General features: G+C 68.7%; 106 protein-coding genes and 1 pseudogene. 52 read left to right on the forward strand and 55 right to left on the reverse strand.

Annotated features, from left to right (window positions below):
* From mfnA to C461_RS02020, 5 genes are all read right to left on the reverse strand, one after another.
* Positions 1-855 (reverse strand): tyrosine decarboxylase MfnA (gene mfnA / locus C461_RS02000; RefSeq protein WP_007998188.1); only part of this gene is annotated, 855 nt, incomplete at its 3' end.
* Between the two features lie 100 nt (positions 856-955).
* A complete protein-coding gene (gene ppsA / locus C461_RS02005) occupies positions 956-3292 on the reverse strand; it encodes a phosphoenolpyruvate synthase (RefSeq protein WP_007998189.1) in 2337 nt (778 codons plus the stop codon).
* Positions 3293-3565: 273 nt separating this feature from the next.
* On the reverse strand, positions 3566-4204 hold the full coding sequence (locus C461_RS02010) for a hypothetical protein (RefSeq protein ID WP_007998190.1): 639 nt from the start codon (positions 4202-4204) through the stop codon (positions 3566-3568).
* 175 nt (positions 4205-4379) lie between these two features.
* The gene (locus C461_RS02015) at positions 4380-4979 is read right to left on the reverse strand and encodes a hypothetical protein (RefSeq protein WP_007998191.1); all 600 of its coding nucleotides are present in this window, start codon (positions 4977-4979) and stop codon (positions 4380-4382) included.
* On the reverse strand, positions 4976-5743 hold the full coding sequence (locus C461_RS02020) for a nucleotide-binding protein (protein WP_007998192.1): 768 nt from the start codon (positions 5741-5743) through the stop codon (positions 4976-4978). The genes C461_RS02015 and C461_RS02020 overlap by 4 nt, the downstream gene beginning before the upstream one ends.
* Before the next feature lie 115 nt (positions 5744-5858).
* Between C461_RS02020 and C461_RS02025 the strand changes: the two genes are divergently transcribed.
* Entirely contained in the window at positions 5859-7163 is a 1305-nt protein-coding gene (locus C461_RS02025; protein WP_007998193.1) for an MBL fold metallo-hydrolase, read from the forward strand.
* A gap of 149 nt (positions 7164-7312) precedes the next feature.
* On the opposite strand, the gene C461_RS02030 is transcribed toward C461_RS02025, so the two are convergent.
* From C461_RS02030 to C461_RS02055, 6 genes are all read right to left on the reverse strand, one after another.
* Positions 7313-7624 carry a hypothetical protein gene (locus tag C461_RS02030; RefSeq protein ID WP_007998194.1) on the reverse strand — a complete coding sequence of 104 codons (312 nt, stop codon included), beginning with the start codon at positions 7622-7624 and terminating at the stop codon, positions 7313-7315.
* On the reverse strand, positions 7621-7893 hold the full coding sequence (locus tag C461_RS02035; RefSeq protein ID WP_049906210.1) for a DUF7385 family protein: 273 nt from the start codon (positions 7891-7893) through the stop codon (positions 7621-7623). Before C461_RS02035 ends, C461_RS02030 begins: the two co-directional genes overlap by 4 nt.
* Before the next feature lie 127 nt (positions 7894-8020).
* Positions 8021-8887: an endonuclease V gene (locus tag C461_RS02040; RefSeq protein WP_007998198.1), complete on the reverse strand. Its 867-nt coding sequence runs from the start codon at positions 8885-8887 to the stop codon at positions 8021-8023.
* Positions 8888-9838, reverse strand: coding sequence for a rhomboid family intramembrane serine protease (locus C461_RS02045; protein WP_007998201.1), 951 nt, complete (start codon positions 9836-9838; stop codon positions 8888-8890).
* A gap of 396 nt (positions 9839-10234) precedes the next feature.
* Positions 10235-10939, reverse strand: a complete 705-nt coding sequence (locus tag C461_RS02050; protein WP_007998202.1) for a type I 3-dehydroquinate dehydratase — start codon at positions 10937-10939, stop codon at positions 10235-10237.
* 131 nt (positions 10940-11070) lie between these two features.
* Entirely contained in the window at positions 11071-12042 is a 972-nt protein-coding gene (locus tag C461_RS02055; RefSeq protein ID WP_007998204.1) for a transcription initiation factor IIB, read from the reverse strand.
* A 219-nt stretch (positions 12043-12261) separates the two neighbouring features.
* On the opposite strand from C461_RS02055, the gene C461_RS02060 reads away from it, so the two are divergent.
* The 3 genes from C461_RS02060 (at position 12262) to C461_RS02070 (ending at position 14079) form a co-directional block, all read left to right on the forward strand.
* Positions 12262-13038 (forward strand): cobalamin-binding protein, encoded by a 777-nt coding sequence (locus C461_RS02060; protein ID WP_049906211.1) that lies wholly within the window; start codon positions 12262-12264, stop codon positions 13036-13038.
* 20 nt (positions 13039-13058) lie between these two features.
* Complete coding sequence (locus C461_RS02065; RefSeq protein ID WP_007998208.1) at positions 13059-13649, forward strand: DUF84 family protein; 591 nt, start codon at positions 13059-13061, stop codon at positions 13647-13649.
* Between the two features lie 166 nt (positions 13650-13815).
* A complete protein-coding gene (locus C461_RS02070) occupies positions 13816-14079 on the forward strand; it encodes a DUF7123 family protein (protein ID WP_007998210.1) in 264 nt (87 codons plus the stop codon).
* A gap of 31 nt (positions 14080-14110) precedes the next feature.
* On the opposite strand, the gene C461_RS02075 is transcribed toward C461_RS02070, so the two are convergent.
* From C461_RS02075 to C461_RS02090, 4 genes and pseudogenes are all read right to left on the reverse strand, one after another.
* Positions 14111-14719, reverse strand: coding sequence for a winged helix-turn-helix transcriptional regulator (locus C461_RS02075; protein WP_007998212.1), 609 nt, complete (start codon positions 14717-14719; stop codon positions 14111-14113).
* Positions 14720-14803: 84 nt separating this feature from the next.
* Positions 14804-16178: pseudogene (locus tag C461_RS02080) on the reverse strand (SPFH domain-containing protein).
* A 116-nt stretch (positions 16179-16294) separates the two neighbouring features.
* Positions 16295-16735, reverse strand: coding sequence for an SRPBCC family protein (locus C461_RS02085; protein ID WP_007998214.1), 441 nt, complete (start codon positions 16733-16735; stop codon positions 16295-16297).
* 58 nt (positions 16736-16793) lie between these two features.
* Positions 16794-18797 carry a bacterio-opsin activator domain-containing protein gene (locus C461_RS02090; RefSeq protein WP_007998215.1) on the reverse strand — a complete coding sequence of 668 codons (2004 nt, stop codon included), beginning with the start codon at positions 18795-18797 and terminating at the stop codon, positions 16794-16796.
* A 239-nt stretch (positions 18798-19036) separates the two neighbouring features.
* Between C461_RS02090 and C461_RS02095 the strand changes: the two genes are divergently transcribed.
* Positions 19037-19789 (forward strand): protein sorting system archaetidylserine synthase, encoded by a 753-nt coding sequence (locus tag C461_RS02095; RefSeq protein ID WP_007998218.1) that lies wholly within the window; start codon positions 19037-19039, stop codon positions 19787-19789.
* A gap of 249 nt (positions 19790-20038) precedes the next feature.
* Here the strand turns inward: C461_RS02095 and psmB are convergent, their stop codons facing one another.
* Positions 20039-20770 (reverse strand): archaeal proteasome endopeptidase complex subunit beta, encoded by a 732-nt coding sequence (psmB, locus tag C461_RS02100; protein ID WP_007998220.1) that lies wholly within the window; start codon positions 20768-20770, stop codon positions 20039-20041.
* A 216-nt stretch (positions 20771-20986) separates the two neighbouring features.
* Positions 20987-21160 (reverse strand): hypothetical protein, encoded by a 174-nt coding sequence (locus tag C461_RS15740; RefSeq protein WP_007998222.1) that lies wholly within the window; start codon positions 21158-21160, stop codon positions 20987-20989.
* 337 nt (positions 21161-21497) lie between these two features.
* Between C461_RS15740 and C461_RS02105 the strand changes: the two genes are divergently transcribed.
* The gene (locus C461_RS02105; RefSeq protein WP_049906212.1) at positions 21498-22220 is read left to right on the forward strand and encodes a uracil-DNA glycosylase family protein; all 723 of its coding nucleotides are present in this window, start codon (positions 21498-21500) and stop codon (positions 22218-22220) included.
* 357 nt (positions 22221-22577) lie between these two features.
* Here C461_RS02105 and C461_RS02110 read toward each other — a convergent pair whose 3' ends face one another.
* The 4 genes from C461_RS02110 to C461_RS02125 all read right to left on the reverse strand — a co-directional run bounded on the left by C461_RS02110 (position 22578) and on the right by C461_RS02125 (position 26582).
* Positions 22578-23867 (reverse strand): asparagine synthase C-terminal domain-containing protein, encoded by a 1290-nt coding sequence (locus tag C461_RS02110; protein WP_007998227.1) that lies wholly within the window; start codon positions 23865-23867, stop codon positions 22578-22580.
* Positions 23868-23869: 2 nt separating this feature from the next.
* A complete protein-coding gene (locus C461_RS02115; RefSeq protein WP_007998230.1) occupies positions 23870-24553 on the reverse strand; it encodes a PHP domain-containing protein in 684 nt (227 codons plus the stop codon).
* A 77-nt stretch (positions 24554-24630) separates the two neighbouring features.
* Complete coding sequence (locus C461_RS02120) at positions 24631-24897, reverse strand: DUF7513 family protein (RefSeq protein ID WP_007998232.1); 267 nt, start codon at positions 24895-24897, stop codon at positions 24631-24633.
* Entirely contained in the window at positions 24894-26582 is a 1689-nt protein-coding gene (locus C461_RS02125; RefSeq protein WP_007998234.1) for a Na+/H+ antiporter NhaC family protein, read from the reverse strand. Before C461_RS02125 ends, C461_RS02120 begins: the two co-directional genes overlap by 4 nt.
* Before the next feature lie 357 nt (positions 26583-26939).
* Here C461_RS02125 and C461_RS02130 point away from each other — a divergent pair, with 357 nt between their 5' ends.
* The 6 genes from C461_RS02130 to C461_RS02155 all read left to right on the forward strand — a co-directional run bounded on the left by C461_RS02130 (position 26940) and on the right by C461_RS02155 (position 31724).
* Positions 26940-27410 carry a 30S ribosomal protein S15 gene (locus tag C461_RS02130; RefSeq protein WP_007998236.1) on the forward strand — a complete coding sequence of 157 codons (471 nt, stop codon included), beginning with the start codon at positions 26940-26942 and terminating at the stop codon, positions 27408-27410.
* A 93-nt stretch (positions 27411-27503) separates the two neighbouring features.
* A complete protein-coding gene (locus C461_RS02135) occupies positions 27504-28745 on the forward strand; it encodes a hypothetical protein (RefSeq protein WP_007998238.1) in 1242 nt (413 codons plus the stop codon).
* The gene (locus C461_RS02140; protein WP_007998239.1) at positions 28742-29062 is read left to right on the forward strand and encodes a KEOPS complex subunit Pcc1; all 321 of its coding nucleotides are present in this window, start codon (positions 28742-28744) and stop codon (positions 29060-29062) included. The genes C461_RS02135 and C461_RS02140 overlap by 4 nt, the downstream gene beginning before the upstream one ends.
* Positions 29059-29706 carry a 30S ribosomal protein S3ae gene (locus C461_RS02145; RefSeq protein WP_007998241.1) on the forward strand — a complete coding sequence of 216 codons (648 nt, stop codon included), beginning with the start codon at positions 29059-29061 and terminating at the stop codon, positions 29704-29706. Before C461_RS02140 ends, C461_RS02145 begins: the two co-directional genes overlap by 4 nt.
* Before the next feature lie 534 nt (positions 29707-30240).
* Positions 30241-30519 (forward strand): DNA-directed RNA polymerase subunit L, encoded by a 279-nt coding sequence (locus C461_RS02150; protein WP_007998243.1) that lies wholly within the window; start codon positions 30241-30243, stop codon positions 30517-30519.
* 176 nt (positions 30520-30695) lie between these two features.
* Positions 30696-31724 (forward strand): glycosyltransferase family 4 protein, encoded by a 1029-nt coding sequence (locus tag C461_RS02155; protein WP_049906226.1) that lies wholly within the window; start codon positions 30696-30698, stop codon positions 31722-31724.
* Positions 31725-31770: 46 nt separating this feature from the next.
* On the opposite strand, the gene C461_RS02160 is transcribed toward C461_RS02155, so the two are convergent.
* Positions 31771-32088 carry a DUF7510 family protein gene (locus C461_RS02160; RefSeq protein ID WP_007998246.1) on the reverse strand — a complete coding sequence of 106 codons (318 nt, stop codon included), beginning with the start codon at positions 32086-32088 and terminating at the stop codon, positions 31771-31773.
* Between the two features lie 137 nt (positions 32089-32225).
* Here C461_RS02160 and C461_RS02165 point away from each other — a divergent pair, with 137 nt between their 5' ends.
* From C461_RS02165 to C461_RS02180, 4 genes are all read left to right on the forward strand, one after another.
* On the forward strand, positions 32226-33500 hold the full coding sequence (locus tag C461_RS02165) for a Single-stranded DNA binding protein (RefSeq protein ID WP_007998248.1): 1275 nt from the start codon (positions 32226-32228) through the stop codon (positions 33498-33500).
* 64 nt (positions 33501-33564) lie between these two features.
* Entirely contained in the window at positions 33565-35181 is a 1617-nt protein-coding gene (locus tag C461_RS02170; RefSeq protein WP_007998250.1) for a hypothetical protein, read from the forward strand.
* Complete coding sequence (locus C461_RS02175) at positions 35181-35966, forward strand: metallophosphoesterase (protein WP_007998251.1); 786 nt, start codon at positions 35181-35183, stop codon at positions 35964-35966. The genes C461_RS02170 and C461_RS02175 overlap by 1 nt, the downstream gene beginning before the upstream one ends.
* A gap of 67 nt (positions 35967-36033) precedes the next feature.
* Positions 36034-36582 carry a putative phosphothreonine lyase domain-containing protein gene (locus C461_RS02180; RefSeq protein WP_049906214.1) on the forward strand — a complete coding sequence of 183 codons (549 nt, stop codon included), beginning with the start codon at positions 36034-36036 and terminating at the stop codon, positions 36580-36582.
* A gap of 33 nt (positions 36583-36615) precedes the next feature.
* Here the strand turns inward: C461_RS02180 and C461_RS02185 are convergent, their stop codons facing one another.
* From C461_RS02185 to C461_RS02200, 4 genes are all read right to left on the reverse strand, one after another.
* Positions 36616-37071 carry a Zn-ribbon domain-containing OB-fold protein gene (locus C461_RS02185; RefSeq protein ID WP_007998254.1) on the reverse strand — a complete coding sequence of 152 codons (456 nt, stop codon included), beginning with the start codon at positions 37069-37071 and terminating at the stop codon, positions 36616-36618.
* A complete protein-coding gene (locus tag C461_RS02190; protein ID WP_007998256.1) occupies positions 37068-38228 on the reverse strand; it encodes a thiolase family protein in 1161 nt (386 codons plus the stop codon). The genes C461_RS02185 and C461_RS02190 overlap by 4 nt, the downstream gene beginning before the upstream one ends.
* A gap of 73 nt (positions 38229-38301) precedes the next feature.
* Positions 38302-40605 carry a DNA mismatch repair endonuclease MutL gene (mutL, locus tag C461_RS02195; protein ID WP_007998258.1) on the reverse strand — a complete coding sequence of 768 codons (2304 nt, stop codon included), beginning with the start codon at positions 40603-40605 and terminating at the stop codon, positions 38302-38304.
* 383 nt (positions 40606-40988) lie between these two features.
* The gene (locus tag C461_RS02200; RefSeq protein ID WP_007998260.1) at positions 40989-42122 is read right to left on the reverse strand and encodes an ABC transporter ATP-binding protein; all 1134 of its coding nucleotides are present in this window, start codon (positions 42120-42122) and stop codon (positions 40989-40991) included.
* A gap of 175 nt (positions 42123-42297) precedes the next feature.
* Here C461_RS02200 and C461_RS02205 point away from each other — a divergent pair, with 175 nt between their 5' ends.
* The 3 genes from C461_RS02205 to C461_RS02215 are packed head-to-tail and all read left to right on the forward strand — an operon-like array spanning position 42298 to position 45673.
* Positions 42298-43596, forward strand: a complete 1299-nt coding sequence (locus C461_RS02205; RefSeq protein WP_007998261.1) for an extracellular solute-binding protein — start codon at positions 42298-42300, stop codon at positions 43594-43596.
* Between the two features lie 17 nt (positions 43597-43613).
* Entirely contained in the window at positions 43614-44609 is a 996-nt protein-coding gene (locus C461_RS02210) for a carbohydrate ABC transporter permease (protein ID WP_049906216.1), read from the forward strand.
* Entirely contained in the window at positions 44606-45673 is a 1068-nt protein-coding gene (locus C461_RS02215) for a sugar ABC transporter permease (protein WP_007998266.1), read from the forward strand. Before C461_RS02210 ends, C461_RS02215 begins: the two co-directional genes overlap by 4 nt.
* Before the next feature lie 133 nt (positions 45674-45806).
* Here C461_RS02215 and C461_RS02220 read toward each other — a convergent pair whose 3' ends face one another.
* Positions 45807-46838: a glutathione S-transferase family protein gene (locus C461_RS02220; RefSeq protein ID WP_007998268.1), complete on the reverse strand. Its 1032-nt coding sequence runs from the start codon at positions 46836-46838 to the stop codon at positions 45807-45809.
* A gap of 273 nt (positions 46839-47111) precedes the next feature.
* Here C461_RS02220 and C461_RS02225 point away from each other — a divergent pair, with 273 nt between their 5' ends.
* From C461_RS02225 to C461_RS02245, 5 genes are all read left to right on the forward strand, one after another.
* Entirely contained in the window at positions 47112-47915 is an 804-nt protein-coding gene (locus tag C461_RS02225; protein WP_007998269.1) for a DUF7388 family protein, read from the forward strand.
* A gap of 171 nt (positions 47916-48086) precedes the next feature.
* Complete coding sequence (locus C461_RS02230; protein ID WP_007998271.1) at positions 48087-48743, forward strand: helix-turn-helix domain-containing protein; 657 nt, start codon at positions 48087-48089, stop codon at positions 48741-48743.
* 132 nt (positions 48744-48875) lie between these two features.
* Positions 48876-49784: a methyl-accepting chemotaxis protein gene (locus C461_RS02235; protein WP_007998273.1), complete on the forward strand. Its 909-nt coding sequence runs from the start codon at positions 48876-48878 to the stop codon at positions 49782-49784.
* A gap of 4 nt (positions 49785-49788) precedes the next feature.
* On the forward strand, positions 49789-50211 hold the full coding sequence (locus C461_RS02240) for a chemotaxis protein CheW (RefSeq protein WP_007998275.1): 423 nt from the start codon (positions 49789-49791) through the stop codon (positions 50209-50211).
* A 60-nt stretch (positions 50212-50271) separates the two neighbouring features.
* Positions 50272-51525 (forward strand): NAD(P)/FAD-dependent oxidoreductase, encoded by a 1254-nt coding sequence (locus tag C461_RS02245; protein WP_007998277.1) that lies wholly within the window; start codon positions 50272-50274, stop codon positions 51523-51525.
* 24 nt (positions 51526-51549) lie between these two features.
* Here the strand turns inward: C461_RS02245 and C461_RS02250 are convergent, their stop codons facing one another.
* Both C461_RS02250 and C461_RS15745 read right to left on the reverse strand, forming a co-directional pair.
* Positions 51550-51978: an Hsp20/alpha crystallin family protein gene (locus C461_RS02250; protein ID WP_007998278.1), complete on the reverse strand. Its 429-nt coding sequence runs from the start codon at positions 51976-51978 to the stop codon at positions 51550-51552.
* Positions 51979-51981: 3 nt separating this feature from the next.
* Positions 51982-52137, reverse strand: a complete 156-nt coding sequence (locus C461_RS15745) for a DUF7559 family protein (RefSeq protein ID WP_007998280.1) — start codon at positions 52135-52137, stop codon at positions 51982-51984.
* Between the two features lie 821 nt (positions 52138-52958).
* Here C461_RS15745 and C461_RS15750 point away from each other — a divergent pair.
* From C461_RS15750 to C461_RS02265, 4 genes are all read left to right on the forward strand, one after another.
* On the forward strand, positions 52959-53120 hold the full coding sequence (locus C461_RS15750; protein WP_169316529.1) for a DUF7512 family protein: 162 nt from the start codon (positions 52959-52961) through the stop codon (positions 53118-53120).
* Positions 53113-54162, forward strand: coding sequence for a sulfite exporter TauE/SafE family protein (locus C461_RS02255; RefSeq protein ID WP_007998282.1), 1050 nt, complete (start codon positions 53113-53115; stop codon positions 54160-54162). Before C461_RS15750 ends, C461_RS02255 begins: the two co-directional genes overlap by 8 nt.
* Before the next feature lie 144 nt (positions 54163-54306).
* Positions 54307-56184 (forward strand): radical SAM protein, encoded by a 1878-nt coding sequence (locus C461_RS02260; protein WP_007998284.1) that lies wholly within the window; start codon positions 54307-54309, stop codon positions 56182-56184.
* 3 nt (positions 56185-56187) lie between these two features.
* The gene (locus C461_RS02265) at positions 56188-57003 is read left to right on the forward strand and encodes an MBL fold metallo-hydrolase (protein WP_007998285.1); all 816 of its coding nucleotides are present in this window, start codon (positions 56188-56190) and stop codon (positions 57001-57003) included.
* Here the strand turns inward: C461_RS02265 and C461_RS02270 are convergent, their stop codons facing one another.
* Positions 57004-57624 carry an HAD family hydrolase gene (locus C461_RS02270; protein ID WP_007998287.1) on the reverse strand — a complete coding sequence of 207 codons (621 nt, stop codon included), beginning with the start codon at positions 57622-57624 and terminating at the stop codon, positions 57004-57006.
* A gap of 85 nt (positions 57625-57709) precedes the next feature.
* Entirely contained in the window at positions 57710-58192 is a 483-nt protein-coding gene (locus tag C461_RS02275) for a DUF7321 family protein (protein ID WP_007998289.1), read from the reverse strand.
* A gap of 126 nt (positions 58193-58318) precedes the next feature.
* Here C461_RS02275 and C461_RS02280 point away from each other — a divergent pair, with 126 nt between their 5' ends.
* The 7 genes from C461_RS02280 to C461_RS02310 all read left to right on the forward strand — a co-directional run bounded on the left by C461_RS02280 (position 58319) and on the right by C461_RS02310 (position 62675).
* The gene (locus C461_RS02280) at positions 58319-59140 is read left to right on the forward strand and encodes a DUF7319 domain-containing protein (protein WP_007998291.1); all 822 of its coding nucleotides are present in this window, start codon (positions 58319-58321) and stop codon (positions 59138-59140) included.
* A 95-nt stretch (positions 59141-59235) separates the two neighbouring features.
* Positions 59236-59877, forward strand: a complete 642-nt coding sequence (locus tag C461_RS02285; protein WP_049906217.1) for a halocyanin domain-containing protein — start codon at positions 59236-59238, stop codon at positions 59875-59877.
* Positions 59874-60263, forward strand: a complete 390-nt coding sequence (locus C461_RS02290; protein ID WP_007998293.1) for a DUF7318 family protein — start codon at positions 59874-59876, stop codon at positions 60261-60263. Before C461_RS02285 ends, C461_RS02290 begins: the two co-directional genes overlap by 4 nt.
* Positions 60264-60270: 7 nt before the next feature.
* On the forward strand, positions 60271-61080 hold the full coding sequence (locus C461_RS02295; protein WP_007998296.1) for a cytochrome b: 810 nt from the start codon (positions 60271-60273) through the stop codon (positions 61078-61080).
* A gap of 4 nt (positions 61081-61084) precedes the next feature.
* A complete protein-coding gene (locus C461_RS02300) occupies positions 61085-61873 on the forward strand; it encodes a menaquinol--cytochrome-c reductase (cytochrome bc complex) cytochrome b/c subunit (protein ID WP_007998298.1) in 789 nt (262 codons plus the stop codon).
* Between the two features lie 87 nt (positions 61874-61960).
* Entirely contained in the window at positions 61961-62392 is a 432-nt protein-coding gene (locus C461_RS02305) for a DUF7315 family membrane protein (RefSeq protein WP_007998300.1), read from the forward strand.
* A gap of 4 nt (positions 62393-62396) precedes the next feature.
* A complete protein-coding gene (locus C461_RS02310; protein ID WP_007998303.1) occupies positions 62397-62675 on the forward strand; it encodes a DUF7314 family protein in 279 nt (92 codons plus the stop codon).
* Positions 62676-63430: 755 nt separating this feature from the next.
* On the opposite strand, the gene C461_RS02315 is transcribed toward C461_RS02310, so the two are convergent.
* The 8 genes from C461_RS02315 to C461_RS02350 all read right to left on the reverse strand — a co-directional run bounded on the left by C461_RS02315 (position 63431) and on the right by C461_RS02350 (position 70455).
* Entirely contained in the window at positions 63431-63874 is a 444-nt protein-coding gene (locus C461_RS02315) for a DUF7313 family protein (RefSeq protein ID WP_007998305.1), read from the reverse strand.
* 24 nt (positions 63875-63898) lie between these two features.
* Positions 63899-64672 carry an NAD(+)/NADH kinase gene (locus tag C461_RS02320; RefSeq protein ID WP_007998307.1) on the reverse strand — a complete coding sequence of 258 codons (774 nt, stop codon included), beginning with the start codon at positions 64670-64672 and terminating at the stop codon, positions 63899-63901.
* An 89-nt stretch (positions 64673-64761) separates the two neighbouring features.
* Complete coding sequence (locus tag C461_RS02325) at positions 64762-66078, reverse strand: M28 family peptidase (RefSeq protein WP_007998308.1); 1317 nt, start codon at positions 66076-66078, stop codon at positions 64762-64764.
* Positions 66079-66177: 99 nt separating this feature from the next.
* Complete coding sequence (locus C461_RS02330) at positions 66178-66840, reverse strand: DUF420 domain-containing protein (RefSeq protein ID WP_007998309.1); 663 nt, start codon at positions 66838-66840, stop codon at positions 66178-66180.
* An 86-nt stretch (positions 66841-66926) separates the two neighbouring features.
* Positions 66927-67979, reverse strand: a complete 1053-nt coding sequence (locus C461_RS02335) for an NAD(P)-dependent glycerol-1-phosphate dehydrogenase (protein ID WP_007998310.1) — start codon at positions 67977-67979, stop codon at positions 66927-66929.
* 84 nt (positions 67980-68063) lie between these two features.
* Positions 68064-68756, reverse strand: coding sequence for a LysE family translocator (locus tag C461_RS02340; RefSeq protein ID WP_007998311.1), 693 nt, complete (start codon positions 68754-68756; stop codon positions 68064-68066).
* Between the two features lie 165 nt (positions 68757-68921).
* Complete coding sequence (locus tag C461_RS02345) at positions 68922-69584, reverse strand: metal-dependent transcriptional regulator (protein ID WP_007998312.1); 663 nt, start codon at positions 69582-69584, stop codon at positions 68922-68924.
* A 112-nt stretch (positions 69585-69696) separates the two neighbouring features.
* Positions 69697-70455 carry a DUF2103 domain-containing protein gene (locus C461_RS02350; protein WP_007998313.1) on the reverse strand — a complete coding sequence of 253 codons (759 nt, stop codon included), beginning with the start codon at positions 70453-70455 and terminating at the stop codon, positions 69697-69699.
* Positions 70456-70591: 136 nt separating this feature from the next.
* Here C461_RS02350 and C461_RS02355 point away from each other — a divergent pair, with 136 nt between their 5' ends.
* Positions 70592-71329, forward strand: coding sequence for a hypothetical protein (locus C461_RS02355; RefSeq protein ID WP_007998314.1), 738 nt, complete (start codon positions 70592-70594; stop codon positions 71327-71329).
* 62 nt (positions 71330-71391) lie between these two features.
* Positions 71392-71973: a hypothetical protein gene (locus C461_RS02360; RefSeq protein WP_007998315.1), complete on the forward strand. Its 582-nt coding sequence runs from the start codon at positions 71392-71394 to the stop codon at positions 71971-71973.
* A 50-nt stretch (positions 71974-72023) separates the two neighbouring features.
* Here C461_RS02360 and C461_RS02365 read toward each other — a convergent pair whose 3' ends face one another.
* Together C461_RS02365 and aroA are read right to left on the reverse strand one after the other, a co-directional pair.
* On the reverse strand, positions 72024-73178 hold the full coding sequence (locus C461_RS02365) for an ArsA family ATPase (protein WP_007998316.1): 1155 nt from the start codon (positions 73176-73178) through the stop codon (positions 72024-72026).
* A gap of 365 nt (positions 73179-73543) precedes the next feature.
* Positions 73544-74896 (reverse strand): 3-phosphoshikimate 1-carboxyvinyltransferase, encoded by a 1353-nt coding sequence (gene aroA, locus C461_RS02370; RefSeq protein ID WP_007998317.1) that lies wholly within the window; start codon positions 74894-74896, stop codon positions 73544-73546.
* Positions 74897-75013: 117 nt separating this feature from the next.
* Here aroA and C461_RS02375 point away from each other — a divergent pair, with 117 nt between their 5' ends.
* Positions 75014-75544, forward strand: coding sequence for a multiprotein bridging factor aMBF1 (locus C461_RS02375; protein WP_007998319.1), 531 nt, complete (start codon positions 75014-75016; stop codon positions 75542-75544).
* A 12-nt stretch (positions 75545-75556) separates the two neighbouring features.
* Here the strand turns inward: C461_RS02375 and C461_RS02380 are convergent, their stop codons facing one another.
* Complete coding sequence (locus tag C461_RS02380; protein WP_007998321.1) at positions 75557-76342, reverse strand: DICT sensory domain-containing protein; 786 nt, start codon at positions 76340-76342, stop codon at positions 75557-75559.
* Between the two features lie 175 nt (positions 76343-76517).
* Between C461_RS02380 and tpiA the strand changes: the two genes are divergently transcribed.
* From tpiA to C461_RS02410, 6 genes are all read left to right on the forward strand, one after another.
* A complete protein-coding gene (tpiA, locus tag C461_RS02385; protein ID WP_007998323.1) occupies positions 76518-77162 on the forward strand; it encodes a triose-phosphate isomerase in 645 nt (214 codons plus the stop codon).
* 218 nt (positions 77163-77380) lie between these two features.
* Positions 77381-79291: a molecular chaperone DnaK gene (gene dnaK / locus C461_RS02390; protein WP_007998327.1), complete on the forward strand. Its 1911-nt coding sequence runs from the start codon at positions 77381-77383 to the stop codon at positions 79289-79291.
* 56 nt (positions 79292-79347) lie between these two features.
* Positions 79348-80505: a molecular chaperone DnaJ gene (gene dnaJ, locus C461_RS02395; protein ID WP_007998328.1), complete on the forward strand. Its 1158-nt coding sequence runs from the start codon at positions 79348-79350 to the stop codon at positions 80503-80505.
* Positions 80506-80579: 74 nt separating this feature from the next.
* Positions 80580-80900 (forward strand): cupin domain-containing protein, encoded by a 321-nt coding sequence (locus C461_RS02400; protein ID WP_007998331.1) that lies wholly within the window; start codon positions 80580-80582, stop codon positions 80898-80900.
* 101 nt (positions 80901-81001) lie between these two features.
* Positions 81002-81739, forward strand: coding sequence for a hypothetical protein (locus C461_RS02405; protein WP_007998333.1), 738 nt, complete (start codon positions 81002-81004; stop codon positions 81737-81739).
* Positions 81740-81838: 99 nt separating this feature from the next.
* Entirely contained in the window at positions 81839-82336 is a 498-nt protein-coding gene (locus C461_RS02410; protein WP_007998334.1) for a LabA-like NYN domain-containing protein, read from the forward strand.
* Here the strand turns inward: C461_RS02410 and C461_RS02415 are convergent.
* The 6 genes from C461_RS02415 to dapA all read right to left on the reverse strand — a co-directional run bounded on the left by C461_RS02415 (position 82333) and on the right by dapA (position 88541).
* Entirely contained in the window at positions 82333-83586 is a 1254-nt protein-coding gene (locus C461_RS02415; RefSeq protein ID WP_007998335.1) for a M20/M25/M40 family metallo-hydrolase, read from the reverse strand. The two genes, C461_RS02410 and C461_RS02415, sit on opposite strands and share 4 nt — an antisense overlap.
* On the reverse strand, positions 83583-84527 hold the full coding sequence (dapF, locus tag C461_RS02420; protein ID WP_007998336.1) for a diaminopimelate epimerase: 945 nt from the start codon (positions 84525-84527) through the stop codon (positions 83583-83585). The genes C461_RS02415 and dapF overlap by 4 nt, the downstream gene beginning before the upstream one ends.
* Positions 84524-85840, reverse strand: coding sequence for a diaminopimelate decarboxylase (lysA, locus tag C461_RS02425; protein WP_007998337.1), 1317 nt, complete (start codon positions 85838-85840; stop codon positions 84524-84526). The genes dapF and lysA overlap by 4 nt, the downstream gene beginning before the upstream one ends.
* A complete protein-coding gene (locus C461_RS02430) occupies positions 85837-86676 on the reverse strand; it encodes a 2,3,4,5-tetrahydropyridine-2,6-dicarboxylate N-succinyltransferase (RefSeq protein ID WP_007998338.1) in 840 nt (279 codons plus the stop codon). Before C461_RS02430 ends, lysA begins: the two co-directional genes overlap by 4 nt.
* A 66-nt stretch (positions 86677-86742) precedes the next feature.
* Positions 86743-87528: a 4-hydroxy-tetrahydrodipicolinate reductase gene (dapB, locus tag C461_RS02435; RefSeq protein ID WP_007998339.1), complete on the reverse strand. Its 786-nt coding sequence runs from the start codon at positions 87526-87528 to the stop codon at positions 86743-86745.
* Entirely contained in the window at positions 87525-88541 is a 1017-nt protein-coding gene (gene dapA / locus C461_RS02440; RefSeq protein ID WP_007998340.1) for a 4-hydroxy-tetrahydrodipicolinate synthase, read from the reverse strand. Before dapA ends, dapB begins: the two co-directional genes overlap by 4 nt.
* Positions 88542-88857: 316 nt before the next feature.
* Here dapA and C461_RS02445 point away from each other — a divergent pair, with 316 nt between their 5' ends.
* Positions 88858-89895, forward strand: coding sequence for an HD domain-containing protein (locus C461_RS02445; RefSeq protein WP_007998342.1), 1038 nt, complete (start codon positions 88858-88860; stop codon positions 89893-89895).
* Positions 89896-90027: 132 nt separating this feature from the next.
* Entirely contained in the window at positions 90028-90549 is a 522-nt protein-coding gene (locus C461_RS02450) for a PUA domain-containing protein (protein ID WP_007998343.1), read from the forward strand.
* Between the two features lie 57 nt (positions 90550-90606).
* Here C461_RS02450 and C461_RS02455 read toward each other — a convergent pair whose 3' ends face one another.
* The 6 genes from C461_RS02455 to C461_RS02480 all read right to left on the reverse strand — a co-directional run bounded on the left by C461_RS02455 (position 90607) and on the right by C461_RS02480 (position 95254).
* Entirely contained in the window at positions 90607-91632 is a 1026-nt protein-coding gene (locus tag C461_RS02455; RefSeq protein ID WP_007998345.1) for a presenilin family intramembrane aspartyl protease PSH, read from the reverse strand.
* 629 nt (positions 91633-92261) lie between these two features.
* Positions 92262-93068, reverse strand: coding sequence for a nitrilase-related carbon-nitrogen hydrolase (locus C461_RS02460; protein WP_007998347.1), 807 nt, complete (start codon positions 93066-93068; stop codon positions 92262-92264).
* On the reverse strand, positions 93065-93493 hold the full coding sequence (locus C461_RS02465; protein WP_007998350.1) for a CoxG family protein: 429 nt from the start codon (positions 93491-93493) through the stop codon (positions 93065-93067). Before C461_RS02465 ends, C461_RS02460 begins: the two co-directional genes overlap by 4 nt.
* 176 nt (positions 93494-93669) lie before the next feature.
* A complete protein-coding gene (locus tag C461_RS02470; protein ID WP_007998354.1) occupies positions 93670-93897 on the reverse strand; it encodes a DUF7123 family protein in 228 nt (75 codons plus the stop codon).
* A 50-nt stretch (positions 93898-93947) separates the two neighbouring features.
* Complete coding sequence (locus C461_RS02475) at positions 93948-94130, reverse strand: DUF7525 family protein (RefSeq protein ID WP_007998355.1); 183 nt, start codon at positions 94128-94130, stop codon at positions 93948-93950.
* Positions 94131-94222: 92 nt separating this feature from the next.
* The gene (locus C461_RS02480) at positions 94223-95254 is read right to left on the reverse strand and encodes a phosphate signaling complex PhoU family protein (RefSeq protein ID WP_007998357.1); all 1032 of its coding nucleotides are present in this window, start codon (positions 95252-95254) and stop codon (positions 94223-94225) included.
* A gap of 235 nt (positions 95255-95489) precedes the next feature.
* Between C461_RS02480 and C461_RS02485 the strand changes: the two genes are divergently transcribed.
* Complete coding sequence (locus C461_RS02485) at positions 95490-95849, forward strand: response regulator (protein ID WP_007998359.1); 360 nt, start codon at positions 95490-95492, stop codon at positions 95847-95849.
* Positions 95850-95853: 4 nt separating this feature from the next.
* Here the strand turns inward: C461_RS02485 and C461_RS02490 are convergent, their stop codons facing one another.
* Positions 95854-96234 (reverse strand): DUF7522 family protein, encoded by a 381-nt coding sequence (locus C461_RS02490; protein ID WP_049906223.1) that lies wholly within the window; start codon positions 96232-96234, stop codon positions 95854-95856.
* Between the two features lie 150 nt (positions 96235-96384).
* Here C461_RS02490 and aglJ point away from each other — a divergent pair, with 150 nt between their 5' ends.
* The 5 genes from aglJ (at position 96385) to purK (ending at position 101945) form a co-directional block, all read left to right on the forward strand.
* A complete protein-coding gene (gene aglJ / locus C461_RS02495; RefSeq protein ID WP_007998362.1) occupies positions 96385-97452 on the forward strand; it encodes an S-layer glycoprotein N-glycosyltransferase AglJ in 1068 nt (355 codons plus the stop codon).
* A 66-nt stretch (positions 97453-97518) separates the two neighbouring features.
* Positions 97519-98625 (forward strand): AI-2E family transporter, encoded by a 1107-nt coding sequence (locus C461_RS02500; RefSeq protein WP_007998364.1) that lies wholly within the window; start codon positions 97519-97521, stop codon positions 98623-98625.
* 73 nt (positions 98626-98698) lie between these two features.
* The gene (locus tag C461_RS02505) at positions 98699-99847 is read left to right on the forward strand and encodes a cell division protein FtsZ (protein WP_007998366.1); all 1149 of its coding nucleotides are present in this window, start codon (positions 98699-98701) and stop codon (positions 99845-99847) included.
* A gap of 92 nt (positions 99848-99939) precedes the next feature.
* Complete coding sequence (locus C461_RS02510; protein WP_049906225.1) at positions 99940-100674, forward strand: hypothetical protein; 735 nt, start codon at positions 99940-99942, stop codon at positions 100672-100674.
* Positions 100675-100763: 89 nt separating this feature from the next.
* Positions 100764-101945: a 5-(carboxyamino)imidazole ribonucleotide synthase gene (purK, locus tag C461_RS02515; protein WP_007998368.1), complete on the forward strand. Its 1182-nt coding sequence runs from the start codon at positions 100764-100766 to the stop codon at positions 101943-101945.
* Positions 101946-102120: the final 175 nt, after the last annotated feature.

Consider the following 102120-nt stretch of genomic DNA (forward strand, 5'->3'; position numbering starts at 1 on the left):
GGGGAGCCACTCGGCGTCGCTCGCGGCTCGCGCGGCGGCGTCGCGGTAGCCGTCCGGCCACAGCGCCTCCATGGCCGCGACCGCGCCCGCGACGCCCGCGCCGCTCCGAGTCCCGGTCAGCGTCGCCTGCGACCGCGTCTCCAGGTACGGCGTGTCGACCGCGAGCGCGTCCAGCGCCGCGTCGTCGCGCGCAAGCAGGCCGCCGGCCGGCACGGCGGCCTGTCCGAACTTGTGCGGGTCGATCGTCAGCGTGTCTATCGGGGCGTCGTCGAACGACCACGCGCGCTCGGTGAACGGCAGGACGAACCCGCCCCACGCGGCGTCGACGTGCATCAGCGCGCCCGCCTCGTGGGCGATCCGCGTCAGCTCGGGGATCGGGTCCACGCGGCCGTACTCCGTGCTGCCGGCCACGCCGACGACGAGCGCGGTCGCGTCGTCGACCGCGGCGGCGACGGCGTCGGCGCGGGCCCGGTACTCGCCGTCGAGGGGGACGGTTCGAAGCTCCACGTCGAGCAGCTCCGCGGCCTTGTGAAACGAGAAGTGGGCGCTCTCGGGGGCGACGACGTTCACGTCGCTCGCGTCGTGTCGGTTCCGCGCCGATCTGACCGCCTGCACGTTCGCCTCCGTGCCGCCGGAGGTGACGTACCCGGCGGCGTCCGTCGGCGACGGGTGGTCCGCGAGCGTCGCGAGCAGTTCGACCGCGCGCGCCTCCAGCGACGCGATCGTCTCGTAGGTCGCGGGATCGCCCGGATTCGCGGCGAGGAAGCGTTCCGCGGCGTCTCGGGCGGCCGGATGCGGCTCGGTGCACATCGAGGAGAGCACCCGGTCGAACGACTGCGGCTCGGGCTGCTGCATTCGAAGAAGCGTTGCCGCGGAGGCTCTTACCCGTTCCGCTCCGTGGTGTTCGCGGTGCGATATCGGCCGATTGACAGCCGATGTTCGCGCCCTCGCCGATTCAGCGAACCGAGTCGAGGAGGAGCCGCTGTTCGGTCCGTTTCACCTCGTGTTGGACGTCTCGAACGGCGTCGATGTTCGCCGAGATGGACGAGACGCCCGCCTCGACGAGGAAATCGACCATCTCGGGCTTCGAGCCGGCCTGTCCGCAGATGCTGGTGTCGACGCCGAGTTCGCGGCAGGTCTCGATCGTATCGCCGATGAGCCGCAACACCGCCGGGTGAAGCTCGTCGAACCGGTCGGCGACGTGTTCGTTGTTGCGATCGACAGCCAGCGTGTACTGCGTGAGGTCGTTCGTGCCGAACGAGGCGAAGTCGATGCCGGCGGCCGCGAGTTCCTCGATCTGCAGCGCGCTCGCCGGCGTCTCCACCATCACGCCCCAGCGGTGCGTCTCGGGGTCGATCCCGGCTTCGCGCATGTGGACCTTGATCCCCTCCACGTCGGCCGCGTCGTTGACGAGCGGGAACATCACTTCGAGGTTGTCGTAGCCCATCTCGTAGAGCCGGGCGAACGCGGCGAGCTCCTGGCGGAACGGCTCGGGCTTGTCGAGGCTGCGGCGGATCCCCCGCCAGCCGAGCATCGGGTTGTGCTCCTTCGGCTCGCCCTCGCCGCCGTCGAGCTCGCGGAACTCGTCGGTCGGCGCGTCGATCGTTCGGACCCGAACCGGTCGGGGGTAGAACTCGTCGGCGACCCGTCGAACGCCCTCGATGAGCTCGTCTTGGTACGCGCGTGCGCCGTGGTCGGCGATGTACTTCTCCGGCGTCTTCCCGAGCGTGAGCACCATGTGCTCGATCCGGAGCAGGCCGACGCCGTCGGCGCCGGTCGCCGCCGCGCGCTCGGCGGCCTCCGGGATCGAGACGTTCACTTTGACCTCCGTCGCCGTCATCGGCTTCACCGGCGTCTCCGGTCTCGCGGCCTCGACGGGCTCGAACTCCTCGCCGGGCTCGGCGTCCTCGTCGGCGCCCGCGCGGACAGTCCCCTTGTCGCCGTCGAGCGTCACGCCCTGTCCCTCGGGGAGCACCCGCGTCCCGTTCCCGGTACCGACGACCGCCGGAACGCCGAGTTCGCGCGAGATGATCGCCGCGTGGCTCGTCATTCCGCCCTCGTCCGTGACGATCCCCGCGGCGCGTTTCATCGCCGGAACCATGTCCGGCATCGTCATCTCCGTCACCATGATGTCGCCCTCCTGGACCTGATCGAGGTGGTCGAGCTTGTGGACGATCCGGACCGTCCCGGAGACGACGCCGGGGCTGGCGCCGAGGCCGTCGACCAGCACGTCCGCCTCGGTGTCGTCGCCGCCGGCCCCCCCGTTCGCGACGCCCGCCTCGCCGACGGTGGCCCCACCGGTCGACTCGCTGCTTCCGGTCGCGTCGTCGACGTCTCCGGTCTCTTGGATCGTCGTGATCGGCCGCGACTGGAGCATGTAGATGTCGCCGTCGTAGATCGCCCACTCGACGTCTTGTGGCGTCCCGTAGTGCGCTTCGACGCGTTCGCCGAGGCCGACCAGCTCCTCGATCTCGGCGTCGGAGAGCACGCGCGCCGTCCGTCGCTCCTCGTCGACGTCGAGTTGGACGGTCTCGCCCGTCTCCGCGTCTTTGACCATCTCCACTTTCTTGTCCGCGACGGTCACGTCGTCGACCGCCCCGCGCTCTCGGTCGTACACGTAGTTATCGGGGGAGACCGTGCCGGAGACGACGGCCTCGCCGAGACCCCACGCGGCCTCGATCGTGATCTGCGGCTCGCCGGTGGAGGGGTGGCTGGTGAACATCACGCCGGACTTCTCGGCGTCGACCATCCGTTGGACGACGACCGCGATGTCGACGTCGGCGTGGGGGAAACCGCGCTGCTGTCGGTAGTAGATCGCTCGCTGGGTGAACAGCGAGGCCCAACACTCCTTGACGCGCCGGAGGAGGTCCGCCTCGCGGACGTTGAGGAACGTCTCCTGTTGGCCCGCGAACGAGGAGTCGGGGAGGTCCTCCGCGGTCGCCGAGGAGCGGACGGCGACGAACGCCTCCTCGCCGTCGCTCCCCATCGATCGGTAGCGTTCGAGGATCTCCTCGCGGACCTCCTCGGGGAACGGAGTGTCGAGGATGAGCGCTTCGGCCGTCGCTTCGGCCTCGCGGAGCGCGGCGGAGTCCTCGGGATCGACGTCGACGGCCGCGAACAGCTCGTCGTCGATCTCCGCCTCCTCGATGAACGCGCGATACGTGCCTGCGGTCACGGTGAAGCCGGGCGGTACCGGAAGCCCCGCGCCGATGAGCTCACCGAGCGAAGCGGCCTTCCCGCCGACGGTCCCGACATCGTCGGCATCGACATCCTCCAGCCAGAGTACTGCCATTCTGTATCCGGAGGATCCGCGAGCCGACGTATGAAGCTTCCGGCCGAACCGGTGGTGAATAAAAGATTACTCAGAGGCGAGTTATCGAGCGGTGCGTCCGCAGACGGTCCGCTTCGCTGATCGGAATGCAACGCGTCGCCGAAATGAGGGCCGAAAGCGAGGGGGAGAGGAACGAACCGGTCTCTCGGTCCGTACTCGAACGCTGGGGTGCCAGTAGCCTATACTTACTCGCTGCGCGATTCACAGGGTCGGTGCCATGTTACAGGGTCTGTATCAGCTCTCGGTAGAGCCACCGAGCCGATTTCGTTCCCGCCGGAGCAGCGTTTCCCAGAGACGGAACAGCGCGCTGTCGAGACCGTACTGATCGTTCACCCGCCGGACCCACTCGTCGTCGGCGAACAGCAAGCGCTGGAACTGTCGGACCTCGGGGGAGAGCCGGTCGCGGTCGCCGCCGTAGTACGACAGCGACTCCTCGCGAGTCCGTTCGACGAGCGCGTCCGGCACCGCGATCCCGTCTGCGGCCGCGACGTGGACGAACCACTCCACGTGCAACAGCGCGTCGGCGAGCAGGAAGCGGTCGCAGAACCCGGACACGCTCGCCAGTGCCGGCCCGCCGTCGATGGTCACGTCCCGCGGTCGGGAGAACCGCGGCGCCGTCACCGTCACGCCAGCGGCGCTCGCGACGGCCGCCGCAACGCGTCTGAGCCGCCACTCGCCGTACCGCACGGGCGCGATCAGCCCGAGTTCGTACCACGTCGGGAGCCACTCGCAGTACGGCTCGGAGAAGACGCCGTCGGCGAGGAGGGTGGCGCTCACCGAGCGCGCCTCGGCGGGCGAGAGCCGCGCATAATCGTCTCGGAGGCGGTCTACGACCCGCTGTCCGTCGACCGCGTCGGTCCCCTCGAAGCCCATCCCGTCGGCGACGTGGCGCGTGTACGCGCGCCCCGCGGCGTACCAGTCGGCGAAGTCGGCGGGAGTCGTCAGTCGGAGGAGTCGGAGGACGGTGATACCGAGTAATGGCGACCGCGGACCAAAACGGCACCGCTCTGTGGACCGTCGGCTCGTCCGTCTCAGTCGGCTCTCCCTCTCAGCCGTCCCGCCCGTCCGACTCGGCCGCGTCGGCCAGCGCGTCCTCAAAGCCCCACTCTTCCGCCCGGCTCCGCGCCTCGTCCCGCGCCTGCTCGCGGATCGCCGCGATCCGTTCGTCGTCTTCGAGGAACGCGGCGACGGCGTCGGTATCTGATTCGGTTTCGTCGTCGACCCGGTCGTCGGGGGCCGCGGCCCGGGTCCGGTCGGCGAGCGCCTGGTCGTCGGCGAGTTCGGTGGCCGCCGCGCCGGGCGCGACGCGGAGGGCGGTCTCCTCGTGGGCGGTTTCGAGCGCCTCGGCGTCGACCGCGTACAGCTCCGCTCGGTACGGGCCTGGAACTGCCAACTCCGCGAGGGCGTCGGGGCCACCGCTGTCGGTCACCGTGTTGTACGCGAGCACGGGGACGCCGTCGGCGAACGTGAGAACTCCCTTCGCCTCGCCGGACAGCAACAGCGTCTCCTGTGGAACCAGCGTCGCGTACCCGGTCAGTTCTCGGTCGAGCGCCCGCGACAGCGTCGTCCCGACGTCGGAGACGACCCGCGATCGGAGGAGATTCCCGCGAGGGATCCGAAGCTCGGGGGGCTCGCTCGTCCCGTTCATGGCGTGTCGGGCACGACCGCGCTTCGGAAGCGGTCGGCGACCGCGTCGCCGTCGCCGTCGCGGACGTCGAGTCGAGCCGCGGCCCGTCGGTAGCAGGCCGCCGGCGCGCTCTCCGGCGCGTGTGCGAGCAGGGGTTCGCCCGCCCGGCGCGCCGCGCGAACCACCTCGCTGTCCGGGACGCTCGCGAGGGTGGGCCCGCCGAAGTGCCGCTCGGCCTGCTCGGCCACGTCGGCGGCGTCGCTCCGGACCTTGTTGAGCAACACGCCCGCCGTGTTCGTGCCGTACGAGCGGGCGTACTCCTGTACCTTCAGCCCGTCCGAGAGCGCCGGGATCGTCGGCTCGACGACGATCACGACGCGGTCGGCGAGCACGACCGGGAGCACGGCCGACTTCGAGCCGAGCGCCGCCGGCGAGTCCAACAACAGCACGTCCGTATCGCGCGCGAGTTCGGCGACCACGTCGCGGAGGCGGCCCGGTTCGGCCGCCTCGAACCCGGCGAGCGAGGTCCCACAGGGGACGACCGAGAGCCCGAACCGATCGTAGGTCGCCTCCGAGACGTCGGTCGCGGTCCCCTCGACGAGCAGGTCGTGGAGGGTGACCGTCGCGTCGTCGAGTCCGGCGTGGAACAGCAGGTTCGCCATCCCCGTGTCGGCGTCGACGACGGTGACGTCGTGCTCGTCGGCTAGCGCCATCCCGAGCGCGAGCGTGCTCGTCGTCTTCCCCGTGCCGCCCTTCCCGCTGGCGACCGCGAACGCCTCGACCATGCACCGATCTGCCCTATCGCTCGGCTAAAATCTGTTCATCCCGGCGCCGAACGGCGCCCCGCGGTGCCGCACGGTCCCGGGACAGCGTTTTGTTTGACGACACCGTGTGTCAACCATGGCCACAGTTGTCTCACCCGACACGTTCCGCGACATGTTGGACGAGCGGCGGCGAGGCGAGCGGTCGTTCACCGTCGTCGACACCCGCGAGAGAGAGAGCTACGAGGGGTGGCGGATCGCGGACTCGATCCACTACTTCTACAAACCGTCCCACGAGTTCGACGTCGACGACTTCGAGGCGGAGACCGGGCTCGACCCGGACGACGCGATCGTCACAGCCTGCGCGAAGGGGAAGTCCTCGCTCGACTTCGCCGAGCAGTTGGAGGCGGCGGGGTACGACGATGTCGGGGTCGTCGAAAACGGAATGCGCGGCTGGTCCGGTGTCTACGATCGGACCGCCGTCCCGCTCCCCGACGCGGGCGACGATCCGCTCGATATCGTGCAGGTACAGCGGCGCGCGAAGGGGTGTCTCGGCTACCTCGTGATCGGCGGGACCGCGAACGAATCGGGAGACGGCTCCGACCGCGTCGCCCTCGCTGAGTCCGAGGGCTCCGACCGCGTCGCCCTCGCTATCGACGTTTCCCGACACGGAACCGAGTGGCAGGAAGCGGCCACCGCGCACGACGCGTCGATCGGGGCGGTCCTCGACACCCACGTTCACGCGGACCACCTCTCCGGTGGACGGTCGCTCGCCGACGACCTCGGCGTCCCGTACTACCTGCCGGCCGCGGCCGCCGACCGCGACGTGGCCTATGCGTTCGAGTCGCTCGCACGCAACGAGGTCCTCGACGTCGGCGGGGTCGACGTGAAGGCGCTCGCGACGCCGGGCCACACCGACGACGGGGCGAGCTACCTCGTCGGGCGGTCGGCGGTGCTCACGGGCGACACGCTGTTTACCGACAGCGTCGGCCGGACAGAACTGCAGTTCGCCGCGGGACAGGAGAGCGGGTCCAACACGGTCGAGGGGTCCGACGCGGCCGACGCCCCCGACGACGAATCGGCGGGCGCGGAAACCGGTGCCAAGAAGCTGTACGACTCGCTACACGGCACGCTGCTCGCGGAACCGGACGACGTGATCGTCTGTCCCGGGCACTTCGCGGTCGCCAACGACGGCACCACGGGCGACGTGGTCCCCGGTGAACCCGTGACGACGAGGGTTGGGGCGGCACGTCGCGAGATCGGCGTGCTCGGGCTCGACCGCGAGGCCTTCGTCGAGCGCATCACCGAGACGCTCCCCGAGAAGCCCCCGAACTACGCGGACGTTATCGCCGCCAACCGCGGCGTCGAGTCGCCGCCGGACGAGGTGTCGGCGATCGAGTTGGAGCTCGGACCGAACCGGTGTGCCGCCGAGGCCGACGACTGAGACCGGCGGGCGACGACTGAGACCGGCGGGCGACGACTGAGGCGGTGTCGGTGGGCACGTCGCGTCGACCACCGGCGTTCGCTCCGATTTCGGGATGCGTCGCTCGGTCACTCGGTTTTGCCGCACGCATCGCAACCGGGCGCCGGTACTCACCCGCCGTTCGCCCGGTTCGCGATCCGGTTCGCGAGCTCGCGCGCGGCGGCGACGCGATCGTCCGCCTCGCGGTCGCCGGTCCGATCGATCTCGTCGAGCAACGTGCGGATTTCGGCCGCCCGCCGGACGACGGTGGCGTCGTCGACCTCGCCGCCGGCGATCTCCGCGGCCAGGGCCTGCGCCTCGCCGAGCCGCCAGCCGGCCTCGCGCTCTACGGGACGCTCTTCGGTGGCCGCGAGGTGCTCGTGGAGCGCCGCGACCGGGTCGAACTCGCCGCCCGTCGCACTGTCGTCATCGCCGTCGGTCACTCGTCGTGGATGAACACGAGCCGCTTCGTCTCGGTGTTACACAGACACAGATCGATGCCGTCGCGTGTCGCGCCGATCTGCTGCCACCCGTGGTCGCTGACGAACAGCGTCTGGAACACGCCGCGGTCGCAGTCGGGGTTCGGACAGCCGACGCCCGCTGCATTCTTATAAACGGTCGTCCCGCCGCCGGAGCTCTGACGCACCAGGCCGTCGCGCAGCGAGCGGAACTCCTCTGCAGACATCGGTCCGTCCGTGTCTTCGTCTCCCATGCCTTCGAGTTCGCAGTCCACCGTATATAAATCGCCGGTCCGAGCACCCGACGACGCGGTGGCGAACTTCGCGGTGTCCGGCATCTCATCTGTTGTAGCTCCGGCGTCGCGTTTCAGGTGCGGCGTCTCAGGCGTCGCGTTTCACGGCGTCGGCGTACGCGTCCGCGAGCCGGGTCGGCTCGGGAAGCTTGTAGCCGGCACACAGCGCCTCGACGAGGTCGGCCGCAGTCTCCGCCGCGACGCGGTGGCCGGGACTCACGTACAGGGGATTCACGCGGCGGCTGTTCGGGTACTGTCGCGACTGGTAGGCGTGGCCGATGACCGGGGCGGCGGTGTCGGTGTCGACGTCCGCTGTCTCCACCGAGGCGTCCGCGCGGACCGGCGTCCGCCACCCGGCCGGCCGCTCGTTGGTGGAGTCGTCGGGGGCGCCGCACAGCAGGCTTTTCGCGACGCCGACGCTCGGCACGTCCCGGAGGACGCCGACGTGCGTCGCGACGCCGGCCTCCCGGAAGTGGATCCGGCCGGAGCCGTCACAGACGAGCAGGTCGGGCTCGACGTCCAGCGCGTCGAGCGCCGCCAGCATCGGCTCTCCCTCCCGGAACGCGAGCAGGCCCGGGACGTAGGGAATCGAGAGCGGCGTGGTCGCGCTCGCGTACTCGATCACGGCGCCGTCTCGGATCGCGACCGCGGCCGAGACGGCTCGGTCCTCGCCGTCACTGGGCGTCAGGAACGCCTGATCGACGCCGACGACGATCGGGGCGTCGGGGTCGCCGAACTCCGGGCGCGCCGGCGGCAGTCCGTCGGTCAGGTCCGCGGGCTCGTCGATCGCGACCGTCGCGGGGTCGAGGTCGTGGTCGTCGGTGAACGTCGCCGCCGCCGCCAACTCGCGCTGGAGCGACTCCATCTCCGTTCGCGAGAGCGCGGGGTCCGGGAGAAATTCGGGACGGTCGACGGTGACGGGGTCGTCACGAGACGGGTTGCCCGCGGGCGCCATTCAGAACCGCCCGCCGGGACCGCCCGGTCCGCGCGGGCCGCCCGGTCCCCGAGCGCCGCCCATTTGGATTCCGCCCGGGCCGCGGGCGGACCGCGCGAGATTCTCGTTGCGCTTGCCGAACGCGAGCCCGATCGCGAAGCCGATCAGGTGCGCGAGGTGCGCGATGCCGCCGACGCCGCCCGTGCCGGTCTGGATCACGAGGACCGCGGAGACGAGCGCGATCCCCCACGTCAGGTACTTGATCTTCATCGGGATGACGAAAAAGAGGAGGACCTGCATGTTCGGCCGCCACACGGTGAGGACGCCTAAGATCGCGAAGCCGGCGCCGCTGGCGCCTAGCACCCCGGTCGTGGGGGCGCCGGTCGCGATCGCGAACAGGACGTGCCCGAGGCCGGCGAGGATCCCCGACGCGAAGAAGAACCCGACGAACCGCTTCGAGCCGACGGCGCGCTCGACGAGCGGGCCGAAAAACAGGATGACGATGCTGTTGCCGATGATGTGGAACAGACTGACTCGAGAGTGCGACAGCACCGAGGTGACCCAGGTCCAGACGCGGCCGAGCGCGTCCGACCGGAGGACGAAGATCTGACTGTGGACGGCGTCGCCGAAGAGGAGTGTGACCGCCCACTGCGCGAGGAACGTGACCCACATCGCCGCGAGCAGCACGTACGTCGCGTTCCCGCGGAAGTAGCTCACGAGACCGCCGGTGCTCGTCTCCCGTTGCACCCGCTGTTTGACGCGCCCCGCGACGCCGGCGTCGGTCGCGGAGGCGCCGGCGTTCGCGCCGCCGTCGAAACTGCTGTCGAAGACGCCGCCGGGGTCGTTCCACTCGGTGAGGCCCGGACAGTCGTGGTTCTCGGGCAGGCGGTGAGTGGCACAGAACGTCTTGCCGCACCGGTTGCACTGGTACGGGAGGTTCTCGTACTCCCCACACACGTCACACGTCGCCATTACGCCCCCTTACGGCGGCGTTCCTAAAGCGGTTTGGCTCTTTAGCTGGTTTATGGTGAAGCGGTCGGCGGCCTCCATCATGGCTTATGAACGGTGTGTGATGGCACAGTGGCGAACGCCTCCAAAGCTCCAGCCGCTCGGCGATACGCGTCCGACATCGTCACCGCGAACCACACCGAATCCCCAGCCGTGAGGCGGCCCCTTTGAGTCCCACCCGACCGCAACCGCACAGCGCCTCACGCCTCCCCAGCCTCGTCAGTCGCCTCCGCTTCGCTCCAGCGACTGACTCCCTCGCGCGTGCTGCTCGGCCCCAGGGCGGCCTCGCAGGCACGCGCCACCGCACCGTATTCATTTATAAGCAGTCGACGTACCCTCGAGTCAATCGGTTATAAATGATCACGCGTCCGCGTCGCCGTCGCGCAGCCCGTCGACGAGTCGCCGGAGCGTCGCGAGCGGGTACTGGCCGGGCGCGGTCGCGTTTGCGGGGTCGACCGGCGCGTATCCGATTTTCGAGCCGTACACGGGCGTCACGGCGCGGGTGTGCCGCCCCGGCTCGCCCATGCACATCGTCGCGACGCGGTGGCCGGCCGCGGTCGCCTCGTGGGTCGCCCGGATCATCGCCAGCGCGTCGGCGGGGGCGGTCGCCGTGGTCGCCAGCTTTCCCACGTCGCCCTCGCTCGCCGCGTCGCCGAGCAGGTCCACGAGCGCGCCGGACTCCGGCGTCGATTCGAAGTCGTGGACGGAGACGACCACGTCGACGCCCGCCTCGCGGGCCGTGTCGCGGAGGGCGGTCGCGTGCGACCGCTCGCCCTCGGGTGCGTTCCCGCGCAGCGCGGCAAGCTCGATGTCGACGGCGGCGACCGCCTCGTGGCCGAGCGCGGTCGAGAGCGCGTCGAACCGACCGAGGTCCGCCGCCTCGCCGCCCTCCCACGACGCCCGGTTCGTGACGAGCAGCGGGAGGTCGCCGCCGTAGTCGTCGAGCTGTGCGAGCGGGTCGACCGCGAGGTCCATCCGGAACTCGACGGCGTCGGCGTCCGCGCGAGCTCGGGGCTCCTCGCCGAGGTCGGCCGTGCTCGCGGTCAGGACGAACTCCTCGAACATACGCGGGCGTTCCGCGGCCGGGGACTTAGCTGTGTGCGTCGAGCGATTACAGAACGAACCAGCAGAAAAACGGAGACGAAGCCGGGACGAACCCGGAACGGAATCGGAACGTAACTGGGACGAACCCGGGATTACGCGACGAGGCCGTCTTCGGCTTCGAGCAGCTCGTGGTACCGGTTGCGGATCGTGACTTCGCTGATGTCGGCGACCTCCGAGACGGCGGCCTGCGTCGTCTTCTCGTTCGTGAGCAGGGCGGCGGCGTAGACGGCGGCGGCCGCGAGGCCGACCGGCGACTTGCCCGAGTGGACGCCCTTCTCCTTGGCGTTGCGCAGGAGGCTCTTCGCGCGCATCTCCGACTCCTCGGAGAGTTCGAGGTCGGAGGCGAACCGGGGGACGTACTGCTCGGGATCGGCCGGCTTCACTTCGAGCTTGAGCTCGCGGACGACGTAGCGGTACGTGCGGGCGATCTCGGCCTTCTCGACGCGGGAGACGTCGGCGATCTCGTCGAGGCTCCGCGGGACGCCGGCCATTCGGGCGGCGGCGTACACACAGGAGGTGGAGACGCCCTCGATGGAGCGGCCGGGGAGGAGGTCCTCGTCGAGCGCGCGGCGGTAGATCACGGAGGCGGTCTCGCGGACGTTGTCCGGGAGCCCCTGTGCCGACGCCATCCGGTCGATCTCGCCGAGCGCCTGCTTGAGGTTGCGCTCTTTCGAGTCGCGGGTGCGGAACCGCTCGTTCCACTTGCGGAGCCGCTGCATCTTCTGGCGCTGGCGGGCGCCGAGCGAGCGCCCGTACGCGTCCTTGTCGCGCCAGTCGATGTTCGTCGAGAGCCCCTTGTCGTGCATCGTGTTGGTCGTCGGGGCGCCGACGCGGGACTTCTCGTCTTTCTCGCGGGAGTCGAACGCGCGCCACTCCGGCCCGCGGTCGACCGAGTCCGCCTCGACGACGAGTCCGCAGTCGGCGCAGACGCTCTCGCCGTGCTCCTCGTCGTTGATGACGTTGCCGCCACACTCCGGACAGCTCAGCGTCTCGTCGGTGCGTTCCGATTCGTCTTCCGTCTCCGTTCGGGAGCGACTCCCGCGTGTATGTAGTCGTTCACTCATGGCTATCTGTCTCCCGGTAACTGAAGGCCGCCCGAGAGCGATCTTGTCCGATAGATGGCGGAGCGTGACTTAAAACGACCGGAACGTGCCGCTCGAAACCCGACAAACGACACGATCTATCACGTGTTTTCGACGACTTCGGCCGAGCGCCCCAACGGGTCGGTTCGTCGGTCGAACGGACCGAAACGTTTGGGCTCGTCGCGCTCCGACTCCGTTTCGATGTCCACGCCTCGCGTCGTCTCGCTCGCGCCGAGCGCCACCGCGACGATCGCCGCTCTCGGCGGCGACGACACGCTCGTCGGTATCACCCACCACTGCGATCCGTCCCCGGACGCCGGCTCGGCACACGGGGCGGACTCGCAGCCACCGGTCGCCGTCGGCGGCTGGCTCACCCCCTCGCTGGACCGCGTCGCCGACCTCGACCCCGACGTCGTCCTCACGAGCGACGGCCTCCAGAGCGACCTCGCGGACGACTGTCGCGAGCGCGGATTCGACGTTCGGCACCGCGAGCCCGCCACTCTCGACGAGGCGATCGCGACGTTCGCCGCCCGCGGCGAGGACGTGGGGCGCCCCGAGGCCGGCCGCCGTCTCGCCGACGAGGCCCGCCGTCGGCTCGATCGCGTCGCCGACGCGGTCGCGGACCGCCCCCGCCCGACCGTCTACTGCGAGGAGTGGTCCGACCCGCCGATGGCCGCCGGCAACTGGGTCCCCGACGCCGTCCGCGCCGCCGGCGGTCGCTACCCGTTCGTCGCTCCCGGCGAGCGCTCTCGCGAGGTCGCCGTCGACGCGGTCGAGACCGAAGACCCGGATCACGTCGTCGTCCACGTCTGCGGGCACGGCGACCGTATCGATCCGGCGACCGTCGAGGACCGCGACTGGACCGTCGACGCGCCGGTTCACGTGATCGACGACTCGCTCCTCAACCAGCCCAGCCCCGCGCTCATCGACGGTGTCGAGCGATTGGCGCAGCTGTTCCATCCCGACGCCTATTCGTAGCCCGTCGACCAACCGTCGGTATGCGAATCGGCGTCGGCAGCGGGAACCCGGTGAAGCGACGGGCGGTCGAACAGGCGGTCGGGTCGGCGGCGCGAGACGACTCCGAGGACCGGTCTGCCTCCGGAGACCGTTCCGCCGCCGACTTCCCGGGCGCTCCCGCGGCGATCGACATCGAATCGGTCCCCGTGCCCTCGGGCGTAAGCGAACAGCCGATCGGCCACGCCGAGACGATCGCGGGCGCCGAAAACCGGGCCGCGGCCGTCCTCGAATCCGACGCCGGAGCCTACGACCTCGCGGTCGGGATCGAGGGCGGCGTCGCCCGATTCGACGGGAGCGAAGGCTGCTTCCTCGTGATGTGGGCGGCGGTCTCCGACGGCGCCCGGACCGGTCGCGGCGCCGGGCCGAGCCTCGAACTCCCGGACGACGTTGCCGCCCGGATCGACGACGGCGAAGAGCTCGGCCCCGTGATGGACGACGTGCTCGACACGACCGGAATCGCGCGACGCGGCGGAGCCGCCGGGGCCCTCACGAACGGTCGCGTCGACCGCGCGGACGCGCTCGCGGCGGCGGTCGCCGGGGCGTTCGGGCCCTTCGTCTCCGAACTGTACTGATCGGCCTGGCGATGGACGTCGCCTCGGCTAGCCCGTTCGCGTATCGTACCGAAACCGCCTCCGTGGCGGTCCCCCTCGTCGCCGTCGGGGCGGCTAATCGCAAGACTGCGGGGTGTTAACCCGCTTTACCAACCCCCTTATGCTGCGCCGTCTCCTGTGTCCTGTCATGAGCACGGCACAACCGGACGCGGTCGCCCTCGACCGAGGCGACGCCGCCGGTCTCTCCGCCAAACAGTCTCGGATCCTGCGATACCTCCGTGAGAACGCCGGCGAGCGAACGTATTTCAAATCCCGGCTGATCGCCGACGACCTCGACCTCTCCGCGAAGGAAGTCGGCGCGAACATGGCCGCGGTCGCCGAGGCCGCCACCGACATCGACGTGGAAAAGTGGGGTTACTCCTCGGGAACGACCTGGATGGTCACGGCGTGAGCATCGTCGTCGGCTCCGATCCGATCGTCCGCTACGGGTCGTAGCGCACGAGCGACGCCGCGTCGTCGGCGAATTCGACGGCGGCCGCGTCGAACGAGTCCGCGTACCGAACGACGAGCGTGAGCAACCGTTCCGGCTCCGTCAGCGCGTAGCCGTCCGTCCGGTCCAGCAACCCCGCGTCGTCGAGGTCGGCGGCGGCGGCGCTTATCGTCGGCCGCGAGACGCCGAGCTCGGCCGCGAGGTCCGCCCCGGTCGCGTCGGGATCGCGGAGCAGTGCGAGGACCATACCGCGAGGCGTGTCGCGGCGGAGGTACCCGAGCGCGCGCTTGTCGAGGGCGTCGAACCGATCGGCGGGGAAGTACCGCCGGTAGTCGGCGTCCTTCGCGGACTCTATCTCGCCGTCTTCCTCCAACTTGCGGAGGTGGTACTGCGCCTCGCCCGTGCCGAGCCGGAGGTCGTCGCGGAGCTTCGAGAAGTGCGCACCGGGGGTCGTCGGGACGTACCCGCGGATCGCCTCGCGGGTCTCGTTGGCGTCGTCGCCGGCGTCGGCGCTCGCGGATCCGACGAACGGGGCGGCGGCCCCGATGGCGGCGAACCGTCGGAGCGTCTCGCGTTTCTGTCCGTCGAATCCGTCAGTCACGACGCGTAGTAGTTCGTGCCTCGGCAAAAACACTTCGTTCGGGGCGGTACCGACGCTTTTCGACCGTGAGCGCGATCCTACCGCTCAGGTCTCCCGCTCCGTCTCGCCGTCGACCGTCTCCTCGTCCATCTCTTCGATGACCTCGTTCGCGGACTTGATGTCCGCGCCGGCGCCGCCCGCCTTGACCGCCTCGGCCTCCTTTTCGAGCTCTTCGACGTCCATCTCGGCGGCCTCGTCGATCTGACCGAGGATCTCGTCGATGTCGTCGAGCCCGAGCATCTTCCGGGTGTCGTCGTCGAAGTCCTGTCCCTCTAACCCGTCCATCTGCTGGACGTCGGAGCCGGAGAGCGCCTTGCCGTAGCGGCCGACGAGGCTGGTGAGCTCCTGCGGGAGGACGANGGAGCCGGAGAGCGCCTTGCCGTAGCGGCCGACGAGGCTGGTGAGCTCCTGCGGGAGGACGAACGTGGTGGACTCGCCTTTGCCGATCTCTTCGAGCGTTTCCATGCCGCGTTCGATGATGGCGCGTTCGCCCATCGACTCGGCGGAGCGCGCGCGGAGGACGGTGGAAATCGCGTCACCCTGCGCTTCGAGGATCTGGCTCTGCTTTTCACCCTGCGCGCGGATGATGTTCGACTGTTTGTCACCCTCGGCCTGCTCGACCGCGGAGCGGCGTTCCCCCTGCGCTTCGAGGATCATCGCGCGGCGGCGGCGCTCNATGTTCGACTGTTTGTCACCCTCGGCCTGCTCGACCGCGGAGCGGCGTTCCCCCTGCGCTTCGAGGATCATCGCGCGGCGGCGGCGCTCTGCGGAGGTCTGTTGCTCCATCGCCTGCTGGACGTCTTTCGAGGGGTTGACCTCGCGGACTTCGACCGATTCGACGCGGATCCCCCACTCGTCGGTCGGCTCGTCGAGTTCCCGGCGGATCTTCGCGTTGATCTCCTGCCGCTTGTTCAGCGTGTCGTCGAGTTCCATGTCGCCGAGGACGGCTCGGAGGGTCGTCTGCGCGAGGTTCGAGACGGCCTTCTTGTAGTCGTCGACTTCGAGGAAGGCCTTCTTCGCGTCCATCACCTTGATGTAGACGACGGCGTCGGCGGTCACCGGCGAGTTGTCCNTTCTTGTAGTCGTCGACTTCGAGGAAGGCCTTCTTCGCGTCCATCACCTTGATGTAGACGACGGCGTCGGCGGTCACCGGCGAGTTGTCCCGCGTGATCGCCTCTTGACGGGGAACGTCGAGGGTCTGAGTCCGCATGTCGAACGGGTACGTGCGGGAGACGAACGGCGGGATGAGATTGATACCGGGTTCGAGCAGTTTCCGGTACTCGCCGAACACCGTCAACGCCTCTTTCTCGTACGCGTCGACGATCTCGAACGACTGCCAGAGGGTGATAACGACCAACAGCAGAAAGAGCAGTCCGACGCCGACGAGACCGAAACCGAACTGGAGGGGAAGCGGGTCCATAGTCGGAATTGGGGCATCGGCTGCTTAATACTTCTCCCGCCGTGAGGGAGACTCGGCGTTACCACGGGAGCGTCCGCCGGCGGCGCCGCGAGCGGTCGCGGGTCACCCTCCGTTCGTCACCCCCCGTTCGACGCGAACTGCGCCGCGACGTTGTCGAGGGTCCGACGGAGCTGTCGCTCGTTGAACCGACGGATCACCGGCGCGCCGATCGCCGTCAGCGCGCTCTCCGAGAGGTCGTACTCGGCGGCGTACGTCAGCTCCGCGCCGCCGTTCGCAGGGGTAACGGAGAGCTCGATCGTTCCCGAGAGCCGTCCGCGAAGCTCGAAGCGCATCCGTTCGTTCGGCTCGTGTACCGTCTGTACCAGCTCACCGTCGATCCCCGCTCCGGCCATCCGGTAGGTGTAGGACAGCCGTTTGCCGCCGTTCGGTAGCCGCTCGACGTCTCGGACGTCGGTGAGCCCGGGCGTCACGGCGGCGTGGTTGTGTGGGTCGTCTAGGAACTCGAAGACGGCGTCGGCGTCTGCGTCGATCTGAACGGTGTCTCGTGCGTCGAACATTGGTACGGGGTGCGGACCGCGCGTCTCGGTTCGCTCGTGGTCGGCGGGCGGCGCTCGCTCAGCGCTGCGACCGCGGGTCGACGTACGCCTCGACGAGCTTCCGCTCTGCCGCCCGGAGGTGTTGGTGAAACGTCTGTCTCGTGATTCCCATCCGCTCGGCGATCTCCGAGCCGTCGACCGGACGCGGCCACTCGAAGTAGCCGTTCAGCTCGGCGGTCTTCAGCGCCGATCGCTGTCTGTCGGTGAGCTTGTCGTCCACCGCCGACGCGAACTCGCTGAGGCTCCGATCCCGGCTCTCTCGCTCGGCTCGAGAGCGGAGCTCGACGCCTTCGTAATCGGCTCGCAGCACGTCGAGGATCGCCCGCACGTCACGCTCGGGGGCCGCCTCGATCGTCAGGGTCGCGCCCGTCGGTTCCGCGGCCGCCGCGACGACGACGCCGCCGTGTTCGGCGATCCGCGCCAGCGGGGGAGAGCCGGTCGCCGTCACCGTGAAGGTGAGGTCGTCGTCGGTCTCGGACACGCGCCTGACCGCCTCGACGAACGGGAGCGACTCGATCGCGCTCAGGCCGGCGTCCGCGTTCGCGGCCCGGAGGTACAGTTCACACGCGTCGCCGTCGAGGCGCGTCGTTCCGAGGTGCTCGACGGTCGCGCCGATCGCGGCGGCGATCCGCGAGAGCGTGAACGACTGGTCACCGACCGCCACGCACAGCTCCACGACGCGGTCGGTGGTCAAGATACGGGTGGTCTCGACCGCGTGGAGGCCGTTGGCGATCATCGTCCCGACGGATTCACACACCTTCTGCTCGCGCTGGTCGAGGGCGGTCCCCTCGCTGCTGTAGATGCCCAGCAATCCGTACTGACGGTCGCCGTAGACGATCGGGACGACGAGAAGCTGTCGGCCGCCGACGGTCTCCGGCGCGAGCGCGCCGCCCGACGCGTGCCCGGTCGAGCATCCCTGTACCTCCCCGGTTTCGACGGCTCGCTGTACGTCTCGGGGCGCCGCATCGAGCGGGAGCGACGTGCCGGGCTCGATCCCCACGCCGCTGGCGGCGGTGATCTCGAGGCGCCCGGTCGCAGACGAGGCCTCGCCGATCCACCCCCCTTTGTAGCCCGGTTCGGCGGCGATCTCTTCGCACACGCGTTCGGCGATCGTCTCCGCGTTACGCCCTTCGACGAGAATCCGGCTGACGTCACTGAGGAGGCCGTTGACCCGGCCGAGAATCCGATCGAGGACCCGACGCTCGGTCTCGAGTTTCTCGGCCCGCTCTTCGGCGAGCCGCTCGGCGGTTTTCCGCTCCGTGATATCGTTTTGGAACCCGACGTAGTGGGCCAGCTCGCCGTCGTCGTCGTACACCGGCGCCACCGTTAGCTCGTTCCAAAAGGGAGTCCCGTCTCGGCGGTAGTTTCGGATCTCGACGGTGATCTGGTCTTCGCGTTGGATCGCCTTCGAGAGCCGCTCGACGGTCATCGGGTCGGTCCCCGGTCCCTGCAAGAACCGCGGATTCCGTCCGAGCGCCGCCTCGACGGGGTACCCGGTGTGGTCCTCCCACGCGTCGTTGACGTGCACGAGCGGGTAGTCGGGGAGGTCGGGGTCGCTGAGGCTGATTCCGATCGGGGCGTCGCTGACGGCGCGCGCGACGTCGTCGGCGGTGGCTTCGCGACCGGCGATGTCCTGTCGCGGCTCGGGCGGTTCGCCGCTCGAACAGACGGCGGAGACGTCGGCGACGAGTCGGTCGAGCGAGGCGGCCCCGTCCTTGTGGAGGAGACGGTCGACGCTCCCGCCGTCGGCGGCCGCGGGAACGCGTTCGACCTCGGACGCCGTGAACATCACCACGGGAATCTGCACGGCTGACTCGCGGATCGCCGCGACGAGCTCGGCGCCGCTATCGCCCGGAAGCGAGTGCTCGCACACGAGGCAGTCGTACTCGCCGGCGATGACCTTCGCGAGTGCGGACGTCGCGTTGTGGACCGTCGTCACGTCGAACCCGGCCTCGTCCAGCGCCGACGCGATGCGTTCGATCCCGTCCTCCGGATGCACTACGAGTGCTCGGGCGGTCGACATGAGAGATCGTATGCCACGCGACAGATTAAGAGTTGAGGCTCCCGGTCTGCCGCTCGTCGCGGCCGCGTTTCGTCGGTCTCGGCCGGGTCGCCGTTCTGCGGCCGCGGTTCGTTGGCCGCCGCAAGACCGGTCCGCTCGAACCGGGCCCGCGGGACACAGGCGAGAACGCACCGCAACCCGGGAATATCCGATATCCGGAGATAACAAACCCTAAAAGCCGGCTTGTCGACCGATCCGATATGTATCTGCGGTTCGTCGGGCGACTCGGCCTCGCCGACGCGGTGACGGTGGCGAACGCGGCGGTCGGGTTCCTCGCGGTCGTCGCCGCCACCGTCGACGTCGAGCTCGCGGCTCGACTGATCCTCCTCGCCGCCGTCGCCGACGGGCTCGACGGCGTGGTCGCCCGCCACCGCGGCTCCACCGACGCCGGTCCGTACCTCGACTCGCTGGCCGACGTGGCCTCGTTCGGAGTGGCGCCCGCGGGGCTCATCGCGCTCCTCGTGTTGGAGGCCCGCTCGTTCGAGAGCGACCCGCTCTTCGTCGCGGTCGGCGTCGGCGCCGCGGCGTTCTTCGTCTCGATGGCCGTCGCTCGCCTCGGGATGTACACCGCCTACGACAGCGACGCTCGGGAGACGGTCGGGGTCCCGACGACGCTCGCCGCGACGGTCCTCGCGGCCGCGGTCATCGCGGGCTACACCGAGCCCGCGCTCCTCGTCGCGGCCACCGCCCTATTCGCGGTGCTCATGGGGTCGACGATCACGTACCCCGACCTCCACGCGCAGGACGCGCTGGTGATGGGCGTCGTACAGGCCGCGGTGATCCTCACGCCGATTGCGCATCTGGTCACGTCCGCGCTCCCGTCGTGGATCGGCGAGGGGTTCGCGTTCGCGCTGCTGTTCCTCGCCGTCGGCTACCTCGTGCTCGGGCCGCGCTTCTACTGGGGCGACGGGATCCGGTCGCCGCCGGAGAACGCCGACGAGACCCGGGCCTGAGAGGCGATTCGAAGCGACGCGGAGCAGCGGCTCTCGACGACGCGGAGCAGTGGATCGCGGCGACGCGGAGCACGACCCGCGACGACGCGGTGCCGTCGCTTGTGATGCGAGAGATCAGGCGAGCGAAACGCACGAAACGCGCAGAAGCCGAAACCGAACCGAAACCGAACCGAAACCGAACCGAAACCGAACCGAACCGAACCGAACCGAAACCGAACCGAAAGCCGGTGCCGCGGCGGACGGTCCAGTTTATAAGAGGTCGCTGAAGTCCTTGTAGCGGGTGATGTCGACGCCGTCGTCCGTGACGACGGCGACGTTGATCCCGTTGCCGGACGCGAGGTCGCGCTCGACGGCGGACTGGATCGCCTTCGCGGCGATGGTCTCGGCCTCCTCGATGGTGACGTCGTCGTGGTACTCCTGTTCGAGCACACCGAGGGCGTACTGGGAGCCGGAGCCGGTGACGGTGTACTCCTCCTCGGTCGTGCCGCCGAGGGCGTCGATGGAGTAGATGTGGGCGCCGTCGTCGTCGACGCCGCCGAGGATCGGCTGGACGATGAAGAACGCGCCCGTCCGGAGGAGGTTCCCGGTGAGCGTGGAGAGCGCCTCCATCGACATGTCCTTGCCGCGACGGGTCTCGTAGAGGCTCGTCTCGGCTTTGAGCGTCGAGATGAGGTTCTGTGCCGCAGAGACGGAGCCGGCGATGGTGAGGGCGCCGCGGGGGTGGATCTCCTCGACCTTCTGCACGTCCTTCGAGGAGACCATCCCGCCCAGGGAGGCGCGCATGTCGGTCGCCATCACGACGCCGTCTTCGGTCCGGATACCGACGGTCGTCGTCCCGGTTTTCATTTCGCCCTCGCCGTCGGCCTGCGCCGCGCGGCGCTCGCTGTGTTCGAACTCGCCGAGCTCCGGTCCGAAGACGGGCTGATCGCGGCCCAGTTCGTCGGCCGGCCCGTCGGAGAGGTCGCCAGTCGGTGTTCGCATTACGCCTCCGTTGGCCCGGCGCGCTGATAAAGGCAACCCTTCGGGGACCGCCCGCCGGTTCCGACGGGCCTATTCGTCGCCGACGGCGTCGGCCCGATCGACCCGTCCTCGTTCTCGTCTGCGACCGCCCCGACGCGCAACCCCGCTCTCGCCCGTGGCCGGCCGACGCGCCGCTCGCGGGTGTCGAATCGGAACCGGTCGAACCGAGGAATGTGACTACTCGTCGGCGTTCTCGTACACCGCGCCGGTCGTCTCGACGAGCCGGCCGATGGGGACGTTGATACCGAGTTGCTTGCGGGCGAAGACGGCCGCCGGGAACAGCGAGATCCCGATCGCGACGGTCGCTTGGTGCAGCCCGAACAGGGCCGCCGTACGGATGCGGTCGAACATTGGTCTTCGGCTGACCGGAGCAGAGAGGTATATAAATATCTTGTGACCCCACCGTGACGTGGACGTCGACGCAGTCTAGCGATTTTGAGTCGTTTATTAACGTTCCTGATCTACGATCGCCGATCGCCGGTGCGAGGGATATCGCAAGCGGGTCGCACCCGACTCGTTTCCATAAGTTATGCGAATGGCTTCCGGATCGTGCGCCTCTCGTCGGGTCGGTTCGTCACCGGCATCACCCCCACCGGCATCGCCCCCACCGGCGTCGCCCCTCCCAGCGTTCGCGCTCCGATCGGCGCCGACCGAACGGGCTTTTATTTTCCGTCGCGTACGCCCACTCGTGCAGAACGTAACGGACCGAACGCGCAACCCGTTCGGCATGCGCCCCGACTGCCCGTCGTTCGTTCCCGGATACGGCGACGCCAACGCCGACTTCCACGTCGTCGGCGACCACCCCGGCGTCCACGGCGGCCTCAAGGCCGGCGTGCCGTTCACCGGTGAGCCGTGGTCGCCCGCGTTCCTCTCGGCGCTGACCGAGGCGGGGCTCCTCGCGGGCCTCCACGAAGACGCCGGCGTCGACGGGACCGTCCCCGTCGCCGAGACGGAGGCCGCCCTGGCGACGCCTGACGGCGGGCGGAGCGACGACCCGCCGATCGACCCGATACGCACGAACCGGACGTACTTCTCGTACCTCCACATGTGCGCGACCGACGGCACCCCGAGCGAGCGCTCGTACGACGACATGGAGCGGTTCTTCGACGCGGAGCTCCGCGCGATCGCGGCTCACGTGCTCCTCCCGGTCGGTGCGCGCGCGACCGCCCACGTCCTTCAGCAGTACACCGCCCGAGCGTGGAAGACGGAGATCGACATGGACGCGCTCCACGCGGAGGAGCTGCTCGGTTCCGGCTGGCTCGTCGTCCCGATCAAGGACCCGGCGGACTGGGTCGAGGGCGACGCCGACCGGCTCGTCGAGTCGCTTCGCGAGCTCCGATCGACCGACTTCCGGCGCGAGAGCGACCTCGGCCGCTTCGTCGCCGGCCACGATCCCTACCTCGTCAGGTGATCTCGGCCGGGGGCGTCGCTCGGTGCCGCCGGCGCGACGCGTCGCACCGGCCACCGTCGTCGGACACATCCGGAGTTTCGTCGGCCTGTTCCGACTCCGATCGCCCCGTTGTAACGCAAATCGGCCGCTTGATGGCTGTTTGTCAGCGAAACGGTGGACGCCGCAGTCATATTTGTCACTACTCCCCGTATTTTATATCGGTCCCCGTTATTCGTCACTAGACGCCCGGACGACCGGGCGTCGGCCGTAGGACTGGTACTCCATACGGCGGCTTGGTCAGCGTCGGCCCTCACGGGCCGTTTTTCGACCGGACTCATCGCCTCGGAACCTCCGGTTCGGGGAGAGTGTCTCCCGGCGTCACTCGTCGATCGCGTCGCCGTCGCCTCCCGTCGACTCGTCCAGCAACGCGTCGAGGTATTGGCCGACGTGGTCGTCCATCCGCCGCTTGAACCCCGCCTGTCGCGCCAGCCGATCGAGTTCTCGAGAGACGTACGTTCCGTACTGGACCGCCTTCTTATCTGCCGTCCGCACCGATTCCGGCACCCGTCCGACCGCGGCCCGGCGGAGCGCGATCTTCCGCTCGCCGTCGGCGGCGAGTAGCTCTCCCGGAAGTGCGAGCGCGGCCGAAACGATCCGGTCGTCGAGCAGCGGTGCGACCGGCTCGATCCCGGCGGCCCGGATCGCCAGCACGTCGCGTTCGAGCTGTCCCGGGAGCGTCCGGACCGTCTCGGTTCGCGCGCCTCGGACCGTGTCGGCGTCGACGCGGTGGTCGGTCGCCGGGTCGACCACCTTGCTGTAGCCGCCGAACAGCTCGTCGGCGCCCTGTCCGACCGCGAGCCGCTCCGCGCCGTCGGCCGCCGCGGCCTCCGCCGTGAGATACAGCGGGACCGCGATCGCGACGTCCATCGGATTCCGCCGCCCGGTCGCGCGGGCGACCTCCCGGGCCGCGCGGACGAGGTCGTCGTGGGTGATCTCGACGACGCGCAGGCCGCCTCCCGGTCCGTTTCGATCCATCTCGGCGGCGGCCGTCCGGGCGGCCGCCACGTCGTGGCACCCCTCGAAGCCGGCGACGTACCGCGGGGCGTCCGGCGCGGCGGCGGCGACGACACCGGAGTCGACCCCGCCGGAGAACGCGACGGCGAGACCGTCACGCCGACCGGCGTCGGCTTCGTCGGCTTCGTCGCCTTCGCCGCCCCCGCCGACCTCCGCGAGCACGTTCGCGAGCGCGTCGTCGACCGCGGCCTGTCCAGCCTCCGGATCGAGCGGGTCGCCGGACGGGAGCGTCCAGACGCGCTCGACGCCCCGTTCGGAGACGACGCTCCCGGCGGGGACCGACACGGGGTCGGCGAGAAGGCGCCGGTCGGTGCTCCACATTCCCGATTCGGTCGGATCGCGACCGGGTTCCGTGCCGTCGTCGCCGATCGGGAAGAACGCCGTTCGCTCGACGAACAGCGGCTCGCGGCCGAGCACGTCTCTGACGAGGACCGGCCCGTCCCGGTCCGGCGGGTCAGTGAGACGGCCGGCGAAGCCGCGTCCGCCGGGGAAGGGGTCGCCGTTGCGGAGGGCGTCGCGGACGCGGGCGGCGGCCGCGCCGCGGAGCGTCGGTTCGAAGTCGCTCGTCTCGGTTGCCGGTGGATCGGTCGTCACGGCTAGCGCAGCGACCTGATGGCGCGGAGCGCGCGCCGCTTCGCGCCGCCGCCGAACTGGCGGAGCGAGACGCGCCACGGGGTTCGTTTCCCGACGACACTGGTTCGGCCGTCGGCGATCGCATCGAGGATCGCCTCGGCCGAGCGGTCGTCCGCCCCGACCTCGGTCACCGCCTGTCCGACCATCTCCGAGATGTGGGCGTCGCTCCCGGCGGTCATCGGGAGCCCGTTGCGGATCGCGAACTTCTCGGCCTGTCGGTTCGACCGGCCGGTGAACAGCCGCGAGTTGTACACTTCGATCGCGTCCGCGCTCGCCAACTGCTCGTCGGTGATGTGGGCGGCGACGCCGTGTCGCGACTTCTGGAAGGGGTGGGGCACGACCGCGATGCCGCCCTGATCGCGGATCCGGTCGAGCGTCTCGTCGAAGGGGAGCCCGCTCTCGACGCGCTCGTCGATTCCGAACGCGAGGATGTGACCGACCGCGCTCGTCACCTCCATACCGACGATGCCGACGAGCCCGTAATCGGGGGCCAGTTCGGCCGCCTCGAGGCTGGCGTCGATCTCGTCGTGGTCCGTGACGGCGAGCGCGTCGAGCCCGACGGCGGCCGCCTGCTCTAAGAGGAGCTCGACCGGGTCGCGCCCGTCGTGGGACAGCTCGGAGTGGGTATGCAGCTCGACCGATAGCACGCTCGTCGCTTCGGGAGTCGACTAAAAAAGCGCCCCGGTCCGGTGGCGAGACGCGGCCGCGTGTGGCGGCGAGGCCGTCAGAACGCGCTCTTGCCGACCGTCTCTCGGTACGTCCCGGTACCGGCGTGGCTCGCCTCGTCCCACGCGTCGACCGCGACCAGCACGCGGGTGTTCACGGCGTCGTCGGGCGCGCCCTCGATCCGGAGCGTCGAATCGCCGATCCGGGCGACGGCCGTGTCGCCCTCGTCGCCGGTGACCATCACCTCGATCACGTCGCCGACCGCGTAATCGGGCGTCGAACTCCGGAACGACCAGCCGGCGAGGAACTTCTCGAAGCGGCTCATGCGCGCGACACCTCCTCGGAGGTCCGGTCGGGGATGTACTCCCGCCCGAACCCGGTGATCGCGGCTATCAGGAAGACGATCACGAGGAACCAGCCGTGGAAGACGTACGGCACCACGTCGATCGGGTTGACGACCATCTCCGGGCCGTACTCGGCGCCGAGACCGTCGGGACCGACCATCACCTGGTACCCGACGAGGACGCCGCCGGCCCACGGGAAGATGTAGCCGAGCGCCGACGTGTTCGCGTCCAAGATGTTCGCCCGCCGGTAGCCGTTGATGTTGAACTTCTCGCCGATCCGCGCGATGTACGGCGCGATCGCGATCTCGGCGGCGGTGTTGATCGTGATCATCCCGTTGATCGTCGCCGTGCCGAGGACCATCGTCAGTTCGGCGCGACGGACGTTCGTCGCGACGGACTCCAGCAGGAAGTCCTGGATCGCCTCGAAGCCGCCGCCCCGGATCATGATCTGCGCCATCGACACGATCAGGAGGGTCAACACGATGAGCGGGAAGAAGCCGATCGCGCCGGAGTAGAGGCTTCCGCCCACGCCCGCGGTCTCACCGACCTGAACGAACGGGAGCGCGGCCGCGGGGGTGGCCTCGGTGGTCGTGAACACGAGGACGTCCGCGACCGACGAGAGGCCGAAGCCGAGGTTGAAGACGACGGCGACGATGAGTCCCCACGAGATCGCCTCGACGATGTGCCGTCCCGCCACGGCCGTCGCGATGACGACGCCCATCGAGATCAGGTGAACGAGTCCGATCGCGGTCGCCGACTCGCGAAGCGCGGCCGATCCTTCGAGGCTCGCGCCCGAGAGGACCGACCCCATGATCAGGTAGGCGGCGAACGCGGGCACCGCGGCCATGATCGCGTACTTGAACCGCGAGGCGACGACGCCGCCGATGTCGGCGTCCTGCGTCACCGCGCTCACGATCGTCGTGTCGCTCACGGGCGCGAGGTTGTCGCCGAACACGGCGCCCGAGAGGATCGCCGCGAACAGCAGCACGGGGTTCGCGCCGATGAGGACCCCGGCCGGGAAAAAGAGGGTCACGAACGCGACGGTGGCGCCGTACCCCGTTCCGATACCGGTCGCAAGCAGTCCGCAGAGCACGAACGCGGCCGCGGGGAACGTCGCCGCGCCGACGTTCAACGCGTCGGCGGCGTAGATGAGTCCCTCGACGAATCCGCCGACCTGCAGCGTTTCGGCGAACATCCCGGCCCACAGCCACGCCACGATCGCGGTCGCGGCGACCCGCTGGGTCATCCCCTCGAAGATCGTGTCGGCGTACGCCTTCCAGTCCCCGCGTACGAAGAACATGCCGAGGATGGTCCCGATCAGCGCCCCGACGACGAGCCCGTTGGTGTCGCCGATGCCGAGGACGCCGCTCTGGATGATCGCCCAGAAGATGAAGAAGGCGATCGGGATCGTGCTCGCCCACTTCCCGCCGTAGAAGTTGATCTTCGGGTCGGAGTCGTCCCCGGAGCCGTCGTCGAAGTCGTCGGCCGCGGTCTGACTCCCGCCGTCCGGGAGCGCCGGGCCCTCGACGGGAGTCGCCGGCCCGTCGTCGCCGGGCGATCCCCCGCCCGTCGGGTCCGCTCCCGGTCGCTTCGCGTCCGGTGGTTCGTCTCCCGGTGACTCCTCGCCCGTCTGGCGGGTCGGATCGCCGTCAGATGGATCAGTCATAGCTCTCTCCTACGGCTTCGGTACTCGACCGCCCACGTAAATCCTCGTGTCTCTCCGCGCCCCGCCCGTCCGGCGGTTTCCGTCCGCGATCCCGCGCGAGCGCCACAAGAACACCCTTAAGAACCCCGACGGCGACGTGACGAACGGGAACAGCACAGCTGCAGATCCGACGCGCCGGGGGCCTTTTCGCCCGCGGCTTGGGAATGTAGCAGTGCACCGACGCCTCCGGCGTCGCGGCCCGGTCTGTCCGCTCGCGCGGACCGACCTCTCGGGACCGCTCGCACCGGCGAGCCACCCGTCAGCCGCGCCGCGCGGAGTCGCGGTCACGTTTGTGGTTGTGCCGTTCCAATTTCAACAATGGCACGAATGCACACGCGCCGTCGCGGTTCGTCCGGTTCGGACAAGCCGGCGACGGACGAGAACCCGGAGTGGAGCGACGTCGACGCCGAGGACATCGAGTCCCGCGTCGTCGAACTGGCGGAGCAGGGCCACGACCCCAGCGTCATCGGACTCAAACTCCGTGACGAGGGCGTCAAGGGCGTCCCGGTGCCCGACGTGAAGCTGGCGACCGGCAAGAAGGTCACCGAGATCCTCGAAGAGCACGACGCCGCGTCGGCGTACCCCGAGGACCTCCGCAAGCTGATGGAACGCGCGGTCCGCCTCCGCGAGCACATGGCCGAGAACGGCCAGGACTACCAGAACAAGCGCTCGCTCCAGAACACCGAATCGAAGATCCGTCGCCTCGCGAACTACTACCGCGGCGACGAGATCGACGAGGAGTTCACGTACACCTACGAGCTCGCCGCCGAGCTGCTCGACGACGAGTAGCGACGCGTACCGGCGAGAACGGGGCCGACACGCACGGAACGAACGACAACCGAACACGACGCGACACGCAGCAGACACCACGCACGCATCCACATGACCGAAGCGACATCCGCCACGCCCGCCCCAGACGCCCTCGCCGGCGTCCTCGCCGACGCGCCGTTCGCCCGGCTCGTCGCGACCGACGACGGCGACGCGCTCGCAGCCGCGGGGCTGCTCGCCCGGGCGCTGCGCGCGGTCGGCACGCCGTTTCAGGTCCGCGTCGCCCGCGATCCGATCCCCGACGACGTCTCCGACGGCGTCGCGGTGACGATCGGTGCCGACCGCGGCCCGCACGCGATCCCCGGCGCCGGCCGGCCGGCGAGCGTCGACGCGTTCGCGGTCGCGCGATCGCTCGGCGTCGAACCGGACCCGGTCGTCGCACTCGCGGGCGTCGTCGCGGCCGGCTCCGTCCCCGGAACGGACGGGTCCGGCGACGCCCTCGACGCGGCCGACTCGTCGGGGCTGGTCAGCCGTCGCCCCGGCGTCGCGCTGCCGACCGCGGACCTCGCGGACGGACTCGCGGCTTCGACGCTGATCCGGGCGCCGTACTCCGGTGACTCGACGGCCGCACAGGCCGCGCTCGCGGACCTCGGGCTCCCGGCGTCCCTCGACGACGACGCCCACCGGCGGCTCGCGTCGCTGGTCGCCGTCGACGTCGCGGACGCGGACGAGGCGACCCCGCGCGCGGCGACGGCGGTCGAACGCGCGCTCCGCCCGTACGCCACGGTCGGGGACGCGGCGCCCTTCGAGACGGTCGGCGGCTACGCCGACGTGCTCGACGCGCTCGCCCGCGAGGCCCCCGGAACTGGGGTCGCGCTCGCGCTCGCGACCGACCCGGGGGGCGACCTCCGAACGGCGGCGCTCGACGCGTGGCGGACCCACGGGCTGACGGCGCACCGCGCGCTCGACGGCGCGACGATCGGCCGATACGACGGCTGCGTCGTCGCTCGCGTCGACGCCGCGGACGCGGGAGACGACGGCGCGTCGAGCGCCGCCGTTCTCCCGACGATCGCCCGGCTCGTCCGGGACTTTCGGTCACCGGAGGACGTCGCGGTCGCGGTCGACGAACCGGCCGGCCGACTCGCGGCCGCCGCGGTCGAGCCGACCGGGATCGGCGACGCCTGCCGGTCGGTCGCGGCCGAGTTCGACGGGGACGGCTGGGGGACCGCCGCTCGCGGCGGACTCGCGGTCGGAACCGGCGATCCGGACGGGAGCAACGGACGCGACACGACCGAACCGCGAGCCGACGACGGCGACATCACGGACGCGCTCGCCGCGCTCCGGGAGGCGCTATGAGCGGGGACGGACCGCGGACCGACGACGGGGCGACCCGGACGGCGACCGTCCGGACGACCCACGTCGACGCCGCCCTCGTCGCCGCCGCGCTCGCGCCCGACGACACCGAGTCGATGGCGACCCGCGTCGACGGCGACGCGATCGAGTGCGTCGTCGAGCGCTCGACGACCGGCGGACTCCGGTCGACCGTGGACGATTACGTCGTGAACCTGCGCGTCGCGGACAGACTCGTCGAGCGCGCGCGAACGCATCGCGCGCCCGCCGACGACGGAGGACGGTCCTCCGACACCAACACCGATACCAACACCAACACATGAGCGAACGATCCGTATCCAAGAGCAGAGAACAGAAGCGCTGGTACACCGTGCTGGCGCCCGAACAGTTCGACCGACAGGAGCTCGGCGAGACCCTCGCCGAGGAGCCCTCCGAGGTCGTCGGCCGCACGATCACGACGACGCTCGGTGAGCTCACCGGCGACTCCGGCGCGAACAACACGAAGCTGACGTTCAAGATCACCGACGTCGGCAGCGACACGGCCTACACCGAGTTCATCACGTACGAGCTCACGCGCGACTACCTGCGCTCGCTCGTCCGCCGCGGCGCCTCGAAGGTCGAGGCGTCGATCACGGTGCTGACGACGGACGACTACCGCATCCGCGTCCAGCCCGTCGCGCTGACGACGAAGAAGGCCGACCGCTCCCAGGAGAAGGCCATCCGCCGCGTCATGATCGACAAGGTCCACGCGGCCGCCGAGGAGCGCACCTTCGAGGCGTTCGTCGACGCGATCGTCGACGGGAACCTCTCGTCCGCGATCTACGGCGAGGCGAAGCTGATCTACCCGCTCCGCCGCGTCGAGGTCCAGAAGCTGACCCTCGAAGCGCGCCCGTCCGAAGTGGCCGCCGAGGAGGAGGCCGCCGTCGACGTCGACGCCGACGAAGTCGCGGTCGACACCGACGAGTAACCGCCTCCGAGCGCCCCCACGCGATTTCTCCGTTTATCAGCCACGTAGCGGCGGCACCGCCGCTACGCGGTAGGCCGTACCCGAGACCGGATGCAGTAGCCCGACTTGTACTGGCGCGCTCCCGCGAGTGCCTTATAAAGGCACGAGCGGAGCGCGAGGGAGTCAGTCGCCCGGAGCGAAGCGGAGGGCGACTGACGAGGCTGGGGANCCCGCGAGTGCCTTATAAAGGCACGAGCGGAGCGCGAGGGAGTCAGTCGCCCGGAGCGAAGCGGAGGGCGACTGACGAGGCTGGGGAGGTGTGAGGTGCGGTGCGGTTGCAGAGCGGGCTGGGGGTTTGGCGGATTTTCTCACGGATCTTCAACCACGCATTTATAAACAATCGACTGAGGTTTTTTTGAGCGAATCCCTCGCGCCGTCGACGACTTATAGCTGAACGCCGAGGCTATCGACGAGAATCACGCCGTGCGGGTCGTCCGCAACCCCGAATATCCGGGAGACGAAACCTTGAAACGCGCCTCGGGCGAATCGGAACGCATGGAACTGCGGGTCATCGAGAAGACCGATACGGAACTCCACATCGAGATCGCCGGCGAGGACCACACGTTCATGAACGTGCTGAAAGGCGCCCTGCTGGAGGCCGACGACGTCGCGGCCGCGACCTACGACATGAACCCCGAGCAGTCCGGTGGGCAGACGGAGCCGGTGTTGACGGTGAAAGCCGAGTCCGGCGACCCGCTCGACGTGCTCGCGGACGCCGCCGGCTCGATCACGGACCGGACCGCGGCGCTGCGCGACGCGGTCAAGGCCGCCTGAACGGGGCCAATCGGGCCACCCGGACCAATCCGGCTCGGGGACCTCCCCCATCGTTTTTCTTTCGTCCTCTCGGTTCTGTTACCGCTCTTCGCGTTCCGTCTCTCGCCCGTGACCGCGTGAGGGGTATACCTAAGTGCCGACTCCCGAAACGGAGAGGCATGCCGCCGAGCGTACTCATGCTGGGATGGGGATATCCGCCGAACATCACCGGCGGTCTCGACGTCCACGTCGGGGAACTGTTCACCGGGCTCCGCGACGACCTCGGGGTGGACGCCACCCTGGTGTTGCCCGCGGAGTTCGCCCCGGACGACGAGCCGGGCCTCGAACCGGTCGAGACCGGTGAGGGCGACGTCGCCGCCCGCGTCGGTCGCCTCAGCGACCGGTTCGCGGAGCTCGCCCCCGACCACGACGTGATACACACGCACGACTGGTTCGGCTACGGCCCCGGCCGACAGGCCGCCCGCGAGTCCGACGCCACGTGGGTGTCGTCGTTCCACTCGCTGGCGAGCGACCGCAACATCAACCCGCCGAAACGCGAGGTCGAGACCGAGCGCCGGCTCGCGAACGCCGCCGACACGAACATCGCGGTCAGCGAGATCGTCCGCGAGGACATCCGGGAGCTGTACGACGCCGACTCGCGGGTCGTGTACAACGGCTTTTCGACCCCGAAGTTCTCCGGGAAAGACGTCCGCGCGGACCTCGGCATCGACGGCGAGATGCTGTTTTTCGTCGGCCGCCACACCGACCAGAAGGGCATCTCGCATCTGCTGTACGCGATGAAGAAGCTGCGCGGCCGGGACGTCACGCTCGTCGTTGGCGGGTCGGGCCACCAGACCGAGCAGCTGAAGCGGTTCGCCGAGCTGATCGGCATCGAGGACCGCGTCGAGTTCGTCGGCTACGTCCCCGAGGCTGAACTCGGCGACTACTACGCCGCGTCCGACGCGTTCGTCTCGCCCTCGTACGCGGAGCCGTTCGGCATCACGATCACGGAGGCGCTGGAAGCCGGGACGCAGGTCGTCGCGACCCGGTCCGGCGTCGCCGAGGTGCTTCCCGACGGCTGTCTCGTCGAGGTGGACACGGACTCCGAGTCGATCGTCGACGGACTCGCGACGGCGCTCGACCGCGACGAGCTGCCGGAGTACGAGCGGCGGGAGTGGCTGGACGTGGCGGAGGACACGCTCGCGGTGTACGAAGACGTCGCCTGAAGCGCCGACAATCCGATCTCGCGGCCAGACTACTCCTCGTCGCCCGTTACTCCTCGTCGCCCCGGTACACGTCGAACTCGGTCGTCGGCTCGGGGTGCGTGATCCGGAATCCGTCGGCGGTTTCGACCACTCCGCGCGTGCTTCCGGACCCGCCGCCGTACGGGCTTTCCTCGCCGCCGACGCCCGCGCCCTGATACGGCGAGGTGTACGGCGACGCCGACACCGGCTCGTCGAATCGCTCGGGCGGGAGGTAGATCCGCTCGCCGCTCTCCGACCGAACGACGACGGCCACGTCGCGAGTGCCGGTCACGTCGATGACGGTCCGCGCTTCGGTGACGCGCGTGTCGATATCGATCTCGTCCATACACCACCGTGCGGACGGGGGCGGTTTAGCTGTACTGGCCGTGCGCCGCGACACCCTGTCCCCGCCCCGTTTTCACCGGGGCGTCGCCGCCGGTCGGTGGTGAATCCTTTTGTGCGGTCGCGTCGAACTCCGTTCCGATGGACGTCAACAGCCATGCCGAGGATCTCGCCTCCGATCTCGGCGTCGACAAAGAGGAGGTCAAAGCGGACTTGGAGAACCTACTGGAGTACAGCGTCCCGATCGACGAGGCCAAACAGAGCGTCCGCCGGAAACACGGCGGCGGAGGCGGCGGCTCGGCGCCCACTCCGGATTCGGTCGGCGTCGGCGAGATCACTACGGACAACAACAGCGTGACGGTCACTGTCCGAGTGCTCACGCAGGGGACGCGAACGATCCGGTACCAGGGCGACGACCTCACGATCCGCGAGGGCGAAGTCGCCGACGACACCGGGACCATCTCGTACACCGCGTGGCAGGACTTCGGGTTCGAGCCGGGCGACTCGCTGACGATCGGCAACGCCGGCGTCCGCGAGTGGGAGGGCGACCCGGAGCTCAACCTCAACGATTCGACGACCGTCGCCATCGCCGACGAGCCGGTCGAAGTCGACCAGGCGGTCGGCGGCGATCGAAGTCTCGTCGATATCGCCGCGGGCGACCGCGGCCGAAACGTCGAAGTTCGCGTGCTGGAGGTCGACGAGAAGACGATCTCCGGCCGCGACGGAGAGACCGAGATCCTGGAGGGCGTCGTCGGCGACTCGACCGCTAAGCTCCCGTTCACCGACTGGCAGCCGCGCGCCGAGCTGGAGCCGGGAGCCGACCTGCGGATCGAAGACGTGTACGTCCGCGAGTTCCGCGGCGTCCCGTCGCTCAACCTCACCGAGTTCTCGACGGTGACCCCGCTGCCTGACCCAATCGAGGTTGCGGAGGACGCGCCCCGCCTGTCGATCGCCGAGGCGGTCGCCTCCGGCGGGATGTTCGACGTCGAGGTCGTGGGCAACGTCTTGGAGATTCGGGACGGCTCTGGGCTCATCGAGCGATGCCCGGAATGCGGTCGGATCGTCCAGAACGGTCAGTGTCGGAGCCACGGCGACGTCGACGGTGAAGACGACCTCCGGGTGAAAGCGATTCTCGACGACGGCACCGACACCGTGACCGTCATCCTCGACGACGAGCTGACCGCGGAGGTGTACGGCGGCGGGCTGGACGACGCGCTCGACGCGGCGAAAGACGCCATGGACAAGGCGGTCGTGGCCGACGCGATCGCCGACTCGGTGGTGGGACACGCCTACCGGGTCCGCGGGAACCTCTCCGTGGACGACTACGGCGCCAACCTCGACGCGAGCGAGTTCGCGCTCGCCGACGACGATCCGGCCGATGCCGCTCGTGCCGCGCTCGCGGAGGTGGGCGAATGAGCGACGACGGACCGGGCGCCCNCATCAGAGATGTGTATAAGAGACAGCTCGCGGAGGTGGGCGAATGAGCGACGACGGACCGGGCGCCCGCGAGGTCGCCCACCGGGTGTTCGCCGCGGAGTTCGACGACGCCTCCCTGTCGTACTCCGAGAGCGACGAGGAGCGCGCCCCGAACTACGTCGTCACGCCGACCGGTGCGCGCGTGAACCGGCTGTTCGTCGCCGGCGTGCTCACCGAAGTCGAGCGCGTGAACGACGAGACGCGCCGCGGGCGGGTCGTCGACCCCTCCGGCGCGTTCGTCACCTACGCCGGCCAGTACCAGCCGGAGGCACAGGCGTTCCTCGAACGCGCCGAACCGCCGTCGTTCGTCGCCTTGACCGGCAAGGCGCGCACGTTCGAGCCGGAGGACTCGGACCGGGTGTTCACCTCGGTTCGCCCGGAGAGCCTCAACGACGTTGACGCCGACACCCGCGACCGCTGGGTCGTCTCCGCCGCGGAGGCGACGCTCGATCGGCTCGCGGTCTTCGAGCTGGCGCTCGACTCGGAGCTCCGTGGTGACGACCTCCGCGCGGCGCTGGAAGCCGGCGGTGCACCGGCGGCGCTCTCGGCGGGGATCCCGAAGGCGATCGCCCACTACGGCACCTCGACCGCCTACGTCGAGGCGCTCCGTCAGCTCGCCGTCGACGCGCTGGCGCTCATCGCCGGCGACCGCGACGAGGTTCGCGCTCCAGAGTTCGCCCCCGATGCCGGCGGCGAGGCCGTGATCGGCACGCTCCCCGAGACCGACGTGACGATCGAAGCGTCGTCGCCGATCGCGGACGCGACGGAGCCGACCGTCGACGAGGCCGTCGCGGACGAGCCGGCCGCAGACGGGGCCGATGCTGTCGCGGACGAGGCCGTCGAGAGTGAGACCGCCGAGACCACCGAGGCCACGGAGACTGCCGAGGCCACGGAGACCGCCGAGGTCGCTGGGGCTGCCGAGACCGCCGAGGCCGCCGAGGCCACCGGCACTACCGAGACCGACAGCGACGACGGGACCGACGCCGTCCAGACCGATCCCGAACCCGACCCCGCCGCAGACTCTGTCGAAGAAGAGCCGGCCCCCAGCGCCGGCTCCGCGGAGTCGACATCGACGAGCACAGCCGAATCTGTCGACCGGGCCGAAAGCACCGAGTCCGAATCTGCCGACGCCGACGGTCTCGGTGACTTCGACGCCGGGGGCGACGTGGACGAGCCCGCGGTCGACGCCGCGTCGGACGAGATGTACCAGCTCGACGACGAGGAACGCGAAGAGATTGAGTCCGAGTTCGGGACCGACTTCTCGACCGGCAGCGAGGTCGACGACCCCGGCGAGGCAGACATCGACGTGCCCGAGCCGGAGGAGACGACTGCGGACGCCACGGAGACGGCGATGGCCGGTACGGACGCGCAAGACGACGACCCCGCACCCGACGAGGAGGAGGGCGATGACGACGCGTCAGCCGACGTCGACCTCGAAGTCGCAGCCGTCGACGCCATGGCCGCGCTCGACGACGGCGACGGCGCCGACCGGGAGGCGGTGGTCGACCGCGTCGTCGACGAGCACGGCGTCGCCGCCGAGGCGGTCGAGGACGCCATTCAGGACGCGCTGATGAGCGGGAAGTGCTATGAGCCCGGCGACGGTCTGCTCAAGCCGATCTGATGCCGCCGGGCGATCTGGCTACCGTCGAGCCGGTGGTCGGCGAGCCGGCGGCGGTCGCCGACCTCGGTAGCGAGCGCGCGCTGCTCGTCGCCGACGTCCACGCCGGCATCGAGGTCGGACTGCGCTACGAGCGCGGGATCGAACTCGACAGCCGCGCGGACGAGCGCCGGGAGCGACTCTGCGAACTCCTCGCGGAGACCGACGCCGACCGGCTCGTCGTCCTCGGCGACCTCGCTCACCGAATCGGCGCCCCGGAGGGCGACGAGCGGGAGGAACTGGAGGTCCTCATCCGCGCGATCACCGACCGCGTTCCGATGACGCTCGTCGAGGGGAACCACGACGCGGGCGTCGCCGACGCCTTCGCCGCCGACGTCGACGTGATCGGCGCAGAGGGCGGGGTGCTCGGGAGCGACGGCGGTGTCGGCGTCCTCCACGGCCACACGTGGCCCGCTCCCGATCTGCTCGATGCAGACGCGGTGTGCATGGGTCACGAGCACCCACAGGTCCGACTGGAGGACGCGGTCGGCGGGTCGCGCGTCGAGCGCGCGTGGCTACGCGGTGAGATCGATCCCGAGGCGTTTGTCGAGGGCGGAAGCGACGGCGGACCTGCATCCACCGACCCGCCCGAGCTCGTCGTCTTCCCGGCGTTCAACGAGCGGTCCGGCGGGACGTGGGTCAACGTCGACGGGCAGTCGTTTCTCGCGCCGTTCCTCCCCGAAGCGCTGCCGGCCGGCGACGCGTACCTGCTGGACGGGACGCGGCTCGGCGATTTCCGGCGGGTCTGACTGGCCGGGACGGAGCGCGGCTCTCGTCGGCGAGAACGTTTTTCGCGTGCACCTCGAACTGACGGTTATGCTCGTCGACCGACCGCCCACCGAGATCACCGACGAGGGGTGGCACTGGCTCCGCGCGAAAGACGTGACGGGGTTCCCGCGGAACGCCCGCGACGGGTACTTTCCGAGACACGGCGTGGCTCGCCCCGCGGCGACGACGAGCGCGGACCTCCCGCCGGCCGAGAACGAGAGGATGGCCGATATCGACCGGCTCGCGCTCGAAGAGACGTACTTGAGCGGAAAATGGCTCGTCGAGCGTCCGCCCGAGGAGACGGACGGGCTCTGGGAGGACATCGTCGCCGACGTCGCTGCGGGGCGGTTCTGGGACGCGAAGGTCACGACTCGGGCCGGTTGCGAGGCGTTCGGCGAGTCGGACCACGCGCTGCTGGTGTTCACGCCGAACTACTTCGAGCGCGGCGACGTCGACCGCGTCCGGCGCCGGCTCGGGGACGCTCACGGCGTGACCGAACGGATACGGTACAAACCCGACGTGTACACGCTCTCGGAAGCGTACGAGGACCGGCTCGGCGAGTACGGCGCGTCGGACTCAGCGCGGTACCGGGCGTGAGACGCCGGCGCCGGCGCGGAGGCGGCGTCCGTTCTACTGGATCGGACGGAAGCGGAACCCGTCCCAGCTCTGACTCTCGGGTTCACGGATCCCGGCGCCAGGCTCGCGAAGCTCGTCGGCGTAGACGGGCTCGACGCGGTCGCCGATGTCGACGTCGACGGTCTCGCCGGCGCCGTCCTCGCGCTCGGCGATCTGGCCGAGCGCGCGAACGACCGGCCCGTCGTAGTCGTCGCCCATCTCGAACTCGACGATGGCGAGCGTGTTCGGCTCGCGAACTCCCGGCGGGGTCGCGGTCGAGGTCGTCCACGTGACGACCCGCCCCTCGTACTCGCGGAGGTCGACCGTCCCGACGCGATCGGCGCCGTTCGGGCTCACGGTGTGGGGCGGGTACGTGACGGTGCCGTCCGCGTACTCGGCGGCCTCGAAGGTCGGTTCGGCGCTGTTCTCCTGATCGTCGGCTCCGGTATCGGTCGTCTCGTGTTCGCTCATTGGCTTCCCTCCAGAATGGCCGTGGTCACGCAGTTCCCGAACCCGCCGACGTTGCAGGCGAGGCCCGTGTCGGCCTCGACCTGTCGCGGGCCGGCGTCGCCGGTGACCTGCTTGTATATCTCGTACATCTGTGCGACGCCGCTGGCGCCGAGCGGGTGGCCCTTCGATTTGAGCCCGCCGGAGGTGTTGATCGGGAGTTCGCCGTCGCGGTCGGTGACGCCCTCCTCGACGGCTTTCCACCCCTCGCCCTTCTCGAAGAAGCCGAGGTCCTCGCTCTGGAGGAACTCGAGGATCGTGAACATGTCGTGAAGCTCCGCGACGTCGACGTCGTCGGGGCCGATCCCGGCCATCTCGTAGGCGATATCGGAGGAGTCGGCGACGCCGCCCATCGTCGTCGGGTCCGCGCGCTCGTGGACGACGTGCGTGTCGGTCGCGCCACCGATCCCCGACACGACGGCGTATTGATCTCGGGGGACGTACTCCTCGGCGACGGATTCGGGGCAGAAGACGAGCGCCGCGGAGCCGTCGGTGATCGGACAGAAATCGTACAGTCGCAGCGGATCGGCGACGATCGGCGAGTCGAGCACCGTGTCGAGGTCGACTTCCTTCTGAAACTGCGCGTGGGGGTTGTCGACGCCGTTTCTGTGGTTCTTCACCGCCACCTTCCCGAGGCTCTCGCGGGGCGCGTCGTACTCGTCGAGGTAGAGCCGCGCGGTGAGCCCCGCGAAGGAAGGGAGCGTGACGCCGTGTTTGTACTCGACCGGGTGCGTGAGCGACGCGATCACGTCGGTCGCCTCCGCGGTCGTCCGGTGGGTCATCTTCTCGCCGCCGACCAACATGGTGAGGTCGCTCGCGCCGGAGGCGATCGACTGCCAGGCGGCGTACACGCCCGCGCCCCCCGACGAGGAGGTCTGATCGATCCGGGCGGTGTACGCTGGAGTGGCCGCCAAGTCGTGAGCGAGCGCGTTCGGGACCCCGGTTTGGCCCTCGAACTCGCCGCTGGCCATGTTCGAGACGTACAGGTGATCGAGGTCGTCACCGTCGATCCCGGCGTCGTCGAGCGCGGCCGCGCCCGCCTCCGCCAACAGCTCTCGTACCCAGGCGTCGCGCTGCCCGAATCGGGTCATCGACGCGCCGATGATCGCTACGCGTTCCATACGCGTCGGTCCACGGCGCCCGCCTAAAACGTACCTCTCTGCAGCGGGGAAAGGTCCCGGCGAAGGTCGTCTCTCACTCCGCGCGTCGGCCTGCGTGACCGGGGTAATCGCGCTCGAAGCGAGAGCCGATCTCGTCGCGATCGAGCCGGATGACGACCGGTCGGCCGTGCGGGCAGGCGTAGGGGTTCTCACAGGCGTCGAGCCGGTCGAGCAGGTCGACGACCCGCCCCTCCGTCAGCGAGGTGTTGCCGGTCACGGACGGGTAACACGCGAGGTCGGCGAGCAGCTCGTCGACGATATCGGTCACCGGCTCGTCGCCCGCGGTGGCGTCGCCGACGAGCGCCGAGAGCACGTCCCGAACGAGGGCCGGGTCGAGCGCGGCGTCGAAGACGGCGGGGACCGCCTCGACGACGACTGCGCGGTCGCCGGCGCGCTCGACCTGGAAGCCGATCGCGGCGAGGTCGTCGACGAACTCGTCGAACACCGCGGCCTCCCGCGCCGTCAGTTCCACCCGAACGGGCTCCGCGAGCGCCTGCGCGTCCGCCCCGTCGTCGAAGGCGGCCTGCAGGCGCTCGTAGTTCACCCGCTCGTCCGCGGCGTGCTGATCGATCAGCACGAGCCCGTCCGGCGCCTCCGCGATGACGTACGTCTCGTGGAGCTGTCCGAGCACCCGCAGCGGCGGGAGCGAGTCGTAGCTTCGCTCCGCCGCCGTCGTCGACGCGTCGTCCCCGAGGGTCCGCTGAGCCGTCGAGCGCGGTGACCGCGAACCGGTCTGCGCCGGAGGCGGGTCCCGCCTGTCGTCCGGTCCGGTATCGCTCGCGTCGATGTCGGTTGCATCGGTATTGCTCGCGTCGGCGTCGACCGGAGTCGGGTCGCCTCCCGGGATCGACTTGCCGACACGGCTCTCATTTGTGCGGTCGGCGACGGTTCCGGTGTCGCGGCTGGCCCCGACGTGGCTGTCACCGTCGCCGGCATCGGTCGCGCCGTCTGCGGGCTCCGGGTCCGACTGCCAACTCCGGGGGGAGGGTCGGCCGTCGGTCCCGGAGTCGTCACGACCGCCACCGGCCCCACCGATCCCGCCGACGTCGCCCACCGACCACGCGTCCTCGTCGGTCGGGTTCAACGCCGCGGCGCCGGTCGTCGTTTCAGGCCGGTGTCCGTCGTCCGGGTCGTCCGGGCCGTCGGCGTCGCCCTCGTCTCGCCCGTCGAGGGCGGCGCGCTCGTGGTCGGTGCCCGCGCCGCCGACGGCCTCCGTCTCCGGGTGCTCCGGACGGACCGCCGTCTCCTCGGGCGCCGACTGTCCGCGAGGGGCCGTCGAGCGGATCAGGCCGTGGTCGAGCAGCGCCGACTCGACCGCGTCCTCGACGGCCGCGCGCACCGCGGGCTCCTCGTCGAAGCGGACTTCCAGCTTCCGAGGGTGGACGTTCACGTCGACGTCGCCCGCCGGGACCTCGACGAACAGCACCGCGAAGGGGTAGCGATCGGGCGCGAGCTGGCCGCCGTAGGCGTCGAGAGTCGCCTCGCGCAGCGCGCTCGCGGTGACGTACCGGTCGTTGACGTAGGTCGCGAGGTATTCGCGAGTCGACCGAGTCGTCTCGGGATGAGAGACGAGGCCGGTGACGCTCCGGACGGGCGGGTCGGCATGGGTGTCGCCGTCCGGGGTGCCCGAAGCGTCCGGAGCGTCCGGCGTCCACGCCACGTCCACCATCGACTCGGCGACTTCGCGGCCGTAGACGGCGAGGACGGCCGATCGGAGGTCGCCGTTCCCCTCGGTCGCGAACGTCTCGCGGCCGTCGTGTTCCAGCGAGACGGCGACGTCGGGGTTCGCGAGCGCGTAGCCGGTGACCACGGTGTTCACGTGGTCGAACTCGGTGGTCGTCCGCTTGAGGAACTTCTTGCGCGCGGGCGTGTTGAAAAACAGGTCGTCGACCTCGACGGTCGTTCCCTCCGGACAGCCCGCGGGGCGCACGTCGCCGACGTCGCCGCCCTCGACGGTGATCTCCGCGCCCGCGTCGGCGCCCGGCGGGCGCGAGCGGACGGTGAGCCGCGAGACCGCGCCGACGGTGTACAGCGCCTCGCCGCGGAAGCCCAACGTGACGACGCCGCGGTCGAGGTCCTCGATGGCGGAAATCTTCGAGGTCGCGTGTTCAGCGACGGCCGCCTCCAACTGGTCGGCGGGGATACCGACGCCGTCGTCGCGGACGCGGATCCCCTCGGTGCCGCCGGCCTCGACCGACACCGCGACGCGGCTCGCGCCCGCGTCGAGGCTGTTTTCGATCAGCTCTTTGACGACGCTCGCCGGGCGCTCGACGACCTCGCCGGCCGCGATACGCTGGACGGTCCGCTCGTCCAATCGCTCGATGTCTGGCGGCTCCATTCGTATCCCTCGTCGGGCGAGCGCGCACTTGAACCCGTTGTCGCCGAGGACGACGCGAGACCGATGGCGTGTCGGGAGGCGATCAGGTATAAATCAACCTGCGGTGGCGCGCTCCTCGATCGCCGCCGCGAAGCGGCGGCGGCGAGAGCGCGAGGGACGCAGCGGTCGGTTATAACCGACCGCTGCGAGGCTGGGGAGGCGTGAGGCTGCGGTGCGGAGGGTGGGACTCGAAGATCACTGCGGGCGTGCGCCGATCTCGCGGCGAGCGTGCGCCGATCTCGTGGCACCGAGGCGCTTCGCGTCTCTGGCCACCGGCGGCTTCGCCGCCGGCGACTGGGGATTCGGGGTGTGCACCGACGGTCTATCACTTATAAATAACCGTCTCAGGCGACCGCGGCCGCGATCTCCTCGTCGCTCAAGAACACGTCCTCGCCGGTCTCGGCGTCGAACAGGTGAATGTGCTCCTCCTCGAAGGTGACGCCGACTTCGTCGCCGGTCTCGGGTTTGATGTCGGGCCTCGACCGCGCGAGGAAGTCGTCGTTGATGGCTAAGTGGATGTAGTTGTCCGAACCGATCGGTTCGACGACCTCGACGGTCGACACCAGCGTCTCGTCGCCGGTCGGTGCCTCCTTGACGACGATGTTTTCGGGACGAATACCGAGCGTGTACGGCCCGCTCTCCAGGTCGCGGCCCGTGACGTACTCGCCGCTGAGTTCGAAGGCGAGCCCCGACTCGTCGTCGCGGATCGTCGCCGTCGTCCCGTCGGTCTCGACGTCGACGTCGATGAAGTTCATCGACGGGGAGCCGATGAAGCCGGCGACGAACTTGTTGACCGGGTTCTCGTACACCTCGGTCGGCTGACCGACCTGTTGGAGCTTCCCGTCGTTCAAGATCGCGAGGCGGTCGCCCATCGTCATCGCCTCCTCCTGGTCGTGGGTGACGTACATGGCCGTGACGCCGAACTCCTTCTGGAGCTTCTGGATCTCGGCGCGCATCTCCGTCCGGAGCTTCGCGTCGAGGTTCGAGAGCGGCTCGTCGAACAGGAACACCTCGGGCTCGCGGGCGATGGCGCGGCCCAACGCGACGCGCTGTTTCTGCCCGCCGGAGAGCTCGTCCGGCTTGTCGTCGAGCAGGTCCGCGATCCCCATCATCTCGGCCATCTCCGTCACGCGCTCGCGACGCTGTTCTTTAGTCATATCCGTGCTCATTTTGAGCCCGAAGGCCATGTTCTCCATGACCGTTTTGTGCGGGTACAGCGCGTAGTTCTGGAACACCATCGCCACGGGCCGATCCTTCGCGTGGATGTCGGTGACGTCCTCGCCGTCGAAGCGGACGGCTCCCGAAGTCGGCTCTTCGAGGCCAGCGACCATCCGTAGCGTCGTGGTCTTTCCACAGCCCGACGGTCCGACGACGGTCACGAACTCGCCGTCTTCGAGCTCCAGATCGATGTCGTCGACGGCGACGATGGTTCCCCTGTCGAACTCCTTTCTGAGGGTGTCGAGTGTGACGTCCGCCATTCGTTGACGCAACTCGTTCGTCGAGGATAATAATTCTTCCTTATTTTTCCAAACTGTGACGAAATATGTTTTCAAGGATATCCTGTGGTCGTATAATTTTCTATATATAATGAACGCCGATGTACATCCCAAATACTAAATGTATGAACACGTAATTCATCAATTGTTACCGACTATGGACGAGAAACGCCGAACGCTACTCAAGACGATGGGGGGAACGACCGCACTCGGGGCGCTCGCGGGCTGTATCAGCACCGACGGCGGCGACAACGGCGGCGACGGATCCGAGGGAGACGGCTCTGGCGACGACGGATCCGGATCCGACGACGGTTCGTCCGGAGTCGACAACCCGGGAACGGCGACGCTGTGGACCGACCTAGCCGACGCCGAGGACGAGGCGATGTCCTCGTACGTCGACGACTTCGAGTCGGAGACGGGCCACACGATCAACAAAGAAGAGCCCGGCGGTGAACTCGACCAGCAGCTTGACACCGCAATTCCGTCCGGCGAGGGGCCGGACTCGTGGATCTGGGCACACGACTGGGTCGGCCGGTTCGCGGTTCGCGAGGAGCCGCCGTTCCTCTACGACGCGAGCGACGATGTCGACACCTCGCTCGATTCGTACACCGAAACCGCCCAGCAGGCGGTGCAGTTCGACGGGGAGCTCCACGGGCTCCCGTTCGCCTCCGAGACCGTCGCCCTGTTCTACAACGAGGACATGGTCGATGAACCGCCCGAGACGCTCGACGAGATGGTCTCGATCATGGACGAGCACCACGACCCCGAAAACGGGGAATACGGCCTCTCGTACCCCGTGACCGATCCGTACTTCGTCAGCGGGTTCATCCAGGCGTACGGCGGCGACATCTTCGACGAGGCGAACCTCGAAGTCACCCTCGACAGCGACGAGTGTAAACAGGGCTTGAGCGCGCTCGAAACGCTGTTCGAGTACGTTCCGGCCGACCCCGGCTACGAATCGCAGATCGTTGCGTTCGCCGATGGGGCCGCCCCCTTCGCGATCAACGGCCCGTGGGAGATCGGAAACCTCCAGAACGAGATCGACAACCTCGGCGTCACGACGCTTCCGACGGTCGACGGGAACAACCCGCGGTCGTACTCCGGCATCCAGACGTTCTACTTCAGTTCGATGTTGGCCGACGCCGACCAGTCCACCGTCGACGCTGTCACCGGTCTCGCGGAGTGGTACACCACCAACGAGGACGTCATCCTGAACAACGCCGAAGAGCAGGGATACATTCCCGTCCTCAGCTCGGTCGTCGACGACAGCGACCTCTCCTCGGACGTGCAGGCGTTCGCCCAACAGGTCGACCACGGCGTTCCGATCCCGAGCCACCCCGACATGGACAGCGTCTGGGACCCGCTGACGAACGCGTTGACGAACGTGTTCAACGGGGACGAAGAGGGCGACGCCGCTCTCGACGCCGCTGCCGAAACCATCCGGGAGAACCTCTAGTCGGGTTTCCACCTATCATGGCTTCTTCGCAAACCGGAATCGGTGCAAGCGGGCTGTCGCGGCTCCGGTCAGTGATCCCGTTCTCCAACCGCGACTGGGGACTGCTCCTCGTCATTCCGGGCGTGGTTCTGTTCTCCAGTTTCATGCTGTACCCCATCTTCTACCTGTTTTATATCTCTCTCACGAACGCGACGTTCGCGGGATCCGTGATCGGGGGCGGTGCAGAGCTGATCGGCTTCGAGAACTACGTCGAACTGTTCGGCGACGCGCAGTTCTGGACGTCGATGTCGACGACGTGGTTGTTCGTCGCGGTCTCGCTCGTCATCAAGGTGTTCGTCGCCGTCGGCATCGCGCTGCTGTTGAACCACGCGCGCGTTCTCGGGAAACGGTACATGCGCGCGGCGGTGATCGTCCCGCTCGGGTTCCCCGGCATCTTCACGATCACCGTCTGGCGGGGGATGTTCAGCGACGCCCGGTACGGCGTGTTCAACACGATACTCGGGCGGTACAACGGGTTTATGTCGTCGCTGTCGGCCCCGGAGATCCTGCTCTTCGACGTCCCTATCGGCTTCCTCAGCGGCCGCTGGGAGGCGTTCTTCGCGTACGTCACCACCGAGGTGTGGCTGGCGTATCCGTTCATGGTGATCATCATCGTGAGCGCGCTCCAAGACGTGCCGCGCGAGCTCCACGAGGCGGCGATGGTCGACGGCGCGGGCTTCCTCCAGCGGTTCCGAACGGTGACGCTCCCGGCGATCAAGGGTCCGGTGCTGTTCGCGTCGATCCTCACCGGCGCGACGGCGTTCCAGCAGTTCCTCATCCCGTGGGTGTTCAACGAGGGCGGCCCGGCGCGACAGAACGAGCTGATCATCGTGTACGGCTACCGCGAGGCGATCAGCTTCAACGAGTTCGGCCTCTCGGCGGCGATTCTGATCGTCGCGATCGCCTTCATCGGACTGTTCATGTACGTCGCCGTGCGGTACGGCGGCCTCGCCGAGGGGGTGGGTGATTCATGAGCGCGCTCGGCTCCGTCTTGGCGCTGATCCGCGCGAAGCTGATCGCGTTCGCGACCGCGCCACAGCGGTTCGTCGTGACGATCCAGCGGGCGATCTACGACGTACGGACCGGCAAGCGGACGCCGTGGGACGTGGCCAAGAGCGTCCTGATGACGGCGCTCGGCCTGTCGATGGTGCTGGTCCTGTTGTTCCCGCTGTTCTGGATCTTCACGGCGTCGCTCGCGGAGGGGACCCGGCTGTTCAACACGAGCGGCATCTTCCCGGAGCCCTCGGCGTACAACCTCGAAGCGTACCGCTGGGTGCTCTTCGAGTCCGACTTCTTCTTCGTCGAGGGCGACTGGGGGTACCCCCAGCTCGTGATCGGCGGGGGTGGCGGGCTGGTGCCTCTCAGCTTCCGCTGGGCCGGTACCGAGACCGGCCCCGGCGCGCTGTTCAACAGCCTCTATCTGGTGAGCGTGACGATCGTCGCGGGCTTCGGGATGATCGTCCCGGCCGCGTACGCGTTCTCGCGACGGAGCTTCATCGGCCGCAAGCGGATTCTCTACGGCTACGTGCTGTTCACGCAGATCGGCGCCGGGCTCTCGATCGCGACGCTCGTGGCGCTGTACTCGCTGTTCAGCACGTACGGGCTGACGAACAACCTGTTCGTTCTCGGGCTGTTCTACGCCGCCGGCACGATCCCGTTCAACACCTGGCTGCTGAAGACGTACATGGACAACATCCCCGTCTCCTACGAGGAGGCGGCGATGGTCGACGGCGCGAGCTTCCTGGAGACGATCCGAGAGATCATCATCCCGCTGACGAAGCCGGGGCTCGCCGTCGTGTTGATCTTCGTCTGGCTCGCCGGATGGAACGAGTTCATCATCGCGCAGACGCTGCTCTCGCCGGAGAACTATCCGCTCTCGGTGGAGCTGTACAACCTCGCGACTGAGGGGCGGTTCTCCACGCCGTGGACCCGGTTCGCGGCGTTCGCGAACCTGTTCGCGCTCCCGGTCGCGATAGTCTACTTCGCGGCGCAGCGCTCCGTCGAGGACGGACTCTCCTTCGGCGGGATGGAGGGGTAAGGCGGCTCTCGACCGGTTTTAATTCGTTCTGCGGTTTTCTCGTTCTGCGACCTTTTCGGACCGGCGCTTCGATCGCATCTGTTGATGAATACCCACGGCAGATCGCGGTTCGTCGTCGACGCTCGACTGTCGCTCAGTCAGCCGCGTCCGGCGTCGGTGCCACGCCGCCGAGCCGGTCGCGGTCGTGGGCCGCCTCGAAGTCGAGGTCCGGCCCGCGTGCGATGATTCCGGAAGGGGTCACGTCCGGGTGCGTCGTGTAGTAGTGCTCCTTGATGTGGCTCATGTTCACCGTCTCGGCGACGCCCGCGGTCTGGTAGAGGTCGCGGAGGTACGGCCAGAGGTGCTCGTACTGATGAATGAACTGCTTGTTACACATGAAGTGCGTGTGGTACACGTGGTCGAATCGGACCAGCGTCGTGAACATGCAGATGTCGGCCTCGGTGAGCGAATCGCCGACGAGGTAGCGGCGGTCGGCGAGGCGCTCGTCCCAGTGGTCGAGGGCGCCGAACAGGTCGTCGATCGCCTCGTCGTAGGCCGCTTGTGAGGTCGCGAACCCGGCGCGGTAGACGCCGTTGTTGACGGGCTCGTAGATCTCGGTGATGACCTCGTCGACGTCCGCGACGGTGGCCTCGTCGCCGTCGGCGGGCAACAGCGAGACGTCGTTCCCGAGGTCGTCGAACGCGGTCGAGAGGATACGGAGGATCTCTCGGGACTCGTTGTTGACGATCGTCTCCTCCTCCGTGTCCCACAGCACGGGGACGGTCACTCGACAGGTGGCGTCGGGGTCGGCCGCGACGTATCGCTCCCGGAGGTAGTCGCTGCCGTGGAGGCGGTCAGGAGTACAGCCCGCCTTCTCGGGGGTGAACTGCCAGCCGCCCTCGCCGCGATACGGGTCAACGACCGAGACTCCGATCGCGTCTTCCAGTCCGAGCAGTGACCGCGCGAGCAGCGTTCGGTGCGCCCACGGGCAGGCGTACGAGACGTACAGGTGGTATCGACCCGCCTCGGGCTGGAACCGGTCGTCCGGGTCGGCGTCGACGTGATCCGGTACGTCGCTACCGGCGACCCAGCTCCGGAACGTCGTCTCGCCGCGCTGGAACGACCCGTCCTCGCCCGTCGCCTCGTACGCGTCCGTCCGCCACTCGCCGTCGACGAGTTGATTCATACCGCATTTGACGGGCGCGCTTCCCATAACGTGGGCGGGGACGTGGGTGTTACCGCCGATCTCCGGTCGCGGCACGAACGGCGATCCCCGGGTCAGTCGGGGCACCGAGAATATTGCCGCGCCGCGACGGGTTTATCAGGGCCACGCGGCTACCAGCGGGTAATCATGGCCGCACAGGCGATGGATCGCGTTCCGCGATCGTGATGAGGTCTTTTCGGTGAATAGTACAATCCAGCGCGTCGAACGCCGCCACCGAACCGGGGTGTCCAGCCGATGCTGACCGGCCGAGAGGCGGTCTCGCGCGCCGGGATAGACGCGGTCGCGCTGAAGCCGGCCGAGTGCGACGTCGCCCGCGCCGTCGACCTCCCGGTCGACCGCGTGACGATCGACTACGAGGGCCGCGAGCACCTCCCGGACGCGGCGACGCTCGACCGACTCGCCGCCGAGATGGACCTGTACGTCACAACGCCGGTCCGCGCCGACGGCTTCGATCCGCTCGGCGACGACTCGCTGCTCGCGCGGGTTCCCGACGGCGCTCGACGGGTGCTCGTCGCGGGTCACGGCGCGTACCTCTCCGAGGAGGAGTCGTCGCGCGCGGTCGCTCCCCGCTTCGGCGCCGCGCGGCGCGAGTCACCGGACGCGTGGGTCGGTACGGAGGGCGTCGAGCGCGTCGCGCTGGCCGCCGGCGGGACCCAGTTCGAACTGCTCTCGCGCTCGACCGACCGGGACGTGCGGGCGCTCCGCGCGGCCGGTTTCGACGGTGATATCGCGGTGTACGCGCCGACCGTCCTCACCGACGACGAGGACGCGGTACTCGACGCGGTCGGCGCCTACGTCGCTCGACGCCGTCCCGTCGCCCGCGCCCTGCCCGACGCCCCAGACGCCCCGGACGGCTCGCCACCGACCGACGCGACCGCCACGGGACGGACCCGCGAGGTGCTCTCCGCCGCCGCGCGCGACTTCGCGCTCGTCGGCTCTCCGGGAGCCGTCCGGGACCGCGTCGACGACCTCCGCGAAGCCGGCGTCGATCACGTGGTCGGGTATCCCGCCCGCGGCATCGGCGAGTTCCTGTCGTAGGGGCTCGTACGGGTCGCGGAGGCGAGTCTCCCACGCGGACCGCATTCTCTGACTCGTCGATCGGGCGCCGACATCGACGTTTCTCAGTAATTAAATTTATCCGCGAACACGTGTTATCTGTTCGTGACCCTGTCTACCGTCTCACCGCGGTGGTAATCACATGACCCGACAATGACTGTTTTCGCCAACGTCGAACTCTCTCCGACTGATCCGGCGCTCGGCTCGCTCGCCGACACGGGTACCGACTCTGCGTATCGGGTCCCACTCGTGCTCCGTTCTGACAGCTCGATCGTTCTGTACGCGCTCTTCGGCGATGGATATTCCGCGTCGGCCGTCGAAACACTTCGCGACAGCGAGTCCGTGACGTCGGCTCAAGTCGTCGATCACGTCGGGAACTCGCGGCTGGTTTCGATCACGCTTCCGCTTCGCTCCGCACGAGGGATCGGGACCCTCGCGAAGTCGGACGTCGAGATCGTCGAGGCGGTCGGCACGTCCGAGACGTGGCTGTTTCGCGTTCGAGCCCCCGACCGGGACTCCCTCCGCGAACTCGCAGAGCGCTGTGAACGAGAACCCGACACCGTCCGCGTCGGGCGCGTTTACGAGCAGATCTCCGGGCCCGAACGCGTCGAATCCGTGCTCACCCCTCAACAGGAGACCGCGCTCCGAACTGCGGGCGACGCCGGGTACTTCCGCGTCCCTCGAGAGACCTCGCTCGGCGAACTGAGCGAAGAGCTCGCCGTCTCGGACTCGGCGGTCTCACAGCGTCTCCGTCGCGGAACCGACGCGCTCCTCTCGGCCGTGTTCGGGACGAGAGACCGCGATCGGTGACGTTTCGACGACGGCGTCGGTGGCGCCTCTTGCTATCCGTTCTGATAGCTGGGTTCGAGCGTCCAGCACCGATTATCGCACGTTTTCGACCGGCGAATATATCTATATACGGACCACCCCACTGCTGTCGTAATGGCTACCACGGAGGCCGACGACCGACCCGTAGAGCTGGCACAGGAGCACGAGGACGACGACGTCGAGAACGCGGCGTATGCGCTTTCGGAACTGCAGAACGCGTCAGAGGATATCGCGGTCAGAACCGAGGAGATCGCCGCCCTCTCCCGCGAACAGGCCGAGGGGATGAGCGAGGTCAGAAACGAGGTCTCGGACATGAGCGCGGCCGTCGAGCAGATCGCGTCGTCGGCCGAAGAAGTCGCGAGCGAGGGCGATCAGGTGAACGAGCTCGCCTCCGAGGGACGCTCGGCCGCGCGCGACACGCGGACGGCGATGACGCGGATCGACGACTCGTCCACCGAGGTGAGCGAACGGGTCCACCGGATCGACGACAGCGTCGAAGAGATCGACGCCATGGTCGCGGTGATAAACGACATCGCCGATCAGACGAACCTCCTCGCGCTCAACGCGTCGATCGAGGCCGCCCGCGCCGGCGACGCGGGGGCGGGGTTCGCGGTCGTCGCCGAGGAGATCAAGTCGCTGGCCGAGAAGTCCCAGCGGCGCGCGAACGACATCGAAGAGCTCGTCGACGGGATCCAACACAACACCAAACGGGCCGTCGAGGGGCTCGAAGACAACGAGCAGGCGGTCGAAGCGGGAATCGAGGAGGTCCAGTCGACGCTGACGATGTTCGAGGAGATCGGCGATTCCGTCGGCGAACTCAACATCGGTATCGAAGAGGTCGCGCACGCGACCGACGAACAGGCCGCGAGCACCGAGGAGATCGCCTCGATGATCGACCAGACGGCGTCCAACGCCGAGGAGATAAGCGACGAGACGGACAACATCAGCGCCGCGGTCGAAGAGCAGTCGTCGATGGTCTCCGAGGTCAACCAGGGGTTCCAGGGACTCATCGAGGAGGAGTGAGCCGATGGCCGAACCGTTGGGAGAGCTCCTCGAGTTCCGGTTGGGGGGCGAGCGGTACTGTCTCGACATCGCGTACGTCGACGAGATCGTCACGACGACCGATATCCGGTCGATTCCGAACGCGCCCGACCACGTCACCGGCGTCACGGACCTCCGCGGCCGGACCACGACGGTCGTCGATCCGGGCGTCGTCTTAGACGTCGACGACGAGCGCGACCGCACGCACATCGTCGTTCTCGACGACGAGGAACTGACCGACACCGAGGGCACCGTCGGGTGGCTCGTCGAGGACGTCCGGCAGGTGATCACCGCTTCCGAGGACGACGTCGATCGCACGCCCGCGATGGACGACACCCCGGTCGCCGGCGTCATCTCGAACGACTCCGAGTTCGTCGTACAGCTCGATCCCCGAACGGTCGCGACGTGAGCGATTCACGCGGGTCTCCGCGGGCGTCGTCTTTATTTCCCCGAAGCGAGAGGTGACCGCATGACTCGATCCGAGTCGGTCGCGGTCGTCGGTGGCGGGGCGGTCGGCGTCACCGCCGCTGTCGACCTCGCGGCTCGCGGCGCCGACGTGACGCTCTACGACCGCGGCACGCTGGGCGCCGAAAGCTCCGGTCGGGCCGCCGGCGTCCTCTACGACGCGTACGCCGAGGACGTCGACGCCGCGCTCGCGGCGCGCGCGATGGAGCGGTTCCGCGCGTTCGACGGATCGCTACCGGGGTTTTCGTTCACGGCCTGTCCGTACGTCATCGCGGTGCGTGAGGGCGACGCGGACGCTGACGCAATCCCGGCGATGGTCGATCGGATGCGCGCCCACGGCCGGTCGGTCTCGCTCGTCGATCCTGCGACCCTCGGCGAGCGTTTCCCGGTCGCGATCGACGACCTCGCGGTCGCGGCCGTGGCCGACGGCGCCGGGTGGTGTGACCCCGCGAGCTACGTCGCCGCGATGGGCCGACGGGCGCGACGCGAGGGCGTCGACGTCGAGACCGAGACCGAGGTCGCACTCGCGCGCGACGGTCGAGAAGTACGGCTCGCCGAGTGCGGGGACGCGACCGGCGAGGTGACCGCTCGCACGTTCGACGCGATCATCGTTGCGGTCGGCGCCCACACGGCCCCGTTCTTCGACGCCGTCGGAGTCGACCTCCCCGTCGTCCCGTATCGGGTACAGGCGCTGACGGCCCGGAACGCCTACGACGGGCCGATGGTGTACGACGCGACGGCGGGCGTCTACGTCCGGCCGCACCCGACCGGACTCCTCGCCGGCGACGGCACCGAGCCGGTCGCGGCCGACCCGGAGGCGTACGACCGGGCGGGTGACGACTGGTTCGTCGAATCCGTCTCGGAGACGCTCCGCGACCGGCTCGACGCTGTGAGCGCTCCCGGTCCGGACCTCGATCGGGCGTGGGCCGGGCTCTGCACGGCGACCCCCGACGGCGACCCGCTCGTCGGGCCGGTCGGCGATCTCGCGGCCGAATCGTCCGGATCGGCGGGCGACTCGGCACCGCAACTATTCGTCGCCGCCGGGTGGCAGGGGCACGGGTTCATGCGCGCCCCGGCGATCGGCGAACACCTCGCAGAAGGCGTGTTGGCGTCGCTCGACGGTTCACGCGCGTCGTCCGCGTCGTCCGCGTCGTCGCCGTGGATCGACGCGTTCGACCCCGATCGGTTCGACGGGGACGAGGAGTTCGAGATCGTGGAGGGTATGACCGTGGAGCGGCGCGCCGGACGAGATTCGTGACCGCCGGTGCGGCGCGCCGGCGTCTCACTCCTCGTCGGGGTCGTCTTCCTCGACGACCGCGACGTCTTGGGCGTCCTGCTTCTTCGGAATCTCCACCTGTAGGGTGCCGCTCCGCGTCAGCGTCGCGTTCGCACCCTGCGGGGTCACGTTCGCGTCTCGCGGGAGGTCGGCGCTGCCGGAGAGGGAGACGCCGCGCCCGGGAAACAGCAGTTCGTACCCGTCGTGGAACTCGCGGAAGCGGTCGAGTTTGACCTCGACGGTGTGATCGAGGAACGTCACGTTAAGGTCCTCGCCGCGGACGCCGGGAGCGTCGAACACGACGAGGTAGGCGTCGTCGCTCTCGAGGAGGTCGTACGAGAGCGGCCGGCGCTCCTGCATCTTGCTCCATCCGCGCCCGACCCGCTCTAGCGCCTCTCGGAACACCGACCGGCCCGTCTCGATCAGTCCGCTCACGGGCTACACCTCGATCTCGACGAGGTCGCTCCCGCCGCAGTACGGACACGAGAGGTCCCCGACGGCGTGGTCGTCGGGAACGTCGTAGGTGTAGTGGTTCTCGAACATGTCGAGCTCGCAGTCGTCGGCTTCGCACTTGACCTCCATCGTCGATGGCATATGTGATACCGTTGTGTCGGCGAGGGCTTAAACGGCGTGGCGGCGGTGCGCACATATCGTCCCTCCGACGGTCGGTGGGCTCTCAGAACGCGCCGTCGAACTCGCCAACGGTCACCGTGGCACCCTCGCCAGCGTGTCCAACCACGTTACCGAATCGTCCAGACGTTCTCGGGTTTAGTGGATACTGTTGGAAATAATGTGAAATATTCTGGAAGCACAATTGCGGATCGTTCCCGATCCGTCGGCGATAGTGAAAGCTGCTAGCGATACCGGATCTCGATCGGTGATCGGGGGAACGCGAGACCCTCTTGATCGAGTGCGGGAGTGGGTGACTCGCCCGGTGGTGCGGTCTCTTATAAGTGTCGCAGCGATGTTGCCGTCGGCAGTTTATAAGTTGTTGATCGCGGGAAGAACGGTGTTAACGGCTCAACCGCACCGCACAGCACCGCGCCTCACGCCTCCCCAGCCTCGTCGCCACCGCACTACCTATTTATATCCGATCGTCTCCGTCGCTCTTAGATATTTATATACCGCGTCGCCGTCAGGGTCTGCGATACTCACTCCCGCAACCAGCCATCGCTGTTCCTGTATTGACCGCAACCGAGTGAGAATGTGTCGTCTGAGGTGCATTTCAACGACGTCGATCGGATGGGTTCTGGGAATAAACCTATCCATAAGTTATCTATGGTCGGGCAGTGGTTACGCGAATATAGTCTTGTATGTATTAAACACAACCGTTATAACCTCGAACGGGATATGCATTATTGAGCAGCAATGTACGAACTACGAAATACTGGATACAGCGACCGGAGGACAGACACATGCCAGGACTAGAGATTCCCACGTGGGATCCGGAGACGGCTCTCCTAATCGGTACGATCCTACTGGAAGCGGTCATCCTTTACGTTGGATACGGCGTTCTCGAACGGCTCGTCGGGCCTCACCTCATGGAATTCCTCGTCGGAGGTGGATCCAATGCTTGATACGCTGACGGGAATCGTCGGCGGGTCACCCGAGATGCTGGCGCTTTTCGTCGGGTTCGGACTCGTCGTCGGACTGCTCTTCGGCTTCTTCGGCATGGGGGGATCGTTCCTCGTGACGCCCGCGCTGCTGATGTTGGATTATCCAGCCTCCGTCGCGGTCGGGTCCGGGATGGCATTCGTCTTCGGAACGGCCGTCATCGCGACGCTGAAACACCACGACCTCGGACAGGTTGACTACAAACTCGGAGTTATCATGATCGCGGGGACGACGGTCGGCATCGAGGCCGGCCGTGCGAGCGTCTTCTATCTCGAGGACCTCGGGCTCGCAGATGGTATCATCAGCGTGGTCTACGTGTTCTTACTCGGCGGCATTGGACTCATGATAACTCGAGAGGCGCTCAATGGCGACGACGACGGCGGCATCGACCACGGTGCCGTCGACACGGACTTGAGTGAGTACGAGATCCCCGAGGTCGCAAAGCGAATCCAAGAGACCGTCCGAATCCCGCCGATGGTCACGCTCCGCGGTGACGTCCGCGTCTCTGCGTGGGTGATCACGGCCGTGGCGTTCTCGACCGGGCTTCTCTCCGGGTTCCTCGGTGTCGGTGGCGGGTTCATTCGGATGCCCGCGATGATTTACGCAATCGGCGTTCCCACTCCTGTCGCTGTCGGGACCGACCTCTTCGAAATCGTGTTCTCAGGTGGTATTGGGAGCTACCTGTACGGACAGAGCGGCGGTGTGGACCTGAGTATCGTCGCCCCGCTCCTGTTCGGGAGCGCGCTCGGGGCCCGCATCGGCTCCGCGGCGACCGCAATCGTGGACTCCGACGACATCAAAATCTACTTCGGTGGGATGCTGCTCGCCGGGTCCGTCGCGGTCGGTATCGGCGAAATCGGGACGTATCTCGGAAGCGTTCTTCTGGAGACGATCGGGCTGTTCCTCGTTATCGGGGCCGCAGTCGTCGTGGCGGGAGCGATCGTCTTCACTACGCTTCGGTCCCTCCGCGCGACCCGCCGCCAAACGACGGTGACGGCAGACTGAGGCGGTTCCGAGCCGTCCGTGATTCCGCACGCACCTTACCCGCACTCTCCGTCCCGCGTCCGCACACCCCCCACCCCGCATCCGCACACCCCCCACCCCGCATCCGCACCCTTTTCCCGTGTCGGCGGACTAGGCCCCGCTAACATGACCGATCCGGTCGCGCTCGACGGCGGCTCGTCGCCGCCGCATCCGAGCGATCTCACCGTCACCATCGTCGACGGCTACGTCGACGAGCCGGCGCACTTCGGCGTGCCGCCGTACATCTCGACGTACCCGCGGTACACGGCCGGCGCGCTCGTCGACGCCGGCGTCCCCGAGGAGTCGATCACCTACCACACCATCGACGAACTCCGAGAGGACCGGGGCAAGCACGCCGACGTCGCGAACGCCGACCTGTTCGTCTACGTCGGCGGGATGACCGTCCCCGGGAAGTACGTCGGCGGCACCCCCGCCGAGCCCGACGAGGTGCGCGAACTGGGGTGGACCGCGGACGGCGTCACCCTGCTCGGCGGTCCGGTGCGGTTCGGCGTCGGCGAGGAGAACGCGGGCGCACAGGAGACCGAACGCGACGACCTCGACTACGACTTCGTCGCCATGGGCGACGTGGAGGCGGCCGCCTACGACCTCGTCTGTGAGGGGTTAGAGGGGTTCGGGAACCGGATGCGCGACAACGCCGAGATCGACCGGTGGGCGGAGAAAGGCGCGTTCGTCGTCGAGCAACACCCCAACCACCCCGACTACCTCATCTGCGAGATGGAGACCTCCCGCGGCTGCGCGTACCGCTGCTCGTTCTGCACGGAGCCGCTCTACGGGAGCCCGGCGTTCCGCGCGGCGCGCTCGGTCGTCGACGAGGTCGACGCGCTCTCTGACCGGGGGGTCAAACACTTCCGACTCGGCCGACAGGCGGACATCCTCGCGTTCGGCGGCGACGGCGAGGCTCCCAACCCCGACGCGCTCCGCGAACTGTACGGCGGGATCCGCGAGGTCGCACCCGACCTGCGGACGCTCCACCTCGACAACATGAACCCGGTGACGATCACGGACTACCCCGAGGCCTCCCGCGAGGCGATCCGGGTCATCGCCGAGCACAACACGCCCGGCGACACCGCCGCGTTCGGGCTCGAGTCGGCTGACCCGGTCGTCCAGGAGCAGAACAACCTGCTCGTCACGGCCGAGGAGTGTCTGGAGGCCGTCCGCGTCGTCAACGAGGAGGGCGGGTGGCGCCCGGGCGACACCCCGGCGACGACGCCGGGCGATGACGACCGCGTCGTCGGTCCGTCGACCGGTCCCGACGCGAGCCCGCGGCTCCCGAAACTGTTGCCCGGGATCAACCTCGTGCACGGGCTCGCGGGCGAGCGCCCCGAGACCTACGAGCACAACAAAGCGTTCCTCCAGTCCGTTTACGACGAGGGGCTCATGCTTCGCCGGATCAACGTCCGGCAGGTGATGGCGTTCGCGGGCACCGAGATGGCCGAGACGGGCGCCGACATCGCCCGCGAGCACAAGGCCCAGTTCCAGACGTACAAACGGGAGGTCCGCGAGACCATCGACAACCCGATGCTCGACCGCGTCGTCCCGCCGGGGACGGTCCTCCCCGACGTTCACCTGGAGTACCACCAGGACGGGAAGACGTTCGGGCGCCAGCTCGGCACCTACGCCCTCCTCGTCGCGGTCCCCGGCGAGCGCGAACTCGGGACCGCCATCGACGTGGCGATCACCGACCACGGCTACCGCTCCGTGACGGGAGTTCCGTACCCGATCGACGTCAACGCCGCGTCGATGGACGAGCTGACCGCGATCCCCGGGATCAATCGGAACACGGCGGGCGACGTCGTCGTCGGGCGCCCCTACGCCTCCCTCGACGAGGTCGACGCCGGCGTCGCGGACCTCTCGCGGTTCGCCGTCGTCGACGACGTCGACGTTCCGATCCCCGGTCGCGAGCGACCCGGATCCGGTCCCGGGACGGGCGCGCGGTCCGGGCTCGACCGTCGGGACGCCTCCTCGATCGGCCGCGGCGACTGAGCGATGTCGCCGCCCGTCACCCGTATCGAGGTCCCGGTCGACACCCGGGCGCCCGGAGGGACGACGAACGCGTACCTCGCCGACGGGCTGCTCGTCGATCCCGCGGCTCGAACGGAGACGCTGGACGCGGCGGTCGGGGTCGCAGGCGCCGAGACGGATGTCGGTAGCGGCGCGCCGTCTCCCGTCGACGCGATCGCGGTCACCCACGCGCACCCGGACCACGTCGGCGGCGTCGCGGCGTACGCCGACCTGACGGACGCGAGGGTCTTCGCGCACGCGGCCCACGCGGACCGATTCGCGGACGCGACCGGGATCGAGCCGGATGACACCTTTCGCGGTGGCGACGCAGTCGGCGGCACGGCCGGCAACACCGCCGTCCGCGCGGTCGCGACTCCCGGTCACGCGCCGGACCACGTCGCGTTCGCGGTCGGCGACGCGCTGCTCTGCGGCGACCTCGCCGTCGCGGAGGGGAGCGTCGTCGTGGGCGGTCCGGGCGCCGACCTCCGCGCGTACCTCGATAGCCTCACACAGGTACGAGACGCCGGATACGGCCGATTGCTTCCCGGGCACGGGCCGCCGATACTCGACCCCGATGCGACCTGCCAGCGACTGATCGACCACCGGTTGGACCGCGAGCGAGCGGTCCTCGACGCCGTCGAGAACGGTGCGGCCGACGTTGATGCCGTCGTCGACGCCGCCTACGAGAAGGACCTCGCCGGCGTCGAAGACCTCGCGCGGGCGACCGTCGTCGCGCATCTCGAAAAATTGCTCGCGGTGGGAGAGATCGGGGCGACGTGGCGCGATCGGCTCTACGACTGATCAGAGTTCGGCTTCGAGTTCGGCCGCGACCCTCGTCAACGGTGTCTCGGTCACGTCCACGAACCGTCCGCCGACGTCGACGACTCCGCCGTCGGTCGCCGGATCGTCGCCGACGTGCACCAGTCTTGCCGGCTCGACGTCGAGCGCGTCTGCGGCGGTCTCGAACGCCTTCGGGTGCGGCTTTCGCCAGCCGCACCCGATGCTCGTCGTGACCGCGTCGAACTCGCCGCGGAGTCCGGCCCGGATCAGCGTTTTCGAGACCAGTTCCGGCACCGCGCAGTTGGACAGGAGCCCGACGGGACCGCTCTCCGCGACGTCTCGAACGGCGGTCCGGGCGCCGTCGCGTCGGGTCACGTCCGGATCGAACGCGGCGACGACCGCGTGCCGGGCGACGTTGCCGGTGACTTCGACGCCGCGAGAACCGAGGGCGTGCGCGACGTGAGCCGGGAGGGGAACCTCCGCGCCGTCGGGCGCATCCACGTGTCGCTCGCCGTACGCGACGTGCCAGTCGTCCGGCACCGCGACGCCGCGGGATTCCAGTTCGCGCGCGACCGTCTCCGCGGGATCGGACGGGTACTCGACGTCGACGAGCGTCCCGAACAGATCGAAAGTGACTGCCACGATACCGCCCGTAGGGACAAACCGGGATTGAAGCTGTCGGTCCGCCTACTGCCGGCGCGGGAGAGAACTCGCTCCGCCTGCCGGCTCACAGGGCCGGAACGATGTGAAGCGAGTAAAACCGGTAGAGCCCGGTCACCCACGCACAGAGCCAGAGGATCATGAACCCGGCCACGCCGACGCGGAGCCGGCTCCGCCAGTGGCCCATGTTCTCGTGGATCTCGTCGATGTCGACGTCGGGGTCCGCGTAGGCGTCCGCGTTGCGCTTCGCCTGGAAGATCCGAACGATCCCCGTGAGCGCGAACGCCAGCAGCGCGTACGCTTGGAGCCCGAAGAACGCGTGGACCACGGCGAGTCCGGTCAGTCGCCTGAGGACGCGGGGAACCATCCATCCCACCACCGGAACCGTCGTCAGCGTCAGCCCGACGACGATGTATCGTAAGTGGTGTGTGAGCACGTTCCATGTTACGGTCTCCGCGTCGATCATTATCCACGCCCCGTACAGGAGGAACGGGAGGCTCGCCGTCACCGACAGCCCGGTCAGCGTCGCGATAACCGACGGATCAACCATTGATCGCCGCTAGGATCTCCGGCGCGTAAAACTCCCCGATCCGACGCTTGCTCCGACCCGAACCCGTTCGGTGCGGCCCGGTCGCGGACGAAAACAGTTAGCGTCCGGAGCACGTACAGGCCGTCAATGGAGGACACCTCGACGGGATCGGAACCGGAGGCGAAGCCGGATCGGATGCCGGACGAGCACGCTACCGACGAGAGCCCCGCCGACGCTCGGGACGGGGGTCACGACGACCTCGACGAACTCCGAGCACGCGTGGACGCCGAGTACGACTTCGACGACTTCGGCCCGGCCGACATGGCGCGGATGAGTCCCGAAGAGTGGGACGCCGCGTTCGATCCGGACTCGTGGATCACCGGTGACCGACTGCTCGATCGCGCGGAGGCGGAGCTCAAATCCCGGATCGCCACCCGAGACGTGTTCGGCGTGCTCGAACGGGTTCGCGAGGACGGCGAAGAGCGGATCCTCGTCTACTCCGACGAGGGGTACGCGATCGTTCGACCGACGGGGGAAGTGGCCGGCCAGGGAACCGTCCTCAGGGACATTGAGCCGATCGTCGCGCTCGCCGCGATGGAGTCGTACGACGTCCCGGAGCCGCCCGACGACTGGTCGCTCCCCCACCCGGACACGATCCCCGAAGGCTCCGGCGAGTTCGGGAACCTGATGATCCAGGTGATCGCGGTCGTACAGGTGGTCGCCGGTGCGGCGCTCATCGGCGCCACGTTGTTGACGGACCTCGACACGATCGTCGCGCCGACCATGGGGATCCTGTTCCTGCTCGTGGGACTGTTCCTCTTCGTCGTCGTCGCGAACGCGCGACTCTCGGATCGCTTCCGTTCCGAGGAGTACCGAAACCGATTGCGGGCGTTACGCGAGGCGAAGGAACGCCCGGATTTTGTCCCGGTCGAAGGCGACGCTGTGGCCGATGGCGAGCGGGAAGAGTAAACGGCCGATATCGGGGGATACAGCCCGTGTAACCCTCCCGGCGTCGACGGATTCAGTCGGTGGGTTTAAGCGCACCCCGTCCTGAGTGAACCTGTATGAAAAGGCGGGAATTCGTGCGGACGGCCGGTGGTGCGACCGCCGCGGTCGCGGCCTCGGCCGGGGCGACCGGAACGGCCGCCGCACAGGAGGAACAACCGGACTGGCCGAGTGGGGTCACCGGCGGGAACCTCGGGGAGTACATGGACGCGCGCGGAGAAAGCGAGGTCACCGTCGAGGTCGGTGCGGGCGACAGCGGCCTCGCGTTCAACCCCACCCAGCTGTGGGTCGACACGGGAACGACAATCACCTTCGAGTGGACCGGCAGCGGCGGCGCACACAACGTCGTCACCGTCGAAGGGGAAGCCGAACTCGACAGCGGCGACCCGGTCGACGAGGAGGGGTACACCTACGAGTACGAGGTGGCCGAGGAGGACGCGGGGATCACTCACTACCACTGCGTGCCCCACGACGCGGTCGGGATGCACGCCGGCATCGCCGTCGGCGAAGACGTTCCGACCGTCGAGACCGGCGGCGGGTCCAACGGCTGGCCGGAAAACATCGCTCACGTCGGGATCCCGATCCACGCTCACTGGGTGGGAATCGCCGCGATGCTCGGCATCGCGGTCACCTTCGTGTTCACGTTCTACATGCTCAAGTACGGTGAGTCCGCACACACGGGTCACGGAGGTAATCAATGAGTGCTGGCGGCTCCTCCTACGGGGACATCCACCGGTACGAGCCCGCTCGCGAGAGCACTGCGGCCGCGATCGCGATCGTGCTTCTCACCGTCATCGAGGTCGTGTTCGTCGCCCTGTTCGTGTACGGATTGATGTCTGCGTGGGCGTCGACCGAGTTCGGGAACACGTACATGGGAGCGCTGTTGGCGCTGGTCTTCATCGATCTCGCCTTCATCCTCCTGTTGTACCGCAAGGAGTTCCTCCCGGACGTAATGATAGTGAAGAAGCGCCGCCGGAAGTGGGAGGACCTCTACGTGCGTGAGGAGGACAAGGACGGCGTCGGCGTCGACACCGGAAACGCGATGGAGACCCTCAAACGGGCGGTCTACCCGTACTACAAGAAGTGATCCGACAATGAGCCTCAAGAAACAAGACGAGATGGACCACAACGCGTGGCTCAAAACGCAGGATCTGACGGCCATCGAGACCGTCTTCCTCACCACGCTCATCTGGCTGGACAAGCGACTGCGCATCGTCGACTACCTCGAGCTGTTAGAGACGATGTACTACCGCGCGAACCTCCAGATGCCGAAGAGCCACACCGAACAGTACGACCTCGACAACAAGTTCTGGTACTGGTACCCGCTGTACTCCCTCGGGTCGCTTTCGATCATCGCGTACCTGGTTGCAGCAGTCACCGGCGCACTGTTGGGGTTCTATTACGCGCCGTCGACGGCCGGCGCCGCGGCGCAGGGCGATCCGACGGCCGCGTACGACTCGCTTGTGGCGATCATGACCGACGTCCAGTTCGGGTTCATGCTCCGCTCTATCCACCGCTGGTCCGCCCAGTTCATGGTGGCGGCGGTGTTCCTCCACATGCTCCGCGTGTACTTCACCGGCTCCTACAAGGAACCGCGTGAGGTCAACTGGGTGCTCGGTATCGTCCTCATCGGCCTGACGCTGCTGTTCGGGTTCTCCGGCTACGTGCTCCCGTGGAAGCAGCTGTCCTTCTGGGCCGCGCAGATCGGTGTCGAGATGGCGCTTGCGACGCCGCTCGTCGGCGAATGGGCGGCACAGCTCCTGTTCGGCGGGTTCACGCTCGGACAGGCGACGCTCGTGAGAATGTACATCCTGCACGTCTTCGTGCTGCCGTTCGTGGTCACCGGGCTCATCGCCCTCCACGTCGGCATCGTGTGGGTGCAGGGAATCGCGGAGCCGCACTAATTCAATGACCGACGACACCACCCCCATGACGGACGGCGGAACAGACGAGCAAGCGCGCACCGACGGCGGTCCGCCGGCGACGGTGCCGCCGGACGACGAGACGCCGACGTGGTCCGAGCGCAAAGAGCACACACAGGGGCTCGCACAGCTCACTTACCAGTACTTCGAGCGCTCACGCCGTGAGGACGAAGACCTGCGGACGGAGTCCACGTACGTCGAGCGTGACGTGTTGGGCTTCCCGACGTGGCCTCACGAGACGCTCCGGAACCTCGCCATCACGAGCTTCTTCGTCGGAATGATCATCCTCGTGTCGGCGATCCTGCCACCGCACTTCGGCGACCCGGCGAATCCCGGCTCGACGCCGGCCATCATCCTGCCCGACTGGTACCTCTACTGGTCGTTCGGTCTGCTGAAGCTCGACCCGCTCAACCCGGATCTGGCGGTGCTCGGCGGGAACATCGTGATGTCCAACGAGCTGCTCGGAATCGTCGCTCACGGGATCATCTTCGGCGTGATCACGCTCGTTCCGTTCCTCAACAAGGGGAGCGCGCGGCGCCCGGTCGAGCAGCCGTTCTGGGCCGCCGTCGGCGCGGCGGGCGTTACTCTCTCGTTCACGCTCGCGGCGCTCGCGATCCAGAACTTCTTCCCGTTCCAGCTGGAGCTCATCGTGAGCCTCACGTTCCTGCTTCCGGTGGTCGCAGGGGTGCTCACCTACGCGGTGTTAAAGACGATGCGCGAAGGGTACATGTACGACCTGAACCGGCGGTACTACATGCTGCGCCCGCCGAAGTAACGTCAGAGCACAGCGTTCGAAACGACGGACAGCCATCGTTCGCGGGCGTTCGCGAACGCGCTCCCGACCCCAGCGGTTCCGTTACTGATGTCATCTTCCACAGACCACGACGACTCACAGGCGTTCGACGAGACCGGCGATCCGGTCGCGAAAGACGACCAGCGTGACCGGCGCAACGAGCCGACGGGGCCGCGCGACGGCCCGGACGGGCGCGAGGTCGTCGTTCCGTTCCGACTCTACAAAGCGGTCACCGTCTTTTCCACGTTGGCCGCCGTCGTCGCGTACTTCGTGGGGTTCACGCTCATCGACGCCGCAACGCTTCAGATCAGCTTCGTCCGGACGACGATCGTCTACCTGCTCAACAGCGCGGGGCTGTATCCGTCCGACGACGTGTTGGTCGCGACGCTCGCGATCACCGGTATCGGATTCATCATCGCGGGAACGGCCGTATACGTTCTGGGGACCCGGTTTCGCGGCCGCGGGATGGGAAAGTCTCAAGACGACGCCAGCGAAACGTAGGATAATGGCAGACGAGTTCATGAAGGGGTTCGCCCTGTTCGCGCTCGGCGGTCTCGGATGGATCACCTTCGGCGGCTGGTACCGGACGCCGTCGTACTACCAGGTTTCTCAGCTGGTCAACCCGGCCGAAGGCGTCGACACCGTCTACGCCGAAGTGGGGCTGGTCGTCGGTGACGTGTCCTTCTGGGTGATGGTCCTCGGCGCGCTCACGTTTTGGGTGTTGGTACCGGTGAGCCGCGAGATCCGCCGGTCACTCGACGACGACGGCGAGGCCGCGAACTAAGCGTCGGAACCGCGAACTACACTCCTCGGCCGCAGCGGACGCGATCGCGTTATCTGCGGCCGATCGCGTTTCGGTTGTCGGTTGTCGACGTTCTCTCGAAGAGCCTACTGTCGGCTGTTTCTGCGTCGTTGATCGCGGGTGAACGGTACCGACGCTCTACCCGCACTGCACCTCACGCCCCTCCATCCTCGTCATCGACGCTTTGCGTCGGTTGCAAGCGAGAGCGCTGCTCTCGTCCCGCTGCCGGACTGGTCCGGCTGCCAGCGGCGCGAGGCGCCTCGCCGCGGTTCCCTGCTCGCGGCTTCGCCGCTCGCCATCGAGGTGCTCACTCCGTTCGCACCTCGCACCGCTCGCGGCGTCCTTCGTGCGCTCTCGCCGGTGGCTTCGCCGCCGGCGTCAGAGGGACCTCCGGTCCCTCCCTACTCGCGGCTGAGCGGCCGCTCGGAGGCGCGCCACCGAACCGCAGTATCACTTTCTCACGAGCCGTCGCCACCGCTCGCGCCTGTTTAACTACCACGTCGCCGGCGACGGTCGGAGACACACACTCCCGCGGCCGTCGTGACGTGCGATCCAGACACGACTCGCTGGAGGAACGCGATCGGTTCAGAAGGGACACGCGACAGATCCGTCACTCCGTCGACGGCAGCGTCGGTTGTGGTTCGCGGTCAGCGCGCCTTCCAGCGTGTCTCCGCTCACGCATCGGCTCTCACCGCGGATCGAAACGGGGTGTGAGCGGAGCGAGTCGTCGCCCGACGTCAGGCGATGACGTACTGGTTCCAGACGCCCGAGACGAGGAAGAACAGGGCGTAGTAGGCCGCGAACACCAACACGACGAGCGAGGCCACGATCGAGCTTTTCGGCGACTCGATCGTCATGTCGTTGCGGGCCTCGACGTTGCGCGCTTCGAGCTCGAACAGGTCCGCGATCAGCATCGTGATCACGAGGATCGAGAGGATCGTCCCGCTGACGGGCGCGTGGAGAAGGAACAGGAAGCTCAACAGCAGCAGCCCGATGTTCGTGAACGCGTGCGGGTCGTACGCGTCGACGCTGTCGCCGTCGGCGCCCTGTTCGACGTGCTGTTTGTGCGCCACGTGCCGCGTCACGAGGTTCGCGACGGTCATCACGAGTATCGCGTACGGCAACACCGGTCCGACCGCGGCCAGCCAACCGAGGGGGACGAGGAACTGCAGTGGGTCCATACCGACACATCCGGTCAGGAGTTATTAGAGTGTTTCCGATCGCTGCGCCCGTCGGACCCCCGTCGCTCCCGGGACGATCGCTTCGACCCGGTCGACCGTCTCGATCTCGACCGGCCGACGCGGGTCGACCGTCTCCCGAACGGCGCCGTCCACCACGAGCGACACGGGCTCGGTCTCGCGCTCCACCGACAGGCGCACGCGATCGACGGCGATCCGCGCGTCGGTTCGCGTGCTGAACGGGGCGACCGGGACGACGGCGAGTCCGCCGTCCGGTTCGACCACCGGGCCGCCGGCGGCGTTCGCGTAGCCGTCGCTCCCGAAGGGCGTCGCGACGACGACGCCGTCCGCGCGGAACGACTCCTCGCGGCCTCGCCTGAACCCGACCGCGAACTCCGATATTCGGGCCGGCTCCGCGGTGACGAGCGCGACGTCGGCGACGGCCCGCCGCACCGGTCCCGTCCCGGCGTCGACTGCGAGGACGGGATGCGTGACGCGGGCGACGCCGTCGACCGGACGGTCGGTCGGGCCGGGATCCGATCGGAGGGCCGCAAGCACCCGATCGATCCGGTCTGTGACCTCGTCGAGTCCGAACGCGAGTCGGTGCCCGCCGACGGGTATCACCGGTTCGGGCGGCGCGTCCGACAGCGCCGTTCGGACCGCCGCGTCGCCGACCGCGAGCGTCGCGTCGACGGGCGTCGATCCGACGACGTCGGCGCCGGTCGCCCGAACCGCTTCGCGGAGCGTCTCCGCCCGCTCGTCGTCCCCAGCGACCGCGACGCGGCGTTCCGACTCTCCCATACCCGAGAGGTCCGATCGGCGTCCGTGAAAATCTCCCGGTTCGACGCCGGGCGACCGTTCCCGATTCGATCCCGATTTCGTCCCGCCGATCAGAACGGCCAGTCGCCGGTGATCTTCATCCCCGTCGCCTTGCCTTCGGCTTTGAGGGCGGCCGCGATCTCGTCGTCCGTTTTCCGGGCCGTCGACACGTCCGCGTCGGCGAGATCGACGACGAGCGCGGTCAGTAAGATCGCCTGCTCGCGGAGGTTCCGCGACTCCAATTTGTCCAGGGTGTCGGCGCTCGTGTGCCCCCAGCCGCGACCGCGGTCTGCCGTCTCGCCGGAGACCATGTATCCCGGGATTCCGCGCTGGACGAACGGCCAGTGGTCGCTGTGCGGGACCAGCTCGCCGCCGAGCGAGATCGGGTGATCGAACCGCTCGCTCACGCGCTCGCCCGCCGCTTCCAGCGCGTCGAAGCCGTGATGGTCGAGCTTCAGCGTGCGGCCGAACACGTTGCTGTCGACGTTGACGACCGCCCTGACACGGTCCGGATCGGCGGCGGCGGCATACTGTGACGAGCCGACGAGTCCGACCTCTTCCGCGCCGAAGCCGACGAGACGGACCCGCCTGTCGAGGTCGTCCTCCCGGGCGGCGAGCGCGCGGGCGACTTCGACGATCGTCGCCGTCCCGGCGCCGTTGTCCATCGCGCCCTCCGCGATGTCGTGGGCGTCCACGTGCGAGGAGAGCACGAGGTACTCGTCGGTGTCGGGACCGAGGTCGGCGACGGCGTTTCCGCTCGTCGCTTCCGGGGTCGAACAGTCGACGTCGACGGTCAGTTCGTCACCCTCGTGTCGACGCGCGAGCCGCGCGCCCGTCTCCTTTGAGACGCCGACCGCCGGGATATCTCCGATCGGCGCGTCCGCGGTGCCGACACTCCCGGTCGGCGGGAGCGTTCCCTCGACGTGGTTCGCGAAGACGAACGCGGCCGCGCCGGCCTCCACCGCGTGATAGTACTTCTCGCGGCGGTGAATGAACCGATCGACGGAGTCGGGCGTCGTCGAAGAGACCATCACGACCGCGCCGTCGAGGTCGTCTTCGAAGTCCTCCGGGAGACCGTAGTCGAGGTCGACGAACTCGCCCGTCGCTTCGCCGGCCGGACTCCGGGGGAGCGCGATACAGCTGTGGGCGTCGCTCGCGATCGAGTCGTCGCCCAGTCGGATCGCGCTGTCGCCGCGCTCCCAGCCCTGAATCTCGAACTCCTCTATTCTCGCGTCGCGCGCGCCGACGTTCGCGAACGCGTCCCGGGTGCGTTCGAGGCCCGCGCGCTCGCCGGCGGAGCCGGCCATGCGGTCGCCGACGTCGACGAGGGATTCGAGGTGGTTCCAGCCGACGTCGCTCGTGAAGGTGTCGCCGATCCAGTCGGTCATGCTGTTGGGTGCGCCGGCGGCGAGTCAAGCGTTTCGGTGGCGGCGGACGGGGCCGGAACCGGGTTTTGAAACCGGGGTTTGAAACCGACGTTCGGCGCGCTACAGTCCGGGAATCGCCGGGACGAGGACCGCGGCGGCCTCCGCGGCCGCGAACGTCGAGTCGTACAGGTGGTTGAGCAGGAGGTACGTGACGACGCCGAGCACGAGCGAGAGGAGCCACGCGCCGGCGGCGATCCGCCCGACCCGACGGTGGGGCGTCTGGTTCCGAAGCTCCGCCTCGGTGTGCGTAAGTCCGAGGACGATGGCGTAGAGGACGACGGGGACGGAGACGACGGAGAGCACGATGTGGATCGCGAGCATGATCAGGTATGCCGGATACACCCACTCCCACAGCGGCACCCACGCGTACGACGAGTCCAAGACGAACTCCCGCGTTCCGCCGCCGGCGACCTTCGGCAGGTACATCGAGAGAAACAGCAGGATGAGGACGAACGAGGTGGTCATCGCCGCCGCGTGCTTTTTGACCTCGTCGTTGCGGATCCAGTACCACCCGAGCGAGAGCGTGACGATGGTGATCGTGTTGACGACGGCGATACCGTGTGCGAGCAGGTCGACGGTGCCGCGAGTCAGGGTCGGGAACAACGCCTGGAACTCGGGGACGAGGAACACCCCGCCGACGGCGCCGTAGCCGACGATCGTGAGGAGTGCGGTGATCGCGCCGGCCCGCTCTTTGGCCCGGTCGCGAACGCTGACGGTGGACATACGCAAGGTTGTCGCGGGACGGTTATGGGAGTTTCGAGGGCGGAATCTGTCGCCGGCTGCCGGAGTCCGCTCACCGGCGGGTCAGCTCACCGCTCGATGACGCCCGTCGCACTCGCGACCTCGATTGCGGCCTCCTCGTTGATCCCGCCCTGAAGGATCGTGTAGCGGTCGCGGATCTCGTGGGCGGTCGTCAGCGCGGCGATCAGCTCCTCGTCGTCGATACCCAGTTCGGCCGCGGTCGTCGGGGCGTCGAGCTCCGCGAGCGCCTCGCGGATCGCACTCCACCGCCCGTTCTCGCCGCTGTGGAGGTACTCGGTCATGATCGAGGCGACGCCGACCTGGTGGCCGTGAAGCGCCTTTCCGGGCGCGATTCGGTCGAGCTGGTGAGAGATGAGGTGTTCCGCGCCAGAGGCGGGCCGCGAGGAGCCCGCGATCGACATCGCGACCCCGGAGGAGACGAGCGCCTTGACGACGACCCACGACGACTCCTCTAAGCCGGGGCGGATCATGTCCGCGTTCTCGACGAGTAGCTCCGCGGTCATCTCCGAGAGCGCGCCCGCGTACTCGCTGTACTCGACGTTTCGGAGCCGGCGGGCGAGCCGCCAGTCTTTCACGGCGGTGTAGTTCGAGATGATGTCGGCACAGCCGGCGGTGGTGAGTCGCCACGGCGCGTTCGCGAGCAGCGTCGTGTCCGCGACGACCGCCAGGGGCGGGTCGGCGGCGACCGAGTGGCGCGTGTCGCCCTCGGGAATCGAAGAGCGCCCCGAGACGATCCCGTCGTGGGACGCCACCGTCGGGACGGAGACGAAGCCGACGCTGAGGTGGTCGGCGGCCATTTTCGCGATGTCGATCGGCTTGCCGCCGCCGAGAGCGATCAGGTAGCCGGGATCGACTTCCTCGGCGGTTTCGATGAGCCGCTCGACGGCGTCGAAGGAGGCCTCCTTGACCACGGCCGTCGCGGGGTCGTCGAACTGCGCGCGGACCCGATCGCCGGCGATGTCGTTCGGCGTGGGGCTCGTCACGATGAGCGGCCGCCCCGTGAGGTACAGCTCGCCGACCGCCGCGCCGAGGTCGTCGAGCACGTCGTGGCCGACGAGCACGTTTCGCGGGAGCTTGATCCACGTGGACTTCTCGAACATATCGGGCGGTCGCGCCGACGGGTCAAAGCCGTTGTCCATGACCGCGGCGCCCCTGTCCGGGGCGTCGCCGCTCCCCTCGGCGGCTCACAGCGTCGCGAGCGTCGCCGCCGCGTCGTATAAAAAGAAGACGCCGAAGCCCGCGAGCACGATTCCGGAGCCGACAGCAACGAGCGGTGCGAACGTCTCGATACGGCGCTCCGCGGCGACGAGCCCGGTCGGGAAGCCGACGATCCACGTCAGGACGCCGAGGAAGAATCCGCCGATCAGCGCGGGGGACCCGGTGGTGACGACGAGCGTCCCGACGAGATCGTCACCAACGAGCGGGAGGTACGCGAGCACGTCGAGCTCGCCGGGGCGGAGGAGTCCGACGCCGACCGTGAGCCAGAACAACACCTGATACGGGTTCGTCAGCGCGAGCACCAGCGCCTTGCGGAACCCCTTTCCCTCCTCTATCGAGGGCTCGTCGCCGGCTGTCGGGCGGAAGGACGCCCGGGCGCCGCGCACGGCGCCGACGGCGAAATACAGCATGAGGACGCCGCCGACGGCGATCATGACTCCGCGAAGCAGGGGGAGCGATTCGACGACCGCGACGACGCCGAGAGAGGCCAACACGAAGAAGATCGCGTCCGCGGTCGCCGCGCCGAGGCCGGCGCGGAATCCGGCAACGCGGCCGCGAAGCACCGATTCCTCGGCGATCACTGCGTTCATGGGACCGGGAGGCGCCGCGAGCGCCAGCCCGAAGACGACGCCGGCGCCGAGGGTTACGAGGAGACTCACACCGCTTGAGAGGCCCGTTTTCGTGAAAAATCTCGCGACCGAGACATGATCGTCACCGTCGAGGAACCGACATCGATGGACGGTTTCGGGGCCGACTGCGGAGTGAGTATCAACTGGGGGACGAATGCCGACTGCGAGATGGGCCTGATCGGGGACAGGCGGCCGTCACTCGTCAGCGCTCTCGACGCGGATCGAGCGGGCGACCGCCGCGGGGAGGCTCTGCTCGCCCGTCGCCGTCACCACGGTTACCATGCCGAACGGCGCGACGTCGACGATCTCGAGCTCGGTTCCCGGGGTGATCCCGGCGTCTGCGAGGTAGTCGAGCTCCGCCTCGTCGCGGTCGGAGACGCGGGTGACGATCACCCGTTCCCCTTCCCCGTGGTCGGTGAGCCGCGGGCCGGTCCCCTCGTCGACCGGTTCGAGGTCGGCACCCGGGATCGGGTCGCCGTGCGGATCGACCGCGGGATCGCCGAGGGCCTCCGCGACGCGCCGCTCGAACTCCTCGGAGATGTGGTGTTCTAAGGCGTCGGCCTCCTCGTGGACATCGCTCCAGTCGTAGTCGAGCTGGTCGGCGAGGAACGCCTCCAAGAGCCGGTGGTGACGGACGACCTCCAACGCTACCGCCTCGCCCTCCGCGGTGAGTTCCGCGCCCTGGTACGGCTCGCGTTCGACGAGTCCGCGGTCCTCCAGTTTCCTCAGCATGTCCGTGACGGACGGTGAGGTCTTATCGAGGTATTCCGCGATCGCGGACGTCGAAACCGGAGGGCCCCGCTCGGACTGGAGGACGTAGATTGCCTTTAGATAGTCCTCCATGACGTCGCTCAGCATTTATAAACGATCGGCGTCGCCGCCGGAAATATCTACCGGGAACCGACGACGTGGTCTCCCGTTCTCGCGCGGGAGGACGGGGGAGGGGTCCGCTGTCCGCGCGCCGACGCCGCTACTCGTCTTGCAGTTCCGCGTCCCGCAACGCCTCGTTGAGGTCCTCGCGGATGCGCTCTCCGGTCTCCCGGTCCATCGCCGTCGTGACGATCCGGTTCTCCTGCACGCTGGAGCCGTCACGGAGGAGGAGCCGGACGTTGCCGTTGGTCCCCGCGCGGGTCGCCTTCGCGCGGAGTCCGGTCCGCGAGCCGGTGCCCCCGGCGTCGATCGGGCCGGGAACGATCTTCTTGACGTGGGGGTGGTGTGCGACCGTGCTGATCGCCTTCCGCCCCTTTCGGTCGCCGATGATCGTCGAGTGGGAGCCGCCGATCTTCTCTCGGGGGGGCGTCTCGACGACCTCCAGCGCGCGGTCGCCGCGGCGGTCGAGGACCCACGCGACGACTGGGCTGCGGTCGCCGTCGTTGCTGTCGCCGTCGTCGGCGTCCGGAACCCGATAGAACTCGTGGTGGATCTGGGCTCGCGTCTCCCGGAGCGGGTCGCGATCGCCGGCGGCGTAGACGGTTTCGGGGCGCTTGCGGCGGATCTCGTCGGCGACTCGACCGGCGAAATTCCGGAGCTGGATCGCGGTCAGCTGTTCGTCCTGTTCGGGGCGGGTCGTGATCGTGGTCTCGCCGACGACGTCGTCCTCGTCGAGCATCGCGAGGCGCGCGCGGTCCGCCGAGAACTCGACGACGACGGCGTCGGCGTTGGCGGTGTTACAGGTGAGACAGTAGTCCCCTGGCTTGCGAAGCGGGGTTCCGCACCGCCGACAGTTCATATCCGACAGAGGCGCGTGAGGGGTAAAAACGCGTCCGTTCGGTGTGCGCTCTGCGCCGGCCCGACGGTCGATCGGTGACCCGGTATTCGCCGCACCGGAGCAACCCCTATTAGTGGCTGCCCGCCTGAGGGAGCGTATGGACGCCGATCGACCCGAGCCGGACGCCGTCGAGGCGGACGAACCTGGGGGGGACAAACCTCGGGCGGACAAACCTAGGGCGGACGAACTCGAGGCAGATATTCCGGAGGTGTTCGCGGCCGCCGTCCCGGGCGGGGCTGCCGTCGAGGACCGGCTCGCACAGCTGTTTCGCGACGGTCGGACAAACGCGTTCGTCGCGTGGTCGATGATCGCGGTGTTAGTCGGCGTGTTCACGAAGAGCCTGTTGGATCTCGACCTCCAGTCGCTCGTGCTCGTCGCCGCGATGGGCGCCGTCGTGCTCGCGCCGACGGCCGCGGCCCGCAACCCGCTGGTGATGCTCCCGTGGGAGGTGCTCGGGCTCGCGCTGTTACCCGTGCTCGTCGGCGCGCTGCTCGGCGGCGAGGTGGGGGTCTTCGCGAGGTACCTCTCGATCGCCGCGCTGGCGCTCATCATCACCGTCGAACTACACATGTTCACCTCGCTGCGCGTGACCCACTGGTTCGCGGTCGTCTTCGTCGTGATGACGACCATGGCGACCGCGGGGGTGTGGACGATCCTCCGGTGGAACATGGACCGATCGCTCGGGACGTCGTACCTCACGACGAACGAGGCGCTGATGACCGAATGGCTCTACGTGACACTTGCCGGACTCGCCGCAGGCGTGCTCTTCGACGCCTACTTCCGGCGGCGCGGGCTGCGGCTCCGTCGCGCCATCTGGCGGGTGGTCAGCCGATGATCCGCACCAGCGTCTCGCTTCCGCGGCCGTCCGTCACGAACCAGCGACGACTCACCAGAGGGATGCAGTTCGTGCTCGTCGGTATCGTCGCGTACGGCGTCGTCGCCGGCGCGCCGAAGGCGATCACCAACGGCGGGCTCGGGCTGTTCGTCACGCTTCTGCCGGCGCTGCTCGAACGGAACTACGACATCCCGCTGGACCCGTGGCTCGGCGTGTGGATCACGGTGGCCGTCTTTTTCCACACGATCGGATCGGCCGGCTTCTACGCCCGCGTCTGGTGGTGGGACCACCTCACGCACTCGCTGTCGGCGTCGCTCATCGCCGGCGCGGGGTACACGACGCTGCGGGCCGTCGATCTCCACAACGAGGCGATTCGGATCCCCACCCGCTTCGCGTTCGTCTTTATCCTCGTGGTCGTCCTCGCGTTCGGCGTGGTGTGGGAGCTGTTCGAGTTCGGGCTCGATCTGCTGGCCGACGAGACGGGGATCACGATGCCGCTCGCGCAACACGGGCTCGACGATACGGTCCTCGATATGACGTACAACACGCTCGGCGCGTTAGTCGTCGCGACGTTCGGACAGGCACACCTCTCCGGCGTCGCCGAGCGCGTCCGCGAGGCGCTGTTCTCGGTGTCTGCGGAGTAGCGCGGGGAGGACACCGGTCGGCCGATACGTCTCACCGACGTTCCGCCCGCTCAGCGCAGACACGCCGCAACGACGCGCAGCGCGGCCTCTCCGCGGACCTCGTTGGCGAGCAGCGGAACGCGCTTCACGTCGCGTCCGCGGAACAGGTCGGTCGCGCGTCGGAGCGCCTGCTGTTGGACCTCCCAGCGTCGAGCGCAGAACTCGCAGGTCTCCGGGTTGGGTTCGACGATCCACTCCGGGTCGACGTCGGCGACGCCGCCGACGCCCTCCATCACTCGGTTGACGACGAGCGTGTTGACGGGAATCCCGAACTCGTCGAGCCGGGCGACGAGCCGCTCGGACTCGACGACGCTCATCTCCTCGGGGATGGTGACGACGCGGAAATCGGTTTTCTCGGGGTCTTGAAGCACGCCCCGAAGGCGCTCGATCCGCGCCTGCAGCTCGTCGAGGTCGGCGGAGGGCTCGGCGTCGTCGCCGCCGAACATCCCCTTGAGCCCGTCCATCATCCCGGAGAAGCGCTGGCGGAGCTTCATCACGCGCCCGATCATCGAGTCCATGATCTCGGGGAGCTGAAGCAGCCGGAGGGTGTGCCCCGTCGGGGCGGTGTCGACGATGACCCGGTCGAACCGCGGGTCGTCGAGATACTCCAACAGCTGGCGCATCGCGGCGGCCTCGTCCGCGCCCGGCATCGTCCCGCCGAGCAGCGATCCGAGCCCCTCGTCGTCGCCGGAGGCGCCCGCCTCACCCGCGCCGCCCATCATGCCGCCCATCGCGTCGCCCATCTCGCCCATCCCGCCGAGGGGGTCGCCGTCGGTGCCGAACATCCCCTCGTCCATCGCGTCGTCGGGGTCGATCTCGGCGGCGTACAGCGGGATCTCCTCGCGGATGCGCGTCGGCTCCGCGGGGATATCCGTCTCGTAGGTGTCCGATAGCGAGTGCGCCGGGTCCGTGGAGACGACGAGGGTGCGGACGCCGCCCGCCGCCGAGGAGAGCCCGGTCGCGGCCGCCATCGTCGTCTTCCCGACGCCGCCTTTCCCGCCGTAGAGCACGTATTCGGGGGCGTCGACGCCCGCGGGGAGGTCGGTGGCGTCGTCGACGTCGAGCGTGTTTTCGGCTCCATCGGGGTCGCCGGGCTCGGAGGCCGTATCGTCCGGCGTCGCCGGCTCGTCGACGCGATCCACGGGTTCGACGTCGATGTCGTCCATACGCGGGAATGGGCGGGGCCGTTTGTGTACTCGTCGGTCTATACGGCAGTGCTACCCGCCGCAGCTCTCGTCAGTCGCTTATAAATCGCCATGACGGTGAACACCGCCAAAGGCCCAGTCGCCGGCGGCTTTGCCGCCGGCTTCCAGAGGCGCTTCGCGCCTCGCTGCCGCGCTCGACTGTCTCCTTGAGCCCTCTCCGCCCCGCACAGCGACCGCACCTCACGCCTCCCCAGCCTCGCGGCTCCCTTCGGTCGCCGCGTCCCTCGCGCTCGGATTCGCGCCCTTTCGGGCGCTCACCGGAGCGCGCCACCGTATCTCATTTATAAGTCAATAGTACGGCAGTCCGGTGGTATTTATAAGCCAGTCTACTCGTCTGCGCTCCCGCGCTCGACGGCCATCCCGAGGTCGGCCATCGCGTCGAAGAAGTCGGGGAACGAGACGTCGACGTGCTCGCCGCCGCGGATCGTCGTGGTGCCGTCGGCGACGAGCGCGGCCACGGCGAGCGACATCACGATCCGGTGGTCGGCCCGCCCGTCGACGGTCGCGCCGACGAGGTCGCTCTCGGAGCCGCGGATCGTGAGCACGTCGGGCTCCTCGACCGTCTCCGCGCCCAGCGTCTCCAGCTCCTCGGCCATCGCCGAGACGCGATCGGTCTCCTTGTACCGGACGTGCTCGCAGTTCACGATCCGCGTCTCGCCGTCGGCGACCGCGCCGAGCGCGGCGACGGTCGGCAGGAGGTCGGGCGTGTCGCCCACGTCGACCTCGATGCCCGACAGGTCGGAGCGCGCGACGGTGATGACGCCCGCCTCGCGGTCCCAGTCGATCTCGGCGCCCATGCGCTCCGCGATATCGACGATCGCGGAGTCGCCCTGCGCGCTCGGCTTGGCGCCTTCGATCCGCACGACCTCGCCCGACTCGGCCGCGACGGCGCCCGCCGCGACCAGGTACGAGATGGAGGAGAAGTCGCCGGGGACGGTGTAGCTCCCGCCCGCGGGGGCGTACGACTGCCCGCCGGGGACCGAGAAGCCCTCCGCGCCGGCGGCGCCGTCGGACTCCGTGCCGATCGGCTCCGCTTCGATCCCGAACTCGGCGAGGAGTTCGAGCGTGATGTCGACGTACGGCGCCGACTTGAGCGGCGTCGTCAGGTCGATCTCGATCCCGTCGTCGGTGACCGCGCCGGCCATCAGCAGCGCGGTGACGTACTGCGAGGAGACGTCGCCCGGGATCGCCACCTCGCCGCCCGCGAGCGGCCCCGAGATGACGAGCGGGGCCTGCCCGTTCCGCCGGGTGGACTCCGCGCGCACGCCGAGGTCGACGAGCGCCTCCAGCAGGGGGCCTTGCGGCCGCGACCGGAGCGACCCGTCGCCGGTGAGCACCGTGGTCCCGTCCGCGAGCGCCGACGCGGCGGTGACGAGTCGCATCGTCGTCCCGGAGTTCGCACAGTCGATCACGTCGTCCGGGACCTCCGGTCGGCCCCCGAAGCCGTCGACGACGAGGGCCTCGGCGTCCCCGATGTCGGTCGCCGACGCGGGATCGACCGCTCCGCCGAAGGCGGTCACGGCGCGGGCGGTCGCGGTCGTGTCGGCCGAGACGAGCGGGGACTCGACGGTCGCGCCGTCGCTGTATCCGGCGGCGAGCAGCGCGCGGTGGGTGTAGCTCTTCGAGGGCGGCGCGCGGGTCGTCCCCCGCACGGTCGACTGCGTGACGTGAACGTCCATACGCCTTGTGCCGTCCGCGACGACAAGTGGGTACCGACCGCGGCACGATTGCGTCGGTGGTGGCCGGTGCCGCCCGCCGGCGCACACTTTATACCACCGGGAGCGTTAGCGTCGCGTATGCCCCAGTGTGAGATGTGTGGCGCCGAACAGGCCTCGCTGACGACGACGAAGGTCGAAGGCGCCGAACTGGAGCTGTGTAGCTCGTGTACGGACTTCGGCACCGAGGTCCGCGACGAGTCGACCGGCTCCGGCGGCAGCAAGTACTCCACGAGTTCGAGCACCGGGAAGTCGTCTTCCTCCTCCTCGTCGTCCGGCGCCGGCGGCTCTTCGGGCGGCTCGACCCGCCGGCGGCGGGACATGTTCGACGACATGGACGAGATCGCCACCGATTACGACGACCGGATCCGAAACGCCCGCGAGTCCCGCGGGCTCAGCCAGGAAGAGCTGGCCGACCAGCTCAACGAGAAGGCGAGTCTCATCCGCAAACTCGAGCGCGGCGACACCCTCCCGACGGACGACGTTCAGCGGAAACTCGAAAGCGCGCTCGACATCTCGCTCATCGAGGGCGAGTCGGTCGAGGACGCCGACTGGGACAGCGGTGACTCCGGGACGATGACGCTCGGCGACGTGGTCAAGCGGAAAGACTGAACCGCCCCGAACCTACCGGCTTTTTCCGGTGTTGTCTTCGGCCCGACCCCCTCCCGTCTCCCCGTACCGATCGGTCAGGTACTCGATGATCTGATCGACCGTCTCGGGGTCGTAGCTCCAGAAGCCGAAGAACTCACCGGGCGCGCGCTCCTCGGCGAGCAGCGCGCACTTCGCCTCGTCGACGCCGCCGCCGTCGTACGCGACGAACCACGTCTCGCGGATCTCGGCCGTTCGTCCCACGTGGACCGTGTAGTGCTCCACGTCGGGCGCGTTCCCCTCGTCGGCGGCGTACGCGTGGACGTCGAGTCGCTCTTTTCCACCCAGCAGATCGTAGGTGTCAGCCTCACCGGTGAGCACGTCGAGCGTCTGGAACCCGGCGTGAAGCGCGCCGTCGCCGACGCGCCACGCGCGGTCCTCGATCTCGCGGGACGCGGCGACCATGTCCGCGCGCGAGTACGAGGTGAACAGCGTCTCGTCGAGGTGGTCCAAGATCGGTTCGCCGACCCGCCGCCGCGAGGCGTCGCCGCCTCGGTCGTCGCTGTCCGATTCCACCTCGCTCGCGTCTTCCGGTCCGCTCTGCGGGAGCAGTTCCTCGACGGTGACGGCGGTGACGAACGCGCCGTCGCGTTCGAGGACGGCGTAGTTCTCCGGTCCCGCGGCGGCCTCCGCGTCCACGATCCGGATGTTGCGGTCGGCGAAGTGCGCCCGAAGGGACTCCGTGACCGCGGGGTCGGCGTTGAAGACGGTCAGCGTGGGCTCGTGAGCCTCCACGCTGGCGATGAGCTCGATGAGGGACATCCCTTGTCGGACCCACAGTAGCGGGGTATAAGGTCGTTTATGCTCTCCACGTCTCGGAAGGGGGCGATCGATCAGCGGAAACCGTCGAACGTCAGGGTCGAACCAACCGAAACGCGAGGGCCAGATCGTCGCGGAAATATGAAGCTATTTGCGCCCGCAGCCCCCCAGTGAGGGTATGTTCATCCTGGTGAACCTCAAGGCGTACCCGTGTGACCCGATCGAAGTCGCGACCGCCGCTCGCGACGTCGCCGAGGCGTCCGGCGCCCGGATCGCGGTCTCTCCGCAGGCGGCCGACATCGCCCGCGTCGCCGACACCGGCGTCGAGACGTGGGCCCAGCACGTCTCGCCGAACGCCCACGGCTCCCACACCGGATCGACGCTCGCCGAGGCCGTCGCCGACAACGGCGCCGAAGGGACCCTCATCAACCACTCGGAGAACCGCCTGAAGCTCGCCGACATCGACGGCTCCGTCCGCGCCGCCGAGCGCGCCGACCTGGAGACGATCGTCTGTGCGAACAACCCGGCGCAGGTCGGTGCCGCCGCCGCGCTCGGTCCCGACGCGGTCGCCGTCGAGCCGCCGGAGCTCATCGGCGGCGACGTCTCCGTCTCCACGGCCGACCCGGGAATCGTCGAGGACGCGGTCGCGGCCGCTGACGCCGTCGACCCCGACGTCGACGTGTTCTGTGGCGCCGGCGTCTCGACGGGCGACGACGTGGCCGCCGCGGGCGACCTCGGCGCGTCCGGCATTCTCCTGGCGTCCGGCGTCGCGAAGGCCGACGACCCGCGAGCCGCCCTCGAAGACCTCGTCACCGGACTCTGAGTCGGGTTCTAAACAGGGCGCTCAGTCGGGTCCTGATCCGGACGCCGCTGTCGCCCGCACAGCTGACGCGTCGCTGCGCTTGCGGATCTGTATAAAGACACCGATGAGACCGAGTCACACGATCGGCGAAACCGCATGACTGCGGCGGGATCGGTGACATCGGGGATTCGCTCCGTCTAGTAACCTTTAACCGACACAAGCCGCTAACTTTGCGCAAGATGGCGAGCAACAAGATTCTCGGTATCGACCTCGGTACCACCAACTCCGCGTTCGCGGTAATGGAGGGCGACGAGCCTGAGATCATCGCGAACGCGGAGGGCGATCGGACGACGCCCTCCGTCGTCGCGTTCGCCGATGACGACGAGCGGCTCGTCGGAAAGCCGGCGAAAAACCAGGCCGTCCAAAACCCGGACCGCACGATTCAGTCGATCAAGCGGCACATGGGCGAGGACGGCTACACCGTCACCGTCGGCGACGAAGAGTACACGCCCGAGCAGGTCTCGGCGATGATCCTCCAGAAGATCAAACGCGACGCCGAGGAGTACCTCGGTGACGACGTCGAGAAGGCGGTCATCACGGTCCCCGCCTACTTCAACGACAAGCAGCGGCAGGCGACGAAGGACGCCGGCGAGATCGCCGGCTTCGAGGTCGAGCGCATCGTCAACGAGCCGACCGCGGCCTCCATGGCGTACGGGCTCGACGACGAGTCGGACCAGACGGTCCTCGTGTACGACCTCGGTGGCGGCACGTTCGACGTGTCGGTCCTCGACCTCGGCGGCGGCGTCTACGAGGTCGTCGCCACGAACGGGGACAACGACCTCGGTGGCGACGACTGGGACCAGGCGCTCATCGACCACCTCGCCGACGAGTTCAAAAACGACCACGGTATCGACCTCCGCGAGGACCGGCAGGCGCTCCAGCGTCTCAAAGACGCCGCCGAGGAGGCGAAGATCGAGCTGTCGAACAAGAAGGAGACCACGGTTAACCTCCCCTTCATCACCGCGACCGACAGCGGTCCGGTCCACCTCGAACAGTCCGTCACCCGCGCGACGTTCGAGAACCTCACTGCCGACCTCATCGAGCGCACCGTCGGCCCGACGAAGCAGGCACTCTCCGACGCCGATTACGCGACGAGCGACATCGACGAGGTCATCCTCGTCGGCGGCTCGACCCGGATGCCGCAGGTCCAAGAGAAGGTCGAGGAAGTCGTCGGTCAGCAGCCGAAAAAGAACGTGAACCCCGACGAGGCCGTCGCGCTCGGCGCGGCGGTCCAAGGCGGCGTGCTCTCCGGCGACGTCGACGACATCGTGCTGCTCGACGTGACCCCGCTCTCGCTCGGGATCGAGGTGAAAGGCGGTCTGTTCGAGCGGCTCATCGACAAGAACACGACGATCCCCACCGAGGAGTCGAAGGTGTTCACGACGGCGGCCGACAACCAGACCTCCGTCAACGTGCGCGTCTTCCAGGGCGAACGCGAGATCGCCGAGGAGAACGAACTGCTCGGCGCCTTCCAGCTGTCGGGGATTCCGCCGGCGCCGGCCGGGACCCCGCAGATCGAGGTCTCCTTCAACATCGACGAGAACGGCATCGTCAACGTCGAGGCCGAAGACCAGGGCTCGGGTAACGCCGAGTCGATCACCATCGAGGGCGGCGTCGGGCTCTCCGACGAGGAGATCGAGGAGATGCAGGAGGAAGCCGAAAAGCACAAAGAAGAGGACGAGGCCCGCCGCGAGCGGATCGAGGCCCGCAACGAGGCCGAGACGTCGATCCAGCGCGCCGAGACGCTCCTTGAGGAGAACGAGGAGGAACTCGACGAGGACCTCATCGACGACATCGAGGCGGCCATCGAGGACGTCGAGGAGACGCTCGAAGACGAGGACGCCGAGACCGAGGAGCTGGAGTCCGTCACCGAGGCGCTCTCCGAGGCGCTTCAGGAGATCGGCAAGCAGATGTACCAAGAGCAGGCGGCGCAGGCCGGTCCGGGCGGTGCCGGTGGCGCCGCCGGCGGCCCCGGCGGCATGGGCGGTATGGGCGGCGCGGCGGGCCCCGGCGGTGCCGACCCCGACGGCGACGACGAGGAGTACGTCGACGCCGACTTCGAGGACGTCGACGACGAAGACGACGCGTAACGCCGATCTACCGGACCCCGGATCACTATTCACAACCCATTCACCGAACGTAACGCATGAGCGAGGACTTCTACGACGTCTTGGGCGTGTCGCGGGACGCCAGCGAAGACGAGATCAAACAGGCGTACCGCAAGCAGGCGGCCGAACACCACCCCGACGTCAGCGACGACGAGGACGCCGAGGAGCGATTCAAGAAGATACAGAAGGCCAAGGAGGTGCTCACGGACGACGAAAAGCGCCGCCAGTACGACCAACTCGGCCACGACCGGTTCACCGAGGCCGACAAGCGCGGCGCGACGGGCGGCGGACCGGGCGGTGCCGGCGGTCCGTTCGGCGGTGCGGGGGGTGCCGGCGGCGCCGGTGGGTTCGAGGACATCTTCAACCAGTTCTTCGGCGGCGGGGGCGGTCGCGGCGGCGGTCCCGACAACCGCCCGCGGCAGGGCCGTGACCTCCGGACCGGACTCACGATCGACCTTGCGGAGGCGTTCGAGGGGGCAACGAAGGAGGTGACGCTCAGACGCCCGACGGCCTGTGACACCTGCGACGGCGCGGGCCATCCGCCCGACGCGGACGTGGAGACGTGTCCGCAGTGTAACGGCCGCGGACAGGTCCAGCAGGTGCAACAGACGCCGCTTGGCCGGGTCCAGCAGACCTCGACGTGTCCGCGCTGTGAGGGCGACGGCGAACTGTACAGCGAGGACTGTGCGGACTGCGGCGGCGACGGCGTCGTGCGCGAGCAAGCGACCCTCTCCGTGGAGATTCCGGCCGGAATCCGCTCGGGACAGAGCCTCCGGATGGAGGGCGAAGGCGCGCCCGGCGAGAACGGCGGTCCCAACGGCGACCTGCTGATCGAGGTCGACGTCGACATCGGCGATCGGTTCGAGCGCGACGGCGACGACCTCCGCGTCAAAGAGGCGATCTCGTTCCCGCAGGCCGTCTTCGGCGACACGATCGAGGTCGAGACGGTCGACGGGAGCGTCGAGATGGACGTGCCGGCCGGCACGCAGAGCGGCGAGACGTTCCGCGTACAGGGGAAGGGAATGCCCCGACTTCGGCGGCGCGGGCGCGGCGACTTGTTCGTGCAGGTCGGCGTCGTGATCCCCGACTCGCTCAACGAGGAGCAGCGCGAAGCGCTGGAGGCGTTCGCCGAGGCGGGCGGCGAGGACATCGACGTCGGCGGCGGTTTCTTCGAGCGGCTGAAGAGTTCCTTCTAGCGACCGGACGGTTTTCATCGAACCCGTCTTCTCTCACCCGTAGCTTTTCGGCCGGGTAGCCCGACTTGTCGGGTATGGGCTACGACGCGACCAACTACGACGACGTAGAACCGCGTGCACCGGGTATGTACTTCCTCCGCGACGCGCTCGGCGCCGAGCGGCTCGGCGTGACGGTCGTCGAGGCCGACGACGGCTGGGAGGGGATGGCACACGATCACGCCGCGGACGGCCACGAAGAGGTGTACGTCCTGCTCGACGGCGAGGCGACGCTGACCGTCGACGGCGACGCGCTCGAACTGGGGCCGGGCGACGCGGTGCGGGTCGACGCCGACTCCGACCGCGAGCTGACCTTCTCCGCGGACGGCTCGAAGATGGTCATCGCCGGCGCGCCCTGACAGGGCCGACACAAACCGAACGCCGCGGACGGACGATTGTGGACCCACCGCCGTGGAGCCGGTCCTTCGTTTTTAAGTCTCGGCCGCTCTGAGCGTCGGGTATGAACGTCGTCGGGGACCTCCTCGCGCGGGATCGGCGGAGTCGGAGCGTCGCGCTCGTGACTGCCGACGGCCGCGAGCGCACGTCTCACGACCTGATCACCAACGCGTACAAGGCGGCGAATGTCCTCCGCTACCTCGGCGCCCGCCAAGGGTCGACCGTTGCCGTCGACCCGGTGCCCCGACTCCACACGACGCTCGCCCTGTTGGGCGCGGCGGGGTTGGGCGCGGCGGTCCGGTTCGATCCCGCCGCCGGAATCACGGCCGGCGATCGGGTGGTGCTCGTCGAGGTCGGTGCCGAGGGTTCGACGGAACCCGCGCCCGGCACCAACCTCGCCGTCTTCGGCGGGCCGCCGGAGCGTCCCGAGACGACCCACTGGGAACAGGAGCTGTGGAGCGAGAACCCGGGAATGCCGCCGAGCGAGACCGCGCCGGATGACCCGCTCCTTCGTGAGGCGGAGGGGTGGGCGTCTCACGGCGAGGTGCTCGCCGCGGCGGCGGCGGTCGTCGACGCGTACGACATCGACGCGGGGACGCGGGTCGTGTTACGCGCGGACTTCTCGCGAGTCGGCGCGGTGGCCGCCGGAATCGTCGCACCGCTCTCGGTCGGCGGGACGGTCGTGTTAACGGATCCGGACGAGCCGGACGACGGCCCGCGTGGCGATCTGGCCGTCGTTGCCGGCGGTCGAGAACCCGCTCCCGAACCCCGCACCGTCTCGGTCACGGACGTGTTCGAGTGAGGAGCAGGGGCGCGTCCGAATGATAAATCGCGGGTGCGTCGGCGACGGTGACCGCCGTCGAATCCCAAAGCCCCTATGGGATGGCCGCGAACGACCGGTATGACCGAGATCCATCCCGACCAGCGCGTCGCGGTGCTGGCGGACTCACAGAATCTGTATCACTCCGCGCAAAGCGTCTACTCGCAGAACATCGACTACTCGGGGCTGTTGGAGGAGGCCGTCAACGACCGGGCACTCGTCCGCGCCATCGCCTACGTCATCCGCGCGGACTCCCCGGAGGAGGAGAGCTTCTTCGAGGCGCTCCGCGACATCGGATTCGAGACGAAGATCAAGGACATCAAGACGTTCGCGGACGGGTCGAAGAAGGCCGACTGGGACCTCGGGATGAGCCTCGACGCCGTCTCGCTCGCGAGCCACGTCGACACCGTCGTGCTCTGTACCGGCGACGGCGACTTCGCGCGCCTCTGCTCGCACCTCCGTCACGAGGGCGTCCGCGTCGAGGCCATGGGCTTTTCGAACTCCGCCGCCGACGAACTGATCGAGGCCGCAGACGAGTTCGTCGATCTCGCGGAACGGGAAGAGACGTTCCTGCTCTAGGCTTCGGTCCGCACTCGGCTCCCGGTTCCCGCGTCTCCGAGCAGTCCCGCGATCGACCGAATTACCGCGTCCGCCGCCGCCTCCACCTCTCGGACGCGAACGTATTCCCGCTCGGCGTGTGCCACCGCGCCCGCGTCGTCGGCGAGGTCGCCGGGACCGAACACGACCGTCGGCGCCGGTGCGAAGTACGACGCCTCCGTCGCCGCGCCGAAGGGTCGCGACGCGCCCCCGCGGTCCGCCGGAAGCCCGACCGAGTCGCCGGCTTCCCGGGCCGCGCTCGCGACCGTCTCCACGAGTTCGTGATTCGGGTCCGTGGAGAACGCCTCGAAGAACGGCGACTCCCGATCGGTGAGCGCCACCTCGACGCCGACCTCGTCGGGAACCGCCTCCCGGACGGCGTCCGCGAGCGACGATCGGAACCCCGCCGCGGTCTCCGGCGGCACGCTCCGTCGGTCGACGGTGATCGAACAGTCCGCAGGCACCTGATTCGTCGCCGCGCCGCCCTCGATGACCGTCGGCGTGAGCTTCGGGGGGCCGAGCTGCGGGTGGTCGGCCGCGCCGTCGTCGAACCGCCGGATCGCGGCCAGCGCGCCCTCGGCGGCCGCGACCGCGTTCGCCCCGGCGAACTCCGCGGCGTGTGCGGCCACTCCCGACAGCTCGACGGCTCCCTGAAACCGCCCTTTCGCCGCCGTGCAAGCGTCGAGACCGGTCGGCTCGCCGACCAGGTACAGGTCGCCGTCGAGCCGGTCCACCGTCCCGGGCGAGAGTCCGGTCAGCGCCGCCGCCCCGAGCGACAGCGCTTCCTCGTCCGGGGTGAGCGCGAGGGTCAGTCGCCCGCGCTCGGGCGACGCCGCCAGGAACCCCGCCAGGAGCGCGGCGAGCGGCCCCTTCGCGTCACAGGAGCCGCGGCCCCGGATGACTGCCTCGGTCTCGCCGGCGCCGAGCGCCGTCTCGTCCTCACGGGCCGGTCCCCGATCGAACGGGACGTGCGGCGTCACCGTATCGAGGTGCGTGTTCGCCACGAGGTGCGGTCCGGCGTTCGGTTCGGGCGAGACCTTCTCGGCGACCACGCAGCCGCCGTCGACGACCTCGCTTTCGACCCCGAACCGATCGAGCGTCTCGACGACGAACGCGCGCATCTCCTCGACGGACTCGTGAGAGGGGATCTGTACCGCGGCTTCGAGAAAAGAGACCGGGTCGAACGACTCGTCCGAGGCGGAGCCGGTCCGTTCGCGTCCGTTTCCGCTCATCGCGGGTCGGCCGGCAGGGTGCCGGTGAACTCGTGGGCGACCGGGCCGGTGAGAGTCGCGTGACCCGCGTCCGGTACCGTGATCTCCAGTTCGCCGCCCGGCGGCCGGCTGACGGCGGACTCGCCCTCGATGAGCCCCAGTCGACGGGCCGCGGCGACGACCGCGACCGCACCGGTGCCGCAGGACCGCGTCTCCCCTTCGACGCCGCGCTCGAAGGTACGCTGGTCGATCACGGCGGGGTCGCTCCCGCTCCCGTCGTCGACGACGCTGGCGAGGTTCACGTTCGCGCCGTCGGGGAAGACGTCGGCGTGACGAACCGGGGGCGCCACGGCGTCGAGGTCTATCTCGTCGATCCGGTCCGGATCGTCGACGTCGTCTCGGCCGCCGTCCACGAACGACACCGCGTGCGGGACGCCGGTGTTGAGCGCGGTGACCCGGAGCCCTTCGACCGGTTCGTCGATCAGGGGGTCGTCGCGGGCGACCGGGACCCGTCGGGGGTCGAACGTCGGCGCTCCCATCTCGATGGTCGCTGCGGTCGCGTCGGCGTTCACGGAGGCGTGGCGAGTCCCCGCCTGCGTGTCGATCATGAACTCGTGATCGCCGGTCCGGTCGTGCGCCCAGCGGGCGACGACGCGGGCGCCGTTCCCGCACATCGTCGCCGTCGAACCGTCGGGCTGGACGAGCGTCATCACGACGCGAGTCGGGTCGAACCGCGTTTCGACGCTGAGAAAGAGGACGCCGTCGGCGCCGCGGCGGTTCGGGCCGTCGTCGTGCCCGTCGCCGTGTCCGTCGAACGCCGCCCCGTCGACGCCGGTCTCGCGGTCGCAGTGGGCGCGGGCGAACGCCGCGCGGTCGCGCACGCTCTGTTTGTCCGCGTCGACGACGAGGAAGTCGTTGCCCGTGCCGTGGTACTTCTCGAACGGGACGGCGTGCATGCTCATCTGTCGGCCTCGCGCTCGACCGTCGTGAGGTCCGCCAGGCGTTCGCGCCGTCGGACGAGCTCTGCCGCGCCGTCGTCGATCGCGACCTCGGCGGGTCGCGGTCGTGAGTTGTATTGGGTCGCCATTTCGTATCCGTACGCGCCCGTGACCCCGATCGCGAGGAGATCTCCGCGCGCCGGGTCGGCGAGCGCTCGGTCGTTACAGAAGGTATCGCCGGTCTCACAGATAGGTCCAGCGACCGTGACAGGGGTTGCCTCCCGGGCGTCAGGATTCGCCGTGCCCGCCGCCCCGCCGAGATTCCGAATCGGGTGGTAGGCGTCGTACATCGCGGGGCGCAACAGATCGGTCATCCCGGCGTCGACGCCGACGACGCGCTCGCCTGGCGTCGGCTTCACCGTGTTCACCCGCGTCAGGAGGACGCCCGCGTCGGCGACGACGTACCGGCCGGGCTCGATCGCGAGGTCGACCCCGTCCGGGAGGGGCGCGACGGCTTCGCGGGTCGCGTCGGCGACCGCGGGCAAGTCGAGCGGCGGCTCGTCCTCCTCGTAGGGGACGCCGAACCCGCCGCCGATGTCGACGTACTCGATGTCGATCGCGGAGGTCTCGTTCCCTGCAGGCTCGGCCAGCGTCCGCGCCAGATCGCCGAGCCGGGCGACCAGTTCGCGGTGGCTGTCCAACTGCTCGGAGTCGATTCCGGATCCCGCGTGCGCGTGGATACCGACGACTTCGAACCGCTCGGCGGCGTCGCGGGTCGCCGCCGCGGCGCGGTCGTACGGAATTCCGAACTTCGCCGCCCCGCCGGTCCGAACCTTCTCGTGGTGGCCCGCGCCGACCCCGGGGTTCACCCGGACGCAGACTCGGCCGTCGTAGCCGCGCTCGGCCAGCCGATCGAGGGTGTCGACCGCGCCGACCGTGATCGTCACCTCGGGTTCCGCCTCGGCGACGCCGACGACGTAGTCGAGGTCGCGGGCGGGCGGGTTGACCGCGGTGTAGTGGAGTCGGTCGCCGCCGAAGCCGGCGGCGAGCGCCCGGTCGACCTCGCCGGCGGAGGCGCACTCGGCGTCGAGGCCGGCGTCGCGGACCGCCTCCAGCACGGCGCGACCGGTGTGCGCTTTCACCGCGTACCGGACGTCGGCGTTCGGGAACGCGTCGCGCAGGCGCTCGCAGTTCTCACGGACACGATCGAGGTCCTGGACGTACAGGGGCGTCTCGTGGTCGGTGGCGAGCTCGTGGAGCGAACCGGCGTCCCAGTCGCTCACGCGGCGGACCGACGGGTTTGCCGGGGACTCCGAATCCGCGTCGTGGTCGCTCATTCGCGGAGCGCGTCCTCGCGTCGGGTCGCCTCCAGCGTCTCCTCCTCGACGTGGGTCGCGACGACCGCGGGCTTGTACGCGCCGCCCTCGAACAGGTCGTGGTCGCCGACGGACGACTCCACCATCCGGGTGAACGCCCGGCGCTCCGCGGGCAGGTGGCCGTAGATGACTTCCTCTTCGACGAGGTCGTAGACGGGGATTCGCGGCGTCAACAGGGTGTTCTCGCCGACGATGCTGTTCTCGCCGACGCGAAATCCTGAGGTGACCCGGCAGCCCGCGCCGAGCGAGACGCCGTCCTCGATCACGACCGGCGCGTCCTCGACGGGTTCGAGGACGCCCCCGATCAGCGTGTTCGCGCCGAGCTTCACGTTCTCGCCGAGTTGGGCACAGGAGCCGACCGTGTCACACGAGTCGACGAGCGTGCCGTCGCCGACGTACGCGCCCATGTTGACGAACGAGGGGCTCATCATGATACAGTCGCTGCCGAGGTACGCGCCGCGGCGGATCGCGGTGCCGTCGGGGGTGTTCCGCGTGCCGCGCTCGCCGAGGTCGGCGGTGTCGCGCAACGGGAGCACGTCGTGGTAGGTAACCCCGCCGTACTCGCGGGGCTCGGTCTCGCGCAGACCGAAGTTCAGCAGGATCCCTCGCTTCACCCACTCGTTGGCCTCCCACGTGGTCACGTCGTCGCCGGTCTTCTCGGCGGCGCGGACCTCGCCGGCCTCCAGCGCGGCGAGGAACGCGTCGACGACGGCGGCGTCGTCGTCGGTGGCCTCGTCGGCGGTCAGCCCGTTCTGATAGCGGTCCCACAGGTCGGATACGTCGGCTTCGAGCGTCATTGAATGGGTTGTGGATGAGTGTCGGTATTTACCCGTCGATGTCGGTATGTGCGCAGGTCATCTCGGTCAGTCTCCGCCCGCGTCGAGCACGTCGCCGAACGCGTACCAGCCGGGGTCCCGGCCCGCGAGCCAGTCGGCGGCGTCGAGCGCGCCCTCCGCGAACACCCCGCGGTCGCCCGCGCGGTGCGTGAGTTCGAGCGTCTCGCGGTTGCCCGCGACGAGCACCTCGTGTTCACCGGTCACGTCGCCCGCTCGTCGGGCGTGGACGCCGATCTCGCCGGGGTCGCGGGGCGCGTCGCCCTCGCGGCCGTGAACGCGCTCGTCGAGGTCCTCGCGGACCGACTCCACGTCGTCCAAGATGGACTTCGCGGTGCCCGACGGGGCGTCTCGCTTCGCGTTGTGGTGCGTCTCGGTCAGCTCGACGTCGTAGCCGGGGAGCGCGGCGACGGCCTCGCGGACCGCCCGTCGGAGCGCGGCGACGCCGCGTGCGAAATTCGACGCCTTGAGCACCGGAACCGATTCGCTCGCGGCTCGGAGACGGGTCAGTTGGTCGGCGTCGAAGCCGGTCGTTCCGGTGACCATCGGCACGCCGGCGGCGGCGCAGGCCTCGGCGTACGCGACCGCCGACTCGGGACCCGTGAAATCGACGAGCACGTCGGGCGAGTCCGCCGCGAGTAGCTCACCGAGCCGATCCGCCGGGTCGACTTCGACGCCCGCCACGGGGTCGACCTCGGTGCGATTGACCGCGACCGCGACCGCGACGGCGTCGCGATCGGCGGCCGCCGAGATCACCTCGCGACCCATCCGGCCGCCGGCGCCGGTGACGGCGATCGATACCGGTTCGTCGCTCATTCGCCGTCCCCCGTCGTCGCGGGCTCGACGGCCTCCGGATCGACGGCTTCCGACTCGATAGCTCCGGGTCCATCGTTCTCGTACTCGGCCAACAGAGCGCGGAGGGACTCGCGGCGTCCCTCGAAGAGCCGGGAGAGCGGCGAGCGGACCGCGGGTCCGCCGCGTCCGCGGATGTGCATCGCCTCCTTCACCGGGATCGGGTTCGTCTCGGCGAACAGCTCGCGGACGAGCGGCGAGAGCTCGTGGTGGAGCGTCCGCGCACGGTCGTAGTCGCCCGAGAGCGCGGCGCCGACCATCGCGCAGGAGCGCTCCGGCTCGACGTTGGCGACGACGCTTATCGTCCCGGTGCCGCCGATCGACAGCACGGGGAGCGTGAGCCCGTCATCGCCGGAGAGCACCGAGAACTCCGCCTCGCTGGTGCGCTCGATCACCTCGCTGATGAGGTTGAGATCGCCGGAGGCGGCCTTGTACCCCTGGATGTTCGGATGGTCCGCGAGTTCGACGGTGACGTCGACGGGGATCGACTGGCCGGTCCGGCTCGGGACGTTGTAGACGATCTGCGGCAGGTCGACCGCGTCGGCGATGGTTCGGTAGTGCTCCAAGAACCCCTGTGGCTCCGGCTTGTTGTAGTACGGCGAGATGAGGAGCAGGCCGTCGGCGCCCGCGTCGGCCGCGCGCTCCGAGAGCGAGAGCGCCTCGGCGGTGTTGTTCGAGCCGGTCCCGGCGATGACCGGAACGTCTTCGACGGCGTCGCGGACCGTCTCGATCACGTCGACGTGCTCGTCGTGGCTCATCGTCGCGGACTCGCCGGTCGAGCCGACGGGGACCACGCCGTCGACGCCGGCGCGTTCGAGGTACCGGGCGTTGTCGGCGAGCTGCTCGTGGTCGACTTCGTCGTCCGCGGTGAACGGCGTCGTCATCGCGGGATACACGCCCTCGAAGGGCTCGTCGGTTCGGTTGCGGTCGATAGCGTCCTGTGTGCCGTAGGGTGTCGTGGTGGTCGTGTCTGTCATGGGTACTGCGGTGAATCCGGGTCGGTCAGCGGACCGATGCGCGCGGGTCGGGGGTCGTCCGGGACGGGGTCGCCACTCCCGCCGGTGGACGGATCACGCGCGTTTTTTCGAGAAGAGCCGCGTCGCTGGTGGCGTCGGCGAGCCGCGTGCGGACGCGGGTCGGTTCACACCGGTACTGCGCCCTTCTGTCGCTTATAGATTGTGCCTCGGGTCGAAACTGCCACCGAACGGGCCCGGCCGGTCGTTCCCCGCCGCCGCGACGTCGGTTCCCCGAGCACACACCCTTTTAGGCCGCCGTCACCTCCGTTCCGATCTCATGACCGATCCCGCTCGCTCTGACGCCGACAGTGACGTTGACGCCGGCACCGACGCTGACGCCGACTCCGACGTTGACGCCGACTCCGACGTTGACGCCGACTCCGACGTTGACGCCGGCACCGACGCTGACGCCGACTCCGACGTTGAAACGGACACCGACGCTGACGCCGACTCCGACGTTGAAACGGACACCGACCCCGGTGCTCCCATCGTCGACATCGACGCCGACACCGACGCCGGCCGACACGAGTACGACCCCGACGCGACGCACGCCTTCCCCGACGAGCGGCTCAACGAAGTGCTCGACCGGCTGCTCTCGGACCCGGAGGTCACGGCGTACTTGGAGGCGCAAAACGTCAACCCGGTCGACCGAAAGGGGTACAACGATCACGGCGCGAAGCACGTCGAGATCGTTCGGGACCGCGCGCTCCGGCTGTACGACCTGCTGAAAGCCGGCAGCGTCGAGTTCAACGGCGCCCGCCAGCAGGGCCTCGACGAGGCCGACGAGCCGGTGATCATCGCGCTCGCGGCGACGCTCCACGACATCGGCCACGTCGTCCACCGCCACGACCACCCGTACTACTCGATCCCGCTCGCCGCGGACCTGCTCGACCGGCTTCTCCCCTCCTTCTACGGGGTCCCCGAGCAGGTGCGCGTCAAAGCGGAGGTGCTCCACGCTATCCTCTGTCACCACACCGAAGAGCAGCCGCTCACCTTAGAGGCCGGCGTCGTCCGGATCGCCGACGGGCTCGACATGGAGCGCGGGCGATCGCGGGTCCCCTACGAGGAGGGCGGTCGCGGGATCAACACCGTCTCCTCGCAGTCCATCGAGCGCGTCTCGCTGCGCGAGGGCGAGGGGACGCCGGTCCAGGTCGTGATCCAGATGAACAACGCCGCCGGCGTCTACCAGGTCGACTCGCTGCTCAAAGCGAAGATCGAGGGGTCGCTTTTGGAAGACCGGATCCGGACGATCGCGATCAACACGCACCGCGACGACGACGGCAACGGGCGGCTCGTCGACCGGATCGAGCTGTAACGCGGGACTCGTCGACGGCGATATCAGTCCCGTCGGCGAGGGCGAGCGGAGGTCCCCGAAGGCGAGAGCTGCCGACCCGTGGCTCTCGGCCCGTGTCGCAACGGCTTTCCGGGTGCTGCGGCTACCGCGGGTATGACTGACGACGACGTGCTCGCGGACTTGCGGACCGGCGCCGACTACCAGTTCGGCGCCGGGGCGGGCGACGCGCTGTTTCCCGAGAGCGACGAACTGACCGTCCGCCAGTCGAGCGGCGGCCGACCGCGGCAGGTGATCCGCGGCGACGTCAACGACACGCCGGGTAGCTCCGAGGGCGACCGGCTCGTCTCGTACGGCACCGACGGGCGATTCACCCTCGGCGTCGCCGGCGGGCGAGCGATCCAGCGGGCGTTCGCCGCGCCTCGCCACCGGATGGTCGTCGGCGAGGAGAGCGAGCCGTTCGTCCGCGAGGGCCGCAACGCGTTCGCGAAGTTCGTCACGGCGGCCGACGACGGCATCCGTCCCGGTGACGAGGTGCTGGTCGTCGACGACGAGGACACCCTCTTTGCGGTCGGTCGCGCGGAGCTTTCCGGCGCCGAGGCCGAGGCGTTCGACTCCGGACCGGCCGTTAAAGTGCGCAACGGCGTCGGCGACACGGCCGCCGAGGACGGCGAGTAGCGTCCGACGAATCCGGATTCTCGGGGCGCAACGATCGGCCGCAAGAGAGACAGTCGCTTATAAATACGCCGCCAGCCCGATCGCCTCGATCAGCGGGACGCCGGCCGCGACGGAGCCGATCAGGTAGCCGCCGATCGCGCCGCCGTTCAACAGCGGGAGTCCGGCGTGCGGGCGGCCCTTGATCACCCAGCTCATCAACACGACCAGCCCCGCGAGGCTCCCGACCATCGCGAGTAGCGCCGGGAGGTTGATCCCGATGAGGGGGACGGCGAGGCTCGCCGCCGGCGAGAACGTCGCCGCGCTCGCGACCAACACCGCCGGGATAACGGCGTCGCCGAGGCCGATGAAGAACGCGTCACGGTCCTCGATATCGGTCGGGTCGGCGATGTCGTCACCGTCGGCGTCGTCGCTGCCGGGCTCGTCATCGCTGCTGGGCCCGCCGTCGTCGACCTCGTCGCTACCGGTCTCGCCGTCGTCGGCCTCGTCGTCGCCGTCGCCCGCCTCCTCGGCGTCCAAAAGCGAGTACGACAGCGACAGCGGGATGACGAGCACGACGGGGATATTCAGGTCCATCACGCCCTCCGCGAGCGACAGCATGTGCTCGGTGCCGTACACCGAGATGGCGTCGTAGACGGCGAGAAACGCCAACAGGATCAGCGCTGGCAACAGTCCGAACGAGATGCCGAACAGCCCAGCCGCGCCGGCGCCCATCAGTACTCCCGCGGTGTCGATCACGTACCACTCGGGATAAACGAGCAGCCCCACGCCGACGGCAATCGCGGGTATCGCGGCCGCCGCCGGCGACACCACCGCCGAAAAGACGTACCAAGAGAGCCACGCGGAGACGCCGACGATCAGGAGCCGGATCCCCTGATCGAGGTCGTAGCGGAACGCCGCGAGCATCAGCCCCGTCATCACGAGGATCGCGAGGATGTACAGGATGCTGTTCGTCGGGTTGTCAGGGTTCTCGACGGCTTGGTACCCGCTCTCGGTGAACTCGGGAACCAGCGCCAACGAGCCGAGTTGAACGACGAGGAACAGCCCGACGACGAAGGCGACGCCGCGGTACTCGCGGGGGAACATTCGACCGTCGATTCGCGATCCGGGGGTTTCGTCCTTGCGCTTTGCCGGCGCCCGGTGCGCCCGCCGACCACGCTCCGGAGTAGCCGACGGCTCTCGGGACGTGAGAAACAGACCCGGGTACGGTGTGGGAGCGGGTGGACCCGAGTCCGAGAGCCGACGGACGACGGACGGTGGAAGCGAGTGTCCGGCCGGCCCGCCCGAAACGGGATGGGGTCGGCCGACTTCGTCCGCGGCGTTTCTCACCAGTCCGGATCGGGATAAATATGTGCCGGCCGAATTATCGAACGCGATACTGCACAGGGGTGTCCGTGACGACCGCTGACGATCGAACGGACTGCGACGTGCGGGTGAGACGAGATACGTGACGCGGGAAGGAGGAACGGGACGCGGCGAAAGGCGAAGCGAGGTGACGGGAGGCGGGCGGGCGGCGGCCGAACAGCGGACCCCCAGGCTGTCTGCGGCGTCGCCGCCCGAGTGGTCGGGACGGGCGCGTGGATTAGTCGCCGAACTCCAACGAGAAAAGCGTCGGACCTCGGCGTTCAGACGTAGTCGCTTCTCAGGTATAAATGGGGCGGTCCCGGATCATCGCCGAGCGGACAAACGAACTCCTCGTACGAGACGGGCGCCGCTCACCGGCGATCGCGCAACGCGGGGAACTCCTCTCGCACCGACGCGACGCGATCGGGATCGATCTCGGCGACCACCGTGTCCGGCTCCTCGCCGGTGGACGCGAGCGTCGTCCCCCACGGATCGTACACGGTCGTCCGTCCACAGAGCGCGTCGCCGTCGAAATCGCCGCTCCCGTTGGTCGCCGCGACGTACGTCAGGTTCTCGATCGCTCGCGCCCGGCCGAGGGTCCGCCAGTGCTCCACGCGCGGGTACGGCCACGCGCTCGGCACCAGCACGCATTCGACGCCCGCGTCGACCATCTCGCGGAACTGCTCCGGGAACCGCAGGTCGTAACAGGTCGTCACGCCCACTCGCACGCCCTCAACGTCGGCGACCGGAACCGCCTCGCCGGGCACCATCCGGTCGGTCTCCTCCGAGCCGTACCCGAACAGGTGGCGTTTCCGGTAGACGAGTCGGCGGTCGCCGTCGCGGTCGAAGAGGACCGCCGTGTTCGCGAGCCCCGAGGTCGCCGGCACGTCGACGCCGTCGGCCGCGGACGCCGACAGGTCCTCGACGACGGTCCCCGCGAGCACGTTGACGTCGGCGTCCGCCGCGACCGATGCGAACCGGCCCAGCCGCTCGCCGTCGACGCTCTCGGCGGCGCGGGCGTACGCGTCGAACGCGAAGTACCCGACGTCGAACAGCTCCGGGAGCACCACCAGATCCGCCCCGGCGGCGGCCGCCTCGCGGACCCGCGCCACTGCGGCGTCGACGTTCGCCTCGACGGCACCGCCCTCGACGCCGAGTTGGACGCAGGCGATTCTCATGCCGTCGGCCCCAGCGACGCCCGGAGCGCGTCCTCCAAGTTGTCGAGCTCCGCCTCGAAGTTGCGTTGGAAAAAGGACTCGACGCCCGGGAGTCGGCCGTCGACGACGAACTCGTTGGCCAGTCGACACCCGTCGTCGGTCTCCGTGATCGTGTGCTCGCCGGTGACACGGAACGCGCGCGATTTCCCGATGAACTTCACTCGGCGCGGCGGGTCGCGCTCGACCTCTTCGGTCTCGACGGCGATCGTCGACCGGATCATCGGAATCGGCAACGCGACGTGCCACGTCGCGCTCCCCTCTCCGTGGACTTCGAAGGTGTCGACCACGCTTATCGCCCCTGCGCGCTTCTCGGCGTCCGAAATGAACGCCCACACCTCGTCGGCGGGAGCGTCGAACTCGAACGTCCGGGAGACTCGGACGGTCATACGATACCGTTGGGCCGACGGGGATTAAAAATACGCGAGTTGGACGGGCCGACGGGGAGTAAAATACGCGAGTCGAATCGCCTCACGGTTCGAGCGGAGCGACCGGCCCGCTCGCCGACGCGGCCGCAAGCGGGGCTGACCGTCGGGCGCGTGTTCGCTGTGTCCCCGACCTCGGTTCAGCCCTGCGGCGTCACGCGCCACGTCGTCGACCGAGCGCGTCCCCACTTTTCGATGTCGACGTCGTCCGACTTCTCGGCGAGACGGGGGAGTCGCGAGCCCACCTGCTTTGCGGTGAGACCGATCGCATCGGCGATCGTTTTCGAGCGGACGTAGCGCTCACCGCGGGTGACGCTGTCCGTGAGGTACGCGAGGATGCGCTGCTCTTCCTCGGTGTACTCGCTCATACCGTGAGGGTAGGTGTCAGACGTTCTTAACCGTTTCTCGTCGAGTCCCGTCAGTCGAACACTTGGGCGGCGACCACCGCGCAAAGCGCGAAGACGAACGCGGCCGCGAATCCCCACGCGCGGCCGATCTGCGACGGGTAGCCGAACAGCACCGCGGCGCCCACAAGCGCGACGGCCCCCAACGCGAGCGCCACGCCGACTTCCTTGTCAGACTCGATGGATCCTTCGCTCATACGCGACGCTTTACCGGGGGCTACTTAGTTCATGCGAAGGGGGCGACCCGAGAACGGTCGCGCAGTGAAACCGGCGGTGCAGCCGAGCGGATTCAGATAATCTCGACGTGGTCCGACGCCTCGTTGAGCGCGAGGTTCGCGGCGATCTCGGCGTTTCGCATCGCGTACTCCGCGGTGTGCTGGAGGCTGACGAGGACCTCGCGGGTCATCAACAGCGTTTCGTTGTCGAGATCGTCCGGGAGTTCGTTGAGGATCTCTTGTTCGCGGTCCTCCAGGCGGGAGAACAGATCCCGGCACTCGACGGTGAGATCGTAGTCGCGCTCGACGACCGCACGAACCGCGAGCACGGTCAATTCGTCCACCTGATCGGTGAACTCGCGGATCTGTCGCATCGTCGCGCTGTCGACGTCGAGCGTGTGCCCGTCCGCCTCCATCACGATGTCGGCGATGTCCTCCGCGTTGTCGGCGGTGAGTTCGAGGTTCTTCGCGACGGAGCGGTAGCCGATGAGCGGGAATCCCTCCTCTAACCCCACCGCGCGCGCGAGGTTCGGATTCTGGTACGCGGTGAAGATCAGCCGCAGCAGAAGCACGAAGATCTTGTTCGCCTGCCGCTCGCGGTTGAGCGCTCGCTGAGCGAGATCGGGGTTGCCGTGCGCGAGCGCCTTCACGGCCTCGCCGCGCATCGTCGAGCCCGTGTTCTCCAGCCGTTCGAGCAGGTTGTCGAGGGTGAAGTCCTCCGGATCGACGGAACACCGGATCGCGATGTCTTCCGGCGTCTCCTCGATGACTCCGAGCCCCATCAACTGCGTCTCCGCTTTGTACACGGCGTTGATGTGCTCGCTGTCGAGCGTCCCCTCGCTCCGGACGTGGATCACGCGCCGACCGAGCACGTACTGCGCGACGATGGCCCGCTCCAACGACCTGGCGTCGAGCCCGTCCGCGTTGATAACCGCCTCCGACTCCTCCGTGCTCACCGACTCCGGAAGCACCGTCAGCGTTCCCTTCCCGCCCATCCGCAGCGAGACCTCGTCGCCTTTATTGACGCCGTGCTCTTTCGCCCACTCCGCGGGAAGGGTCATCGCCAGCGTCGACGGACCCAACCGCTGGACTTTCCGCGTTTCCATGCGTATCGGTACCGCGGGATCGACCTTAACCTTGTTCCTATGGTCATTATACGTTTTGCGCGATATACAAGGTATTATGTCTCGGTTCGGCGGTGTCGACCGGGCCTTCCGTTGCGGCGCCGTCCGATCCGCGTCTGTCGTGATCGCACCGTCTCCTCGCCGTGATCGTGTCGTGATCGTGCCACGTCCTCGCGCGATCCGCGCGCTTATGCCATTCAACGGATAACTTCGCTGCATGACTGAGCGGGTACTCGTCGTCGACGACTCCGCGTTTCAGCGGACCGTCGTCCGCGACGCTCTCGAGGGGCCGTTCGAGGTCGTCGGCGAGGCCGAGCACGGCGAGGAGGCGGTCGAACTGTTCGAGGCGTACGAGCCGGACGCGGTGTCGATGGACGTCGTCATGCCGGAGATGACCGGAATCGAGGCGACGGCCGCGATCAAAGACCGCTGGCCGGAAGCAGTGATCGTGATGTGCACCAGCGTCGACCAGCAAGAGAAGATGATGGAGGCCGTGAAGGCGGGCGCCGACGGTTACGTGACGAAGCCGGTCGACCCCGACGAGCTCGTTCCGGAGCTCCAGAGTCACTTCGACTGACCGATCAGACCGGATCGAACGAGCGGAGGATCGTCGCGAGCGCGCTCGCGAGCTCTTCGAACCGGTCGATGTCCATCGAATCGGTAGTCACCCACACGCCGTGTTCGCCGTCGATCACCCGAGTGAGGTAGCCGTTCTCGAACACGCGTACGGTAAATCGGTAGTCGCCCAGTTGGGTGTCGGCGTACAGCGATTGGGCGTGGAAGCCGTTGCGTTCGCTTTCCGCGAACCCGACGAGATCGGCCGTCCGGCTCAGATCGCTGCGAAGGTACAACTGGTCGACGTCGTCCGCGGTGAAGTACGTGAGACTGCGGAGCTCGTCGCCCGTCGCCGTCCGCGCTGCGCTGAGCAGTTCGTCGGCGTACGCATCGATAGAGTGTGACATGGTATCACGATCGATCGTCGGATACATGAGCGTATGGGTGGCCGCAGAACCGACCGCGAGGCCACTGCGTGACAGACGTCGTGATCTGTTCCGCCTCCTCGCCGAACCGGAGGGACAGAGTTTAGCGACTCCCGCGTTATCGACCGCGTAATGAGCGACTACGACGACGTCTGCGTCCTGCTGCCCACGATGGACGAGGTCGAGACGGTCGCGCGCGTCGTCGAGGCGTTCCGCGATGCCGGGATCAACGAAGTGCTCGTGATCGACGGGGGATCGACGGACGGCACGCAGAGTGCCGCCCGCGAGGCGGGCGCGCGAGTCGTCGAACAGTCCGGGCGCGGGAAGGGACAGGCCGTTCGCGAGGCGGTCCGCGACCACATCGAGGCGCCGTACGTCGTGATGGCCGACGCCGACGCGACGTACGACGTGACGGATGTCGACGCCATGCTCGACCCGCTCCTCGCGGGCGACGCCGACCACGTCATCGGCAACCGGTTCGCGGACATGCGGCCGGGCGCGATGACGCGACTGAACCGGATCGGCAACCGGGTCATCAACCTCTCGTTCCGAACGATCCACGGCAAAAACTTTCGCGACATCCTCTCGGGGTACCGCGCGTTCACTCGCGACTCGTTCCTCCGACTCCACCTCACCGCCGACGGGTTCGGCATCGAGACCGAGATGGCGGTCGAGTGCGTCAAAAACCAACTGTCCGTGGCGGTCGTCCCGATCACGTACCGCGAGCGCCCCGGCGGCTCGGCGACGAACCTGCATCCGATCCGCGACGGCGGCGTGATATTCCTCGAACTGTACCGAAAAGCGAAGACCAACAACCCGCTGTTCTACTTCGGAAGTCTCGGAGCCATCTCGACGACCGCGGGCGGGATCATGACCGCGTACGTTCTCTACCGGTGGTTCGCCTTCGGGATCAGCCACGAGGTGATCGCGATCGGTGCCGTCGGCGCGACGATCCTCGGGATCCAACTGCTTATCTTCGGCGTGCTCGCCGATATGATCCACTCGCTGCACCACGAGCAGGTGGCGCGGTACGAGCGGCTCGCGGCCGATCGGACGGGCGACTCGGCGTCGGGCCAGCGGGCGGACCGGCCGGCAGACCGGGCGCCGGAGCAGTCGACAGATGAACGAACGGACCGCTCGACGCAGGGGTCGATCGCTAGCGGTGAGGGGACAGAACCGCCCTTACACGGCGACAACTGACCGACCGGCGCGTCTCCGGCCCGGCCACCCCCAATAATTTATGTCGACGGGCGGAGATGAACCGGCATGGATGAAAAGCGGTTCGTCATCGCCCTCTTCGGTCTCGCTGTCGCGGCCGTCACGCTTTTTATCGCGTATCGGTTCGTCGCCCCGCTCACGGTCGCCGTCTTTCTGTACTACTCGACGCGGCGTCTGTTCTACGAGCTCGAACGGTTCAAGCTCCCCGCGCGGGTTCGAGCCGTTATCTCGTTACTGGTGATCGCGGTCCCGCTGATCGCGCTGTTGAGCTACACGGTGCTCCTGTTGCTGATCGAGGCGCGGCGGTTCATCGAACAGTATCCAGTCGCCGAAACGATCGGCGCCGAGAACTCGTGGGTTGGCGACCTCGCGGAGCTTTCGAATCCGACCTTCGACGGAGTCCTCGAAGCGTATCGGTCGGGACAGCTCGATCCGCTCATCGAGTTGGTCTCCGAACAGGCTGGCCTGCTGGCGAGCACGCTGTCGGGGCTCGTCCTCAACCTGCTTATCACGATCATCGTCACCTACTACCTGCTGCTCGACGGCTCGAATTTCCACGACTGGCTGCTCATGTTCGACGACGACGCGGTCGTCCGCGAGTACCTCGAAGCGGTTGACGCGGAGCTCGAAGCGGTGTTGTACGGGAACCTGCTCAACGTCATCGCGATATCGATAATCGCCGTCGTGACCTACACCGGGTACAACGTGGTCGCGCCGGCCGCCGTCGAGGTTCCGTACCCGGCGCTCGCGGGCGCGCTCACGGGGATCGCCAGCCTCATCCCCGTGATCGGGATGAAGATCGTGTACCTCCCCCTGGCGGCCGCGACCGCGATACCACCGATCCTCAGCGATGAGCTCGCACTGCTCGCGTACGTCGCCGGCTTCCTCGTCGTCGCCGCGATCGTCGTCGACACGATTCCCGACATCGTGCTCCGGCCGTACTTCAGCGGGAAGACCACACACGTCGGACTGCTCATGCTCGCGTACATCTTCGGCCCGGTCGTGTTCGGCTTCCACGGGCTGTTCCTCGCGCCGATCGTGCTCGTGTTGGCGCTCACGTTCGCCGACACGGCGCTGATCCGGCTTCTCGGGGGCAACTCTGAGGACACCGGTCCGGCGGTCCCGCGCGGGCAGCGGCAACTCGACGAGTTCTGAGCGCGCCCGCGGGAGAGTGCTGGCTCGGCGCCGACAGAAGAGCTAAATCTCTCGTAGACGACCGGGGTGACGTATGCGTGTACACGTCATTGGCCTCGGTGGCGCCGGGGGCCGAATCGCCGACCGGCTCGCAGTCGACCACGACGGCGACCGGTTCCTCCAGGGTGTCAACGCGTTCGACACGGACGCGGCCGCCCTCGAGGCGCTCGGCTCGCTCGACGAGTCGCAGCGGTATCGATTCGGCGACGCGGCCGGCGGCGACGGACTCGACGGCGACCTCCACGCCGGCCGTCGGCTGGGCGACGCACACGCGAGCGAGCTGGGCCGCGCGATGGACGATCAGCAGCCGTCGCTGGCGGAGGCGTTCCTGCTCGTCGTCGGCCTCGGTGGCGGCGCGGGCGCCGGGGTCGCACCCGCGCTCGTCGACGAGATCGGACGGCTCTACGACGCCCCGGTGTACGCGCTCGGGCTGCTTCCGACGCCCGCTGAGTCGGCGCCCAGCCGGGCCGATCCCGCCGCCACCGGTGCGGCCGCCGGCGCGACCGAGCAACCCCCCGAGCGCCCGCTCGCGGAGAAGAACGCGGCGCGGACGATCGACGCGCTCTCCGACCGGTGTGCGGCGGTGTTCCCGTTCGACAACGCCGACTGGCTCGGGAGCGGGCAGCGGCTCGCGGACGCCCGCGATCGGATAAACGAGGTCGTCGTCGAACGTATCGCGGCGCTGTTCGGCGCCGGCGAGGCCGAGGACGCGGCGTCGACCCCACAGCAGGTGCTCGACGCGAGCGACGTCGCCCGCGCGGTGGGCGACGACGGTGAGATCGCCGCGGTCGGCTACGCCACGCAGGCGGTCGAGGCGCCGGCGTCGAAATCGCGGTTCGGGCTCGGGCTGTTCGGCTCCGACGAGCCCGCGGAGGTCGACACCAGTGCGGCGGTGTCGGCCATCGAGACCACCATCCGGAAAGCGGCCCGCGGGAAATCGACGGTCGAGGTCCCGGAGGGACGGGCCGATCGAACCCTGCTCGTGGTCGGCGGGCCGCCCGCGTGGCTCAACCGCGAGGCCATCGCCGACGGTCGCCGGTGGCTCGCCGAGGAGACCGGGTCGGGCGCGATTCTGAGCGGGGACGCGCCGGTTCCGGACGGCGACGCGGTGTTCACAGTGGTGGTGCGATCGGGGATCGACGAGCCGGCGCGGATCCGCGAGATACGCGACTCGATCGCGTGACCGATGCGACTTGCGTGACGGATGCGGTTCGCGAAGCGGCGCGACCGGCCTCGACCCGAACTGATTAACCCGGTGTGGCGCCCAGTGTGTCCGTGACCACCCACGCCGACCTCGGGATCGACCTCGACGTGCGCGACACGGACGCGGTCGCCGACCGGCGCGACGAACTCGTCGCTGCGGTCCGCGATCACGCCGGAACGATCGCCTATCAGCTCGCTCGCCTTCAGGGCGGCGACTACGGACGGACGGAGCTGTCGACGTCCGGCGGGACGTGGACCGTCAAACACGAGGCGGGCGAACTGGAGTTCCTGCTGTTCTCCCCGAAATCCGGGTCGGACGTGTACGTCATCTCGACGAAACAGCCGCCGGACCCAGAAGACCTCGCGGGCGCGCTCGGCGACTACGCGAACTTCGTCGCGGCGTGGAACGAGTACGTCGAATCGCTGTCGGGCGTCCTCGACGGCGTGAGCGCCGAGTTCCCGGAACCGGCGTCGACCGACGGGGTCGTCGCCGAGCGCGACCGCGTGCTGGACGCGATCCGCGAGGCATGCACCGTCATGGCCGGCGAGATCCACCGCTACGAGGGCGACGACTACGGGACGTACACGGCCCGTGTCGACGGCGACCGCTGGGAGCTGAAGTGGGACGAGGGAACCGTCTCGTACCTCCGAGTCGGCGGATCCGGGGGACTCTACCTCCTCTCGCAGTACGAGGCGCCCTCGGCGGCCGACGTCCGGGAGTACGCCGAGCCGTTCCGCGGCCTCGTGGACGCGTACAACGAGTTCGTCGAGGGGCTCGAAAGCGACCTCGCGGCGGTCGAGCTGTAGCCGCGAACGAGGCTTTATCCCACGATCGTGGATCTATTGTCGTTCGATGTGAGAATATTTATGCACCAACGTAGGGTACGCGGCCGTGTATGTCGATCACCCTTCCGGGACCGACGCTCGGCGTCGTCGGCGGCGGACAGCTGGGTCGGATGCTCGGTGAGGCCGCGGCGCCGCTCGGCGTCGAACTCGTCGTGTTGGACCCGACGCCGGACTGCCCCGCGACGCCCGTCGTCAGCGACCAGATCGTCGCCGACTTCGACGACCCCGAGGGCGTCCGCGAGCTCGCGAGCCGCGTCGACGCGCTCACCTTCGAGATCGAGCTGGCAGATCCCGACCTGCTGGCCGACGTGAGCGCCGAGTACGATCTGCCCGTCCACCCGGATCCCGACACCCTCCGGACGATCCAAGACAAACTCGTGCAGAACGAGGCGCTGGCGGACGCGGGGATCGCCGTTCCCGACTTCGTTCCGGTCGCGACCGCCGACGGGCTCGAACGCGTCGCCGAGGAGTTCGGCGGCGTAATGTTGAAGGCCCGCGAGGGTGGCTACGACGGGCGGGGGAACGCGCCGGTGGAGGGGCCCGAAGACGCCGCGGACGCGCTCGACGCGGTCGGCGGTGACGCCATGGCCGAGCGGTTCGTCGACTTCGAGCGGGAGATCGCCGTGATGGGCGTGCGCGGCGCCGACGGCGAGACGCGAACGTACCCCGTCACCGAGACGCTCCACCGCGAAGAGATCCTCCGGGAGAGCGTCGCGCCGGCCCGGACGGGGGACTCGGTCGTCGCGGAGGCAGAGGCGGTCGCCCGCGACGTGCTCGACACTCTCGACGGCCGCGGCGTCTACGGGATCGAACTGTTCGAGACGCGCGACGGCGAGGTGCTCGTCAACGAGATCGCGCCGCGCCCGCACAACTCCGGCCACTGGACGATCGAAGGCGCGCGGACCTCCCAGTTCGAGAACCACGTCCGAGCCGTCCTTGGGTGGCCCCTCGGCCCCACCGACCTCGTCGCACCCGCGGTCACGGCGAACGTGCTCGGGGACGTCGACGAGACACAGCCCGCGACGCTCCGCGGTGTCGACCAGGTGCTGGCCGCACCCGACGCCGACCTCCACTGGTACGGCAAAGACAACGTGCGCCCGCTCCGGAAGATGGGGCACCTGACCGTGACGGCTGGCGACGGCGCGGGAGGCGACGGCGACAACGTCGACCGCGACGCCCTGCTCTCACAGGCGCGAACGCTTCGAGATGGACTGACGTTCCGCGATTCGTAATTGCGGAGCGTTGTCCTCGGGTTGAACGATGGCGGGAGTGAGTATTGCAGCCCCCGACGGCGACGTTGTTTATAAATAACCGAGAGCGGCTGCGACGACCGTTTATAACTAGGTCGTGCGGTGGCGCGCTCCGGTGAGCGCCCAACGGGCGCGAATCCGAGCGCGAGGGAGTCGG

It is taken from the genome of Halorubrum aidingense JCM 13560 (genome assembly GCF_000336995.1).
Taxonomy (GTDB): Archaea; Halobacteriota; Halobacteria; order Halobacteriales; family Haloferacaceae; genus Halorubrum; species Halorubrum aidingense.

Coding starts and splice junctions, on each gene's coding strand:
- ppsA (WP_007998189.1), bottom strand. CDS start 3,292: ATGGCAGTACTCTGGCTGGAGGATGTCGATGCCGACGATGTCGGGACC.
- C461_RS02010 (WP_007998190.1), bottom strand. CDS start 4,204: ATGGGCTTCGAGGGGACCGACGCGGTCGACGGACAGCGGGTCGTAGAC.
- C461_RS02015 (WP_007998191.1), bottom strand. CDS start 4,979: ATGAACGGGACGAGCGAGCCCCCCGAGCTTCGGATCCCTCGCGGGAAT.
- C461_RS02020 (WP_007998192.1), bottom strand. CDS start 5,743: ATGGTCGAGGCGTTCGCGGTCGCCAGCGGGAAGGGCGGCACGGGGAAG.
- C461_RS02025 (WP_007998193.1), top strand. CDS start 5,859: ATGGCCACAGTTGTCTCACCCGACACGTTCCGCGACATGTTGGACGAG.
- C461_RS02035 (WP_049906210.1), bottom strand. CDS start 7,893: ATGGGAGACGAAGACACGGACGGACCGATGTCTGCAGAGGAGTTCCGC.
- C461_RS02040 (WP_007998198.1), bottom strand. CDS start 8,887: ATGGCGCCCGCGGGCAACCCGTCTCGTGACGACCCCGTCACCGTCGAC.
- C461_RS02045 (WP_007998201.1), bottom strand. CDS start 9,838: ATGGCGACGTGTGACGTGTGTGGGGAGTACGAGAACCTCCCGTACCAG.
- C461_RS02050 (WP_007998202.1), bottom strand. CDS start 10,939: ATGTTCGAGGAGTTCGTCCTGACCGCGAGCACGGCCGACCTCGGCGAG.
- C461_RS02055 (WP_007998204.1), bottom strand. CDS start 12,042: ATGAGTGAACGACTACATACACGCGGGAGTCGCTCCCGAACGGAGACG.
- C461_RS02060 (WP_049906211.1), top strand. CDS start 12,262: ATGTCCACGCCTCGCGTCGTCTCGCTCGCGCCGAGCGCCACCGCGACG.
- C461_RS02065 (WP_007998208.1), top strand. CDS start 13,059: ATGCGAATCGGCGTCGGCAGCGGGAACCCGGTGAAGCGACGGGCGGTC.
- C461_RS02070 (WP_007998210.1), top strand. CDS start 13,816: ATGAGCACGGCACAACCGGACGCGGTCGCCCTCGACCGAGGCGACGCC.
- C461_RS02085 (WP_007998214.1), bottom strand. CDS start 16,735: ATGTTCGACGCACGAGACACCGTTCAGATCGACGCAGACGCCGACGCC.
- C461_RS02090 (WP_007998215.1), bottom strand. CDS start 18,797: ATGTCGACCGCCCGAGCACTCGTAGTGCATCCGGAGGACGGGATCGAA.
- C461_RS02095 (WP_007998218.1), top strand. CDS start 19,037: ATGTATCTGCGGTTCGTCGGGCGACTCGGCCTCGCCGACGCGGTGACG.
- psmB (WP_007998220.1), bottom strand. CDS start 20,770: ATGCGAACACCGACTGGCGACCTCTCCGACGGGCCGGCCGACGAACTG.
- C461_RS15740 (WP_007998222.1), bottom strand. CDS start 21,160: ATGTTCGACCGCATCCGTACGGCGGCCCTGTTCGGGCTGCACCAAGCG.
- C461_RS02120 (WP_007998232.1), bottom strand. CDS start 24,897: ATGAGCCGCTTCGAGAAGTTCCTCGCCGGCTGGTCGTTCCGGAGTTCG.
- C461_RS02125 (WP_007998234.1), bottom strand. CDS start 26,582: ATGACTGATCCATCTGACGGCGATCCGACCCGCCAGACGGGCGAGGAG.
- C461_RS02130 (WP_007998236.1), top strand. CDS start 26,940: ATGGCACGAATGCACACGCGCCGTCGCGGTTCGTCCGGTTCGGACAAG.
- C461_RS02135 (WP_007998238.1), top strand. CDS start 27,504: ATGACCGAAGCGACATCCGCCACGCCCGCCCCAGACGCCCTCGCCGGC.
- C461_RS02140 (WP_007998239.1), top strand. CDS start 28,742: ATGAGCGGGGACGGACCGCGGACCGACGACGGGGCGACCCGGACGGCG.
- C461_RS02145 (WP_007998241.1), top strand. CDS start 29,059: ATGAGCGAACGATCCGTATCCAAGAGCAGAGAACAGAAGCGCTGGTAC.
- C461_RS02150 (WP_007998243.1), top strand. CDS start 30,241: ATGGAACTGCGGGTCATCGAGAAGACCGATACGGAACTCCACATCGAG.
- C461_RS02155 (WP_049906226.1), top strand. CDS start 30,696: ATGCTGGGATGGGGATATCCGCCGAACATCACCGGCGGTCTCGACGTC.
- C461_RS02160 (WP_007998246.1), bottom strand. CDS start 32,088: ATGGACGAGATCGATATCGACACGCGCGTCACCGAAGCGCGGACCGTC.
- C461_RS02165 (WP_007998248.1), top strand. CDS start 32,226: ATGGACGTCAACAGCCATGCCGAGGATCTCGCCTCCGATCTCGGCGTC.
- C461_RS02170 (WP_007998250.1), top strand. CDS start 33,565: ATGAGCGACGACGGACCGGGCGCCCGCGAGGTCGCCCACCGGGTGTTC.
- C461_RS02175 (WP_007998251.1), top strand. CDS start 35,181: ATGCCGCCGGGCGATCTGGCTACCGTCGAGCCGGTGGTCGGCGAGCCG.
- C461_RS02180 (WP_049906214.1), top strand. CDS start 36,034: ATGCTCGTCGACCGACCGCCCACCGAGATCACCGACGAGGGGTGGCAC.
- C461_RS02185 (WP_007998254.1), bottom strand. CDS start 37,071: ATGAGCGAACACGAGACGACCGATACCGGAGCCGACGATCAGGAGAAC.
- C461_RS02190 (WP_007998256.1), bottom strand. CDS start 38,228: ATGGAACGCGTAGCGATCATCGGCGCGTCGATGACCCGATTCGGGCAG.
- mutL (WP_007998258.1), bottom strand. CDS start 40,605: ATGGAGCCGCCAGACATCGAGCGATTGGACGAGCGGACCGTCCAGCGT.
- C461_RS02200 (WP_007998260.1), bottom strand. CDS start 42,122: ATGGCGGACGTCACACTCGACACCCTCAGAAAGGAGTTCGACAGGGGA.
- C461_RS02205 (WP_007998261.1), top strand. CDS start 42,298: ATGGACGAGAAACGCCGAACGCTACTCAAGACGATGGGGGGAACGACC.
- C461_RS02210 (WP_049906216.1), top strand. CDS start 43,614: ATGGCTTCTTCGCAAACCGGAATCGGTGCAAGCGGGCTGTCGCGGCTC.
- C461_RS02215 (WP_007998266.1), top strand. CDS start 44,606: ATGAGCGCGCTCGGCTCCGTCTTGGCGCTGATCCGCGCGAAGCTGATC.
- C461_RS02220 (WP_007998268.1), bottom strand. CDS start 46,838: ATGAATCAACTCGTCGACGGCGAGTGGCGGACGGACGCGTACGAGGCG.
- C461_RS02225 (WP_007998269.1), top strand. CDS start 47,112: ATGCTGACCGGCCGAGAGGCGGTCTCGCGCGCCGGGATAGACGCGGTC.
- C461_RS02230 (WP_007998271.1), top strand. CDS start 48,087: ATGACTGTTTTCGCCAACGTCGAACTCTCTCCGACTGATCCGGCGCTC.
- C461_RS02235 (WP_007998273.1), top strand. CDS start 48,876: ATGGCTACCACGGAGGCCGACGACCGACCCGTAGAGCTGGCACAGGAG.
- C461_RS02240 (WP_007998275.1), top strand. CDS start 49,789: ATGGCCGAACCGTTGGGAGAGCTCCTCGAGTTCCGGTTGGGGGGCGAG.
- C461_RS02245 (WP_007998277.1), top strand. CDS start 50,272: ATGACTCGATCCGAGTCGGTCGCGGTCGTCGGTGGCGGGGCGGTCGGC.
- C461_RS15745 (WP_007998280.1), bottom strand. CDS start 52,137: ATGCCATCGACGATGGAGGTCAAGTGCGAAGCCGACGACTGCGAGCTC.
- C461_RS15750 (WP_169316529.1), top strand. CDS start 52,959: ATGCCAGGACTAGAGATTCCCACGTGGGATCCGGAGACGGCTCTCCTA.
- C461_RS02255 (WP_007998282.1), top strand. CDS start 53,113: ATGCTTGATACGCTGACGGGAATCGTCGGCGGGTCACCCGAGATGCTG.
- C461_RS02260 (WP_007998284.1), top strand. CDS start 54,307: ATGACCGATCCGGTCGCGCTCGACGGCGGCTCGTCGCCGCCGCATCCG.
- C461_RS02265 (WP_007998285.1), top strand. CDS start 56,188: ATGTCGCCGCCCGTCACCCGTATCGAGGTCCCGGTCGACACCCGGGCG.
- C461_RS02275 (WP_007998289.1), bottom strand. CDS start 58,192: ATGGTTGATCCGTCGGTTATCGCGACGCTGACCGGGCTGTCGGTGACG.
- C461_RS02280 (WP_007998291.1), top strand. CDS start 58,319: ATGGAGGACACCTCGACGGGATCGGAACCGGAGGCGAAGCCGGATCGG.
- C461_RS02285 (WP_049906217.1), top strand. CDS start 59,236: ATGAAAAGGCGGGAATTCGTGCGGACGGCCGGTGGTGCGACCGCCGCG.
- C461_RS02290 (WP_007998293.1), top strand. CDS start 59,874: ATGAGTGCTGGCGGCTCCTCCTACGGGGACATCCACCGGTACGAGCCC.
- C461_RS02295 (WP_007998296.1), top strand. CDS start 60,271: ATGAGCCTCAAGAAACAAGACGAGATGGACCACAACGCGTGGCTCAAA.
- C461_RS02300 (WP_007998298.1), top strand. CDS start 61,085: ATGACCGACGACACCACCCCCATGACGGACGGCGGAACAGACGAGCAA.
- C461_RS02305 (WP_007998300.1), top strand. CDS start 61,961: ATGTCATCTTCCACAGACCACGACGACTCACAGGCGTTCGACGAGACC.
- C461_RS02310 (WP_007998303.1), top strand. CDS start 62,397: ATGGCAGACGAGTTCATGAAGGGGTTCGCCCTGTTCGCGCTCGGCGGT.
- C461_RS02315 (WP_007998305.1), bottom strand. CDS start 63,874: ATGGACCCACTGCAGTTCCTCGTCCCCCTCGGTTGGCTGGCCGCGGTC.
- C461_RS02320 (WP_007998307.1), bottom strand. CDS start 64,672: ATGGGAGAGTCGGAACGCCGCGTCGCGGTCGCTGGGGACGACGAGCGG.
- C461_RS02325 (WP_007998308.1), bottom strand. CDS start 66,078: ATGACCGACTGGATCGGCGACACCTTCACGAGCGACGTCGGCTGGAAC.
- C461_RS02330 (WP_007998309.1), bottom strand. CDS start 66,840: ATGTCCACCGTCAGCGTTCGCGACCGGGCCAAAGAGCGGGCCGGCGCG.
- C461_RS02335 (WP_007998310.1), bottom strand. CDS start 67,979: ATGTTCGAGAAGTCCACGTGGATCAAGCTCCCGCGAAACGTGCTCGTC.
- C461_RS02345 (WP_007998312.1), bottom strand. CDS start 69,584: ATGCTGAGCGACGTCATGGAGGACTATCTAAAGGCAATCTACGTCCTC.
- C461_RS02350 (WP_007998313.1), bottom strand. CDS start 70,455: ATGAACTGTCGGCGGTGCGGAACCCCGCTTCGCAAGCCAGGGGACTAC.
- C461_RS02355 (WP_007998314.1), top strand. CDS start 70,592: ATGGACGCCGATCGACCCGAGCCGGACGCCGTCGAGGCGGACGAACCT.
- C461_RS02360 (WP_007998315.1), top strand. CDS start 71,392: ATGCAGTTCGTGCTCGTCGGTATCGTCGCGTACGGCGTCGTCGCCGGC.
- C461_RS02365 (WP_007998316.1), bottom strand. CDS start 73,178: ATGGACGACATCGACGTCGAACCCGTGGATCGCGTCGACGAGCCGGCG.
- aroA (WP_007998317.1), bottom strand. CDS start 74,896: ATGGACGTTCACGTCACGCAGTCGACCGTGCGGGGGACGACCCGCGCG.
- C461_RS02375 (WP_007998319.1), top strand. CDS start 75,014: ATGCCCCAGTGTGAGATGTGTGGCGCCGAACAGGCCTCGCTGACGACG.
- C461_RS02380 (WP_007998321.1), bottom strand. CDS start 76,342: ATGTCCCTCATCGAGCTCATCGCCAGCGTGGAGGCTCACGAGCCCACG.
- tpiA (WP_007998323.1), top strand. CDS start 76,518: ATGTTCATCCTGGTGAACCTCAAGGCGTACCCGTGTGACCCGATCGAA.
- dnaK (WP_007998327.1), top strand. CDS start 77,381: ATGGCGAGCAACAAGATTCTCGGTATCGACCTCGGTACCACCAACTCC.
- dnaJ (WP_007998328.1), top strand. CDS start 79,348: ATGAGCGAGGACTTCTACGACGTCTTGGGCGTGTCGCGGGACGCCAGC.
- C461_RS02400 (WP_007998331.1), top strand. CDS start 80,580: ATGGGCTACGACGCGACCAACTACGACGACGTAGAACCGCGTGCACCG.
- C461_RS02405 (WP_007998333.1), top strand. CDS start 81,002: ATGAACGTCGTCGGGGACCTCCTCGCGCGGGATCGGCGGAGTCGGAGC.
- C461_RS02410 (WP_007998334.1), top strand. CDS start 81,839: ATGACCGAGATCCATCCCGACCAGCGCGTCGCGGTGCTGGCGGACTCA.
- C461_RS02415 (WP_007998335.1), bottom strand. CDS start 83,586: ATGAGCGGAAACGGACGCGAACGGACCGGCTCCGCCTCGGACGAGTCG.
- dapF (WP_007998336.1), bottom strand. CDS start 84,527: ATGAGCATGCACGCCGTCCCGTTCGAGAAGTACCACGGCACGGGCAAC.
- lysA (WP_007998337.1), bottom strand. CDS start 85,840: ATGAGCGACCACGACGCGGATTCGGAGTCCCCGGCAAACCCGTCGGTC.
- C461_RS02430 (WP_007998338.1), bottom strand. CDS start 86,676: ATGACGCTCGAAGCCGACGTATCCGACCTGTGGGACCGCTATCAGAAC.
- dapB (WP_007998339.1), bottom strand. CDS start 87,528: ATGAGCGACGAACCGGTATCGATCGCCGTCACCGGCGCCGGCGGCCGG.
- dapA (WP_007998340.1), bottom strand. CDS start 88,541: ATGACAGACACGACCACCACGACACCCTACGGCACACAGGACGCTATC.
- C461_RS02445 (WP_007998342.1), top strand. CDS start 88,858: ATGACCGATCCCGCTCGCTCTGACGCCGACAGTGACGTTGACGCCGGC.
- C461_RS02450 (WP_007998343.1), top strand. CDS start 90,028: ATGACTGACGACGACGTGCTCGCGGACTTGCGGACCGGCGCCGACTAC.
- C461_RS02455 (WP_007998345.1), bottom strand. CDS start 91,632: ATGTTCCCCCGCGAGTACCGCGGCGTCGCCTTCGTCGTCGGGCTGTTC.
- C461_RS02460 (WP_007998347.1), bottom strand. CDS start 93,068: ATGAGAATCGCCTGCGTCCAACTCGGCGTCGAGGGCGGTGCCGTCGAG.
- C461_RS02465 (WP_007998350.1), bottom strand. CDS start 93,493: ATGACCGTCCGAGTCTCCCGGACGTTCGAGTTCGACGCTCCCGCCGAC.
- C461_RS02470 (WP_007998354.1), bottom strand. CDS start 93,897: ATGAGCGAGTACACCGAGGAAGAGCAGCGCATCCTCGCGTACCTCACG.
- C461_RS02475 (WP_007998355.1), bottom strand. CDS start 94,130: ATGAGCGAAGGATCCATCGAGTCTGACAAGGAAGTCGGCGTGGCGCTC.
- C461_RS02480 (WP_007998357.1), bottom strand. CDS start 95,254: ATGGAAACGCGGAAAGTCCAGCGGTTGGGTCCGTCGACGCTGGCGATG.
- C461_RS02485 (WP_007998359.1), top strand. CDS start 95,490: ATGACTGAGCGGGTACTCGTCGTCGACGACTCCGCGTTTCAGCGGACC.
- C461_RS02490 (WP_049906223.1), bottom strand. CDS start 96,234: ATGTCACACTCTATCGATGCGTACGCCGACGAACTGCTCAGCGCAGCG.
- aglJ (WP_007998362.1), top strand. CDS start 96,385: ATGAGCGACTACGACGACGTCTGCGTCCTGCTGCCCACGATGGACGAG.
- C461_RS02500 (WP_007998364.1), top strand. CDS start 97,519: ATGGATGAAAAGCGGTTCGTCATCGCCCTCTTCGGTCTCGCTGTCGCG.
- C461_RS02505 (WP_007998366.1), top strand. CDS start 98,699: ATGCGTGTACACGTCATTGGCCTCGGTGGCGCCGGGGGCCGAATCGCC.
- purK (WP_007998368.1), top strand. CDS start 100,764: ATGTCGATCACCCTTCCGGGACCGACGCTCGGCGTCGTCGGCGGCGGA.